The organism is Limimaricola variabilis, assembly GCF_034371605.1.
GTDB lineage: Bacteria > Pseudomonadota > Alphaproteobacteria > Rhodobacterales > Rhodobacteraceae > Limimaricola > Limimaricola variabilis.
The window spans coordinates 113,914-225,159 of record NZ_CP139693.1 but is presented as its reverse complement, the minus strand read 5'-3'; the positions used below and the strand labels follow the sequence as shown (position 1 = coordinate 225,159).

Genomic DNA, 111,246 nt, shown 5'->3' with positions numbered 1-111,246 from the left:
ATCGAGCCAAGCTGACGCAGGCAGACACAAGCCACAAACTGATGCCTGTGCTTCGCTCCAAGCGGGTGACAATTCCGCTGCGGAGGCCCGAGCCGATCTCCAGTCCCGGGTGACTAGGCTGCGAAGCCGCCTCGAACCTTTGATGCGGACGATTGATGGCGAGGTGGAGGTCCGTATTTCGAGCGACGGATGCGGCGCCTCGGACAAGGTCTGATCCTCGTGGCATCGGCACATGTCGCACATTGGCGCGCTCCTCAACCACGCCATGACCTGCACTACGGCTGTTAGTAATCAGTAGCTTCGCGAATAGCGGTCTGGAGCTGTTCCATGCTGAAGGGTTTAAGGAGCTTCGGCAGGTTCGCGCAGATGCTGTCCTTCGGCAGTTCGAGAAAGCCGGTCGCGAGGAGCACTTGCAAGCCGGGGTGGCGTTCACGAGCGGCATGCGCGAGCTCCGTGCCACTCATCTGCGGCATCGCGTGATCCGTAAGGAGCAGGTCCACTTCGTGTTCATCGAGCTTGGCCAAGGCTTCGGCCCCGCTGTTCGCTTCGATGACCTCGTACCCGAGATCTTCCAGCATGATCACGGTGTTCATCAGAACCAGAGCATCATCGTCGACGGCGAGCACGGTAAGGGGCATGTCGACCACGCTTTCGTCGGAAGACTTAGTTGAGGTGTTGGCCAGCTGTCCCTGCGGGGCGGTGACCGCGATGAACCACATCTCAACAGTTGTGCCCTCGCCCTTCCGGCTCTTCAGTATCAGGCGCCCCCCAGACTCTTCAAGCAACCCATGGACCACCGATAGGCCCAATCCCGTGCCCTTGCCGGGGCCCTTCGTCGTGAAGAACGGGTCGGCCGCCCGAGCGAGCGTCTCCTCGTCCATGCCCTCGCCGGTATCCGAGATAGCCAGACAAACTCTTCGGGCTAATGTCCGATCCGTGTCACGAGCGGATGGGGCCTCCTCTTGGGAGATGCGAATGGTAAGCCGGCCGCCATCGGGCATGGCATCCCGCGCATTCGTTGCGACGTTGAGCAGCGCCAGCTCGAGCTGCGCGGCATCGACCATCACCGGCGGCATGGCAGGCGATGCTGACACCTCGATCTGGATGTCACTTCCCAGCGACAGCTGCATGAGATCACGCAGACCCTCGACGAGAGACGGCAGGTCTACAAGCCGCGGCTCCAGCGGTTGACGGCGGGCGAATGCCAGCAGTCGGCCTGTCAAAGCTGAACCACGCTGCGCGCCTTGCAGCGCGTTGTCGATGAGCCTGGTGATCTGGGGATCGTTCGGAAGGCGCCGCTGGAGCAGCTCAAGGCTGCCGGAGATGGCCATCAAGAGGTTGTTGAAGTCATGCGCGATGCCACCTGCCAGCTGGCCGAGTGCTTCCATCTTCCGCGACTGGAGCAGCTCCTCATGGGCGACCTCGAGCGCCTTCTGCGCCTCCCGCTTTTCGGTGATATCGCGGGTCACCTTGGCAAAGCCGATCAGCTCGCTCTCATCGTCGTGGATCGCGTCCACGACCACGCTGGCCCAGAACCGCGTGCCATCCTTGCGCACCCGCCAGCCCTCGTTCTCAAACCGCCCTTCCTGTCTGGCGGTTTCAAGCGCGCGCAAGGGCAATCCGTCCTCGCGATCCTCCTCGGTGTAGAAGCGCGAGAAGTGCTTCCCGAGGATCTCCCACGGAGCATAGCCCTTGATCCGCTGCGCGCCGGCATTCCAGCTGGCCACATGCCCGTCCGGGTCGAGCATATAAATCGCATAGTCGGTCACACCTTGCACCAAGAGGCGGAACTGCTCCTGGCTTCGCCGCAATTCCTCTTCCCGGGCGCGACGCTCGGCCAGATCGCGCGTGATCTTCGCGAAGCCCAGGAGGTCCCCTGTAGGCGAGCGGATCGGATCGACGACCACATGCGCCCAGAAGCGGCGGCCGTCTTTGCGGACCCGCCAGCCCTCCCCCTCGTAGCGGCCGGCATTTGCCGCCGTTCTCAGGACCTCTTCGGGAAGTCCACTCGCCCGATCCTCGTCTGTGTAGAAGCGGGAAAAATGCTCGCCCATGATCTCAGACGCCGTGTAGCCCTTGAAGCGCTCCGCCCCGGGGTTCCAGCTCGAGACCTGACCGGCGGTATCGAGCATGTAGATCGCGTAGTCGGTGATCGCCTCAAGCAGGAGCCGATGACGTTCGTCTTCACTGACCGGCATCGCTACGGCTTCAGTCACACGCATCTCCTGGATTATCCAGAGCGCTACAATTGTCCTTGAGGCGCCCCGGTCGACTAGGGTCCCTGACATGTTGCAGCGCATCGCTGTCGGCGTCCAGCGCAGCAATTCAGGCAGCTGAGGCAAGTGCGAAATAGGAATGCCCGACCGCGAGGAGATCGGAGATGTCGAAACGCTAGCAACACGCGCTCGACTTCAAGGCCAAGGTCGCGCTGGAGCGCTTTGAACGGCGAACAGACGGCCGCCAAGCTGGCGAGCCGGTAAAGCGTCCTATACCTTCGCTTTCTGATCCTCGCCCATTGCGCGTGGGCCAAGGCGCTCGTTCGGGTGTACCTGAAGGATATGAATTTTATCTCGCCCAGTCTCCTCGATACCGCCCCGTTGGCATATCTTCTTCTGCCGGCGCTCTTCTTGTTGCTGGTCTACCGGCGAGACCACCATGGCCGCCTTGGGATGGCCATTCGCGTCACGAGTTCGGCCTTGGCAGTCCTGATGGCCACCGCAGTGCTGCAGCTGTAGAACGGCACGCTGCACGAGATCCCACTCTCGTTCGACTTTATCCCCTTTGCGACGCATGCCCATGGAGCTGTCTGTAGACCGCTTCAGCTTGCCTTCATCGAGACATCCCAGATCATTGGGGGGTGCAACCTCCGGAGATCAGGCATTTGCATTCGTAACTCGATAAGCAATGGCCTGCAGGATGATCGCGTTGGTATTCAAGTCACTGTAGTTGGGCATGGCGCGATTATCCGCCTCGTAGATACCCGGCGAAAAGCCGGCCTGCTGGCGCGCGCGCGCGCGTACATGGTCTAGCACACGTTCGGTGTAGGGATGCGGCCTCCAAGCCGCCCAGAGGTAGGCCGCCTTGCTGCTGATCACTGCATTGGCGTCCGCAAAAGCCTGCGAGCGATGACGGGCATGCCCGTTCACCGTATCGGTACCCCAGCGGCGCCCTTCTGCATCAAGCTGCAGGCCCGAATAGAGAAACCAAGGTTCGCGATCGATGGGGCATTCAGACACGCATTTAAGTCGGCCCGTTTCCTCGTATTCCTCGAGTTGCGCGGCAAAGAGAAGATCGGCGAGGTAGACGGACTCGGGCGACATGCCGAGTTCGACAGCCTCGAGAAGCAACGGCTCAGCGCCCAATGGACCGATAAGGCCGGAGGCCTCGATGAGCGCCATTTGCCCATCGGAGCTTGAGCGCCCTCTCATCACCTCATAGGGCGAGCGCGCGTCGAACCCCCAGATCCGGAAGGCGTGGGCTGCGTAATGCGCACAATGCGAGCGGTAGGAGCTGTGGAACATGCCATCCGTGACATTCTGGATCTCCCCTGCATGAATTACTGCGTCGAGGTCGTAGGCTTGTACGATGTCTGAGGGCCGGGCCTTGGCCGCGGGGTGGTTCTCGAGCGCGTAAAGCGCAGCCAGCAGCCGGCCTGCGTCACAGGCATCGAAATCTCGGGTCCCCCAGCGAGACCGGTCAGTGCGGATCCAGCCTTGCGGCAGAAGGCGCCCGTTGTAGCGGCGGCCCACGATCTGCGGCATGATCCGAGCACTGCGCGCCTGGAACTCGGCATCCGCGATCAAGCCGAGATCATGCGCTGCGATGAGCGCGTTGATATGACTGCCCACATCCCACATGGTGACGGCCTCGTGCAGCCGCCGGCCACCTTTGCCGCTGTAAACTGTGGCCGGGCACAGCCCGGTGACCGGATTGGTCCAGGTGGAGAAGTAACGCCACGCGCAGCGGGCGTCCTCCATGAGCGCCGCGCGTTCCGCTGGGGACACCGCTTCTACCGGCCGCACCGCGCCTTCGCGGAAACGCTCGGTGCGCCGATGATGGCCGATATACGGGCTCTGCGGCAGCAATCGCTCCAGCGCTGTCGGTAGTGCGACCGCGCGCTGACCTGGACGCGCAAGCATTTGATCCAAGCTGCGCAGCAGCGCGGTCTTCTGAACGCCGCTGCGGACACGATCGGCATCGACCAGTAGCACCTTGTCCTCGATTTCCTCGGCTTCCTGCTCCAGTGCATAGATCGTGTCCGGATCCGCCAGCAGGTGTGAAGGCAGCACCAGCGCGTTCTCCGCACTCAGGCCTCGAAAGGCTCCTGGCCGGGGTTGCAGTATGACGCTCCGTGCTGGCCCGGCGGAGGTTTCTGACAGACGCATACCCCGCCCGGCCTTTCCCGGGTCTTTGCCCGGGATCAGCTTGAGCCGGATCCCATCAGCGAACCCCACCCCCTCCAGCACTAGACTGTAGCTATGAGCGATGCCGCGTGCGGCGAGATCTTCGCTCAAGGTCTGAAAGGCCGGGCTGTCTTCGTTCCGTGTCACAAGGTGCAGCAGCAGATCCCGCCCGTAGCCGTAGTCATCGCGCAGCTGCGCCTCCGACAGCGTGAGGTGCGCCAGTCCACGCACCGCTTCGGCTGCCAGCGCTTGGCTCGCAAAGACCGCCGCCTTGGCCGAGAGCTGCGCCGGGGCATCGCCGGCGAGCTGTGCCATCGAAAGCGTCCATAGCACCTGACTGCGTTCCGTGTCGATCTCCCAATAGGCTCGGCGCGCGTCGTCCAAAGTCAGGGCCCGGCCGCCCAGAAAGCGCACGGTGCCGTCGGGCCAGCGCTCGCTCCGCAGCGGGCCGCTTTCCTCGGGCAGCAGGAGCACGGTATGCAGGCCGGCGCCGCGCAGGCCCTGCGGCGATTGCGGGCGCTGTGGCGTATCGCAGGCGATCGAGCGGATCGGTGTTGCGGCTGCCGCATCTCCTAAGAGGGACTTGAGCCGTGCAACCATCTCGGCCGCTTGACGGGCCTGAAAGTAGCTCGAGAGCGTGGCCAGTTCGTGGATATGCGGTGCGATCTCAACGAGCCCTGGCACTGCACCCGCGACCTCGGTCAGAATGTCGATGACGGGGTTGTCAGGGCCGAGCCTTCCCGCACCGGGGGCATCGAGCGTCACAAGGCAGGTAACGGGTAGTCCTTGGCGCTTAAAGGCTTCCAGTACCACGCGTAAGATTTCGGGAGGCGTCTCGGCGTTGATGTCGCGCAGCACACTGTAGCTGGGCACTACTCGGGTAGCTGCCAAGCTACGAGCTGGCCACAACCCAATCAGTGCCGTGCCTGCGCCCTTGATCAGGTCGCGGCGGTCGATCACGCGCGGCTCAGGCCTGCCGTCAGCATGCTGCCCCCTCTTTGCATTCGGCCCCATTTCGCGAGCCGCCCTGACGCGGCACGCCAGAGAGCTCTATAGACGCAATAGTAAAGGACGGGGCGATAAATGAGGCGCTGGAGGGGCAGCAGTAGTAGCAGGCGACGATCCTCGCCCGGATCGAAGCGAAACGCCGCCGCCGCGACCAGAATCTCGAGCAGCGGCAACAGCGCATACCCTAAGAGCAACAGCTAGGAAGGAGCTTGGCCCGCGCCGTCGGCCTGCATCCAGTCCCACAGGTTGAGCAGGAAAAAGGCATCGGCGAGCGGCGCAAGGAAGGGCAGCAGGTAGCCGAAGAGCGCGATGTCAGGGAGCGCCGTCAGGCCCAGACCCGAGCCCTCGCGCCAGGCGTGGCGGTGCTTGAATGTGGCCTGCAGCGTACCGAGCGACCAACGCAGCCGCTGGGTCATGAGCTGCGATAGGCGGCAGGGTGCCTCGGTGGTGACGACGGCCGTCTCGTCATAGATCACCCGGTAGCCCGAGCGGATCACCGACATCGTCAAGTCGGCATCTTCGGCCAGCGTCTCGGAGGAGTAGATCCCTGCTTCGAGCACAGCCGTGGCACGCCAGGCACCGAGTGCGCCCGGCACCACCGGAATGGCATTGAAGCACTCGCGTGCGCGGCGCTCGACGCCCTGCGCGGTGATGTATTCGAGCGCCTGCAGCTTGGTGAGCCATCCCGTGCGGTTGCCCACCACCACCTTGCCGGCGACGGCACCCACCTCCGGGTTCGCGAAGTGCCGCACCAGCCGGGCCACGGCATGCGGGTTGATCTGGCTGTCGGCATCAAGGCAGACGAAGATCTCGGCCTCGCTTTCGGCCAGCGCGGTATTGAGCGCGCTGGCCTTGCCACCATTGGCTTGGCGGATGACCCGCAGCCGCGGATCCTCGCACATTGCCCTTGCGATCTCGGCGGTACCGTCGGTCGAGCCATCATCCACGACGATGACCTCGAGGTAGTCATAGGCACTGCGCAGAGCGCTCCGGATGCATGCGGAGATGACCTTTGCCTCGTTATAAGCGGGGATGACCACCGCCACGCTGGGGCTGTCTCGGCCCGACAGCAGCGGTGCCACGTGACGCTGCCGTAGCCGCGCCGCGACCAGCAGGAAAACCGAGCGCCCTGCCCCGATCACGAAGGTCACCCAGAAGCCAAAGGCAAGCAGCGTCCAGCCATTGCCTATCAGCTGGAAAGAAAAGCGGTGGAACGACTGTGCGAGTGCCGGCGCGGCCGGCATCAGCGTGTAGCTCGGCACATCCAGCAGGCCCGCCAGGGTGGTGAACTCGTAACCTTGAGCGCGCAGCTGCTCGATGATCAGTGGGACCGCCTCCACGGTAGCGCTCTGATCTCCCCCGCTGTCATGCAGAAGCACGACGCTGCCCGCCCCTTCGGCAATCTGCGTGATAACCGTATCGGCGAGCGCCTCGGGGGACTCTGCCTTCCAGTCCCAAGGCACCACTTCCATGCCGGCGATGACGTAGCCGGCCTCGTGCAGCGGACGCAGGGTGTCGAGCTCGGCGGGATGGATCGGACCGCCGCTGCGCATGTAGGGTTCGCGATAGAGCCGCGCCGAGACGCCGCTCGCGGTGCCGATCGCGAGCTGTGTCGAGTTGATCTCGAGCCGGGCCCTGGCTTCCGAGATCGCGTCCATCTTCGGGTGCCAGTAACTGTGCGAGCCGACCTCGTGGCCCTCCTTCAGCATTCGACGGAGGATCTGCGGGGACTGCGCAACGAGCTGACCCAGTACAAAGAACGAGGCAGGCACATCCTTCGCGGCCAGAACATCCAGAATGGCGGGAGTGTATTCGGGATCCGGTCCGTCATCGAAAGTGAGGACGATTTGGTCAGGGCGACCCCGACCATAGAGTTCGACAAGCGCTGCGCGCGGCGTGATCTCGTAGTCGAACCCCGTGATCTCGTCGCTCATCGGATCGCGGGTGATATGGCGCAGCCCTGTCATGCCGGCCGGACCGGGGCGCACGAAGGGTCCCGTGCCCAGCTGATGGACGTAGCTGTCAAAGGACACGCCGCTCAGCGCCTCGTCCGTTGCGCCGGCAAGGCGTGGCCAGATTGCCGGGTCCTCGAGCCCCACGCCCCACACCGCGATCCCCGCGAGGGGGCGGACTTTCAAAGTTCGAAGCTGGCTGTCGAAGGAAGCGAGATCGAGAAACCAGGCGCGCACCCGCCCTCCTGTTTCGTCCCGCCAGCTCGCGTAGCTGTTGCCGCTCTCGCGGCTGAACGCCATCTCGCCATCCGCGAGCGAAAGCTCGGTCACCGCGTGCGCGAAACCGACCCGCTCCGGCAGGGCCACCTGCGGATGCCACAGCACGGCGCCCGTTCCCAGAGCCAGCACCAGCCGGTCCTCGGGCACGAGCCCCTGCACACGGTCCACCTCATCGGCAAACCAGTCGCGTGCCGCAAGCGGGCTCGGCGCGGTCCCGATCCAAGGCTCGACGAAACCCTTGGCGATGACATGCTCCGCGACACGTCCGGCGGCCTGCAACAGCTCTGCTTCCGTCCCAGCCGGAAAGATGGCGCAGCGCTCCATGTCGCTTGCACGGCTTCGCTGCATCCAGTCCCGCACGAGAGCCACGCGGTCAGCCAGAGGCGTGCCCACCAAGGCACTGAAATCGAGACAGTAGCCCGGCCAGTCCTGCTCGAGGGCTACGGCCTGCAGCGCTTCGATCTCGGCCCCGAGCTGAGACGGGGTCTTCGCGAACACCGCAAGATAGTCCGGCGTCACGTTCACCACCGGCCAGGTGGCAATGCCCTTTCGGGTGGCCTGGACGATGGGCATGCGCGCCGCTGCCGTTTCCATGTCGAGCCGCGCGGCCCCGTGAGGCGCCGTGAGCGTGGCCCATTCAGGCAGAAGGACGTCGATCAGCCCGCAATCTTGCCCAAGCGAGAAGGGCGCATGCTGGGAGGACGAGGGTGCAAAGGCAAAGACCGGGCGGCGGCTAGCGGCATCGGGTGCCGGGCAAGCCATGTTAGGCGTGTTTCCGGCTGGCAGGAGCACCTGAGCCCCGTGCGGTCCCGGGGGTTCGAGCCCGTGTAGATGCTTATGCGCGCCCAGACCGGGGGAAAGGATGCCTTCTTCTTCAGGAGCTCTGACGGGCGTTAAGTGGCCGTCATGCCAGATCTCGATGAAGAACAGTGTGGCCCAAGCCGCAAGAAGCACTGAGGCGAAGATTAGCCCCGACCTCAGGCGCCCATACCGTCGAGCACGCGGGTCCGCAAATACGCCGGCGGGCAAGCCGCGCAAGACACGGGGAACCACGAAATCTGGGGTGCGCTGAGGCATGAGGGATCACCGGACCAATTCCTGCGAACCACGCCACCGGACCAATCCCATCCCCGGCGAAGAGAAAGCTCTTCATCGGAGGCAGTCCCGCATTCTGCGGGTCATGCACCGTGGCGTGATTGTGTCATTGGTAGGGCGACCGCAGCGCATGGTCCAGAAATCGCCCCATTTCTACCCCATAAGAGCGCAAAACCGGCGGATCTAGTTAACTATCTGGAAACAGATTGATTTGAGGCGCAGGTTTGTGCCGCCTGCACAGCACAGTTGCAGCGGCCGAACCCGAATCTCGGGGCCCCGAATTGTGGTGAGAAATTGGCGACCCGAGCTGGTCAGCGCCAGATCAGATCGTTGAAACCAGCAAGGCGATGAAGTCTCGTAGAAAAAAAGGCGACATATGAGGAGAAACAGATCGCGGCGCCTTTGATCGGGACCTTGCAGCCGAGCATGCGCATACGGAGCAGGCTTAGTAGTTCTTAAATCGAATAGGATCTGCAGGCCTACCCATCCATGCCGGTCATACTTTTCGCAAGGTTCAGAAGCGCCTGCTTTTGCCTGTCCGGCAAGGACATCCAGATCCGAAGCAATTCGGCCGAGCCGCGATCCGGCAACGTCGATAGTAGCGGGTCCGCCTGCTCCTTACCCTCGAAGAAGTAGGTGATGGGCACGCCAAGCGCATTGGCTATGTCCCACAGCCGGGACGCTGAAACCCGGTTCGCCCCGGTTTCATACTTCTGTATCTGCTGGAACTTGCATCCGACCGCATCCCCTAAATCCTGCTGCGTCGTTCCTCTCATCCAGCGCCCTTGGCGGATGCGTGTGCCAACGTGGCTATCGATCGGATGGGTCATCTCCTCCGTCTCGGCATACTTATCTCCAAGATAACGCTGTGTCGCCGTCCTATTCTGGAAGCCTACGGCCCATTCAATCAGATATGATACTGCCGGACGTGACTGAGCTGAACCAGCGTGTTCAACACCAAAACCTGATGCTCAGTCGTCTGCAAAGAGTTATGTCACACCGCACAAAGTTAAGGCGGCCTCGCCTACCAGTTGCTGCGCCCTCCTGTTTCGGTGCCAGGAGGCGCCGCCGTACGGCTGATCAGGATCAACAGGTCGGAGAGCCGGGATGAAAGGATGATCTCACGATCAATAACCCGGCGGCCGTGCGGACGCAGGAGAGCAGCTATTACAGCGACTGCCCGCTCCTCTCGGGCCATGATACTTCGATACGGAGCCTGAGGGGGTGCGGTGCCTTTCCGTCGGATCCATCGCAAGCTCAGAAGCTCCGCAACCTGCGACAGTGCCGCCGGGCCGAACAGGCCATATCGGATTTCCCAGCCCTCCGTGCAGGCGACAGCGCTCTTCCATACCCCTCGCTCAAATGAACTGACGCTTCCCATGTCCTGCGGTTTGGCGGCAAACTGTTAACGAGCCGTTAACGGTCGCATGGAGACGGTCATGACGCCGCCGGTGTCATCGACATATGAGGTGCATGAGCGGAGGTGTCCTTTCGCCGCTCAAGAGGGCATCGCGGCACTTCCATTCCGCGAGACGCCCGACTGGTGGTCAATCGCCACATCCCGACACCTCGGGATCTACCGCCCTCACATCAGGGTCTGCACTTGGACGGCACGCTACCTGTCTAGGAATAAACTCTATAAGCAGCGAGCTCTTGGTCCTGCTTTGGACGCGGGTCAAGGCGCTCTTGGTTTTGAGACCGCGGTGATGCTTGCCGAAGCATGGTTCGCGGCCCCTGATGTCGCCGACAAGGTGCATGCCACCCGGCCCGCCGAGCGGATGACGGCCGTCCGCTTCTGCCCTATCGGAGATCTCTACACCATCGGCCACGCTCTTGCCGACTACACCGCTTGGACGAAGATCGCGCATTCGCCGGGCGGACACTACAACACGCTGGCGCTCATCAACCATCATTTGGCGGACGAGCTGCTGTTCGTGCCAATCAACGACATCGTCCCTCACCACCTTCGGCGGCTGGCGCATCGCGTGCTGGAGCGTCCTCCGAAGTTCGGCTTTCAGCGCGAACGGCCAAAGGTTCGGTTGTGCGACCTTACCCCAGAGGATCTTCGACGCCGCAAGCGCACCTTCAACAGCCTAGTAACAATTCTGCGCATGGCGCTGCGCCTTGCTTGGGAGAACGGGCATCTGGAGGCTGAGCGGACATGGCGCTGCTTGCGACGGCTACCGGTGAACCACACGCCCCGCCGGGATTTCCTCGACCGCTCCCAATGCCGGCGCCTACTCGCCGAATGTCCACCGGCACTGCGACGCTTGGTGCTGGGGGCTCTCTACACCGGCTGCCGCGTCGGCGAGCTGGGGCAGCTGCGCGTGGAGGACGTCGGCTTCCAGATATACGGGCTGCGTATTCCGGCCTTCAAGCGAAGCCCTGCCCGCTTCGTCTTCCTGCCGGACGAAGGCATGGCCTTCTTCCAGCGGTGCTGCCTCGGCAAGGCCCCCCAGGATCACGTTCTGCTCTCGGAGTCTGGGAAGGTCTGGCGACGCCAGCACGCGGAACCGTTTCGGCTTGCCGCTGCCCGGGCCGGCCTGTCATCCACTTTCGTTTTTCATGGTCTGCGGCATACCTATGCCAGCGACCTTATCTGCCATGGCGTGCCCCTGGAGGTCGTGGCCCGACAGCTCGGACATGCCGATACCCGAACGGTCGCATCGACCTACGGGCATCTGGCCGAGCGATACCGGGAGGAAATGATCCGCAGTAGGTTCTCGGCATTGGTCGCTGAACCGGCAGGGACAGGGTAGATTTGATAGGAACACACTGAACACTGCCGCAAGGCTTTCTTGGCGGATGGCCAGCAGGGGAGATTCAAGTTCGGGTATTCGTCAGCTATTCGTGGCCACAGTCTAACTCCAGCCATGCCCGAAACGCGCGTGCCAACTTCTCCCGCTTGAGGAACACACCCGTTCCTGTCGCCAAGGCGAAGCCGGCCGTCCCGGTTTTTTCTCTCCAACTCCATTGATGCCTTGCCGTCTCAAGCCTAGGTCGGGTCTTCCGTAGAGAAAGGAGCTTCGTCATGCTCAGGTCCCTTGCCCTGGCTACCCTCATCACCGCTGCCGCCCCCCTCGCCTCGGCGCAGGAAGACGGCACGCTGCAGGTTGGTATGTCCGGCGGCTACTTCCCCTTCACCTTCGTTCGCCAAGACGTACTGCAGGGCTTCGAGGTCGACGTGATGAACGCTGTAGCGGAAGAGACAGGGCTCGAGGTCGAGTTCGTCACCATGTCCTTCTCCGGGTTGATCGGTGCATTGGAATCGGGCCGCATCGACACTATCGCCAACCAGATTACCATCACGCCTGAGCGCGAGGAGAAGTTCGTCTTCACGCAGCCTTACGTGTTCGACGGCGCGCAGGTAGTGGTGAAGGCCGGCAATGAGGGCGAGATCAATGGTCCTGAGGACCTCAAGGGCCGTTCGGTCGCAGTGAACCTCGGCTCAAACTTCGAGCAGCTGCTGCGCGAGCTGCCCTATGCCGACGAGATCGACATCCGTACCTATGAGAGCAACATCGAGCAGGACACTGCGCTCGGTCGGGTCGATGCCTTCGTGATGGACCGCGTTTCCTCGGCGCAGGTGATCAAGGAAAGCCCGCTGCCGCTGGCGCTGGCCGGGCAGCCGTTCTCGGAGATCCGTAACGCCCTGCCCTTCCGCGACGACGAGGCAGGCCGCGAGCTACGCGATCGGATCGACGCTGCACTGACCACACTGAAGGACGATGGAACCCTGGCCGAGATCTCCGACAAGTGGTTCGGCAACGACATCACGACCGCGGAGTGACACTGTGCGGGCACTCGACTTCGACTACATGCTGGGTCTGGTGCCTGTGCTGCTGGGGTACGTGCCCCTGACGCTAGGCATGGCGCTGGCCGGCATGGCGCTGGCGCTGGTGCTGGCCTCGCTGCTGGCGGTCGAGAGGGTAGCGAAGCTGCCCGTGCTCGATCCGCTGGTGGTGCTGTTCATCAGCTTCTTCCGCGGCACGCCGCTGCTGGTGCAGCTGTTTCTATTCTACTACGGCCTGCCGCAGGTGATGTCCTTCTTGACCCAGATCAACGGCGTCACCGCTGCAATCATGGGACTGACGCTGCACTTCTCGGCTTATATGGCCGAGAGCATCCGGGCCGCGATCACAGGCGTTGATCGCAGCCAGTGGGAGGCAGCGCAGGCAGTCGGGATGACCCAGTCTCAGATGATGGTGCGGATCGTGCTGCCACAGGCCGCGCGCATCGCTGCGCCGACGCTGGTCAACTACTTCATCGACATGATCAAGGGGACCTCACTGGCCTTCACCCTCGGTGTCACCGAGATGATGGGTGCGACCCAGAAGGAGGCGGCGGGCTCGTTCCTCTACTTCGAGGCTTTTCTCGTGGTCGCTCTGATCTACTGGATCATCGTCGAGGCGCTGTCTTTCGCGCAGCGCGGCCTCGAAGCCCACCTCAACCGGGCCTTTACCCGATGATCGAGATCAACGGACTGACCAAGGGCTTCGGCCAAGGCCCGGTGTTGAACGGCATCGATCTGATGATCGAACCCGGCGAGCGGATCGTGGTGATCGGCCCATCTGGTACCGGCAAGTCGACGCTGCTGCGTTGTCTCAATTTCCTCGACCGGCCCGAGGCCGGCACGATCCGCGTGGGCGACCTGACGGTGGATGCCGCCAAAGCCACCAAGACGCAGATCCTCGCACTGCGTCGCCGCACCGCCTTCGTGTTCCAGAACTACGCGCTTTTCGCCAACAAGACCGCACGGGAGAACATCACCGAGGCCTTGGTTACCGTGCAGAAGAAGCCGCGCGCGGAAGCCGAGGCCCGTGCTAACTCGATCCTTAGGGAGATCGGGCTTGAGGAGAAGTCCGACAGCTACCCCGCCGCGCTCTCGGGCGGGCAGCAGCAACGCGTAGGCATCGGCCGGGCCATGGCGCTCGACGCGCAACTGATGCTGTTCGACGAGCCGACTTCGGCGCTTGATCCCGAATGGGTGGGTGAGGTCCTCGACCTAATGCGGCGCGTGGCTGAGCAGCACCAGACCATGCTGATCGTCACCCACGAGATGCAGTTCGCCCGCGAAATTGCTGACCGGGTGATTTTCATGGAGGGCGGACGGATTGTCGAACCGGGCCCGCCGGAGCAGATATTTGATGATCCGCAGGACGCGCGCACGAGGACCTTCCTGCGTCGCGTGCGCTGATGCTCAATCCCCGCTAATTGGGGTAGCCACGCCCGGCGCCTCAGATTGATGCACCACATACTTGAGCCGGCCCTGCTAGCTCAAGTGCCCTACACAAGTCGCAGCAGCGCGAACCAGCCGCTACGATAAGTCCCTGAGGCGGTATCCCCCCGTGGGAACCTGCCCATGCCCTACCGCGCTTGCGGTGCCACACTGGGGCCCTCCTTCTGCAGCGGCGGCAAGTGATAACTATAGGTTGTTTTTTGGTATTGCCGATCTCCTGAAGGTGGCATCTATGTTGGTCATGTTTTCGATTGGAGAATGTGATGAAGGTTGTCTTCCAAGCGCTTGTTGGCGTGATGGTCACCGCGGTACCCGCACTTGCTGAGCAGAAGGTTTTTGGGGAGGCCGAGGTCGCCTACGGGCAAACAGACCTGGAAGACCTCGATGACACGGCTGATCACCTCAACCTCGGGGGCAAAGCAGCTTTCGTGTCTTCCGCCGGTCTCGGCATCCAGTTGGGCGCAAGTTACTCCAATCTGAGCGTTAAGGGGGCTGGCGAGGCTGACATCTATTCCTATGACGCTCATGTCTACGGAGATGCCGGAGACTATAAGGTTGGGGCATTCATAGGTCGGATGGAAATCGATGAGGTCGAGATCTACGGGCAGGGTTCTGCAGACCTGAACGAGACAGTGACCAGCTATGGGCTGGAAGGTCAGGTGGATCGCGGCCCCATCACCTACCGGGGCTATGTAGCTCGAGCAGATATCGACGGTACCGACAATATCATCTACGGCATCGGGGCCGACTTCGACGTGAACCAAGCTTTCGAGATAAGCGCTGATTATGATGCCATGGACGTGTCGATTGACGGCTTTGAAGAAGAGCTGGGAGTCAGTGCGTTCAAGCTGAGTGCGGGCTATTATGTCCCGCAGGCGCCCGTTCGCTTGTCTGCTGCCATTGGCCGGAGTGACATCGAGTTCGATGGAATGGATGCGAACGCAACCAGTTTCGGCATCGGGGCCTCGTATCTCTTCGGAAATAGGGCTGACGCAGCGCGTGAAAAACTGTTCAAGTCGGTTGCTGTGCCGTTCTGAGCCAAGAAGGCTTTGAAATCCTGATGAAGGATATCCCTCTCAAGAGGCTTGAAACGCACGCCTTATCATATTCATAGGCCGGCTGGAGGGCAGCGCAGTTGGGCCCTGTTCTTTACGTACCCGGTATTTCCGTCTCCCGCGCATTTCTTTCGATTCCATGCCGGTGCCGCGGAAAGAAGGGCTAGCCGATTCCTTCTTGGCTAGCCCTTCAAGAGCAGTTCAGACCGTAACGAGATTACTGGGCATTCACCTCGCCATCAGCATTGGCATCCGCATCGGCGGAGCCATCTTCTTGGCCTTCGGCCTCCATATCCGTATCCTGCTCTAGATCGGCATCTTGGGTCTGCTCGCCGCCAGCATCATCTTCCAGCACCTCGCCTCCTTCCTCACCATCCTGTCCGTCGAACTCCTCATCCTCCTCTGTGGACCCCTCAGTCTCCGTATCATTCGGATCGATCGCGGGTTCGTCCTCGTCGACTGCGTCCCGCTCCTCATCGTCGCCCGATGCCGAACGGGATTCGGGATCATCCACCTCAGGGGAGGGAATAGGTTCGATGACCACCACACCGTCAATCACGCCCTCGGGCACCGCGAACATGACGGTCACCGGCGCGCCGTCACGCATCACCGGAGCATCGACATCGGTCATGTCTGGCCCGAAATCAAAGGTGCCGTTGTCGTTGCTCTCGACATGCAACATGGCCATCAACTGAGTTCCGGCAGACAACGCTTCCGGAATAATCACAGCCACATCGGCATTTTCGCCCGTCGTCACCGGGGCATGCCCCAAGGCCTCACCGGCCGTGCCATCGGCAGCAACGGAATGGACCACGATGTAGCCGTCCTGCAGAGCGGTGATGAGCGGGAATGTCACCGTGGTCTGTCCATCCGACATGGACATCTGCATCATCGCGTCTTCGGTGACCACGATCATCGTTTTGTCATCCTGCGCCAGAGCGCCTCCTGCCATCAGGGCGGAAAAGGCGGCCGCGCTTGCAATAGCCTTGATCATTGGAATCTCCATGATGAAACTGCGCGCATAACTCGCCACCGACGGCTTAGTTCAGCAGGATGCTCAGCATGGTCATCGCTGGCGCTGCGCGCTGACCAGCAGCGCGCTCGCCTTGTCGATTGCGGTCTCAAGATCAGTGAAAACGCGCTCCATCGCCCGCGCCGAAGCCTCTCGCTGATCCCGGCCATGGCGGTTGGCCATTTCACGCATCTCGGCCGATGGCCTGACAGCGTGCCCCTGCAGCCGAGTCCGTCTGAACGGCCGCACTGCGAGGCGCCCGCCCAAGCTTGGCACTGCCCAGATCCGCGCCGTTCGACGGCCGGTGATCTCCTTCAGGAGACCTAGTTCGGTCATCTCGTCCAAGAGCGTCAGCGCGGTGCGGACTGACACGCCGATCCTTTCAGCAAGCCGCGCCGAGTTTAGCACCGGTGCGGTTGCGAAGGCCTGAACCGCATCGGCCAGGCGTGAGCGTCCGCCCCTGCCCTGTGAAGCGTCCTGCCCGTGACGAAGCCAGTCGCGCGAAAGCGCGAAACGCCCGAGTTCTGCTTCGAAGACTTGGGCAAGACCGGTGCCTAGATCCATGAGCCCTGCTTCGCTCCCCGGCGACCAAGCCAGGAACTGCCGGTGGCTCAACGCGAGCGCTGGCGGCGAGACCCAGTGCGCATCTACCCGACCCGACAGACCCCGCAGGACGTCTTCGAGGTCGGTTCCACGCCCAACCCGGCCCCGCAGGCTGCTGTCGACCGCCATGAAGATCAGCCTCTCGACGATCGGGTTAGCACGCTGTGACAGCGCCGCGTAGCTGGCCGCCGCCCGAGCCGCAGCCAGGATCGGCATATCGCCGGCACCCACCTCTGCGAAGAGGCCTTCGATCTCAGCGTCATCGAGCCGTTGGCCTACAGGCTCATCGCCCGTGGTAAAGCCGGACCCCTTTCCGGTGCCTGCCGCTCTCTCGAAACGCCGCACGGCCTGGACGGGCCGCGCCAGAGGATCTCCAGGCGCCTTCAACACGCGGATCAGGCTCAGCGCCAACTCCGCACCTGTCGGATCCGCGTCCTGCCCTCCATTCAGAGCGATGCGTGGGAGCAGGTCGCCCTCCGAGATCCGGATGCCCTCCAGACCCACACTTGCCACGACTTCGGCGAGTGCAATCTCCGAGCGCCAGAGGTTGCCAACCGCGGGTTCGGCCCGGGTCATGGCTTCCAGTCGTGCAGCCAGTACTTCGGCTCGCAGGAAGGTTGTAACGGCACTTCTCGATTTTTCGGCGCTGTCGAAGTCCATCAGCTACGCCCCTGTTGTGCCCCACAATTCCTTCCTTACTTGAGGATTAATGACCCTATCTTCAATCGTCTCAGTGACGATCAGACATGTCGGAATGAGTTCTCGGCAAAGCGGCATTTGAGGAGCGATCATGTCCAATCCGAGAACGCACTACACCGGAACAGAAGCGTTAGCTTCGTTCCGCGCCTTAGAGGGAAAGGTATCGAAGCGTGTCGCCTCCCCTCCCCTACCGCCTCGGCCGCGGCCCCGCGTCTATTGCAGGCGTCTTCAAACGACCGTATTCTGTTATTAGATTGAATTGGATTGACCGCGCCCTGCGCCTGCCTGCAGGCCCGCGCGATCACGTCCCAGCCTCGCCTGCATCTGCGGGCCGAACCAAAGGGCCGAACATGAGCACGTTCCCGACCCACCGGACCAAGATCAATCGCGCTATGGCGCTGGCCGAGATCGGGGAGAACAAGGCGACCGCCGAGGCGCTACTGCGCGCGATCCCTGACCGCGTGATCGCCAAAGTGACCGGGCACGAGCTCGCCGAACTCCTCGATGCCATGTGGCAGCTGTCGTGCGAGACCAGGCGGATCACTCAAGCAGAGGTCGTGCGAGACGGCTTCGTATGGGATGAACGGGACCATGTCCTCCGGGATCTCGCCTGATGGCGCTCATCGGCTACGCCCGCGTCTCCACCGACCTCCAGGACACCGCCGCGCAACGGCGCGAGCTGAAGGCCGCCGGCTGCACCGAGGTCCATGAGGAGTTCGCCTCAGGCGCCATGCGCGCCCGGCCGGTCCTCGCGAAGCTCGTGGCGAGCCTCGGGCGCGGCGACGTGCTGATCATCGTGCGTATCGACCGCTTGGCGCGCTCGCTGTCGCACCTCCTTGAGGTCATCGAGACGCTGGAAGCCAAGGGGGCGCATTTCCGATCCTTGGGCGATCCGATCGACACCACCTCGCCGCAGGGCAAGTTCACCCTGCAGATCCTCGGCGCCACGGCGGAGTTCGAGCGGGCGCTGATCCGCGAGCGGACCATGGCGGGGCTGGCCTCGGCGCGCGAGAAGGGCCGCGTCGGCGGCAATCCGGGGCTTCGGGACCGCGACCCGGAAGCGATCGCCAAGGTCAGCCGGGCGCGCGACCGCAGCTACTTCGACAAGCTAAACGAGGAGGCGCAGCAGTGGCTACCCGCCGTCCGTCAGTTCCGGCCTCGGCTGCCCTGGGAAGATGTCGTGCGGATCATCAATAGCCGCCATCCGGGCGCGAAGCCTTGGACCGTGGAGCGGCTGCGCCGCGCGGCCGGGCGCTTCGTGAAGGACGGGCTGCTGGATCGGGACGTGCTGGATCGCGCCCCGCCCCCGCAGAAGGACGACCGGATCCTGGCGATCATCGCGGGCATCAAGAGCTCGGCGCCGGAGATGACGCTGAAGGAGATCGCGGCGCGGCTCGAGGCGATGCGGGAGCCGACGCCGCGGGGGCGGTCGAAATGGGCGACGTCATCGGTCGCCCATCTCCTGGAGCGGGCGCGGCAGGCCGGGCTTCTTGAGAGCGGCGCCGGCGGGCAGACGTAGCGCAGGTTCTCCGAATGGCACGGCTATTGCGAGGCGTTCGGGGCAGCGTGCGATCCATGAACAGCACATGCCCTTCCCTCGCTGAAATTATCCGCAGCCTTGAGACCATCGCGGCGCGGCGCCGGGGAAGCTTCAACGCCAAGACCGAGATCCGTGTCGTGGTCGCGCCGGACGCGCTCACTCCGGCCGTGTTCATGCGTTTTCTGGAGACCAGCTTCGCGGCAAGCGCCCGCGAGATCGAGCGGGTCGACATGAGCGAGGGGCGCATGTCGCTGGGCGAGCTTTACGACACGCTCACCTGACCGGTCCGGCGGCGGGGCGTCAGAGCCCCGCGACCTCGAGCGCGTTCGTCGCGCGCCAGGTCTCGAGTGCCTCGTCGGGGTTGTCGAACGGGTAGAGCTCGAGCAGCTCGGCGCCACGATCGAGCGCGGTCCGGAAATGGGCCTTCGCCGCTCGCGCATCGACCGGATCACCCGCCCCCATCTCGCTGAAGTCGGCCGTGGTGGCGGTCGGTTCATCTTCGCCGGCAGAACGGTAGACGGCGGTCCAGTGGGTGAAGGTGGGATCCATCAGCATGCGCTTTTCCTGTTGTTGTTGATTGGCGTGCCCAAGCGGTGGTCGCCGCCCCGGAGCGAAACTCATAACACAGAAATGGCGGCGCGGTTCGCGGCGTGACGCGATGTCGCGGCGGGATCGGGGCGCGCTTTGCCAGACGGCATACGACAACCACCTTCAAAGGGCGCCAGGGAAGACAACCTCGGCGCTGCGCAAAGCGCGTCGAGGTTAAAAGGCACCCCGGGAAAGACAGCCTGCGAGAATGCTAGAGGCTCAAGTCAGGCGGCGCACCAGTTCCGCGATATGCGCCGGGCCGACCTCGCAGCAGCCCCCGACGATCGTCGCACCCTTCTTGACCCAGTCCCCGGCAAACCCGGCATAGACCTCCGGTGAGAGATCCTTGCGCGCCGACAGCTCTTTCACCGTCGCACCCGCCTGGACGAAACTCGGGGCAATCCGGGTGAATCCGTTGGCATAGGCGCCGAAGGGTATCTCCACCCCCTTGATGACGTCCAGGGCGACACTCACCGCCTCAGGGGTCGCGCAGTTGATCAGCAGCGCATCGGCCTTGGAGGTCCACTGCATGACCTCTTCGAGGGGTTCGCCGGAACGGAGCCTGGTCCCATCGTCATCGTCGACCGACACGGCCAGCCAAACCGGCTTTCCATGACCGGACGCCCCGGAGAGCGTGGCGCGGACCTGCTCGATCGAGACGACCGTCTCGATCAGGAAGAGATCGACGAAGGGCGCCTGGATGCGACAGATCTCGGCGAAGAGCTCCACGGCATCGTCAGGCAGGGGGTCCGAACGGTAAGACCCGCCCAAAGGCCCGATGGCGCCCGCAACGCGCCCGCCACCGGCGGCATCGCGCGACGCGCAGGCGATCTCGCAGGCGGTGCGATGCAGCGCCTCGAACTGGTGATCGAGCCCGAAGGGGATCAGCCTGTCATGGTGGATCGCATAGGTGTTCGTGGTGGCGACCGTGGCGCCTGCGGCAAAGAAGTCGTCATGGACGGCACGCACCAGGTCCGGCTCGTCGAGCATGACCTTGGTCGCCCATAGCGGCGTCGGCTCGGCTGCAGTTCGGGCGATCAGCTCCTGCCCCATGCCGCCATCCAGGATCGTGATCATGTCTGCCATCCAACCTGTTGCCGAGTGAAATCGAGTGGGCCGCAGGCCCGATCCGACTTGATCGCCGGACGGGGCACATCCCATCTTACTCAATGCGGCACGATGCAGGACTGGCCGATCCTCTTAGCGGGACAACAGTCATCGAGCGCCGGGACGTTCAATGCGGAGCAGGCCAATGGCAGCCTAGTAGTGCATCAGGCCGAGACCGTCCCGTCGCCGAACTTGCCCGTCCGTAGCCGTCGCAGGTTGGCCATGAGCCCGGCGTTGATCTCGGAGCCGTTCGGCATGCGCTCCACCCCCGCGGGGATCCCCATTGCCTCGTTCCACAGCGTTGGATCGAGCCCGGCCTCGTCGAGCATTGCCTCGGCGCGCTCGAGCTGGCCGAAGAGCTGCGCAAGCATCTCCCAAGCCGCCGGCGGCACCTCCCGGCTGCCGTCTACCCAGCCCCGGACCATCTCGGCCGGCTGATCGAAGAAGTCGATAGCCTCCTCCTCGTCGAGGCCGCACAGACAGAGCACGCGCTCGAAGGACGTCATCGGGCACCTCGGCAATCTTATGGATCGAGGCTAGGCGGATTTCACCGGCGCTCGCCAGCCGGAGGGTGACGCTGGGTCGCGCGGCTGTAGCGCGCGGATCGTAGTGCCGCAGCGCCGCAACGGCTCGGGATTTTCGGTCGCAGGATGGATGGTGCTCCAGAGGCCGGCGACCGGCCGCCATCCGAGCGAGGAGCACGACATGTCCACCCGACCGCAGATCCAGAAAGCTGGCCTGAACGGCACGCGCGAGCCCGGCCCCCTGGGCGCGCTGGAGTTCGAGCGCATCCTCGCGACCGAGGGCTCTGTTGCACGGAGCGCCTGAAGGCTGAGCTTCCCCTTACCCCGAGCGGTTTAGGCGACGGGTTCTGTGAGGGGAATGCCGAGTGCGGTGAAGCGGTTTAAGATCGCGATGCGGACCTGAAGCTCGGCGGTCTGGCGATCGAAGTCTCGAGCCATCAGTTTCTGGCCGAGCAGCTTCATACAGTTCATCTTGGTCTCGGCGCGGCTTCGGCGGTGATAACCGGTCCAGTGCCGCCAAATAGCCCTGCCGAGGTGCTTGATGGCGCGCAAGGCCTCGTTCCTGTCTGCCGCTCCGGGGCTATCCTTCTTCCATGGCTTGGCGTTGCGCCTGGGCGGTATGATCGCGTCCGCGCCCCGGTTCGCGATGGCGTCGCGGCAGCCGCGAGTGTCGTAGGCGCCGTCAGCCGTGACCGAGGCGATTGCCTCGCCCTGGGGGATCTGGGCGAGTAGATCAAGCAACACAGGCGCATCGCCCACGCCGCTGCCGGTGATCTCGATAGAACGCACCTGTAAGGTAGCCTCATCCATGGCCAGATGGACCTTGCGCCAAACCCGCCTGCGCGAACCACCGTGCTTGCGCGCATGCCATTCGCCTTCGCCGCGGACTTTGATGCCCGTGCTGTCGATGAGCAGATGCAGCGGCCCGTTGCTGCTACGGTAGGGCAATTGCACAGCCAGCGTCTTCTGCCGCCGACAGAGCGTCGAGAAGTCCGGGACCGGCCAATCGAGCTCTGCGAGCTTCAGCAGGCTTGCCACGAAGCCGGTCGTCTGGCGAAGCGGCAGGCCGAACAGGACCTTGATCGTCAGACAGGCTTGAATCGCGGCATCGCTGTAGACCGGCTGGCCTCCGCGCTTACCCGATGGCGTCGCGTGCCAGGGCGTCGACGGGTCGAACCAGACGGTCAGCGATCCACGCTCACGCAACGCCGCGTTGTAGGCGGACCAGTTCAGTGTGCGGTAGCGGGTGGGTGCAGACTTGGACATGCCACCCAGCTACGCCGTAAGACTCGCAATGTGAATCCCGGGCAGGCTTCGTGCAACAAGGCCCGCTCACTGCGCAAAATGATCGCAATAGCTTGGGCCCTAGAACTGCTATTCGCCAGCGCCATGGGACAGCCCGCTTACAGTAGCTCTATGCCTCTCGGGCATACATCAATTCGCGATTGATCAAGCGATGCCTGCCGAGGTTGCGAAATCAGTCACCGGATGACATCGCCTTCAATCGCTTTCCCGCTCGGCGATTGCGATCAGCACGAGCGCATCGTCGACGCGATCGCTGAGGGTGACGGTGCCGGCGCGCATCGCGCCATGGCGCATCATCTTGCGGTCATCAGCCTCGACATGGGTGTTTTCCGCCCCGGGGGGCCGGATGCCCCCTGACCGCCGTGCCCCCCGGCCCGCGACGCTCCCGACGCCCCGACCCGATGCGATCGCATCGCCGCGGACGGGATCCGGGGGGTAATGACTTCACTCGCCATGCCAAAAGAGGTGTGGCCGGACAGGGTCCATCTTGATCCTGCAACTTCGTCGGGAGGCTCTCGACGCGGCGGGCGGGCCGTTCGGGTCATCGGTGCTCCGGCCCGTCGGCTTCGGCGGCCGCGAAGACCCGAAGCACGGTCAGCACCCGCCGTGTGCCGCTTCGTGTCTGCCAGTGCAGTGAGGCCCCCTCGGCCAGACCGATCAGGGCGACTCCGATTGGTGTTAGGATCGAGATCCGGCCGCGGGTGTTGTCGGCCTCCTTGGGAAACACCGGCGTGACGGTCCGCTCATGGCCGGTGGTCTCGTCCCGATAGGTGACCGCCCGCCCGATCGCGACGACGTTCGCGGGAAGCTTCGCCACCGGAAGAGTCCGCGCTCGGCCGATCTCGCCCAACAGCCGATCGGCCAGATCCGGGTCGCGCCGGAGGGCCTGGCCGACAAGCGTCTCGAGCCGGTCGAGGCTTTCGACGCCGGTGACGACCCGGGGACGCCGGCCGGTCGGTCGCAAAGTAGCGCGGGGCTGTGCCATCGGATGTCCTTTCCTGAAGATGGACTGTACTGTCGGGGATTGATCAGGCCGCGTCAGTATCGGGTGGCGGCATCGTGTCGAGCACGACGACGGTGTCGATCCGCCCGTCGTCGCGCAGAAGCGGCGCTGCTTGCAGATGCCGCATCCCGATCAGGGTGGCGCCAAGCAGCGAGGCGACGAGGACATGCCCCGGACGGGGAGCCGGGCACATGGACAGCAGGCCCGCGCGCGGCTCCTTGTCGGCGATCCTGTAGACGACGCGGCATCCGGCCACCACGAATTCGGGCGATACCGGTTCCCGCGCGCCGCGGGAGATGCGCAGTTTGTAACGCAGCAACTCGTTCAGAAGCACGGGATCGGGGGAATGACGGGTGTCGTGGCGCCGCAGCAGACCCTCGATCCCGGCCCGGTCCCGAACCGTGAGAAGAAACCCAGTTTCGAAGGCGCAGCGTTCAAACACGGCACGAAGATCGCGGCGCCTGGGCAGCCGCACGACATTGGCAATGGACATGGATGATCTCCCGAAGCGGCAGGACCGCTATCTCTGGCAAGGATGCGAGAAAGCCCCGGGCGGTCGAAATCGCGCCTAGACGCGGGCCGCCCGGGGTTCCGGGCGGTTCAGAAGCAGAAACCGGAAGTGGTTCTCATGCGTGACCATGCCGCGACGGTAACCGACCTGCTGGGCCTGTCAATGCCCTAGCCACACGGCGCGCCGCCCGTATTGATCCTACGGCGGCGGCTGCCGTCCGGCACGGACCGGACGGCAGCCGCTCGTGTCACGGATGGGATCCGGCCACGAGCGTTTTTCGCCTTGCCGGTGTGCCGAGACGTTGTTCCGGGACCGACCGTGCCGAGGGAACGATTTTCTTTTCTCGCTATAGCCGTTTCAACTCCGCCCGGTTTCGAGGCAGGGAATGGTGTCGGTTGCCTGTTTACCGGGCACGCGGCTGACAGGGAGAACGAGCGAATGCGCGTCTGGCACCACCTTCATCCGGTCCTTCCGCCCTTCCACGGCCTCGAGCAGCTCAGATCCGGGATCGGTGCGCTGGTCGGGATCGGCCTGTGCAGCCTGCTGGTCGGGATCGGGTCCGGTTTCGGCCTGACGTCTCTGCACCTCGTGGCACCTCTCGGCGCAACGGCGGTTCTGGTGTTCTGCGTGCCGAACTCGCCATTGGCCCAGCCCTGGTCCGCGATCGCAGGCAACATGGTGTCGGCCTGCGTCGCGCTGCTGATGATCTGGATTTTGCCCGCGCCGTGGTCCGCCGGGTTGATCGTCGGCGCGGCAATCGTGGCGATGATGGCGATCCGGGCCCTGCATCCGCCCGGCGGGGCAGTCGCGCTTTTGACCGCGCTGGATCCCGCGCCCGCCATCGAGGGCGGCCCGGCCTTCGCGGTGCTGCCGGTCGGACTCTTGACCGCCGGGCTCGTTCTCGCCGGCGCCGCCTACAACCGCGCCACCGGACGGGTCTACCCGTTCCGACAGCCAGAGACGGTCGAGGCGGAAGGCGCCTCGCTGCGGCTGGGGCTGACGAGCCATGAGCTCGAGCAACTGCTCGATCGCTTCAACCAGACGCCCAACTTGGGCGTGGCCGATCTTGGCCGGCTGCTCGCGGCAGCCGAGGCCGAGGCCGCCCGGCACCGCTTCGACGGCACGACCTGCGCGGACGTGATGACGGTCGATCTCATCACCGTCCGGCCCGACACGCCGCTGCGAGAGGCGGCCCGCCTGTTTCGTACCCGCGCCATCAAGAGCCTCCCGGTGGTCGACGTGGAAATGAGGCCGCGCGGCATCGTGCTGCAGGCCGATCTTCTCGGCGAGCTGGAGGGGCGGAACGGTCCGATGCGCCTCAGACCGCGGCGCAAGGTGGCCGAGGTGATGCGGCCCGCCGACCAGACCGTTCCGCATGATCTGCCGGTCGGCGCGCTTCTCGACCGGTTGGCGGTGCAGGGCAACGAGGTGGTCCCCGTGACCCGCGATGGGCGGCTCGTCGGCATCCTCACGCGGTCCGACATCATCCGCCTCCTGCTGCGCGGCAGCGAGGAGCGATCGGCCGCGTGACCGCGCGGCCCGATCCCGCGTCACCGCCCCGCCATCAGGCTCCGCTTTCCGTCGGCTCGGGGCCACGCTAAGTTGTGCTCGCCAGCCCCGGGCCGAGGGAGCAACCCGAATGCATGATGACAACGTAGGCGGCTCCGAACCCTGTTTCGCGCATCATCTGGTCGGCGGGCACCCGGTCGATCTCCAGACCGCCAAGGACGTGGCCCGTTTCCGACGGGCCAAGCGTCAGCGGCTCATCGCGGCACGCGGATTGGCTCCGGATGAGCGCACGCGCGCGACCGCGGCGCTCATCGAAGGGCTCGATCGGATCATCGGGATCGAGCGCGACGTGGACATTGCCGTCTACTGGCCGATCCGGGGCGAACCAGACCTGCGTCCTTGGATGCATAGGGCCCATGCCGCCGGCGCGCGGATCTCGCTCCCGGTCGTGGTCGAGGCGCGGGCCCCCCTTGCCTTCCACGCTTGGATGCCGGGCTGCCAGATGACGCGCGGGATCTGGAACATACCCGTGCCAGCCAAGGGCGCGATCAGCCGGCCCGACATCATCGTCGCGCCGCTGGTGGGTGCGGACAGGGCAAATCACCGGCTCGGCAATGGCGGTGGCTATTACGACCGCAGCTTGGGCGAGATGGCGCCGCGCCCGCGCAGCATCGGGGTGGGGTTTGAGGGATGTTTGCTGCCAACCATCTTCCCGATGCCTTGGGACGTGCCGTTGGATGAGATCCTGCTGTCGGATGGCACCTATTCGACCCGCTGAGCGAACGAGACTCAAAGGAAGAAGAACAGCAGGGTCAGCACCGCGCCCACTGCAACGATGGCGGCCCTCAGGAGTTCGGTGCGCCTGATCCGCCGCGCCTGTCGCGCACCGACATATCCGCCCAGCGTCGTCGCCAGCGCCAGGATCAGGGCGGGCTCCCAGGCGATCAGGCCGGCGGCGGCGTAGCTCGCTGTCGAAACCAGCGCCAGCACGGCCGAAAGCAGGTTCTTCAAACCGTTCATGCCGTGCAGGTCGCGGAAGCCGATCAGGGCGAACACCGCCAGCAGCATGATTCCGAGCCCGCCGTTGAAATACCCCCCATAGGCCGCCACAACACCTATCGCCAAGGCCGAGAGCCGCGGGCCGGTGACGCCGTGACCACGCTTTTGCACACGCGCGAGCAGACGTGGACCAAGAGCGAACAGCAGTGTGGCGGTCAGCAGCAGCCAAGGCACGATGCCCACGAAGGCGTCGCCCGGCGTGATCAGCAGCAGACCGGCCCCGGCTAGTCCGCCGATGGCGGCAAGCGCGATGATCCGGCGCAGCGAAAGGCTCCCCTCGGCACGGATGTCCTGCCGATAGGCCCAGCCGCTACCCATATAACCGGGTAGCGCCGTCAGCGTGGCGGTGGCGTTGGCCATGACCGGCGGGACACCCAGCCAGATGAGGACCGGAAAGCTCAGCAACGTGCCGCCCCCCGCAATGGCATTGACGACTCCGGCAAGAAGGCCGGCAATGGACAGAAGGAATATGGAAAGCATGAACAGGATCCCCCGCTACGGTTCCGGTTCGATGCACTATCCCGATGTTGGTCTGCAAATTGGTCTGATTGGTTTGCTCTCGCGACGATTTGTACCGACCCGGCTTCTTGCGGATCCTACTGCCCCTCACGCGCCCATGCGGCGGGTGGCGGAAAGAGACCGACCGAACTGCTGGCTGTAGGCGCGAGATAATGTCGAGGCCGAAGCAAAGCCGCAGCGCAGCGCAATCTCGCGCAAGGGCAAGCCGGTCTCGGTCAAGAGGTTCTGTGCCCGCGTCAGACGCAGAGCGCGGTAATACACGCCCGCTGAGGTGCCCAGTTCACGCCGACAGAGCCGGTCGAGCGTGCGCAGTGAGACCGCCGCATGAGCCGCGACTTCGACCAGGCTGCGCGGCTCCTCGATTGCATCGAGCATGAAGCGCACGGCACGACCCAGCTGCGGGGACAGCGCGCCGCTCTCGGCGCGACGGCGCTCGATATCGTCGTGTACGAAAAGCGTACGCACGTCGTATGCCAGAGCATCCCCCCCGAGCCAGCGGATCGCCTCGAGTGTCAGCTCCATCGCTGAAGTCGCGCTGCCTGCGCTCTGACGGTCACCGTCGGTTACGTAGCTTTCGGCCACCGCTTCGACGCCGGCAAACTCTTCCGCGAACGCCTCCATCTCATGCCAGTGCACCGTAGCGCGGTAGCCCTCGAGCAATCCTGCTGCCGCCATGATCCATGCCCCCATGTCGAGGCCCGTCACCGTCCGGGACCGTCGCGCTGCGGCACGGATCGCGGGCAGCAATTCGGGACGGGCCGCGGCTTCCCGAGCCCCATAGCCGGCTATCAGGACGAGTGCATCGCATTGGCCGATTTCCGACAATTCGATCTCGGCGGCCAATCGTAGCCCGGAGGAGCTGCTGACCGCTTCGCCACCCGGCGTCGCCACGCACCAGTTGAACAGGGGCCGACCAGAGAGATCACAAGCCGCGCGCAGCGGTTCGATGGCGCTGGCCAGCACCATGTTGGAAAAGCCGTCGAAGGGCAGAAAGACGATCCGGAACGTCATGGTTGTCATTTTGTGCAATATAAACGGCAGAAATGGCAATGCGGGATCGATGGACCGCGGCTAGCTTCTCCTCAATCGACCAATCCAAGCCGATCGGAGGCGCGACCGTGAACTGGGACGCATTCATTACCTGTGCCGTGACCGGCTCGGGGCAGAGCCACCTCAAGAGCGACAAGGTGCCGGTGACGCCCGAGCAGATCGCCGCGTCCTGCGTCGAGGCCGCCGGTGCCGGCGCCGCGATCGCCCATGTCCATGTCCGCGACCCCGAGACCGGCGCGCCGTCGCGCGATCCGGCGCTCTACCGCGAAGTGGTGGCGCGGGTCCGCGACAGCGGCACCGACGTGATCCTCAACCTCACCGCCGGCATGGGCGGCGACATCGTGCTTGGCTCCCCCGAGGCGCCGCTGCCGCTCGACGCAGCCGGCACCGACCTGATCGGCGCCACCGAGCGGCTGGTGCATGTCGAGGAACTCCTGCCCGAGATCTGCACGCTCGACTGCGGCACGATGAACTTCGCCGAGGCTGATTACGTGATGACCAACACGCCCGGCACGCTGCGTGCCATGGCGCAGCGGATCCAGGCGGCGGGGGTGAAGCCCGAAATCGAGGTGTTCGATCTTGGGCATCTGTGGCTCGCCAAAACGCTGGTGGACGAGGGGCTGATTGATGATCCGGTCCTGGTGCAACTGTGCCTGGGCATTCCCTTCGGCGCGCCCAACGATCTCAATTCGCTCACCGCGCTGACCAACAACATGCCCGAAGGCTGGGTCTACTCGATGTTCTCGATCGGCCGGATGCAGCTGCCCTATGCCGCGCAGGCGGTGCTGGCGGGCGGCAATGTTCGCGTGGGGCTCGAGGACAACATCTGGCTGGAGCGCGGCGTTGCGGCCTCGAACGGCGATCTGGTGGACCGCGCGGCGACAATGCTTTCGGCGATGAACGTCAACCTCATGACGCCCGCGCAGGTGCGCGAGAAGCTCAAGCTGAAGAAGCGCTGGTGACCCCCCACCCCATCACATGCCGCACGCGGCTTTGCGCGCGGCCGATTTCAGGGAGATTTGCATGACATTCACCGATCTCAGCCGCCGCGGCTTTCTGGCCACCGGCACCGCCGCTCTCGCCCTCGGACCCACCGCGCTGCGCGCGCAGGCCGGGCCGAAGCGCGGCGGCGCGATCCGCATCGGCCATTCCGGCGGTGCCACCTCGGACACCATCGACCCCGCGACCTATGCCGCGGGACCGGTGGTCACCGCGATGCTCGGCGGGGTGTGCAACAACCTCGTCGAGATCGACGCCGAAGGACGCGCGGCGCCCGAGCTGGCCGAGAGCTTCGAACCCGATGCCGAGGCGCGCGTCTGGACCTTCAAGCTGCGCGACGTGGCCTTCTCCGATGGTCGCAAGCTCACCGCCGCCGACGTGATCGCCTCATTCAACCACCATCGCGGCGAGGACACCAAGTCGGGCGCTAAGGGGCTGCTCGAGCAGGTCGCCGAGATCCGCGCCGATGGCGACCGCGTGGTGGTGTTCGAGCTGACCGCCGGCAATGCCGACTTCCCCTTCGTCGCCGCCGACTACCACTTCGTCATCATGCCCGATGACGGCAATGGCCGGATCGACTGGCAAGCCGCGATCGGCACCGGCGGCTACACGCTCGAAGAGCACGAGCCCGGCGTGCGCATTCGCCTCAAGCGGCGCGACGATTACTGGAAGGACGACCGCGCCTGGTTCGACGAGGTGACGCTGCTGACGATCAACGACCCCACCGCGCGGCAAAACGCGCTGGTGACCGGCGAGGTCGACATCATCAACGGCGTGCCGCCCAAGACCGTGCACCTGCTGAGCCGCCGTCCCGGTCTGTCGCTGGTCGAGGTCACCGGCACCGCGCATTACCCCTTTCCGATGCATTGCGACGCCGCGCCTTTCGACGACGTGAACGTGCGCCTCGCGCTCAAGCACGCGATCAACCGGCAGGAAATGCTCGACAAGGTGCTCAAGGGCCATGGCTCGCTTGGCAATGATCACCCGATCGCACCGGGTAACCGCTTCCACGCCGCCGATCTCGAACAGCGCGCCTACGATCCCGACCGTGCGAAGTTTCATCTCAAACAGGCCGGTCTCGACAGCCTCGATGTCTCGCTCTCGACCTCCGACGCAGCCTTCGCCGGCGCGGTGGATGCCGCCGTGCTGTTCCAAGAATCCGCGGGCAGGGCCGGGATCCGCGTCAATGTCGACCGCAAACCCGCCGACGGCTACTGGTCGAATGTCTGGCTCAAGGATCCCTTCGCCATGAGCTACTGGAACGGCCGCCCGACTGAGGATTGGATGTTCAGCCTGGTCTATGCCGACGGCGCCGAGTGGAACGAGAGCCGCTGGGGCAATCCGCGCTTCAACGAGTTGCTGGTCGCCGCCCGCGCCGAGCTCGACGAGGGCCTCCGCGCCGAGATGTATCACGAAATGCAGGCACTGTGCCGCGACGATGGTGGCTCGATCATCCCGATGTTCGCCAACTACATCGATGGCAAAAACGACCGCATCGCGCATGGCGACCTCGCCTCGAACCGCTTCCTCGACGGCTGGAAGGTCGTCGATCGCTGGTGGGCCATCTGACCTCCTCATGCTCCGCCGTCAGCCGGCGGCGGGGCGCCCCGAACGACAGTCTCGAAAGGCCCATCGCATGACCCGAACCCTCTCCCGCGCCGCCTGCATCGGCGGCGGCGTCATCGGCGGCGGTTGGATCGCCCGGTTCCTGCTCGACGGCACCGACGTCGCCGTTCACGACCCTCACCCCGAAGCGCGCCGCATCATCGGCGAGGTGCTCGACAACGCCCGCCGCGCCCGCGCGCGGCTGATCTCCGCACCACCCGTGCCCGAGGGGCGGCTGAGCTTTCATGACGACATCGCCGGCGCGGTCCAAGGCGCGGAGTACATCCAGGAAAGCGTGCCCGAACGGCTCGACCTCAAGCACAAGGTCTTCGCCGCGATCGAGGCGGCGGCATCCCCCGAGGCGCTGATCGGCTCCTCGACCTCCGGGTTCAAGCCCTCCGAGCTGCGCCGGGGCGCTGCCCATCCAGAGCGGATCTTCGTGGCCCATCCTTTCAACCCGGTCTACCTCGTGCCGCTGGTCGAGCTGGTGGGTTCCGGGCCGGAGGACGACGCCATCCTCGATCGGGCAGCGGGCATTCTCGCGCAAACCGGCATGCACCCTCTCAAGATCCGCCGCGAGATCGATGCGCATATCGCCGACCGGCTGCTCGAGGCGGTCTGGCGCGAAAGCCTCTGGTTGGTGAAGGACGACATCGCCACCACGCAGGAGATCGACGACGCGATCCGCTTTGGCTTCGGGCTTCGCTGGGCGCAGATGGGCCTGTTCGAGACCTACCGCATCGCCGGGGGCGAAGCGGGCATGAAACACTTCATCGACCAGTTCGGACCGGCGCTGAAATGGCCTTGGACCAAGCTCATGGACGTGCCCGAAATGACCGAGGAACTGTCGGCCAAGATCGCCGCGCAGTCCGACGCGCAATCGGGGCAACACACGATCCGCGAGCTGGAGCGGATCCGAGATGACAACCTGATCGGCATCCTGCACGCGTTGCGCGCCAATGGCTGGGGCGCGGGCGAGACGCTGCGCGCCATGGAGGAGCGCGCTTTCGCGCAGGCCCATGCCCGCGCAGCAGCGGCCGCGCCCGACCCCACCGAACCGCTGCAGCTGCACCGCGCGAAGGTCGGTGGCAACTGGCTCGATTACAACGGCCACATGACCGAATTCCGCTACCTGCAGGTCTTCGGCGACGCCACGGACGCCTTTCTGGGCCATATCGGCATGAATGCCGCCTACCGCGCGCAAGGCTTGTCGGTCTACACGGTCGAGACGCATATCCGTCATCTCGCCGAGACCGCCGCGGGCACGGATCTCACCGTACGCACCACCGTGCTGGGCTTCGATGCCAAGCGCATCCGGCTGCATCACGAGATGGTCGATGCCGATGGCACGGTGCAGGCCACGGCCGAGCACATGCTGATGCATGTCGATACGCAGGCCGGCCGCGCCTGCCCGATGCGCGCGCCGTTGACCGATCGGCTGGCCGCGCTGGCGCCCGGCCAGAGCGCTCTGCCCGCGCCCGATCACGCGGGCCGCCCGATCCGCGACATCGGCTGGCCGCTCGGGGAGCCCGCCTGACATGCATCCCCTCCTGCACATGACGTTGCAGCGGTTGGCCCTCGGGCTCCTGACCCTCTTCGCGATCTCGCTGTTCATCTTCCTCGCGATCGAGCTTCTGCCCGGCGACCTGACCGAGGAGATCCTCGGCCAGTCCGCCACGCCCGAGACGGTCGCGGCCTTCCGCCGCGAGCTGGGTCTCGATCAGCCGGCGCATCTGCGCTATCTCGACTGGCTCGGCGGCGCGCTCCGGGGCGATTTCGGCACCTCGCTCGCCAATGGCCGCGAGATCGGCGAACTGCTGGCCGCGCGCTTCGGCAACACGCTGTTCCTCGCCGCCTACGCCGCCGCAATCTCTGTGCCACTGGCGCTAGGACTTGGGCTTCTCGCAGCGCTCTACAGGGGCAGCTGGTTCGACCGCTTCGTCAACGTGGCGACGCTCAGCTCGATCTCGTTTCCCGAGTATTTCGTGGCCTACATCCTATTGCTGTTCCTCTCGGTCAAATGGGGGCTGTTCCCCTCGATCGCCGATTTCGGCAGCGGCGCGGATCTGGGCACGATCCTCTACCGGACCTTCCTTCCGGCGCTGACGCTCGTGCTCGTGGTCACCGCGCATATGATGCGGATGACCCGCGCCGCGATCATCAATCTCATGGCCCAGCCCTATATCGAGATGGCCCGGCTCAAGGGCGCCTCGCCCGCGCGGGTGATCCTGCGCCATGCCCTGCCCAACGCGCTGTCGCCGATCATCAACGTGGTGGCGCTCAACCTCGCCTATCTGATCACCGGCGTGGTGATCGTCGAGGTGGTCTTCGTCTTTCCGGGGCTGGGACAGCTGATGGTCGACTCGGTGGCCAAGCGCGACATCCCGGTGGTGCAGGCCGCCTGCCTGATCTTCGCGGGCATCTACATCCTGCTCAATCTCGCCGCCGATCTGCTGGCCATCGCCACCAATCCGCGGCTGATGCACAGGAAATGACCGATGACGCTGACTGACATCAAGACCGCTCCGCCGACGGCCTGGTTCGGCATCGTGGTGATCGCGCTCTACATCTTCGTCGCCCTCTTCGCCCCCCTCATCGCACCCTTCGGCGAGACCGAGATCGTCGGCATGGAGTTCGAGCCCTGGGGCGGCGCCTACCCCTTGGGCACCGACAACCTGGGCCGGGACGTGGTCTCGCGGCTGATCTGGGGCACGCGCAATTCGCTCGGCATCGCCCTGGCCACGACCGTGCTGGCCTTCGGCGCGGGTGCGGGGCTCGGGCTTCTGGCTGCGGTGACGGGGGGCTGGGTCGATCAGCTCCTGTCGCGGCTCGTCGACATGCTGATCGCGATCCCGGCGCTTCTCTTCGCGCTTTTGCTGCTGTCGATCTACGGCACCGGCATCGTCAACCTCGTGATCGTCATCGCGGTGATCGAGGCGACGCGCGTGTTCCGCCTCGCGCGCGCCGTGGCGATGGACGTGGTAGTCATGGATTACGTCGAAGCCGCGCGGCTCCGGGGCGAAGGGCTCGGCTGGCTGATGCGCCGCGAGATCCTGCCTAATGCCACGGCCCCTCTGATCGCCGAGTTCGGCCTGCGCTTTTGCTTCGTGTTCCTCGCTATCTCCGCGCTGTCCTTCCTCGGGCTCGGCATCCAGCCGCCCACCGCCGATCTGGGCTCCATGGTGCGCGACAACGCGGCCCTCATCACCTTCGGGGACATCACCCCGCTCCTGCCCGCCGCCGCCATCGCGCTTTTGACGGTGAGCATCAATTTCGTCGTCGACTGGGTGCTGCATCGCGCCTCCGGCCTCAAGGACTGAGAGGTTCAAGATGACCGATCCCCTCCTCACCATCCGAGATCTCAGGATCGAGGGCCGGCAGGGCCGAAGCTGGACCCCGATCGTCAAGGGCGTCGATCTGGAGCTGAAGCGCGGCGAGATCCTCGGCCTGATCGGCGAGAGCGGCGCCGGGAAATCGACGCTGGGCCTCGCCGCCATGGGCTATGCCCGCGACGGCACCCGCATCTCCGGCGGCTCAATCGACTTCGACGGGCAAGACCTCCTCGCACTGTCGGAACGCCGCAGGCGCGGTCTGCGCGGTCGGCGCATCGCCTACGTCGCGCAATCGGCGGCGGCCAATTTCAACCCGGCGCACCGGCTGATCCGGCAGTTTTCCGAAGCCCCGACCGAGATCCACCGCATCAGGGGCCGCGACGAGGCCGAGGCCGAGGGCCGCGCACTATATGCCCGGATGCGTCTGCCCAATCCCGGCGAGATCGGCTTTCGCTATCCGCACCAGGTCTCTGGCGGACAGCTGCAGCGCGCGATGACCGCGATGGCGATGTCCTGTCGTCCCGACCTCATCATCTTCGACGAGCCGACCACCGCGCTCGACGTCACCACACAGATTGAGGTGCTGGCGGCGATCCGCGACGCGGTACGCGAGTTCGGCACCGCCGCGATCTACATCACCCACGACCTCGCGGTGGTCGCGCAGATGGCCGACCGGATCAAGATCCTGCGCCATGGCGAGGAGGTCGAGGAACAGCCTACCCGCGCCATGCTCTCCGCCCCGCGCGAGGACTACTCCAAATCGCTCTGGGCCGTGCGCAGCCACGAAGCCGCTGCCCGCCCGGCCCCCGCCGAAGGCGAAACCCCGGTGCTGCGGCTGTCGAAGGTCTCGGCCGAATACGTGCGCGGCACGCGGGTGCTGCGCGATGTCAGCTTCGACATCCCCAAGGGCCGCACCGTCGCGGTGGTGGGCGAGAGCGGCTCGGGAAAATCGACCACGGCGCGGGTGCTGACTGGCCTCCTGCCGCTCAGCGCGGGACAAGTCGAGCTCGATGGCGCGCCCCTGCCCGACCGGCTCGCCGGGCGGTCCAAGGACCAGCTGCGGCAGATCCAGATGATCTACCAGATGGCCGACACAGCGCTGAACCCCAAGCAGACGATCCGCGAGATCATCGGCCGCCCGCTGCGCTTCTACCTCGGACTCAGGGGCGCGGCGCAGGAGGCACGGATCCGCGAGCTGCTGGCGGCGATCGAGCTCGACCCCGACAGCTACATCGACCGCCTGCCCGGCGCGCTCTCTGGCGGGCAGAAACAGCGCATCGGCATCGCCCGCGCGCTGGCCGCCGAGCCCAAGCTCATCGTCTGCGACGAGGTGACGAGCGCGCTCGACCAGCTCGTGGCCAATGGCATCCTGCGCCTCCTGCGGCGCCTGCAGGAGGAGCGGGGCCTGAGCTACATGTTCATCACCCACGACCTCGCCACCGTCCGCGCCATCGCCGACCACGTGGTGGTGATGCAAAACGGCGAGGTGGTCGAGCAGGGCCCGCGGGACGAGATGTTCGCGCCCCCGCACCACCCCTACACCGAGACTCTGCTCGCCTCGGTGCCGCAGATGGATGCGGACTGGCTCGATACCGCGCTTGCCCGCCGGGGGGAGATCTGAGATGCGCGTGACCGATCCCGAGATCCTGCGCTTCATCGCCGAGACCGAGGCCGCCTACCCGGCCGAGGCCAACACCGCCACGCCCGCCGAGAACCGTCGTCACTACGACGCGATGTGCGCGGTGTTTCGCAGGCCCCGACCTGAAGACATCGTCGTCACCGACGCGGTGGTGGCAGGGGTGCCGATACGCCGCTACCGCCCGCGCGGCGCGGCGGGGCCCTTCCTTCTCTACCTGCATGGCGGTGGTTATGTGGTGGGTTCGCTCGACAGCCACGACGACGTCTGCGCCGAGATCGCGCTGGCCACCGGGGCTGAGCTGGTCGCGGTCGACTACAGGCTGGCGCCCGAGCATCTCTACCCCGCGCAGCTCGACGACGTAGAGACCGTCTGGAGGAACGATAGCGCGCACCGCCCCGGCATCGTGTTGGGCGACAGTGCGGGCGGCGCTCTGTCGGCGGCGCTGTGCCGGCGCATGCGGCGCATGGGTGGGCCGATGCCGCTGGCGCAATGTCTGATCTATCCCGGTCTGGGCGGCGACATGTCCGCGCCCTCCTATGCCGAGAACGCCGAGGCGCCGCTCCTGCGCACCGCCGATCTCGTCCATTACGCGGGGGTGCTGACCGGCGGCGACATGATGCTGCGCGAGACCGATCCCGAGCTCTCGCCGCTGCGCGCCGCCAATTTCGCCGGGCTGCCCCCGGCCCTCGTCGTCACGGCCGATGTCGATCCGCTGCGCGACGACGGCCCCGCCTATGTCGACAAACTCGTCGCCGCCGGAGTCGCCGCCGAATGGCGCAACGAACCGCAGCTTGTACATGGCTACTTGCGGGCTCGGCATCGCAGCATTCGCGCTGCGCGAAGCTTCGAAGCGATTTGCGACTGGCTGCAGGGGCAGCTTCGCTCGACGGGCTAACAGCTCAATAGCTGCCTTTCGTCACAGCTTGGCCCGAGGTCGAGTCTTTCTAAGGGAATGGAGCGACCAGCCGGATAGGCGTGCCTCGGATCGCGATGATCGACCGGCATAGCGGTCGGCCCTGAAACTTGGCGGAAACACTGCCAAACCCGGGTCGACGCGCGTTTTCCGCACTCGGAGGTGGCCCACTTCAACTGGTTGCGCTCTTCTTCAATGGGATCGAGATCATAGCTCCGGGTGCACTCCACTGTGCTGTCAGGCCGCATTGAAACATTCGGTTTCTCAAACGACAGCGCCTTTGCGCAGTGCTACACCTTCGACGTCGAACAGGTGCAGATGTTCAGGCGCTACTTCTATCCCCACCGTATCGCCCGGCCGTGGGAACTGACCCCCAGGCACACGAACATTTATCCGGCCCAGCGGCCCGGCATCCACGAACACGCTGTTGTCCGCCCCGAGGTATTCGTTGAAATCGATCCGCCCCGAGATCTGCCCCCCGCCCGGCTCCACGAGGCGAATGTCCTCGGGTCTCAGCCCAAGATGAACGGCTTGGCCTGATACCCCCTTCGGCACAGAAATCGTCCCGCCGCCCGGAAGGTTGATCGGGCTTCCACCATGCATGTCGCATGGCAGGACATTCATCTTCGGACTGCCGATGAACTGTGCCACGAACAGGTTTGCAGGTGCGGTATAAAGATCTCGGGGTGAGCCGATCTGCATGACTTCGCCGTCGCGCAATACGACGATACGGTCGGCCAAGGTCATCGCTTCGACCTGATCATGCGTGACATACAGCATGGTCGCGCCCAGCTGGCGATGCAGTGCCGCGATCTCAAGCCGCGTTTCAGCCCGAAGCGCCGCGTCGAGGTTCGACAGCGGTTCGTCGAACAGAAACCCCTGCGGCTTTCGCACGATCGCCCGACCAATGGCGACACGCTGGCGCTGACCACCGGATAGGGCCTTGGGCTTACGATCAAGGTAGGCGTCAAGCTGCAGCGCGCGGGCGGCTTCGGTCACTCGGGCGTCGATCTCGGCCTGCGGAAGCTTTTCGGTGTGAAGCGCGAAAGCAATGTTCTGCCGGACCGTCATATGCGGATAGAGCGCGTAAGACTGGAACACCATCGACAGTCCCCTGTCGTGGGGCGCCAGATCGGTGACATCGCGCCCACCGATGCGGATCCGGCCGCGGCTGACCGCCTCGAGACCGGCCACGAGACGCAGCAAGGTCGACTTACCGCAGCCGGAGGGCCCGACAAGGACCACAAATTCGCCCTGCTCGATCTCGAAGGAGACGTTGCGGATGATCTCGGTGGTCCCGAAGCTTTTGCCGACGGCGTCCAGGCTGATCGTGCTCATGATGGCTCCTTCGCCTTGGGATGTGTCTAAATGACCTGCCCGTCCACGACGACCCCGGTCGCGTGCAGATCTTGGTCAAGCAGGGTGACCGAGGCGCGGTGCCCCGGCGCGATGCGACCCAGTTCCTGGCCGAGGCTCAAGACCTCGGCCGGTGTCGTTGCCGCCATTCTGAGCGCCTGCGCCGGGCGCGCACCGCCCAGACGGCACATGTTGCGGACCGCTTCGTCCATCGCCAAATGCGCACCGGCAAGACGCCCTTCGGCATCTGCGAGGCGTCCGTCCCTCTGGGAAATGGTCTTGCCATTCACGACGAAGGTCGCGTCGGGTGCGTCGAGCGTTGCCATCGCATCGGTGACGAGACACAGCCGAGCGTCGGTCATGGCGCGAAGCGCCAGTCGCAGGTTGGCCGGATGCACGTGGATATCGTCGGCGATGAGGCCCGCGAACAGTCGCGGGTCGTCGAGCAGCGCGCCGGCCACGCCGGGAGCGCGGCCTGTGACCTGCGACATCGCGTTGAAGAGATGGGTGCCGCCGCTCAGGCCCTCATCCGCCGCGCGCATCATCGCGGCATAATTGGCGTCACTGTGCCCCGCAAAGACCGTCAGACCGGCGCGGGTCAGGCGCGCGATCGCCCCAGGCGGGGCCTTCTCTGGGGCGAGCGTGAGCAGCAAGGGCCCGCCCACGCCCTCGCACAGCGCGTCGATATCCACGGTCGTCAGATCACGCACTGCCGCGGGCGGGTGGATGCCCGGCCGCGCGGGCGACAGGAACGGTCCTTCCAGATGCAGGCCCAAGATCCCCGGCTCGGCCTCGACCAGCGCCGCGCGCACGGCGCGCATTGCGGCGAGGTAGGAGGTCCCGGGCGCGGTGATGAAGGTCGGCAGGATATGCGCCGTGCCCCCCCGGTGCGCCGCATTGGCCATGCGTTTCAACGTATCGTGCGTCGGCACGTCGTTGAACATCACGCCATCGCCGCCGTTGATCTGCAGGTCGATAAAACCGGGGGCCGCCACGGGCATACGAAGCACGCGCCCCGGTGGCGCGTGGCTGGCCGAGGTGACGTCCCGGATGAAGCCGTCCCGGATGACAACCGCCCGATCTGCGACCGGGTACTCCACGTCGCCATCGTAGAATGCATCCGGTAGGAGGATCAGCGAGGCCGCGTCAGACAAGCGTCACCTCCTGACCCTGCGGGTGGACAGTTTCGTAGTACTGACGCAGTTCCAGGCCTGCGGCCGCCTCGGTGTCGAGCACGACCGTCACCTTGGGATGCATCTGCAACGCCGAGGCCGGGCAGCGGGCGCTCAGCGGGCCCTCGGCCATCGCCGCGACCGCTTCCGCCTTGGCGGCACCTGTGGCCAGCAGGACGGCGTGGCGGCTGCGCAGGATCGTGGCGATGCCCATGGTGATCGCAAAACGCGGCACCGCCTCGTCCGGGCCGAAAAAACGGGCATTGGCCTCGCGGGTCGCGCGGGTAAGTGTCTTGACCCGCGTCGGCGAAGCCAGCGAAGAGCTGGGCTCGTTGAAGCCGATATGCCCGTTGCGGCCGATCCCCAAGAGTTGCAAATCGATACCCCCGGCATGCGTGATCGCCGCGTCATAGCGCGCGGCTTCGGCCACCGGGTCGGGGGCGTCGCCACGGGGCAGATGGGTCCGCGCCGGCTCGAGTTTGAGTGGCGCGAACAGCCGCTCTTGCATGAAGGCGTGGTAGGATTGCGGATGTTCTGGCGACAGGCCGACGTATTCGTCGAGGTTGAAGCTCGTCATCCGGTCAAGCGACACCTGGCCCGCTCGGGTACGATCGAGCAGACCGGCATAGACCGGCTCCATCGTGCCTCCGGTGGCCAGCCCCAGAACAGCGTCTGGCTTATCGGTCAGGGCGTCGGCGATCAGTGCCACGCAGCTTGCCACGGCAGCGTCCCGGTCGGGCAGTATCAGTATTTTCATGGTCTCAGCCTTTCACGGCGCCGGCGGTCATCGACCCGCCGATATGTCGGTACATGAACAGGCCCAGCAGCAGCGGTGGAGCCGAGGAGATCATGATGATCGCCGCCGCCACCCCCCATTGCACGCCGCCACCACCCGAAGCGAAGAAGAACGAGGCGCCCACGGTGATCGGCACGGCCTCCGAAGTGGTCAGCATCAGGCCGAAAAGAAACTCGTTCCAGGCGGTGATGAAGCCGAAGATGAAGACCGTCACCAACGCCGGACGGCATAGCGGCAGCACGATCTGCCACAGCAGCGTCGAGAGTCGTGCGCCATCCATTCGCGCCGCCTCTTCAAGCTCAAGCGGCAGATCCCGGATTGTGTTGACGAGGATCAGCATCGCCAGTGGCAGGTTCACCACCGCGAGGATCAGTCCAAGCCCCATGCGCGTGTCCAGAAGCCCCAGCGACTGATACATAAGATAAAGCGGGATCGCGAAGACGATCAATGGCAGGGCGCGCAGGTTGACCACGGCGGGAAACAACCAGGCCGCCCCGACACCGCGCCGCGCGACCGCCCAAGCCATGGGGAAGCACAACACCATCGGCAGCAGACTTCCGATCAGCGCTGCCACGAGGCTGTTGCCAAGATAGGCCCAGACGTCGAGCCGCCCTCCAGTCGAGAGCACGGCGGCGTAGTTCTCGAGCGTCGGGCTGCGCACGCTCAGGCCCGGGTTGCTGGCAATTTCACCCGCGGATTTCAGGGAGGTGACCAGCGTCGCGATCACCGGGAAATTGAGGATGAAGGCGGCGAGGCCGAAGACCAGCCAGCGCATGCCTTTGTCGAGCCCGCGCATCATGCGTCCTCCCTGCGCAGCTGACGCGCTGCCAGCCACAGCATGGCAAAGGCTGCCGCGAACAGGATCACGCTCGCCGCCACTGCCTTGCCTATGTCGCCCGACCGGAAAAAGGTCACGTAGATATAGATCGACAGCGAGGTGGTGGAGCCGCCCGGACCGGTGCCGGTCAGCACCCAGATGTTGTCGAAGACCCGAAAGCCATCAATGAAACGCACGAAGAACGCGATCGCCAACGTCGGCGCCATAAGCGGCAGTTCAATCCGGGTCAGCATTCGCCAGCTGCGGGTGCCGTCGACCGAAGCCGCCTCGCGAATATCCCCGGGGATCGCCTCGTAGGCCATATGGAACAGCAGCAGAGCAAAGGGGGTCCATTGCAGCGTCTCGATCACGAAGATCGTAAGGAAGACATTGTCGGCCGTGAGAAAGCCGGGGCTGTCGCCGAACCATGACAGCAGGTAGTGCGGCAGAGGGCCGATGAATTCGTGCAGCACGAGCCGGTACATGAGACCCATCATGGCGGGTGCCACGATCATCGGCATGATCAGAATGGCCAGCAGCCAGGGATGACGGCGCAAAAGCGGCGCGAGATAGATCGCAAGCGCCAGCCCGAGCAGGCATTCCGCGCCCGCCGTCAGGGTCGCGAACTTCAGTGAGAACCAGCTCGCCTGCCAGAACTCCGGATCGGTCAGCACGGCCGCAAAGTTGCCCAAGCCGATGAAGTTTGGAGCGCGCAGGGTCTCGAACCGGACTTCCGAGAGGCTATAGACGATGTCGAGCAGCGTCGGAAAGCCGAGCAGCGCCAGCAGAAAGAGCACGAGCGGCGCCGCGAGTGCCGCGTTTTCCAAGCGGGGTCCGTGGATCATCTCATGTCCTTTGAAAGGGCGGCGACCTTTTTTCAGGCCGCCGCGAGAGTGAGACCTACTTGCCCAGCAGATCAGCCATGCCCGCCTGCGTTGCCGCAAGCGCCTCATCGAGGCTCTGGGTGCCGCCCCAGTAACCAGTGAACTCACGCGCCTGCAGCTCATAGACCGACAGGGCCTCGGCCGACGTCGCCCCGGTCATGACGAAACCGTGGTCCGACGCGTATCGCCCAAGCGGCACCAAGTCCGGCCGGTCCGCCGCCACCGCCTCGACAGCGGAGCCCGTCAGGCCCGGGGCGCCGCCGGCCTTGGCATAAGCCACCGCGGCCTCTTCGCTCGACAACCAGTCGAGAAAGGCCCGCGCGCCATCGGGGTTGCGCGCGTTGGCGTTGAGTCCCAGTCCCAGACCGTGAATATGAGTAAACCGACCATCGGGCCCAGCGGGGGGAGCCACGCTTTCGGTTGTCTCCGCCGTGGCGGGTGCTGTCTCGGCATCGGTTAGCGACGCCGCCGCCCCGTTCCACTGCACCATCATTGCCACCTGACCGGAGGTAAAGGCAGCATTGGCTTCGGCAAATTCATATGACAGCGAGTCGCGCGGTGTAGCGCCCGCGTCGAGCAGCAGTTTGTACATCTCGAGACCGGTCCGGTAGGCTTCGGAGTCGACCGTGATCTCACTCGCCTCGTTCATCCAGTCAGCGCCGTAGGCCCGGGGCAGGGACTGAAACACCATCATGTTGAACAGCAGGTTCTTCATCTGCAGGACCGTGCCGTAGCGGGTCGGGCTGTCAGGGTTCACGGCCTTGGTGAAATAAAGCGCCGTTGCCGCAAAGTCCTGCCAGGTCCATTCGTCGGGGTGCTTGGGCTGCAGTGCCTCGCCCAGATGCTCCTGCGCGATGGCCGCATAGGTTTCGGCCGCCTGCGGGTCGGCCAGCAGCGCCGTGATCAGGTCCGAGCGGAAATACAGGAAATGCATCGAGAGATCGGTGGGAACGCCGTATTGCTGCCCATCGTATTGCATGGTCGACAGAACGGTCTCGCCAAAGACGGCCTCGGCTTCGGGCGACAGGGTGATCGGCTCTAGGTAAGGGGCGTAACGGCCGATCGAATAGGTCGCGAGAAGGTTTACGTCGAAGGCATCGCTGCCAGCGGCAAGGTCGGCCTGAAGCTTGTCGAAAAAGCCGTCGCGGCTGAAGAGCAGAAGTTCGACCTGATCGCTCTCAGCAACCGTCTCACGGGTGTTGTAGATTTCGGTTACGGCGCGAAGCGCCTCTTCCTCCGGGCCACCCGGCCAGCCCAGAACGGTAACTTCGGCCTGAACGGCCGTGGTCGAAAGCAGTGCTGCGATGCAGGCCATGCCTGCGAACAGTCTCGTGGTGTTCATTGTCTCATCTCCCTGTTGTTCGTCTGATAATCGTCGTCAGGTGCCAGCGTGCCCGGCCAGACCGGCAATCCCGATGATGCCCGCCGCGCCTCCCAGTGCGGCGACCCGAAGGTCGGGTCTGAGCGGCTCCGGCAGTTTTGACAGCCCGGCGCGGATCCGGTCGAGAAAGCCCGGTGCCAGCCCGACCCCGCCACCGATCACGATGCGGGGCGGGTCGATCAGCATCTGCAGATCCGCGCAGAGCGCGGCCGCGCGGGCCGCCGCCGTCGACACAATCTCCTCGGCCCAGCCCGCCCCCTGCCCCGCGGCCTCGAAGACACCGCGGGCATCGGTGTCGTGGCCGGACAGGGCCGCGGCCTGCGCGATCCAGCGACCGGACATCTGGTCCTCGACGAGAGCGCCGCGCAGATCCAGGCCACGCATCTGACCCGCATGACCGGCGAGCCCGCTGCGGCCAGACAACAGGCGCCCACCCACCACGATGCCACCTCCGATGCCGGTGGAGATCGTCAGATAAACCATGTCCTGAGCCTCTCCCGCGCCATGCAGGAACTCTCCCCAGGCCGCAGCCTGCGCATCGTTGGCCAGCGTCACGGGACAGTTCAGCCGTGCTTCGGCCATGAGCGCATAAGGGGTCTGCTCTGGAACCGACAAAGTGCCTGGATTGAGCGCCGACCACATCCCCTCCGAGACCCGGCCGGTCACGGCGATGCCCACGCGCTCAAAGCGTCCCTGCCATGGGGCCGCGAGCCGTGCGGCGGCATCGAGCCATGCCTCCGGACCTGCCTTGCGCTCGGTGGGTGTGGTAACCTGCTCGATCACATGGCCCGCTTCGACGAGGGCGCAAAGCAGCTTGGTCCCGCCTTGGTCGATGGCCAGAACCGGGCCGGTCATGCCGCGCCTCCGGCCCGGCGCACGGCCTCTGCGAACCAGCCGGTGACGTGTTCGATGCGGGTGATCGCCGAGCCGACAACCACCGCATGCGCCCCGGCACGGATTGCAAGGGCCGCCTCTTCGGGGCGGTGGTAGCGTCCCTCGGCAATGGCCGGCAACCCGCAGGTTGCCAACGCCGTGACCAGATCCAAGTCCGGCCCGTCCTGCGGCGCTTCGGCCCCGGTGTAGCCCGACATGGTTGAGCCGAGCAGCGCCGCTCCGGCGGCGGCGGCGCGGCGGCCCTCCTCGGCGGTGGCGCAATCGGCCATGGCCAGTCTTCCGGTAGCGCGCACCGCTTCAAAGAGAGCGGCCACGGTTTCGGGGCGGTCGCGATCGGTTGCGTCGACCGCAATGATGTCGGCTCCGGCGGCTGCCAGATCCGCGACGTCCTGCGCGAAGGGCGTGATCCGTACCGGGCTGTCCGCAAGATCGCGCTTCACTAGGCCAATGATCGGCGCATCGGTCAGGGTGCGCACCGCGCGCAGGTTGGCGATTCCTTCGATCCGAAGCCCCGCTGCGCCCCCGTCGAGCGCAGCCTTCGCCATCGCGGCGACGATCTCAGGACGGTCCATCGCTCCGCCGGTTACCGGCTGACAGGACACCATGAGGCGGCCGCGTAGTTGATCGAGCATGAGACGGGATCTCCGATTCTATGTGCTCCCCACATAGAACCAGATGAAATACCGGTATGCAACTGGTCTTATAACGACTGTCGTTCTGTCAGCTTTGCAACTCGGTGACGAAATCGTACATTTCGCCGTTGTAGCGGGTCTCGGTGAACTCCACGCCGCGCCCATCAGCAAGGCGACAGCGCCGTTCCACGATGAGGAGCGGCCCCCCCGCCCGGCTGTTCAGAAGCTTCGCCTCCGCTTCGGACATGATCCCAGCCCTGATCCTCTGCGTGCCCAGGTGCGGCCGAACCCCGCGCGCCTCTAGCGCCGCATAGAGAGATTCCCCCTCGAACTCGGCTGATGGCAGCAAACTGCGCGGGATAACGGCATGTTCGATGGCAATGGGGTCGTCATCGGCGAGGCGCAATCGACGCAACCGGATCACCTCGTCGCGGGCGTCAAGGCTGAGCGCCATGACCTCGGTCGGGGTCGCGTGCCCCTCTTGTCGATCAAGCCAGCGCATGCCGGGCTTCATGCCTCTGGCGCGGATTTCCTCGGAAAAGCCGACGAGCCGCGATAGGCTCTTCTCGACCCGCTGTGCCACGACGGTGCGCGCACCCTGTCGCCGGGCCAGCAGGCCACGACCGATCAGCTCCTCAATCGCCTTGCGTACGGTGACCCGCGATAGCGCAAGGTCTTCGGACAGGCGGCGTTCGCCCGGCAATGTGCCGCCGCGTGGCAGCTCTCCCGCTTCGACCGCCTGCGCCATCGCATCGGCGAGCTGTCGATAGAGCGGCTCTGAGCTGTCGCGGGGCCCTAACCGCGCCGCGAGGCGCTCCAGCATTTGCGTGTCATTCATCTGCGTTCGCTTTGACTTGCCTGAAACCCATACCACTGGTCCTAACCTGTGCCGCGTCCAATGGACAGAAAACGCCCAACTCTGACCCACCTATATGCAAGGGGCCGCCCCCACCGGACGGCCCGTTCACATCATTGAGCGAGAGCGCGGGTTGCTACTGCATCAACCCGGGCAGTCCGGTCGCAAGAAACGGAAAGACGCAGACCAGCAGCAGCACCACCACAGGCGGGATCAGCCACGGCAGGATCGCCCGCGCCAGCCGGTGGAACGGGATCTCACCGACCTGGGCCACCACGAAGAGCGCCATGCCCATCGGAGGGGTCAAGATCGAGATCATCAGGTTGAGGATCACGATGATCCCGAAATGCACCGGATCGATCCCGAAGCCCATCGCGATCGGCACGAGGATCGGCACCACGATCAGCAGGATCACGAGGCTCTCGATGAAGCAGCCGAGCAGGAAGATCATCAGGTTGACCGCGATCAAGAAGGAGATCGGCCCATCGGCGAGGTTGAGGAACATCGAAGCGATCTGCTGCGGCGCCTGCTCGCGCGCCAGCACGAAGCCTAAGAGCCCCACCCCCGCCACGATGGTGGCGATCGAGGCCGAGGTCAGCGTCGAGTCGTAGATCGCGTCCCATAGCCGGCGCAGCGTCAGCTCGCGGTAGAACAGAAGGTCGATCGCGATGGCGTAGAGCACCGTCACCGCCGCCGCCTCGGTGGGCGAGAACAGCCCAGAAAAGATGCCGCCGACAATCACCGCGGGCGTGAGCAGCGCCGGCAGGCTCTTGACGAAGAGAAGGCCGACAGCGCGCGCCTCGGGCCGGGGATCGCGCGGATAGTCGCGCTTCTTGGCGGTGGCATAGACCATCACCATCAACGCCACGGCGCAGAGCACGCCTGGCACCACGCCGCCGAGGAACAGCGCCCCGATCGAGGTATTGGAGATGACGCCGTAGAGCACCATGGTGATCGAGGGCGGCACCAGCGGGCCGATCATCGAGGACGAGGCCGTCACCGCGCCCGCGAATTCCTCGTCATAGCCCGCCTCGCGCATCGCCTCGATCTCCATCTTGCCCAAGCCCCCCGCATCGGCGAGCGCCGAGCCGGACATGCCCGAGAAGAACAGCGAGGCCAGCACGTTGACATGACCCAGCCCGCCGGTGATGTGTCCGACGAGGGCGCGGGCGAAGCCGAACAGGTGATGGGTGATGCCAGCAGAGTTCAGGATCGCGGCGGCGAGAATGAACAGCGGCACCGCGAGGATCGGAAAGCTGTTGAGGCCGTCGACCATGCGCTGCATGGCAAAGCTCAGCCCCATGCCGGTGTGATAGAAATAGCCCATGGAGACGATGATCATCGCCACGCCGATCGGCACGCCGATCAGCACCATGAAGAGCCAGACGAGACCGACGGAAGCGAGGATCATGCCACGTCCTCCAGGCCGGGGCCGCCCGGGGCCTGCATGTCCGGCCCTTGCCTAAGCCGCGCGAGAATGCGCCGCGCCACGCGGTGCAGCACGAGGATCACCGCGACGAGACCGGCGGCATAGAGCACAGCGTCGGAAGCAGGCAGTGTTACCGCCTCGTTGTTCCAGGTGCGCAGAATCGTCTTCCACGAGATCCAGACGAGGTGGCACAGGATGCCGCCCCACAGCAGGTCCACGGCAATCGCGAGCCAGTGTCTCGATCGAGCGGGCAGTAGGTCAGCGAGGAACCCCATGCGCAGCTGGGTGTCGTTGCGCTCGACCGCGGCGATGGCGATGAAGGCCATCCAGACCCAGATCCAGCGGGCCGCTTCCTCGGTCCAGACCGGCCCCCGGAACACAGGGGTGCGGCCGAAGATCTGGATCATCAACACGCCGAAGAGGACGATGAAGAGCGCCGAGGCGATGATGCCTTCAAAACTGTATCTGCGCATGGGATCTCCGATCCGTCGATTGGGGTCGTGGCGGCGGAGTGGGAGCCCCGCCGCCGGGTCTTGGCGGCAGGCCGGGCGGGAGGCCCCCGACCGCCGCCCGTCCGCGGCTTACTCGCCGCGTACCTTGGCGATCGCGCCCTCGCCGAACTCGGCTTCGAGCTCGTCGTAATAGGGCTGCATCGCGTCGCGGAACGGCGCGAGATCGGGGCGGGTGATGGTCAGGCCGCGCTCCTCGAAGGTGGCGATCAGGTCTTCTTCGGCCTTGACGGTCATCTCGTCCGAGACCTCGCCACCTGCCTCGATCGCCTCGCGGACCCACCCCTTCTCTTCTTCACTCAGGCTCTCCCATGTGTCGCCCGACATCAGGATCGCAGCGCTGGCAACGAAGTGGTTGGTCATCGCGACGTGGTCCTGAACCTCGTAGAACTTCATCGCATCGATGGTGGGCAGCGGGTTCTCCTGCGCGTCGACCTGGTTGGTCTGCAACGCGAGATAGACCTCTTGGAAAGCCACAGGCGCCGGGGTGGCACCGACATTCTCGGCATAGGCGATGAGGAACGGCACGTTGGGGGTGCGCATGCGCAGGCCCGTCATGTCCTCCATGCTCTCGATCGGCTTGTTCGCCGTGGTCTGGCGGGTGCCGTAATACCAAAGATCGAGCATCTCGACGCCCTGCTCGCCGAACTTCGCGTCCATCTCCTGGCCCCAAGGGCCGTCCACGATCTCTTCGAGATGCGCGAAATCATCGACGACATAGGGCGCGCCGACGAGCTTCAGCTCGGGGATGACATAGCTCATGTCCGGGTAGCCGGTGATGACCATGTCCAGCTCGCCCGCCTGCACCTGCGCCACCATGGCCTTGAAGTCGCCCAGCGTGCCGGAGGGGAACAGGTTTACGGTCAATTCGCCGCCTGACAGCTCCTCTAGCTTCTCGGCGAAAGCCTGCGTGCCCTTGAAAACGTTGGACACCTCGTTGTCCTGCATGCCGAAGGTCAGTTCGCGCGCCTGCGCGGTCCCGGCGATCAGAGCCAGCATCGCGGTCGCAGCGAGCATCTTGGTATGGATCATGGTCGTTCTCCTCCTTGGTAGGTCGTTGGCCCCAGGGCGGCGTCAGCCGCCGTCCGTTGGCAGGTCTATCCCGGTGCTGCGCGGGGCTTCGAGCCGGGCGCGGTAGGATCTGGCAAGATGGCGATCCATTACGTCGGTGGCGGTCACCACATCGCCCGCGAGCACCGCCTCGTAGATCGCGCGGTGTTCTTCATAGGCGATGCGGTCGTAATGGGCCGGGTCGTCCGTCGGCGCGCGGCGCGCCAGCATGCCGCTCACGAACATGTCGTGCAGCGCCAAGATCACCGGGTTGTCGATCACCGTGACCAGAGCCCGGTGAAAGGCGATGTCGGTGCCTGCAAACTCGGCCGTGCCGATCGCCTCGAAATTCCGATCGAGCGCTGAGCGGATACGGGTGATGCGGATGTTGTCAGCATGCATCGCTGCCTGTCGCGCGGCGCCGCTCTCGATGAACTGGCGCATCTGTTCGAGATGGGCGCGGCTTTCGTTGTCGCCCAGCACGTCGCGCAGGTGGTCGCCCGCCGCTGTGAGAATGCCTTGCAGCGACGGTGTCGCGGCGCGGGGACGGTAACCGGTCTGGGTCTTGAGATATCCGCGAAGCTGCATCTGCGCGAAGGCCTCGCGCACGGTGGGGCGGGACGCGCCGAAACGTTCGCCTAGCTCGCGCTCGGTCGGAAGCGGTGCGTCGGGGGCGATGTCGCCCGAGCGGATCTCGGCGATCAGCGTTTCGGCGATGAGGCCGGATGCGCGTTGCGTGGTCATGTCGTCCCCTCTCTCAGTGCAAAACCCTGTCTCCCGTCACTCTTGGTATTTTCAGGATTACATATTGTCAAACCAAAAACTCCAATATAGGCAATATTGGTATACAGGCACCACGCTGGGCCCGATCCTCGGGCCGGTGTCCATCACCAGAGGGGGAACGCCAAGGTGGCCAAGCAATTTTCGGGAATGTACGCGGCGCTGATGACCGGCATGGACGACGCCGGGGAGTTCTCGCCCGAGCGCCAGCGCAATATCGATGCCTATGTGCTGCGACAGGGGCTGGGTGGCCTTTATGTCGGCGGCAGCAGCGGTGAATCGGGGCTGCTCGACACCGAGGAGCTGCTGGCGCAGCAGGCCGTGGTGGCCGAAAGCGCCAAGGACCATGACGCCCGGTTGATCGCCCATGTCGGCGTACCGTCGCTGCGCGACTCCGTCGCGCTGGCGCGCCGGGCCGAAGCCTTGGGCTATCACGCGTTGTCGGCCCTGCCGCCGCATGCCTACCCCTTCACCGACGACGAAGTGCTTGCCTATTACCGCGAGCTTTCGGCCGCGACCGCACTTCCGCTGATCGTCTACGAAGTGCCGATCCGCACAGGACGCCCCTTCGGCCTCGACACCTTGGTGAAGCTTCTGACGATGCCGGGCGTCGGCGGCATCAAGTTCACCTCGACCGACCTGTTCAAGTTCTCGATGCTGCGGCGACGCTGCCCCAATAGCTTGTTCTTCTTCGGCTTCGACGAGGTCTACATCACCGGTGCCGCGCTCGGGGCCGATGGCGGGATCGGCACGACATACAACATCCTTGGCAGGCTCTACGTGGCGCTCGACGCCGCGATGCGCGGGGGCGATCTGGCGCGCGCGCAGGAGCTTCAGAACTTGTCGCAGCGCTTCGTCGAAGCGCTTCTGGAGATCGGTGTTCTGCCCGGCATGAAGGCGGCATTCCGAGCAATCGGCGTCGATTGCGGCCCGACCCGCGCGCCGCTCACCCCTAAGATTGTGGATGCCGAGGCGCGCATGAAGACGGTCCTGGATCAACCCGAATTCAAGCGCTGGCTTGCCTGAAACAGCTCTTGCCCGGCGGCCGAAGCGGCCGGGCAAGACCACGACCCTTTTGGCAGCAACCGACCCTGCGTCCTGCGCCGTTCAGGCCGCCCCAAATCCGCCCATCGAGAGCGGTTCGGGCGCCACCGGGCGCGCTTTCTAGGATTTCGGCCGTCTCGCGGACGAGGCGAAAGCCGCCTTGATACTGCCGAATGCAAGACAGGATCGGCCGGATCTGCGAAAGCCGGGCCCCGGCTTTCGCAACGCGCTTGCCGGCCGAAGACTTCAATGCTTGGAATGCGTTCCATTTGAAAGAAGCGCTTCATCCATCGGAACGTCCCATGGCATCGGATAGATGGTCGGCAGTTCGCATCCCGCGAAGCCCATGCCGATGATTCGTGGCCGCTGCTGAAGCCGCGCCAATATCCGGTCATGATAGCCGCCGCCTTTGCCGAGCCGGTAAAGATCCCGGTCAATGCCTACCAGGGGCGCGATGACGATATCCGGTACGCGGGCCTCGCCATCCGCCGGCACGGGAATGTTCCAGATGCCACGGGTCATCAGGCAGTCGGGCGACCAGTCGCGGAATTCGAGCGGCATGGCCTTCGCGACCACGACCGGAAGCAGGATGCCCGCACCCGCCGCATGGGACTTGGCCATCCATGGCCGCAGATCCGGCTCCCCGCGGATCGGCCAGTAGACTGCGATGGTCATGCCGGCTTTCGGCGCGATGATCCTGTCGAGACCCGGGATCAGGGCCGCCGTCCCGCTTTCGCGCTCACGCGAAGACATGGTGCGAGCCGCGAGAAGCCGCGCCCGTTCGGCGCGCCTGTACCGCGCCACATCCCGCGCCGTCCCCGCATCGACCGGATGCCCGTCGACGAGCAGATGAGCAAAGCAGGGTGAGGAACCTCCATCAGTGTTGTCCTCCATCTCGGATCACCCATTGCGGTCCATGCGGTCCGAACAGCCTAGCGCAGACACGGGCAAAGACGATAGCGCCCCATGCCGGTTGATCGCGATGCGCCTTAAGCGGCTGCGCCGTCCCCTGCCCCGCGCAGCAACAGCCGAATGATGTCGGAGCGGGTCAGGATGCCGACCAGCCGCTCCTCTCGCACCACCGGCATGACCTCGCTGCCCTGCGCTGCCAGCCGGTGCAGCAGCGCGCCGACCGGGCATGTCATGCGGCACCGCCCGCGCGGCGGGCCGCATCACCTCCGATACACTGAGGCGCAGCGATCGGGGCTTAAGGGCCAGCGGGCGCCCCTGGGCCACCACGGCATCGAGCAGGCGGCCTGCAGCACGATACCGCGCAGTGTCATGTCGACTTCGACGACGGGAAGGCTCTTGATGACGTGACGGCAGAACAGCCGCGCGGCCGCCGGCAGCGGCATGTCGGGCCGCACGGTGATCAGCCCGGTGGTCATAATGTCGGCGCAGGTCGTGCCGTCGAACCGGTACCGGGCCGCCTCCGCCTACGCCGCCGCCAGCATTCGACGATTTCATTCCGTGTTTTACCTCCGAAAGTTCGTCGAACGGCATAGGCATTGGTCCGCTCATCATCACGCAAGCGCTCAATGGCTACACGGTAGATAGCAGCGTTGGCTTGCCGGTTGCCGCCGCGGTTCAAACGCATCCGGTTTGTCTTGCCGCTGGATGCCGGGACCGGACAAACGCCACACAGCTTGGCCAAGGCGGCTCCGGTTTTGATGCGCTCAGGATTGTCTCCCACGAGGATAAGCATCTCGGCCACGGTTTTTGTGGAGATGCCATACGATTTCATCAGCTCGGGTGCTTTCTCGCGAACCAACCGATTCAAGCAGCTGCTCGTGCGCTTGAATTTCCTCATGCAGAACAAGCCAGCACCGTGCGATCGCGCGCATGGCCGCTTTAGCGGATGCCGTTGACGACGTGATCTCTCCCGGTCGCAATGCCGCAACATGGCGTACCAAGGAGATCCGCCCCCTGATAGCATCGAGTGTATCGCGGAGTGCGGCTGGCGCGTTTATGATCAATGTTTTCAGCGTGATGATCGCTTGCGACTTGGCTTTGACAGCGCTGTCTTGCGCGATTTTCTGGATGACGGATCATCTCCGATGACCCGTTCTGCGCCTTGGCATGGGCCGTGGCTTGCCCGTTCAGCAGCGACCTGGCCGCGCTCGCGGCGTCGAAGAAGTCAGATTTGCTGTGAAGATATCGTAATTGCCGATTGGGGTGCATGACGTCGAGGACCTTATGTCCCTTGGCCAGCAGGTCTCTGGACGGGCCTGCGCCGTAAGAGCCGGTTCCCTCGACACAAAGGCTTTGACAGGACCAAACTGGGACGCCCAGACTTCGAGATTCTGGTATCCCTTCTGCGTCGTTGGAATGGTGGTGCTGCCCAAACGGGCACCGAGCGCATCGATAGCAACGGCTATGTTCGTGGATTTGTGCGCGTCGACGCTGATGATAACGTGATCCATGAAGGCCCTTTCGTTGGAATGGCCCGGGCACCGATCGAAGAGGACGGGACCGTGATGGTACGCAGACCGTCAGGCTGCTATGAAGTCACGTCTCGCCCGACGCCGGGGCAACCTGACAGCCGACACGTCAATGCAATTACACGAAGGCAGTCATAGCAAGGGTCAGACCATCATGCTGCGATACCACATTCACAGTCATGGCAGTTGCCGGTTCTGATGCTATGACCGGGTCGACGGCTCGAACCACGGTCAAATTCCGATCTATCTCTCTATATATATCAGACAGTTGATCCTCATCATTGCCACCTATAGTTGCATTTTAGGTGGGTTCGTTCGGCTATCGTAGCGGCACCCGGGATGCGAGTACCGCCGCTTATGTGTCATTCCCGCTCGTATCGACTGAGCAGCGCCAGCAGGTCGCGCTCGAACTCGGCACGGTTCTGTTCGGGCACGCGGATGTTGCGGACCGCCAGCGTCATGCCGCGCGCCGTCTCCTTCACCGCGACAGAGCCGCCCCGCGGAAGGTGCAGCTTGCGCCCAGTGGCCCGGGGCTGGGCGGGTTTCGGTCGGGCCTCGTCTGCCGCCTCACCGGTAATCTGCCGCCCCTGCCCCAGCGTCGGTGCAAGAATCCGCAGATCGCGGTGCGTGGCATCCGCCGGTGCGCGCCGCAGCAGCTCGTCGCGGTTACGAAAGCAGGTCAGCCCGATCGAGACCGTGGCCTGCGGCACATTGAGCCGGCTGGCGATGGCGCGCTGACTCATCTCCGGCAGCAGCGCCGCAATCTCTCCCACCGACAGGAGCTGTTCAACCGGCGACAGCGCTTGGCGCATGGTGTTTTCAGCGAAGCGCTCTTCGAGATCGGCCAGCGCCTCGACGCTGCTTCCCGCGGCCTGTAGCTCGGCGGCGCCCTGCCCGAAGGACTGGGTGATTTCCGTGGCAACCAGCGCCCGAACCGGCAGCCCGAGCTTGCGGCAGGCGGCGAGCCGACGCCGCCCCGACTGGAGCACGAAGCGCGCCGCTTTGTTGACAGCGAGCGGATCCGCCTCGGCCGGACGCCAGGCCGGATCCTCGGGCCTCACCCGGATCGGCTGAGTCTGGCCGCGCTCGCGGATGTTGCGCACCAGTGCGTCGAAATCGGCGTCGCCGTTCCAGTCGCCGATCCGGTCGGTACCCACCGCATCGACGATCGCGTCGGTGTCGATCTCCAGCGCGATCACGCCGCGCAGCACGCCCTCGCGCACGGCCGTCAGCCGTTCGCGCGCAGCATCGAGCTCACGCCGGGTCACGGCGATCTGCCCCTTGATGGCGCCGCCCCACTGTCCGCCGAGCGGCACCGCCTTGGCCGCAGGGGCCGTTGCCTGACGTTCCTCGATCTCGTCGGAGGCCAAAGGTTTCGCGTTTAACTTGCGCTTTCTCATTCCTGCCACCTCGCCTTGATGAAGTCTCTCGCGTAACCGCGGCTCGGCAACGCGCTACCCCAAACCACCCCGACCAACGCGTCATTCACGGCGTTGGCGCTGTCTATGAAGGTCTTGGTCGAGGCCCGGCGCGACCGGGGCGGATCGTATTCGTAGATGCTCTTGTACTCCTCGGCGGCGTTGGCCACCGCGTCGGATCGCGGATACCAGACCTGCAGGAACAGTTCGGGCGCGCGTTGGTACAGATCGACGATCTGATCGACGTCCTTGTCGTTCGCCTCCTGCACAATCGTCGGCAGCACTACGTGACGGCCAATGCCGATAGCGTCGGCGGACGTCTCTTCGATGTAGTCGAGGTACTCGGCGATGTTCTGCGAATAGGTGCTGAGCGTGCTCAGGTCGAAGCCCTTCATCGTCTGCGGCACGATCACCGAAGTCGCGGCGACGAGACCGTTGAGCTGCATCAGGGTCAGGCTCGGCTGCTGGTCGATGACGATCACGTCGACGGTTTCGCGCAGCGCCGCCGCATAGCGTTCGGTGTCGAAGCTGCCATCGGCGCGACGCAGATCGGCAAATCGGTTCTTCGGGCCATAGTCGTCGTCCCAACGCTCGATCGCGTTCTTCAGCACCGAATGTACCGGCACCTGCGCGCGCTGCGCCAGTAGGAACAGGCTGATGTCGCCGTTCTGAATATCGCTGCCGCCGGGAATCAGCCGGATCCCGGCCCAGGGGGTCGGCTGCCACATCGCGTCGAGTTCGGCGGTGGGCCGGGTTACGAGGTCGGTCTCGCCGGGTTCGGACACACCCATGAACGCGGCGACGGTGGCGATCTCCGGGTCGAACAGGTGCGACTCGTCATCCGCGAAGTAGAGGCTGGCGGTGGCCTGCGGGTCGCAGTCGATCAAGCCGACGCGTAGGCCGTAATTCATCGTCAGATACTGCGCGAAATGCGCCGCTGACAGGCTCTTGCCGGTGCCGCCTTTTTGCGCCCCGAAGGTCACGATCTTCAGCGGGTCGCCCGGCTGGCGCCAATGCAGGTAGGGACGGCGCCGGTGGGGCAGGCTTTGCAGATGCGCGCGGATCAGCATCAAATCATCCAGCGTGTAGTGACGCTCGCGACCGTCGCGGACGCCGGCAGGGAAGCTCGGCTCCTCCTCAGCACTCTTCGACAGCATGCTTTCGTAGTAGTTTTTGGTGAGACCGAGCAGGTCGCCCACTTCGCGCATAGAGAATTTCTTTTCGACCCGCGAGCGCATCGTCAAGTCCCGCCGCAGCCGGCTGTTGACCACCTGCATGGTGCCTGAGAGTTCACCTATGAATGTTCGCAGCATCCGGGTTGGCGCCTTTCTGTGTGGAATGATTACCGCGGTAATCAGCCTAAAACTCGTGTTCGATCTTGTTGCATGCAGGGTGCCGCGTCAGCCTGCAATGTCGACGTTCCCGATCCACCCGCGCAAAATGCGCTCGACCGTTGCCGCGACACTGCGGTTTCGCCAGCGCTAGAAGCTTTATAGCCTGGATGATTACCGCGGTAATCATCCGGTTTCCCGAAGGCGCAGCGCCGCATGTCGTCGCAGGTCGCTAGCCAGAAGCCGCAGCTTCACCCCGAGATCGGCGGGCTGAGTTGGCAGGCCTGCGATCATCGCCTCGAACTGCGCCGGCGTCGACATACGCCGCCAGTGGCGTGGCCAGTGTGCCGCGAGATGCGCACCGAGCCGTTGCAGCAGACCGCGCGGATCGGGGTCACGGATCAAAAGCCGCAACTGACCATCTAGCAGCGGCTCCTCCACTTTGATACCGCGATCCTGCCAGAGCTTCTGCAGTGCGATCCGGATCTCGGACGGGGCAGGGGGCGTCTGCGGGACGGTCATCGTTTGAACCAAACGTCGCGTTTCGGTGACCAATTCGTCTGGCACCTCCGCCTCAAAGCTTGGGAACGGGGCGCCGCCCTTGGCCGTCTGCCAGCGACGAACCAGATCATCGACCACCACCACCACAGCCTTGTCGCCCACGCGATCGGTTGCCGGTTTCGAGACTGGCTCCGGCCGCGCCGTAGGGGTGTGGTTTACCTGGATATGGTTTTCTTCCTTATGGCGTTCGGCGAGCTGAACGGGGCGTTCGACGGGCTGAACTGCCGATGCTGTCCGACGTTGCCGCAGCGCCGCCCGCCAATCGCGCCAGAACGTCACCAAGTAGCGGAGACGATAGTTGCCGCCATGACGGCAGATCTGGTTTTCGGTCTGTACGAGGCCGAGCCCGCGCAGCTCCTTCACATAGGCCGAGACGCTGCCCTTGCTCTTACCCATCATCGCGGCGAGCTGCGATTGCGACGGGTAGCACTCGCCGGTCTCGGACGAGGCGTGAGAGCACAGAAGAACCAGCGTTCGAAAGGCGCCATCGCTCATCGGGAAGGTCATCAGTTCCTGGGGCAGGGCAGTGTAGCCGGTGGCTACCGGATTGAATCTAAGCATTTCGCACACTTTCGTGGTCTCGCGAGCCATAAAGGCTTGCAAAGGGATCGAAGCGGCTGCTAAAAGAAGAGTGTATAGGGCTTTAGCAGCCAGGACATGTAGAGAGCTCGGTCAGCGCCAACTGGTCGGGCTCTCGTCTTGTTCGGGGCGGTATCTACAGCGGCATCGGCATCCGGCTTTCTCTATAGGCAATGCTGTTAGCAGAGATGCACAATTGCCCCTAGTTAAGCAATCACAAAAATGTATCCGCGTCATGCTAGGATCGAGCGATGTGTCAGAAATCCATTTAACACTATGAATACAAATGCTTTTGTCATCAGAACTTGTTTCTGATCTCGGCTGCAGCGAAGCAGCGGCGGTTTGGTTCGGACCAGACAGCAGTGCGGGATCGCGTCAAATTGGAGAATCGTCGGACCAACTCAGGGACGATTCTGGCTGATTTCGCGGGCTGTTAGCCGCTAAGCCGTGTGCAGTAACCCTTGAGGGTTCGGGTTACGCAGTTTTGTAGAGTAGCAGGGTTCCGAATGGGCACTAAAAGGGCAGGGTGGTCGGGACCTGTTCGGCAGTAATCGAAGTCATCAAAGGGCGGCGTCATACTGTGACCCCACCCCACAGCAGCAAGCTGCGCTCGCGAAGAGGCGTCGGTCAGCGATTTCGATCCCGATCATGCCCACATGCGACTTCTCGAGGAACGCCTCCTGCGCCGCGCGCAGATCGCGCAGCTTGTAGGTCTCGGCGAGGACAGGCCGGATCTCGGCCCGCTAGATATAGCCCACCAGATCGGTAAAGACGCGGGGGTCCTGCCGGGTACTGCCGATCAACGTCAGGTCCTTGAGGTGGAGCGTGCGCAGGTCCAACTCGACGATCGGTCCCGCGATCGTACCGGAGGTTACGTAGCGGCCGTGCGCCGCCAGCGCCTCGAGCAGCGCGGGCCAACGCGGCCCGTCGACGAGGTCGAGCGCGACGGCGAAAGCGCGCGCGGGCAGCAAGTCGTCGCGCCAAGATGGCGTCGGCGCCGAACGCCTGCAGTTCGTCGGCCTTGGCCGCGCTGTTCACCGCCGTCACATGCGCGCCGCGCCGCTTGGCGAGTTGCACCGCCGCCGAGCCGACACCGCCCGAGGCACCGGTGATCAGCACCCGCTCGGCGCCGAGGCGTGCGCGCTGGATGATCCCCTGGGCGGTCGAGAAAGCGCAGAGGAGGGAGGCTAGCTCGACATCGGAGAGCGGGCTGTCGATGTGTAGGGCGTGATTGCATTCGACCGTGACGATCCCCTTGCACCGACAGAGCTCCGCAACGCTGTCCTCGCCATCCAGCCCATCTAGGACGATGCGGATCTCCTCCTAGGTCGAATGGTGCTTCCGCGTGCGCTGACGGATGTCCTGCACCAGCGACTCCGTCGTCGGTCTGGCTGTTCGGCGTTTCTGTCTCATCTCCACTCCTCAGTGGTTACGATGAGCCAGAACCCCTCCGTTACAAAATCAACTCAGATGTCCCAGAGGCGCCGACGGGGGACAGGCCGCAGTTATGTCCACCCCTGGCAAACGGGAGATGGCAGAAAAGCTCTCCGCTGAGATCGGCGCTATGTCCGTCGGAGTGATCGCCCGGGCCGAAATGCATACCCCTACCTCCGTTACGGACGAGGCACTATCCGAGGTGCAGAATTTGGGCGCCGACTGCCTGCTCGCGATCGGCGGCGGCTTGACGATTGGCCTTGGCAAGGCCCTCGCCTGGAGAACCGGCCTCCCTCAGGTCGTTCTTCCGACGACCTATGCCGGTAGCGAGGCAACCCCGGTGCTGGGTCAAACCGAGGGGGCAGCAAGACCACTCTGAGCGATCCTCGGGTGTTGCCGCAGGTCGTCCTCTACGACGCAGAGCTGGTCCGCTCGTTGCCGATCCAGATTACGGTCACAAGCGCGCTCAACGCCATGGCTCATGCCCTGGAAGGGCTCTACGCAGAGGACCGGAACCCGATCTCGACAGTGCTCGCCGTTGAGGGACTCAAGGCGTTTTGGACCGGTCTTCCGGCTGTTCGCGGCAATCCCGACGATCTTTATGCGCGCGGCCAGACACTCTACGGGGCTTGGCTATGCGGGACTGTCCTCGGTCAGGTCGGAATGGCGCTACATCACAAGCTCAGCCATGTCCTCGGCGGCACTTTCAACCTGCCTCACGCGGAGACCCATGCCGGCATCCTGCCCCACGTGATTGCCTTCAACGAGGAGGCCGTAGGCGCGCTGCTCGACCCAGTCAGGGAGATTTTCGGCGAGCAGGATGCAGGGACGGCGCTGGCAGCCTTCTCTCGCGAGCTGGGGCGCCCCAGCCACTGCGCGTTCTGGGCTTGCAGGAGGCCGATCTCGAGCAGGCCGCCGACTTGACCATGCATGCATCCTACTGGAATCACAGATCGCTAACGCGGGACGAGGTTCTTCAACTTCTGAGGGACGCTTGGGCCGGAAGAATAGCCGGTCGGCAGGTCCGCTTGAACCAGCCGATACTATCCTCGAGATCGAGGGGGGCAGATTAGGCACGTCCTCGCGGTGTTCAGCGGTGAACATGGTGATCGCCCCCAATGAAGTGCCGCGGCTCGAAGGAAACGAGCCGAAGCGAAAACAGACCGGTCAGGCGAATTGGCCGAGGCGGCGATCCAGTTCGGGCACGCGCAGGGCGAAAGCCCCACGCCCCAGCACGGCGACGATGCCCTGCACGACGGTCCAGAAGAGCGGGTATTCCCAGCCGCCACCTTCGTTGGAGAAGCTCCAGCCAAAGCTGGAGTGGGCCCAGGTGGCACCGAGAAGGACGGGTATCAGCGCAATCGACACGAGCCGGGTGCCAACGCCCAGGATCAGGGCGACACCGCCGGCCAGTTCGGCGAAGATCGTGAGGTAGGCGAGAAAGCCGGGCAAGCCGAGACTTTCGAAGAAGGCGACGGTGCCGGGGATGGTGAAGGCGCTCACTGAATAGCCCCGCGATTCACAGGGCGCGCCTCCGCGGGAAACCTGCGGAGGCGGCTGGCGTCATCGCCTTTTGTGAGCTCAGACCGGGTCCCAGTTGAACACATCGGCCGAGACGTCGAGTGGCACGTAGCTCGATTTCAGCGAAGCCATCGCATGGCGCGTCACGCTGTCGATGTCCCAGCCCTCGCCGCGATGGACGGCCCGTACCGGACGGGGCTGGGACATCAGGAAGATCTCGTTGCTGCGCACTGCAAAGATCTGTCCCGTGGTCTCGGCGCCTTGGTCCGACGCGAGGTAGAGCGCGACGGGGGCGATCTTCTCGGGCTTCATCTCCTTCATCCGATCGACCCGCTCCTGCTGCTCGGGGCTATCGACCTTGATCGAGGAGGTCATCCGGCTCCAGGCGAAGGGCGCGATGCAGTTCGAGCGGATGTTCCAGCGCTTCAAGTCGAGCGCCATGGATTTCGACAGGGCCGCGACACCCAGCTTCGCGGCGGAGTAGTTGGCCTGAGCGAGATTGCCGATCAGGCCCGAGGTCGAGGTCATGTGGATCAGGCTGCCGGAGCCCTGCTCGCGCATCACCTCCGACGCGGCCCGGCTGACGTTGAAGGTGCCATAGAGATGCACTTTCACGACAGCGTCGAAGTCCTCGAAACTCATCTTGTGAAAGAAGCAGTCGCGCAGGATTCCCGCGTTGTTGACGACGCTGTCTAGGCGGCCAAAGGCGCTGACGGCCTGCTGCACCATGTTCTTCGCACCCTGCGGGTCCGAGACATCGTCACCATTGGCGATGGCGACGCCACCCGATCTTTCGATCTCGGCCACGGTGTCCTGTGCCGCGGCGCTGGACTCGCGCTGGCCATCGAGGGATGCGCCGATGTCGTTGACGACGACTTGCGCCCCGGCTCTTGCGGCCTCCATCGCGATGGCGCGACCGATGCCGTTGCCGGCACCAGTTACCAGCATGACCTTGCCACTGAGGGGTTTCATGTCGGGCATATCTCCTCCGTTCTTCATGGATGTTTCGAGTGGTTTCTCGAGGGGCACGGCATTGAACCTAACCGCGTCGCGTTATTTCCCTAAAAGAATATTATTTACTATACAGAATACCGTTTGTAGAACAAGGGAGGATGCAGTTCGTGCCAAGGGGAGGACCAACCATGGCGAAAGGTGTGGACGAGGATGTTTTCGAGCAGCTCGTGGAAACGGTGGGTCGTTTCGCTCGCGAGCGGCTGATCCCGGCGGAACGCCGGGTCGAGGAGGAGGACGCGATCCCTGAGGAGATCGTGACCGAGATGAAGGAGATGGGGCTTTTCGGACTGTCCACGCCCGAGGAGTTCGGCGGCATCGGCCTGAACGTGCCGCAGGAGGCGCGGTTGATAGAAACCCTGTGCTACGCCTCGCTGACCTTCCGCTCGCTGATCGGCACGAATGTGGGCATCGGCTCACAAGGTATCGTCATGGACGGCACGCAGGCGCAAAAGGAGCAATGGCTGCCCGGCGTGGCGAGCGGCGAGGTGATCGCTTCCTTTGCGCTGACCGAGCCCGACCATGGCTCCGACGCGGGCGGCATCCGCACCTCGGCCCGGCGCGACGGCGATGATTTCGTCATCAACGGCACCAAGCGCTACATCACCAATGCCGTGCGCGCCGGGGTGTTCACCGTCTTTGCCCGGACCGATGCCGACAAACCCGGTGCCGACGGGGTCTCGGCCTTCATCGTGCCCGCGGACACGCCCGGCATCACGGTGGCCAAGCCCGACCGCAAGCTTGGCCAGCGCGGCACCAAAACCTCTGACGTGATCTTCGAGAACGTGCGCGTGCCCGAAAGCGCGATCCTGGGCGGGCCGGAGCGGCTGCATCAGGGCTTTCGCACCGCGATGAAGGTTCTGGACCGGGGCCGCATCCACGTGGGCGCGATGGCGGTGGGCCAGAGCCAGCGCATGCTCGACATCGCCACAGACTACGCGCTGGAGCGCCGCCAGTTCGGCAAGCCGATCGGCGAGCACCAGCTGGTGCAGGGCATGATCGCCGATTGCCAGGCCGAGCTTCAGGCAGCGCGCGCGCTCGTCCGGGCCACGGCCGACACCTTCGACCGCGAGGGCAAGGCCATCCTCGAGGCCTCCTGCACCAAGTATTTCTGCACCGAGGCCGCCGGGCGCATCGCCGATCGGGCGCTGCAGATCCATGGCGGCGCGGGCTACATGGCGGAATACGATATCGAGCGACTCTACCGCGACATCCGGCTGCTGCGGATCTACGAAGGCACCAGCCAGATCCAGCAGCTCGTCATCGCGCGCCGCACGCTGGCGCAGAGGGCGGGCTGAGCATGGTCGCGCATGTGCCCCGCGGTATTGACGATATGCCGCCGCAATCGGCGTTCTCGGTGCTGCTGGGGATCGAGATCGTAACCTGCACACCCGAGGAGGTGGTGTGCCGGATGCGGGTGACCGAGGCGATGGGCAACCGCAACGGCGTGCTGCATGGCGGCGCGATGATGACGCTGGCCGACACGGCGGCGGGCACCGCATCCTTCATCAACAGCCCCGCCGAGATCTCCAACACCACGGTCGAGGCGAAGACCAATTTCATCCGGCCCGTCAAGATCGGCGACACGGTGATCGCGCGCTGCGTGCCCGTCCACGTGGGGCGCACCACGGTGGTGCTTCAGGTCACGCTGACGCGCGGCGATGGCAAGATCGTCGGTTCGACCTCGCAGACGCATCTGTTTCTGGGCTGGAAAGACTGAGACGAAGGGGAGGGACAAATGACCGAAACTGAAATCGCGAAGCTCGGCCCGCAGGCCGCCTATGAGGCACATCTGGCAGCGGGGCGGTTCATGATCCAGCGCGCCGCGAGCACGGGGGAATACGTATTCTGGCCCAAGGTGACATCGCCGAGCGGCGCCACCGACCTTGAATGGGTCGCGGCGAAGGGCTCCGGGACCGTGCATGCGATCACCGTGAACCGTGCGCGCTCGGGCGACTACAACATCGCGCTGATCGAGCTCGACGAGGGCGTGCGCATGATGTCGACGCTGCCCGAGGTGGAAACCGCCGAGATCGGCGCGAGGGTCAGGGCACGGATCGAGGATGCCGGGGACGCGCCTCGCGTCGTCTTCGACCTCGCAGGCGAGGGCGCGGCATGAGCGCGGACGCCATCCGGGGCAAGACCGCCATCGTCGGCATGGCGACCGCCGGCATGGGCGCAGCGCCAGGGTTTTCGGCGATGGAGCTTCTGGGGCAGGCGGCGGTCAAGGCCGTCGCTGAGGCCGGGTTGAAGCTGCAGGACATCGACGGTGTCTTCGCCGCGACCAGCAGCCATGCTTTCCCGACCATGAGCGTTGTCGAATATCTCGGGCTGATGCCAAGGTTCTTTGACGCCACCAACGTCGGGGGCTCCAGCTTCGAGATGCACTTGCTGCAGGCCACGCTGGCGCTTGAGGCCGGGCTGTGCGACGCGGCGCTGGTCTGCTACGGCTCGAACCAGCGCACGGCGGGCGGGCGGCTCGTGTCGATGAGCGAGCCGCAGTGGCACGAGACCCCCTACAATCCGCGCCACCCGATCACCGCCTATGCATTGGCCACGAGCCGGCACATGACCCAATACGGCACGCGGCGCGAAGATCTGGCGGATGTGGCGTTGGCCGCGCGCGACTGGGCCAACCTCAACCCCGAGGCCTTTGCTCGCGGACCGCTCACCAAGGACGAGGTGATGTCGGCGCGGATGATCTCGGACCCGCTGAGCAAGGCCGATTGCTGCCTCGTCACCGACGGGGCCGCCGCCTGCGTGCTGGTGCGCGCGGACCGGGCGAGGGATCTGCCGGGCAAACCGGTCTATTTCCTCGGCGCAGGCGCCGCGAACTATCACCGCTCGATCGTGGCGATGCCCGATCTCACCACCACCGCCGCCGCCGAGAGCGGGCCGCGCGCCATGCAGATGGCCGGTGTGACGCAAAAGGACATGGACCTCGTGATGGTCTATGACGCCTTCACCATCAACACGATCCTGTTTCTCGAGGATCTGGGCTTTTGTCCCAAGGGCGAGGGCGGGCGCTTCGTTCAGGAGGGACGCATCGCCCCGGGGGGCGAGCTGGCGGTCAACACCAATGGCGGGGGCCTGTCTTGCGTGCATCCCGGGATGTACGGGCTGTTCCTCATCGCCGAGGCGGTGGCGCAGATCCGCGGCGAAGCGGGCGAGCGCCAGATCGCCGATTGCGACCTCGCGCTGTGCCACGGCAATGGCGGCACCCTGTCGAGCCAATGCACCGCAATTCTCGGATCGGAGGCCGTCCTGTGACCAGTCTTTCGCATATCGACGGGCTAATCGCCCCGAAATCCGTGGCCATCATCGGCGCCTCCGATGACCCGACCCGGATCGGCGGCCGCCCGATCGCGGCCATGCTCAAGGCGGACTACGAGGGGCGCATCCTTCCGGTCAACCCCAAGCGCGACACGGTGCAGGGCCTGCCCTGCTACGCCAGCGTCGAGGCACTCCCCGAGGCGCCCGAGGCGGCGCTGATCGCGGTGCCGGCCAAGCTGGTCGCGCAGACCATCGAGGCGCTCGGCCGCAAGGGATGCCGGACCGCGACGCTGTTCTCGGCGGGATTTGCCGAGATGGGCGGGGCGGGCGAGGCGGCACAGCGCGATCTAGTCGCGCTGGCGCGACGGCACGGCATGCGGCTTCTCGGGCCGAACACGCTTGGCGTTTACAACGTGGACATCGGCTACTTCGGCACCTTTTCCTCTTCGCTCGACACCGGGCACCCCAAGCCGGGCAACATCGGCATCGCCAGCCAGTCGGGCGCCTTCGGCGCACATCTGGGCGCGCTCGCGCGGGATCGGGGGCTTGGCGCCTCGGTGTTGATCACCACCGGCAACGAGGCCGATATCACCGTCGCCGATGCGATCGGCTGGATGGCCGAGAGCGACACTATCGACGTGATCTGCACCTATCTGGAGGCCGTCAACGACGCGCCTGCGCTGCTAGCGGCGCTCGATGCGGCGCGCGCGGCCAAAAAGCCGGTCTTGATGCTGAAGTCGGGCCGCTCGGCGGTGGGCGCGCGCGCCGCCGCCTCGCACACCGCCTCGCTCACCGGCGATGCCGTGGTCGCGGATGCGGTGCTTTCCGATCATGGGGCGATCATGCTGACCGACCCCGAGACGATGATGGACATCGCCTATGCCGCCTCTAAGGGCGTGCTGCCCAAGCGGCATGCGCTGGGGGTGGTCACGGTCAGTGGCGGCGCGGGGATCGTCATCAGCGACGAGGCCGAGCGCATCGGCCTGCCGATGCCCGCCATGCCCGAGGCCGCGCAGGCCCGGCTGCTGGAGGCGCTTCCCTATGCCTCCGCCGCCAACCCGCTCGACTGCACGGCGCAGGCGCTCAACGAGCCCGCCTTGCTCGAACAGTTCACCCGCACAGCCCTCGAGGAGGGCGGCTACGGCGCGGTATTGTGCTTCCTGACCTATGTGGCGGGCAGCCGGGCGATGTCCGACGTCATCCTCGAGGCGATGGCCCCGTTGCGCGCGGCCTACCCTGATCGCATCATCGCCTTTTGCGCCCTCGGAGACCCGCAGGTGCTGCACCGCTACGACGAGGCGGGCATCCTCGTGTTCAACGACCCCTGCCGCGCGGTGCGCGCGCTGAACGCGATGCTGCGGCTCGGCGCGGCGCAGAACATACCTCGGGCCGCGGCGCTGCCTGCGCCCGATCCGGTAACATTGCCGGCCCAGAACATCGACGAGGCCGAGGCCAAGCTGCTGCTGGCCAAGGCGGGCATTGCCGCCGCGCCCGAACAGGTGGTGCAGAGCGCCGATGCCGCGATCCTTGCCGCCGAGGGCTTCGGCTATCCCGTCGTGATGAAGATCCTGTCGCCCGATATCCTGCACAAGTCGGATATCGGCGCGGTGAAGCTTGGGCTTGGCGATTTGCAGGCTGTGCGCGCGGCCCATGCCGAGATCTTGGAGGCCGCGCGACAACACGCCCCCGAGGCCGCCGTGACCGGCGTGCTCGTGGCGAAACAGCTCTCGGGCGGGGTGGAATGCCTAATGGGGATCAACCGGGACCCGACCTTCGGGCCGATGGCGGTGTTCGGGCTCGGCGGCATCTTCGTGGAGCTTCTAAGCGACGTGGCGCTGCGCGCCTGCCCCTTCGATGCCGCCGCGGCGCGGGAGATGATCCTGTCGATCCGAGGCGCGGCGATCCTTCAGGGCGCGCGCGGCACGGAGCCCGTGGATATCGAAGCGCTGGCAGAGATGCTGTCGAAGCTGTCGCTCTTTGCTGCCGCCGCAGGGGATCGGCTGGCCTCGATCGATCTCAACCCGGTTCTTGCGATGCCGGCGGGGCAGGGGGCCTATGCGCTCGACGCGGTCATCGAGCTCGGCCCAGGGGAGGCGCGCGCCGATGGCCATTGATCATGATCACCTCATGAACTTCGACATTCCCGAGGTGCGGCAGAGCTACGGCCTTGCCGAGGTGGCGCGCTTCGGGCTGACGGTGGGGCTCGGGCAGGACCCGATGGACATGCGCCAGCTGCCCTATGTCGGGGCCTTGGCGGATGATGTCCGGGTCATGCCCGCGATCGTCAACGTGCTCGGCCATCCCGGCTTCTGGCTGGCAAACCCCCAGACCGGGGTCAATGCGCTCAGGCTGGTGCATGGCGAGCAGGGCATCACCATCCACAAGCCGATGCCTGCCGAGGCCACGATCATCGCCAAGACCCGCGTCACCGGGCTGATCGACAAGGGGGAGGGGCGCGGCGCGCTGCTCTACTACGAAAAACGGATCCGCGAGGCCGAGAGTGGTGACCACCTCGCCACCTGCCGGGGCACGACTTTCCTGCGCGGTGATGGCGGTTTCGGCGGCCCGATGGGCCCGGTGAAACCGGCGCACAGCCTCCCAGAGCGCGCGCCGGACCATGTGTTCGACACGCCCACCCGGCCGGAGCAGGCGCTGTCCTACCGCTGGAACGCCGATCCGAACCCGCTGCACCTCGACCCGCGCGTCGCGGCCAAAAGCGGCTTCGACCGGCCGATCCTGCACGGGTTGTGCACCTTCGGTTTCGCCGCGCATGGGCTCCTGGCGGTGATGTGCGACTACGACGCCGGGCGTTTCGGGTCGATGGACGCGCGCTTCACCGCGGCGGTCTATCCGGGCGAGACGCTGCGGACCGAGATCTGGAACGACGGCTCGTTCCGGACCCGCGTGCTGGATCGCAACGCCATCGCCATCAACAACGGACTGTTCAAACTCAGGCAGGCATCATGAGCATCGACATCGAAACCGACAGCGACGGGCTGCGCACAATCACCCTGAACGAGCCCGACCGGCGCAATCCGATTGCGCATCTTGGCCGGACCGAGCTCCGCGCGGCATTCGGCGATGCCGCCGCCGATGAATCCGTGCGCGCGGTCGTCCTGACCGGGGCGGGGGGCAATTTCTCCGCCGGGGGCGACATCCGCGATCAGGGCGAGCGCAGCCTTGGCGCGCATCGCGAACGCTTCGCGGTCATCGCCGACATGGTGACCCGGATGGCGGGGTTCCCCAAGCCCCTTGTGGCCGCAGTCGAAGGCTGGGCGGCGGGCGGCGGCTTCGCGCTCGCGCTGGCCTGTCCAGCGGTCGTCGCTTCGCGCGAGGCGCGCTTCGTTGCGGGGTTCACCAAGATCGCGCTGATGCCCGACATGGGCCTGCTGAGCACGCTGCCCGCCCGGATCGGCCCGGCGCGGGCGCGCCACCTGCTCTTGAGCAACCGCATCGTCGAAGCGGGCGAGGCGCTCGATCTGGGGATCGTCGATGCGCTGGCCGAGCCCGGAGAGGCGGCGCGTGTGGCGGGCGAGATGGCGCTGCAGGAGGCCGAGGGTGCCGCCCTGCCGCGTCAGTTCATCCTCGACTGGTTCGCGCGGGATCTGGCCGCCGCTCTCGACTACGAGGCGACGCTGCAGCCCATGTTGCTCGGCAGCGGCGATGCTGCGGAGGGCCGGGCAGCCTTTGCCGAAAAGCGTCGGCCCGTGTTCCGCGGCCGATGATCGCGAATGAGCCGATCGGCACACTGCCGCCACGTCCGTAGATGCCGGAAAGGCCCGCTTCTGTAGAAGCGGGCCTTTCTTCTGTCGCAGTTTGACATGTCAGCAGTCAGTTGCGAACACCGATGATCGAGGGGCGTGCTACAGCTTTTCGGTGAGCTCGGGCAGCGCGGTGAACAGGTCGGCGACGAGGCCGTAATCGGCGACCTGGAAGATCGGCGCCTCTTCGTCCTTGTTGATCGCCACGATCACCTTGGAGTCCTTCATGCCGGCGAGGTGCTGGATCGCGCCGGAGATGCCGACCGCGACGTAGAGCGCGGGCGCGACCACCTTGCCGGTCTGGCCGACCTGCCAGTCGTTCGGCGCAAAGCCCGAGTCGACCGCGGCACGCGACGCGCCGACGGCGGCGCCGAGCTTGTCGGCGAACTTCTCGATCAGCGCGAAGTTCTCCTGCGAGCCGACGCCGCGGCCGCCCGAGACCACGATGCCGGCGGAGGTCAGCTCCGGCCGGTCGCTCTCGGCGAGCTTGTCCTCGACCCAGGAGGACAGGCCCGGATCGGCGGCAGGCGCCACGTCCTCGACCGCCGCCGACCCGCCATCGCCCGCCGGCTCGAAGCCGGTGGTGCGGATGGTGATCACCTTGGTCGCGTCGCGCGACTTCACGGTCTGCACCGCGTTGCCGGCATAGACCGGGCGGTCGAAGCTGCCGTCGCCATGCACCGCCAGCACGTCGGGGATGATCATCACGTCGAGGAGCGCCGCGACGCGCGGCATGACGTTCTTGGCATCGGTGGTGGCAGGCGCGGCGATCACCTCGTGGCCTTCGGCCAGCTGCGCCACCAGCGCCGCGACCGGCTCGGCCAGGCGGTGGGAGTAGAGCGGATCCTCGGCGCAGAGCACGCGGGCCACGCCTTGAATCGTCGCCGCGGCGTTTGCGGCGTCCTTGGCCTTGGCGCCGACGCACAGGAGCGTCACATCGCCCAGACCCTGCACCGCCGAGACGGCGCGGGCGGTGGCGTCACGGTTCAATTCGCCGTCCGTGACCTCGGCCAGAAGCAGCACGCTCATCCCACGACCCCCAGATCCTTCAGCTTCTCGACCAGCTCGTCGACCGAGCCGACCATCATCCCCGCCTTGCGCTCCGGCGGCTCGGCGGTCTTCACCACCTCCAGCCGTGGGCTGACGTCGACGCCGAAATCGGCCGCCGTCTTCTCGTCGAGCGGCTTCTTCTTGGCCTTCATGATGTTGGGCAGCGAGGCGTAGCGCGGCTCGTTCAGCCGCAGGTCCACCGAGACGATCGCCGGCAGCTTCACCGAGATGGTCTGCAGACCGCCATCGACCTCGCGCGTCACCTGCGCCTTGTCACCGTCGATCTTCACCTCGGAGGCGAAGGTGGCCTGGCTCCAGCCCAACAGCGCCGAGAGCATCTGCCCGGTGGCGTTCATGTCGTTGTCGATCGCCTGCTTGCCGCAGAGCACCAGCTGCGGCTGCTCCTCCTCGACCAGCTTGGCGAGGATCTTCGCCACCGCCAGCGGCTCGATGTCCTGATCCGGCGCGTCGGCCGCGACCACCAGGATCGCCCGGTCCGCGCCCATGGCGAGCGCCGTGCGCAGCGTCTCCTGCGCCTGCTTCACGCCGATCGACACCGCGACCACCTCGGAGGCCACACCCGCCTCCTTCAGCCGGATCGCCTCCTCGACCGCGATCTCGTCGAACGGGTTCATCGACATCTTCACGTTCGCCAGATCGACGCCCGTACCGTCCGACTTCACACGCACCTTCACGTTGTAGTCGATCACCCGCTTCACGGGGACTAGGATCTTCATGCTCGCTCTTTCTCCTGATGGTCACCCCTGTGCCGCGCCGGATCGCCAGTCTGCCTCGCCGTCGTGATGGGCGGATCTCTCACGAGGGGCCGCTCGCGGCGAGGATGGTCCGGGCGCGAATGCGGACTGGCTCGTCCACCATCGCACCATCGATCACGACTGCGCCGTCGCCCGAGGCCAGCACGCGGCGGGCCCAATCGCACTCGGCCTCGCTCGGCAGGAACGCGGAGGCCGTGGGCGCAACCTGCCTTGGGTGAATGCACAGCTTGCCCGTCATGCCCATATCGCGCGCATGGCCCGCATCGAGACGGGTGATCTCGGGGTCCGACAGGTCGGTCGTCACGCCGTCCACCGGTGCCGCGATGCCCGTGAGGCGCGAGGCCAGCACCAGCTCGGCCCGGGCAGGCTGCAGCACCTCGCGTAGATGCGCGCAGCCCAGATCGGCGCAGTAGTCGATCGACCCGAAGGCGAGCCGGACGACGCCCTCTGCCGTCGCGATGGCGCGGGCTTGGGCGAGGCCGCGCGCGTTCTCGATCAGCGCCAGGATCGGCATCCCCCCGCCGAGCTGCCGATGAACGGCAGCCAACGTTTCGGGCGTTTCGGACTTCGGCAACATAACCGCCGCGGCACCAAGGGCGCAGACCGCCGCGAGATCGGCGTCGTGCCACTCAGTCCCGATGGCGTTAACGCGCACGATCACCGGCAATTCGGTAAAGCGCATGTCGAGTGCTGCGCGCGCCATCACTTTGTCCTCGCGCGCCACCGCATCCTCGAGATCGAGGATCACCGCGTCGGCCCCGGATGCCGCCGCCTTGGCGAAACGCTCGGGCCGGTTGGCGGGCACGAACAGCAGGGTTCGGATCGTCGCGACATCTACCATCGGGCACGGGCCTCCATTGCTACGGGACCGGCGTCGCGCGCGGTCCAGAGGCGCAGCGCATCGGCCTCCTCATCAGCGTTCAGGGTGAAGTCATGGGTGTCGAACAAAGGCGAGAGGCTGCGGAAATCGAACCGCGCGGGTGGCGCGCCGCGAATATCCTGCGCCATTTGCAACAGCATCGTCGCCTGCATCGGTCCATGCACGACAAGGCCGGGATACCCTTCCTCGTCGCGCGCGTAGCTCCTGTCGTAGTGGATGCGGTGGCCGTTGAAGGTCAGCGCGGAGTAGCGAAACAGCAGGGTCGGTGTGGCCGCAACGGAGAGACGACTGCGTCCTTCGGGGGCAGGGGGCGGACTCGGTGACGCGGGCGCCGTCGCCTGAGCCATGCGGTAGACGATGTCCTGCCGCTCGGTCAGCGCCCGCCGGCCGCCGCTTTCGACGTGGTGGATGACGGTGACGAAGCACAAGGGCCCACTGCGACCCTCCTTCAGCACGACATCCTCGATCACCGAGCGGCGGCGCACCGTCTCGCCGATGCGCAAAGGCGCGTGGAATTCGAACGCGCCTCCGGCCCACATACGCCGGGGCAGAGGAACGGGCGGCAGAAAACCTCCGCGAGCCGGATGCCCGTCGGGGCCGAGCTCGGCAGCCGGGGAGTTAGGCTGGCCGAGGCACAGGTGGATCATCGGCGGCGCGTCCGCGCCGTCCTCGCAAGGGTCGCTTCGATCGAAGGTGGCGTTGAACCGCGCGACCAGAGCGCCGGTCAGCGGCTCGGTCTGCACCTCCTCGCGGCCGATCCAGCCGCGCAGATGGTCGATGTCGAGATCCATGCTAGCCCTCCATCGGGGACAGGCCCGGCACCGCGCCGAGCCTGCGCGCGGCCCCGTCGAACAGCGGCGCGGGCGCGGGGTAGGCCACCGGGCCGTTCGGCGTCTCGACAGTGATCCGTCGCAGATGCGGATGCTCGGACAGCCCTGCCATGTCGTTGACCTCGGCCAGCGCCACGTCGGCTCGGGTCAGCGCCGCGACGGCCTCTCGGCCCGTGCGCCGCGCGAAGGCGGCGGCGACCAGCGCGTCGGTGCGCGCGCGGTTGGAGACGCGGGCGAGATTGGTGGCGAAATCGGGGTCGGTGCCGAGCGTCTCATCTTCGAGGAATTCGCGCGCGAGCTTGCGCCATTCGCGGTCGCTCTGGACCGAGATCAGGATTGATCGGCCATCGGCGGTGGTGAACACGCCGTATGGCGCGATGGAAGGATGCGCGAGACCCACGCGGCGCGGCGTCTTGCCGCCTTCGTGGTTCAGCAGCGGCACGGTGAGCCAGTCGGCCATGACGTCGAACATGGATATGCCGATGTCGGTGCCGTGCCCGGTGATGCCGCGCCCGATCAACGCTTCGAGGATCGCGGCATGGGCGGTGGCGCCGGTGGCGATATCGACGATCGAGACGCCGACACGGGCGGGTTCTTCCGGTCCACCAGTGATCGAGCAGAGCCCGGATTCGGCCTGTATCAGCAGGTCATAGGCCTTGCGCTCAGTCATCGGGCCGTCCTCGCCGTAGCCGGTGATCGAGCAGGTGATGAGCCGGGGATGCGCCTCGCGCAACCGCGTGGGTGCAAAGCCCAACCGGGCCAGCGCGCCGCGCCGCAGATTCTGCACCAGCACGTCGGCACCGTCGAGGTGGCGTGCCAGCTCGGCCTTGCCCGCCTCGGAGGCAAGGTCGAGCGTCACGGAGGTCTTGCCGCGATTGAGCCAGACGAAATAGCTCGACTGGCCTGCTGCCACGTCGTCGTAGCCGCGCGCGAAATCGCCTTCGGGCCGCTCAATCTTGATCACTTCGGCCCCCGCATCGGCAAGCCGCGCCGTGGCGAAGGGCGCGGCCACGGCCTGTTCGATGGCCACGACTTTGAGCCCTTCAAGCGGACGGTGCGCTGCCATCAGAACGACCTCGGCAGGCCGAGCACATGTTCGGCGACATAGGACAGGATCAGATTGGTGGAGATCGGCGCCACCTGGTAGAGCCGGGTCTCGCGGAACTTGCGCTCCACGTCGTATTCGGCGGCGAAGCCATAGCCGCCATGGAATTGCAGGCAGGCATTGGCCGCCTCCCACGAGGCCTTGGCGGCAAGATACTTGGCCATGTTGGCCTCTGCGCCGCAGGGGTCGCCCGTATCGAACAGTCGACAGGCCTTCTGGCGCATCAGGTTGGCAGCCTCGATCTCGATATAGGCCTCGGCGATGGGAAACTGCACACCCTGGTTCTGGCCGATGGCGCGGCCGAAGACCTCGCGCTCGGAGACGTATTTCACCACCCGGTCGGTAAACCAGTAGCCATCTCCGATGCATTCGGCCGCGATCAGTGTGCGCTCGGCGTTGAGCCCGGTCAGGATGTACTTGAAGCCCTTGCCCTCCTCGCCGATCAGGTTCTCCTCAGGGATCTCAAGGTTGTCGAAGAAGATCTCGTTGGTCTCGTGGTTGACCATGTTGAGGATCGGCTTGACAGTCATGCCGGTCTTCATTGCCTGCGCGATGTCGACGAGGAAGATCGACAGGCCCTCGGATTTCTTCTTCACCTCCGACAGGGGCGTGGTGCGCGCCAGCAGGATCATCAGGTCCGAATGCTGCACCCGGCTGATCCAGACCTTCTGGCCGTTGATGACATAGCGGTCGCCCTTCTTGACGGCGGTGGTCTTGATCTTGGTGGTGTCGGTGCCGGTGGTCGGTTCCGTCACGCCCATCGACTGCAGGCGAAGCTCTCCGCTGGCGATCTTGGGCAGGTACTTCTGCCGCTGTTCCTCCGAGCCGTGCCGGACCAGCGTGTTCATGTTGTACATCTGGCCGTGACAGGCGCCGGAGTTGCCACCCGCGCGGTTGATCTCCTCCATGATCACGGAGGCTTCCATCAGCCCCAGTCCCGAGCCGCCATATTCCTCGGGGATCAGCGCCGCCATCCAACCCGCGCGGGTCAGCGCTTCGACGAAGGCCTCGGGGTAGCCGCGCGCCTCGTCGATCTCACGGTGATAGGCATCAGGAAACTCGGCGCAGAGCGCGCGCACGGCATCGCGGATGTCTTGAAACTCGTCAGTGCTGGAATCGTACACGTGCTCGTCCTCCGGGATCGATCAATGCGGGGCGCTCCGCATGACCCCATCATCGGATCGGCCGATCCATAATACAAATATCTGGTCGAACTTTCAGATATGCCGAAAAGGCATGAATGAATGAAGCAGTTCGACTGAGGGGCATTCCGCGCAAGGCCTTCGCGTCTTCATCACGGCGCCGGAGCCTCGGCGTGACGGCCAAAGAGACAGCGTTCGATCTGTCTTGCAGCCTCGGCCAGCGCGCTTGCGACACGGGCGAGATCCTCTTCGGTCTTCTGGCCTGCGATGGTGATGCTGCTCATTCCAAGACGGGGCGATCCCTTAGCGTCGCAGGCCAAAGAGGCCACGATGTCGAGGCCGCGATAGAGCTGGCCTCGATCGCTGGCAGTGCCGGTCTCGCGCGCGGTCTGCACATCGCGCCAATAGCTATCGAAGCTCGGCGCGTCCTGCCAGCGCACCGTCTCAAAGCCCTTGCGCGTCCGGGCCTCGTCATACCCCATTGTCGCCGCGTAACAGCGCCCGATCGCGCCCGAAAAGGCTGGCAGCCGGCTGTTGCGCGCCAGCACCGCGTGCAGGATGTTGGGCGCGGTGAAGCGGTCTGTCAGCACGATCCGCCCCTGCTCGGTCATCTGCCACAGCGCGATCATCACCTCGTGCTCCTGCGCGATCGCGGTCAGGGCGGGCCGGATCATATCCGAGGGGTTCGCCCCCAAAAGCGGCGTGGCGAACTCCATCAGCCCCATACCGATCCGGTAGGTTTTGGTCTCGGGATCGAAGCTCAGGAGCCCTTCGTGGCTCAGCGTGCGCAGGATGTTGAAGGCCGACGAGATGTTGAGCCCGGTTTCGCGCGCGATATGTGTCGCCCCCATGGGACGGCCGTGGGCGGCGAGCCTGCGCATGAGCGTCACTGCGTTCTGCACGGCTGGCACAGGCTTATATCCGGTATCGTCTGTCACCATGTTCCCCATAAAGAATGCCGTTTACCATATAGAACACATCTGTTACCGCAAGAACGCGAGGATCTCGATCGGAGGGGGACCGCCAATGCCCAATGGCGTGAAGGGCAATGTGTTCGAACCGCTTCCTATCACGGCGACGATGGTCAAGCCTATGTCAGGCGATACACTTTGCCGGGCCGCATGGCGCGGGGGACAGGTCGCGCTGACCGAGCCGGGCCGCGCGAACCTTACCGCAGAGATACGCCTGCAGTCGCCCGGATGCTGAGCACGAGGGCCGCGCTGCCACATCCCGGCAGCGCCTCTATAGCGGCAACGGCGCGGCGGGGGATGATGGCAGTCGTCATGCTGACGACGCTGCTGCTCATCGTCGTGGAGTCCCGGCTGCTGACACTGCTCGCCACGGCGGCGCTGGTGTCGTTCCTCATGCTCGGCTGGCGCCAGTTCCGTGTCGGCACATGGGTGCCTCTGCTGCTGTGCGGCGGGGCATTGGCACTGGCGCTCTGGCGCGGCGTGGCGGCCGCGACGCTGTGGCAGGCGGTGGAGCGCATGCTGTTCCTCGCATCTCTCATCGCGATGCTGGGCACGCTGCGCTCGGCCGCAGCGATCGCGCCCGAGGTGCGGCAGGCGGGGCTCTTTCTTACCAACCAGCCAGCGTCGCACCGCTATCTTTCGATGACATTCGGCGGCCATCTCTTCGGCGTGCTGATCAATTTCGGCGGGCTGGCGCTGCTGCTCGATCTCGCGCGCCGCTCGATGTCCGACGAAAGCGCCACCCGGCTGCCCGCCCCGGCGCGCGAGGCGCGGCTCAGGCGCATGAGCATGGCGGTGATCCGGGGGTTCTCGATGATCTCGCTGTGGTCCCCCTTCGGTTTTGCGACCAACGCGCTGCTGATCTCGCTGCCGGGCCTGTCCTATATGGATTTTGGCCCCATCGGTTTTGCGATGTCCTTCGTCTTCGTCGCCATCGGCTGGGGCTTCGACCGCTTGGAGGGGCGTCGTTTCCAACGCCTCGGCTTGCCGCGCCCGAGCCCGCCGCCGGGCAGCTGGCGCGGCGCTGTGGCGCTTGTGGGGCATGTGCTTGCACTTGGAGCGGCGGTGTTCGCGGGCGAGGCGCTGACGCCGCTCGGGTTCCAGCAGGCGCTGATCTTCGCGGTGCCCGGCTATGCGCTTGTCTGGGCGGCGGTGACGGGTCACCGCGCCATGGACGGCGCGGCGGCGGGGGTCGGAGCCGCCGTGCGAGCGGCATGGACGCGGCTGTCGGATCTCGGCGCCGAGGTGGGCGTCTTCGCCGCCGCGGGCTTCCTACCAGTGGTGCTGCTTGAGATCCTGCCGACCACGCCTCTGCGCGCTGGGGTCCTGGCGCTCGGGCTCGGGCCGGTTGCACTTGCGCTGGGGCTGAGCCTCGGGGTTGTAGGAATGGCGCTGGTAGGGGTGAACCCGATCGTCTCGGCCTCGGTCTTCGGCACGCTCGCTTCGCAGCTCGCGGTACCGGGGCTGAGCGACACTGCCATCGCGCTTGCAATCACCGGCGGCTGGACCGCGGTGATCGGCCTGTCGCCCTTCATCACGACGCTAGTGATCGCGGCCACGATCGTCGGACGGGGCAGCCATGTCATCGGCCTCGTCTGGAACGGCGCCTATTGTGCGGCGATCCTGACCACATGGATGATATTTCTGGCAACGCTGATGCTGGCTGGCTGGATCTGATCCCTGCCTGCAGGGGCTCGCATGTTGCGGCAGCCGACCATGCCGGGGTGGCATTGCTACCGCGTCAGAGCGTGGTGCCTGGCCATTCGCCGCTGCCCACCATCGCGTGGACCTCCGCCCTGAGGAATTCGGCGAAGCTGGTGGTCAGGCGCGAACCGGGCCGGTTCAAGGGCGACATCAGTACCAATGTGCGGTCGATGGTGCGCCGGATGATGGGCCGGGCGATAAGCCGCCCGTCGCGCACTTGGTTGATCACACTGACCAGCGGCAGGATGGTGCTGCCGAGCCCGCGCTCGACGAAGACGAGCATTGTCGGCAGGATGTCGATCTCGAGCACCACGTCGAGGTCGATCTGCTCGTCGCGCGAGATCGCTTCGATGCGCCCGCGCAGCCCATGCTCGGGGTTGGGCAAGATGAGCGGCTGCGCCAGCGCCTCGGCAAACGGGATCGGCACACCGTCCCGGCCGGGGGCCGTGCGCGACGACTGGATCAGGAACAGTTGTTCCCTGATCATGGGGTGCGTCCTGATCGAGGAGGACTTCTGCCCCTCGTAGGCCACCCCGAGGTCGATCTTTCCGCGCAGCAGCCAGTCCTGCACATGGCCGCTGAAGCCGGAGATGACCCGCAGCTTCACTTGCGGATAGCGGGCCATGGTCCGCTCGATCATGTGGGTCGCGAGGATTTCCGACACGGTCGGCGGCAGGCCCAGCGTTACCGCGCCCGAGAGCGGCACACGGTGTCCCGAAATGTCGCCCGCCATGTCCTCGACCTCCTCGAGGATCGCCCTGGCACGCCGCGCCAGCCGCAACCCCTCCTCGGTCGGCATGACGCCGCGCCCGTGGCGGCGCAACAGCGAGACGTTCAACTCCTCCTCCAGCGCCTGCACCTGCCGGCTCAGCGCCGGCTGAGCAAGACGCAGGTGATCGGCCGCGGCGGTGATGCCGCCGAACTCGACGACATGGATGAAATTGCGCAGCTGCTTCAGTTCCATTCATGCCCCGACCATATCGCTGATATGTCTATAATGCATTTGAAACATACCTGCCAGCCCGGCAGTCTTGTGCCGTACAGGACGTCATCCCTGTTTGGAGTGCGCCAAAGCGCGCCTGACGGGGAACGGGTGGGTGGAGGATCGACCCGTGGACGGCTGCAAGCGCACAGGGAGGATAGCATGAAGACCGCGATCACTTACGGAGCCGCGCTGAGCGGCCTCATGGCGCTGGGGGCGCTCACCGCCTCGGCGCAGGAGCTGCCGCAGACCATGGTCTGGACCTCCTACGACGTCGGCTCCGCCGGCTATGCCGAGGCCTCGGCCATCGCCGACGCCTTTGGCAAGGAGTTCGGCACCCGCGTGCGGATCCAGCCCTCGGGCAGCGGCATCGGCCGCCTGCAGCCGCTGCTGCAGGGCAAGGCGGATTACGCCTTCCTCGCCACCGAGGCCTTCTTCGTCGCCGAGGGCGCCTTCGATTTCGCGACGCCTGACTGGGGTCCGCGCAACCTGCGCGCCGTGGCGGGCCGACCCGCCGGCATCACGCTGATCGCGGCGGGCGACGCCGGGATCGACACGGTCGAGGACGCGCGCGGCAAGCGCATCGCCTTCGTCGCCGGAAACCCTTCGGTGAACGTCAAATGCGAGGCGATCCTCGCCTTCGGCGGGCTGACGCTCGACGATGTCGAGGTGATCACCTTCCCGACCTACGCCTCGGCCATGTCGTCGATGACGCGCAACGAATCCGACGCGACCTGCACCACGCCAACCACCAGCCAGCTCTACGAGCTCGCCGAAAGCCCGCGCGGCATCCACTACGCGCCGCTCGAGGCGGACAACACCGCCGGCTGGGAGGGTCTGGCCAAGGTGCTGCCGATCATGGGGCCCTCCGACGAGGACATCGCCGCCGGTCTGCCCGAGGGCGAAATCGCCAAGATGGCGGCTTACCGCTACCCGGTGATCACCACCACCGCCGAGAAGTCCGCCGACGAGGTCTATGCCTTCATCAAGGCGCTCGACGAGACCTACGACCTCTACAAGGACGGCACTGCCACGATGGAGCGCTGGACGCTGGAGATGTCGGGCAAGCCGGCGATCGACGTGCCGTTCCACGAGGGCGCGATTCGATACCTCGAGGAAAAGGGCATCTGGACCGAGGAGGACACCGCCTGGAACGATAGGCGCACCGCCCGGATGGATGCGCTTCTCGCGGCATGGGAGACGTTCCAGTCTGAGAACGAGGGCCTCGAGGCCGAGGCCTTTGCCGAGGCCTGGATGGCCCGGCGCGCCGAGGTCGTGGCCGGCTTGAACTGAAGCGCGAGGCTCGGACGTCTCCCCGCCGCGACAACGGCCGGGGAGACGTCCCGCAAGGATCGGAACACCGCATGCAGTCGGAAAACACCACCGAGGCGCTGGCGCCGACAGGGCGAACCGCGCCTGCGCCGGGCGCCGCGCCGCGCCGCGGCATCATCCGCGTGATCGTCATGGTGATGGGCGCGCTCGGCGTCATGATGGCGATCAACCAGCAGTTCTTGCTGAACCTTTTCGGGTTCCAGCCGCTCGGCAACGCCTATCTCTACTACCTGATCGGGCTCTTTCTCGCGCTGGCCTTCCTGACCCTGCCCGCCAACCCGCTCAAGCCGCGCCAGCTGTGGTGGCTCGATCCAATTCTTGCACTTGCCGCCGTCGTCAGCGGCGGCTGGCTCGGGCTGCACGGGCTGGAGATTATCCAGAAGGGCTGGGAATACGACGCGCCGGTCACGGCCGACGTCATGGCTTTCGTGCTGATCGTCTTGGTGCTCGAAGGGGTGCGCCGTTCGGGTGGGCCGATCCTTCTGGTCACGGCGCTGCTGTTCGGTGCCTACCCGCTCTACGCCGATTTAATGCCCGGGTTCCTGTGGGGCACCGAATATTCGCTGGTCGGCACCGTCAGGGCGCATGTGCTCGGCGTTGAATCCATCATCGGCATCCCGATGCAGGTGGTGGCCGAACTGGTGATCGGCTTCGTGATCTTTGGCTCGGTGCTCGTCGCCACCAAGGGCAGCGATTTCTTCATGGAGCTGGCCTCGGCGCTGCTTGGTCACAGCCGCGGTGGCCCGGCCAAGGTCGCGGTGCTGGGCTCGGGCATCTTGGGCTCGCTCTCGGGCAGCGTGATTTCCAACATCCTGACCTCCGGGCCCTTCTCGATCCCGACGATGCGGCGCGTGGGCTATCCCGCACATTACGCCGCCGCGGTCGAGGCCTGCGCTTCTACAGGCGCCACGCTGATGCCACCGGTGATGGGCACCGTGGCCTTCGTCATGGCCTCGTTCCTCGGGGTGCAATATTCGGCCATCGTCATCGCCGCGGTGATCCCGGCGCTGATGTTCTATGTGGCGCTGCTGCTGCAGGTCGACATGTATGCCGCGCGTCGCGGGCTGATGGGCCTGCCGCGCGAGGAGCTGCCACCGCTCTGGCCGGTGCTCAAGTCGGGCTGGCCCTATCTTCTGAGCCTCGCGGTGCTGATCTTCGTGCTGATGGGAATGCGGCTCGAGGCGCGCTCGCCCTATTACGCCTCGGTGGTGATGCTGGTGGCGACCGCGTTCAACCGCGACACCCGGCTGACATGGGCACGCGCCAAGGCGCTGCTGCTCGACACCTCATCGAACATCGCGAGCCTCGTCGCCGTGTTGGCCGGGATCGGCCTCGTCGTGGGCGGGCTGTCCTATACCGGCGTGGCGGGTGCCTTCTCACGCGAACTGCTGCTCTATGCGGGCGGCAACACCGCGCTCATGCTGATCGCGGGCGCCGTGACGAGCTTCGTGCTCGGCATGGGGATGACGGTGACGGCCTGCTACATCTTCCTGTCGATACTGCTCGCGCCCGCGCTGGTGCAGGCCGGGCTCAACCCGATCGCGAGCCACCTGTTCATCCTCTACTGGGGCATGCTGTCCTACATCACGCCCCCCGTGGCGCTGGCCGCGATCACGGCGGCCAACGTGGCAGGCTCCAAGCCGATGCAGACCGGCATTCACGCGATGCGCCTCGGCATGCCGCTCTTCGTGCTGCCTTTCATCTTCGTCTACGACCCGGCGCTGATCATGGAAGGCACATGGCTGCAGATCATCGAGCGGGTGGCGCTGACGCTGGTGGCGATCTGGGCGATCACCTCGGCCTTCGAGGCCTGGATCTACGGGATCGGCCGGATCGGCGTGCCGAGCCGGATCGCCTTCGCGGCAGGCGGCGTGCTGATCCTGTTTCCCGAACTGACGACCAGCCTCATTGGCGCGGGCGTCCTGGCTGCGGTGATCGCCGTCAATCTCGGGCTGAAACGGCGCGCCGGCACCGTCAAGGTCTGACCAGAGAGACAAGAGAGACTTATGGACAAGAGCAAGACGGATCTGGCCGAGGCGGTGGCCCCGATCACCGACGGCGCCTCGGTGATGATCGGCGGTTTCGGCTCATCGGGCATCCCTTTCGGGCTGATCGACGCACTGCTCGAGCAGGGCGCGACCGGGCTCACGGTGATCTCCAACAACGCGGGCGCGGGCGACACCGGCATCGCGAAGCTTCTGAAGGAGGGGCGGGTGGCCAAGGTCATCTGCTCCTATCCGCGCTCGCCCGGCTCGATCTGGTTCGAGCGGCGCTTCGAGGCGGGCGAGATCGCGCTCGAGGTCGTCCCCCAAGGCACGCTGGCCGAACGCATCCGCGCGGCGGGGGCAGGGCTTGGCGGGTTTCTCACGCCCACCGCCTACGGCACGCTTTTAGCCGAGGGCAAAGAAACGCGGATCATCGATGGCAAAGGCTATGTGCTGGAGCCACCGCTTCCAGCCGATTTCGCGCTGCTGCGCGCAGATCGCGGCGATCCTTGGGGCAACCTGAGCTACCATGCGACGGCGCGCAACTTCAACCCGGTGATGGCCATGGCCTCGCGCCATGCGGTGGCCGAGGTGCGGCAGCTGTCATGCACGCCGCTCGATCCGGAACTGGTGGTGACGCCGGGCATCTTCGTCCAGGGCGTCGTGGAATACGGGGTGCGCCCATGAGCGTCATGTCTTTCAACTCTCTGACCGATGCCGAGCTGGCCGCGCGTGTCGCGCGCGACATCCCCGACGGCACTTACGTCAACCTCGGGATCGGCAAGCCCACCCATGTCTCGGCCCATGTGCCCGAGGGGCGCGAGGTGATCTACCATTCCGAGAACGGTATCCTGGGCGTCGGCCCGACCCCGCCCAAGGGCGAAGAAGACCTCGAGTTGATCGACGCCAGCAAGCGCTATGTGACGACCGCGCCTGGGGCGGCCTATTTCGAACACGCCGACAGCTTCGCGATGATGCGCGGTGGTCATATCGATATAGCCGTGCTCGGCGCCTACCAAGTGGCCGAAACCGGCGATCTGGCGAACTGGGCGACGCTCGACGAGAAGTTCCCCCCCGCCGTCGGTGGCGCGATGGACCTCGTGGTCGGGGTGCCGACCATCCTCGTGATGATGCGTCATGTCGACCGCGACGGCAGCCCCAAGCTTCTGAAACGCTGCACCTATCCGCTGACGGGCCTCGGCGTCGTGCGCCGCGTCTACACCGACCTTGCGGTGCTCGACATCACACCCGATGGCTTCGGGCTCGTGGAGCTGACCCCCGGCAACAGCCTCGACGCCGTGCGCGCCGTCACCGGGGCCAACATCCTGACCTGAAAGGACGACCCATGCCCAAGCGCAAGGACCACCTGACCTCCGAGATCGGCTGGAGCACCACCGACCGGATCACCGTGCGCGGCCTCGACCTGCCGAGCGAGATCCTGGGCGAGATGAACCTTGGCGACCTCGCCTTCCTGCTGACCGCGCACCGCAAGCCGACGCCCGAGGAGTCGAAGGTCTTCAACGCCATCGTCATCACGCTGGTCGAACATGGCATTACCCCTTCGGCCATGGTGGCGCGGCTGACCTACATGGGGGCGCCGGAGTCGCTCCAAGGTGCGGTGGCAGCGGGGCTCAACGGGCTGGGCACGGTCTTCGTGGGCTCGATGGAAGGGGCTGCGCGGATGCTCTACGAGGCGCTACCCGCCGAGCGGACAGGCCAAGGTGCCGATCTCGACGCGATCGCGCGCGAGGTCGTCGCCGATTACGCCGCGCGCAAGGCCATCGTGCCGGGGCTGGGCCATCCGCTGCACAAGCCCGTGGACCCGCGCACGCCGCGCCTGTTCGAGATCGCGGCCCAGAACGGCCTGTCGGGCGACCACGTGGCCCTGATGCAGGCGATCCAGCGCGAGGCCGAGGCGGCGCGGGGCAAGTCGCTGCCGATCAACGCCACCGGCGCGATCGGGGCGATCTGCTGCGAGTTCGGCTTTCCGTGGCAGATCGTGCGCGGCTTCGGCGTCATGGCCCGCTCGATCGGCCTTGTCGGGCATCTGCTGGAGGAGCGCAGCGATCCGATGGCCTTCGAGCTGTGGCAGAGGACCGAGGAAGAGATCCTGCGCAACAGCGGCCCGCAGGGCGGCTGAGCCGGGGGAGGGCATGGATCATGCGCGCGCGCTCACCGGGCCATCAGGGGCGCTGCCAAGGGTGGAGGACCGCATGGAGTTGATCGACCCGGGCGAGGACACGCCGCGCTTTCCGCTCTTCGTGCCCGCCGACAGGCCGGATGTCTTTGCCGCGGCCTGCGAGGCGGGGGCCGATGCCGTGGTCATCGATTTCGAGGATTCCGTGGCCCCCGACAGCAAGGCGGCGGTGCGGCGCATTCCGGCGGGCGCGCTGCCTGAACACCGCGCGGTGAAACTCTATCTGCGGGTCAACGGCACCGGCACGCCGTGGCACCGCGACGATGTGGCCTTTGCCCGGATGAGCGGCGTCGACGGCGTCGTGCTGCCCAAGGTCGAGAGTGCCGAGCAGGTCGCGCGGCTGCGCGCCGGTCTGGGAGAGGGGCAGCGGATCGTGGCGATGATCGAGACGGCACGCGGCCTGTCGAATGTCGAGGCCATCGCGCTGACCGCGGACCGGCTGGCGTTCGGCTCAATCGACCTGTCGGAGGACATGGGTTGCGCCCACACCCGGCTGGCTTTGCTGCCGCTGCGCAGCCGCATGGTGCTCGCCTCGCGGCTTGCCGAGCGTCCGGCACCGCTCGACGGCGTGTCGATCGGCGTGGAGGATGCGGCGGCGGTGGCCGATGACGCGCGGCATGCCCATGAGCTCGGCTTCGGCGGCAAGTGCCTGATCCACCCCCGGCAGATCGCCCCGGCGCGTGCCGGCTTCGGTGCGATCCCGCAGGATCTCGACTGGATCCGCCACATCGGCGCCATCGACGGCGGCGCGCCCGCCGAGCCCGTGCAGTCCCCGGTGGCGGTGCGAGCCCGGCGTCTTCTCGCGCGGAACGGCGCAGAGACAACGCGGCCCGCCGACCCGGCGACGCGCCCATCATCGACAGCAAAGTGAGGACGACATGACCGAGCAACGTCACATCACGGCAGGCGGGCCGGCCTCGGCGCTCAAGGCGGGGATGAAGCTGCCGCTGATCTGCGCGCCGATGTTCCTCGCCTCCGGCGTCGATCTGGTGGTGGCGCAGTGCTGCGCCGGGGCGATCGGCACCTTTCCGTCGCTCAACGCTCGCCCCGCCGAGCGTCTGGACACATGGCTCACCGAGATCGAGACCCGGCTGGAGACGCATCGCCGCGACACCGGGGAGACCCCGGCCGCCTACGGGGTCAACCTCATCGTCAACGACTACAACACCCGGCTCGACGACGACCTCGCCGCCATTGTGCGCCACAAGGTGCCGCTGGTCATCACCTCGCTCTCAGCGCCCGACAAGGTGGTCGAAGCGGTGCATGGCTATGGCGGCGTGGTGTTTCACGACGTGATCAAGCCGCGCCACGCGCGCCGCGCGCTCAAGGCCGGGGTCGACGGGCTGATCCTCGTCTGCGCGGGCGCGGGCGGCCATGCCGGCACGCTCAGCCCATTCGCGCTGGTCGAGGAGGTGCGCGGCTTTTACGACGGGCCGCTGGTGCTGTCGGGCGCCATCGCCAATGGCCGCGCCATCCTCGCAGCCCAAGTGCTGGGCTGCGAGTTTGCCTATGCGGGCACGGTCTTCATCCCGACCGAGGAGGCGATCGCGCCCGAGGGGCACAAGGAGATGATCCTCGCCGCCGCATCCGACGGCATCACCTACACGCCGCTGTTTTCGGGCACGCATGCCAACTACCTCACGGCAAGCGTCGAGGCGGCGGGCGTCGACCCCGAAGAGGCCCGCCGCGCGCAGCCGCGCCGTATGCAGGACAAGTCCGACCCTGAGCGGCCCAAGGCCTGGAGCCAAGTCTGGAGCGCCGGGCAGGCGGTGGCGCAATCACGCGCGCTGGAGCCCGCGGCACAGGTCGTGGCCCGTCTCGCGCGCGAATACGATGCGGCGCGGGCGGCGCTGCGCCAATGAGGGCGGGCGAGATGCCGGTAAGCGAGACAGGGGTGCCCGACAGCCGCGGGCAGAACAGCTACCGCAGCGATCCGGCCTTCGCGGCGCTGATATCGGTCTATCTGCCCGAAGCGCTGCGCCCGGTGATCGAGCCGCAGCTCGACCGCATGGGCGCGCTGGTCGGCGACCGGCTGGAAGGGCTGGCGCTGACCGCCGACAAAAACCCGCCCGTGCTGACGCTGCGCGACCGCACCGGGGCGGCGTGCCAGCGCATCGAGAAACATCCCGCCTATGTCGAGCTCGAACGCTATGCCTTCAGTGAGTTCGGTCTTGCCGCCATGTCGCATCGCGGCGGCGTCTTCGGCCAGCCGGACGCGCTGCATCCGATGGCGAAATACGCGCTGGTCTATCTCTTCGTACAGGCCGAGTTCGGCCTGTGCTGCCCCCTGAGCATGACGGATTCGCTCACCCGCACGCTGCGCAAGTCCGGCTCGGGCGATCTGATCGAGCGCTATCTCGACCGGCTGACCAGCCAGGGCATGGACGAGCTGTTTCAGGGCGCGATGTTCATGACCGAGCAGGCGGCGGGCTCGGATGTCGGCGCGGTGGAGACGGTGGCGCGGCACGAAGAAAGCGGCTGGCGGCTCTACGGCGACAAGTGGTTCTGCTCCAACCCCGACGCCGCGCTTGCGATGGTGCTGGCGCGGCCAGAGGGCGGCGGCGCGGGCACAGGGGGGCTGTCGCTGTTCCTGCTGCCACGGCACCTGCCCGACGGCAGCCTCAACGCCTACCGGATCATCCGGCTCAAGGACAAGATGGGCAGCCGCTCAATGGCCTCGGGCGAGATCGTGCTTGAGGGGGCGCAGGCGCATCTGGTGGGCGAGGCGGGGCAGGGCTTCAAGCAGATGACTGACATGATCAACATGTCGCGTCTGGCCAACGGCGTGCGCAGCGCCGGGCTGATGCGCCGCGCGGTCTCGGAGGCGCTCCACGTCGCCCGCAACCGCTGCGCCTTTGGCCAAAAGCTGATCGAGATGCCACTGATGCGGCGGCAACTGGCGAAGATGCATCTCGCCGCCGAGCAGGGCCGCGGCATGGTGTTTCATACCGCGCGGGTGCTGGAGGCGGCTGATCGCGGCGACGCGGGCATGGCCCGCGTGCTGCGCATCCTCACACCGCTGATCAAGTTCCGGGTCTGCCGCGATGCGCGCAAGGTGGCGGGCGACGCGATGGAGGTGCGCGGCGGCTGCGGCTATATCGAGGAATGGTCCGACGCGCGGGTGCTGCGCGACGCGCATCTGGGCTCGATCTGGGAGGGCACGAGCAACATCGTGGCGCTCGACGTGGCCCGCGCCACGCGGCGCGAGGGCGCGCTCGATGCCCTGCTCGATTATCTGCGCGACTGCCTGCACGAGGTCGAGCCCGATCTCGCACAACCTTTGAACGAGGCGCTGACGCGCGCGGCCGCACTGATGCGCAGCGTCGCGGGGCAGGAGGGCCCGCCCGAGCCGCATGAGACGCGCCGCGCGGCGACGGCGCTTTATGACGCCACCTCCGGCGTCTTTCTCGCTTGGGAAGCCGCGCGGCTGAGCCAAGGTGCAGCCGCGCGGGACCGGACACGGCTCGCAGGGCTGGTCCTGTCCGAAAAGCTCGCCGCGCGAGACCCGCTCGCCCCCGCTATGCCCGAGCCGGACTGGCTGCACGATCTGCTGCTGCGCGCGGGCGGTGCGGAGGAGCCTTCATCATCCCGGACAGGAGACCCGAAGCCATGACGATTGCCCGCACTCTCGCTGATTTCGCATCCGGGCCGGTGAATGCGGACGCGCGGATGCAGCGGTTCGTCACCCTGTCGCTGTTCGACTGGGCCAGCGTCGGCCTTGCCGGCACGGGCGAGCCCGTGGCGCGAGCGGCGCGCGGCATGGCGCTTGGCGGTGATGCCATGCGGGGCGCCACTCTCCTGGGCGGCGGTCGCGCGCAGGCGGCGCAGGCGGCCTTGGTCAACGGTGCGACAAGCCATGCGCTCGATTACGACGACACGCATTTCGGCCATATCGGTCACCCGAGCGTCGCGGTGATCCCCGCGGCACTGGCCATCGCAGAGACCGAAGGCGAGGTGGCCGATCCGCGCGTGGCGCTTGCCGTGGGGCTGGAGGTGGCCTGCCGGGTCGGGGGCTGGCTGGGGCGCAGTCACTATGAGGCGGGGTTTCACCAGACCGGCACCTCCGGCGCCTTTGGTGCCACGGCGGCGGCCGGGCGGATGCTGCGGCTCGATCCTGAGCGCATGGCGCAGGCGCTGTGCCTGACCGCGACCCGCGCGGCGGGGCTGAAAAGCCAGTTCGGCACCATGGGCAAGCCGCTGAACGCGGGCTTCGCCGCAGAGGTCGGCGCGACCTCGGCGCTGCTGGCGCGGGCCGGCGCCACCTCGGCCCCCGATGCCATCGAGGGCGCGCAGGGCTTCGGACCGACCCATGCGGGCAGTGCTGATGCCTCGGCGCTCGACGGGCTCGGGCGCAGTTGGATCTTTCCAAACATCTCCTACAAGTTCCACGCTTGCTGCCACGGTCTGCACGCCATGCTCGAAGCCCTGCGCGAGATCCGCGATAAAGGCCTGAACGCCGCCGAGATCGAAAGCGTGACCGTCCGCACCCATCCGCGCTGGCTCGCGGTTTGCAACCAGCCCGAACCCACCACCGGCCTGCAGGCGAAGTTCAGCTACCGTTTGACCGCCGCGATGATGCTCGCGGGCGTCGATACTGCGGCATTGGACAGCTACAGCGACGCCATCTGCGCCCGCGCGGACCTGCGCGCTCTGCGCGACCGGGTGCGGGTCGAGACCGACGAGGGCCTGAGTGACAGCGCCGCAGAGGTTTCGGTGATCGCTTCGGGCAGGACCCACGAGGCACGTCACGACATCCTCGCCCCCGTCGATCCGGCGCTGATCGAGCGGCGCCTTCGCGACAAGTCGGCGACCTTGCTGGGCGAGGCCGGGGCCGAGGCGCTCTGGCGCGCGGTCGCGCGGATCGACGAGGCAGAAGGGCTCGCGCGGCTCATGGCCCGCCTTGGCGCGCGGACCGCTCGGAGCGCGGCTAGGGACGGCTGACCCCGGCCCTGTGACACTGATGCCAGTTGCGACAGTGGGTCGGCACCGGCTGTTGATGATCCGCACGACGTCCTCCCAAGGCAGCCGGGGCCGGAACCTGCCGTACGGCAGGTAGCCACTGCTGTGCATCGCCGTTGAGCTTGTCGAAGTAGCTGCGGTCGCGCGCCCGGCTGACCGTGGCGATCGCCTCCGGGTCGCGGTCGCGCAGGCCGGGATTGCCACCGACGCGGCCCTGCTCGCGCGCCAAGGCCAGCCCCGCCAGCGTCCGTTCGCGGATCAGCGCGCGCTCGAACGGGACTGTCAGGTTGTTTTGGGTGGACGGAGAAGCTGCCGCCCGCGACCGCTCACGCGGACAGTTCGGTCGTGTAGGCGGCCCAGATGTCGAACGCATCCCGTCTTGCGTTGCGGTAAGAGCGGGCGGAGAGGCGGTGACGGCGTGGACGGAAGATGGCAGCTGTCTGGTCGTGGACCGACAAGAACCGCTGGGCGTGTCGCGATGACTTGAACCGCCCCATGATTTTCTCTCGTCGGCGGGTGTGCCGGTGCGATGCTTCGGCCGCGTTGTTGATCCCCTTGTGCCGGCGATGCGCGACGCCGGGGGCGAGTTCCGCCTTCGCGGCCGGATAGGATCCGAGCTTGTCGGTCACCATCACCCGCGGCAGACCCCACCGCTTGAATAGCTTGCGAATGAACCGCCTAGCGGCCGCCGTGTTGCGGCGCGACTGCACGAGGATGTCCAGCACGTCGCCGTTCGCGTCGATCGCCCGCCACAGCCAATGTCTGACGCCGTTGATCTTGAGGACGACCTCGTCGAGATGCCATTTGTCGGTTGGCCCGGGGCGGTCGCGTCGAATCTTCGCGGCGAACTGCGTCCCGAACTTCGCGACCCAGATCCGGATCGTCTCGTGGGACACAGTGACCCCGCGCTCCGCGAGAAGATCCTCCACATCGCGCAGGCTAAGAGCGAAGCGGTGGTAGGCCCAGACGGCGTAGCCGATCACGGTCCGCGGAAATCGATGGCCCTTGAGGCGCGAGAGATCGTCGAGGTTCAGCATGTCAGCCGGCTATCCGGCCTCCGCAGCACCATCAACCTGACAATGCCCCTCCGCAGCACCATCAACCTGACAATGCCCGCAGGACTGGTCCGGCATGAGCGACGTGATCGAGCCCTGGCTCGACGAGGCGGGCGAGGAGCTGGCGCGCGCCGCCGCCACGGTCTGCGCGGTGATCGACTTTGAGGCGGTGCTGATCGATGGCGGCTTTCCCGAGCAGGTGCGCGCGTCCTTGGTGGAGCGGGTCAGGGCGGGACTCGACCGGGTCGATCTTCGCGGTTTGATCCCGCCACGGATCGAGGCGGGCGCGGTGGGTGGCAATGCGCGTGGTCTCGGCGCCGCCTGCGCGCCGATCTTCGCGCAGTTCCTGCTCAACACCCATTCGGGGTTTGCCACCGGTTGACCTGGTGCGACAAGCTCGATGTCGTTGGCGAGCCACCTTACTGTAATCATGGGCGATGCACGTCGATTGCCATTTATGCAACCCAGTGCCCCTGCATGTGGCTCGACAGCCATATGCGCCTGCGTTGCGGTGGCGCAGAGACCGTTTACAGTATCAGATCGGGCCACCGACCCTTGGCCTCGGGGCCCTTCGCGCTCGAAGTCATGGGATATGACATTCTGGGCAACTCCCGCGCTCGACATCCGCTTAGCGCGATCTCGCAGCGCCGAAGGTTGTCGGTCTGCAAGATGAAGGCAATCTGCTGTCTTCCGAACCAAGATGTCCGCATCGGTCTTCCTCGCGTTGCATACCCGGCAGCTTACGAGAACTCTCCCAGATCGGGCGGTTCAGCTTTGCGGAAGTAGGCTCGTGCAGCACTCAAGTAGGCTGGTCCAACTGGCGCCGATCTGCATTGGCCCGACACACCCCTTACTGTGTATCAGCGCTCTCCCATCCGTCGTAATGGGCCGGGCAAGCGATCGCCTGCAAATCGCATCGGAGGCAGTATAGGCGGAACATTTTCCCTAATTTGTCATTCCGCGAGAAATATTGTGCCCGCAGTCAACGACCCGGGCCATTCGGCACTGGCATGTCCCGGCGGACGCTTCCAAAAGGCGCCGCGCAACCGCGGTCCCACGTGTGGCCGCGGTGCCCGGAGGCTCGAGAGGGAGAACACATGAACCAGCCGACACGATTTCTGCATGCCGGCATGAAGCTGCCCTTCATGCTCATCGTCACCTGTTTTGCCGCCTGGGGCATCGCGGCCAACATGACCGACCCACTTGTGCAGGTCTTTTCCAAGATCTTCTCGATGAGCGCGTTGCAGTCCTCGCTGGTGCAGTTCGCCTATTACGGAGCCTATTTCTGCCTCGCCTTGCCAGCGGCCTTCATAAATCGACGTTACTCCTACAAGACCGGCATCCTGGTCGGGCTGGGCTGCGCGATCGCGGGCGCCTTCCTGTTCTATCCGGCCAGCATATCCATGACCTATGGCTTCTTTTTGGTGGCGCTGTTCTTGCTGGCGGGCGGGCTGTCGATCTTGGAGACGTCGGCCAACCCCTTCGTTATCGCCATGGGACCGGAGGGCAACGCCACGCGCCGGCTCAACCTCGCCCAGGCTTTCAACCCGGTCGGCACCAATATTGGCGTGTTCCTGTCAGCGGCGCTGATCCTGCCCAACCTGAACACCGCCGACGCAGACGCGCGCGCCGCGATGGGAGCGGACGCGCTGCGGGCGCTGCGCGCCGAGGAGTTGCAGGCGGTGATGGTCCCCTATGTCGGATTTGCCGTGGTGCTGGTAGCGATCTGGATTGCGATCGCGCTCAGCCGCATGCCCACGCCGAGCGAGCGCGAACTCGAGGCCGGCCACGAGGTGCATTTCCAAGCGACGCTGAAGCGGCTTCTGAAGAACCGCCATTACAGCTTCGGCGTGGTGGCGCAGTTCTTCAATGTCGCGGCCCAGACCTGCGTCTGGACCTTCACCCTGCAATACGCGATGGCGGCGATCGGCACCGACGAGGCCGGGGCCGGCTGGTATCTGCAAGCCAGCCTGCTGGTATTCCTTGTATCGCGCTTCGCGATGGTCTGGGTGATGGGTTTCGTCCGGCCTGCGCTGCTGCTGGCCGGCTTGGCGCTGACGGGGGCAGGGCTTGCACTCTATGCCGCGCTGGTGCCGGGCCTGTCGGGCCTGTGGGCCGTGGTGATGATCTCGGCCTGCCTGTCGCTGATGTTCCCGACCATCTACGGCATCGCCCTCGAGGGGCTGGGCGAGGATACCAAGTTCGGTTCGGCCGGGCTGGTGATGGCGATCCTGGGCGGCGCGCTGCTGCCATTGGTGCAAGGCGCGGTGATCGATGTCGCCGGCGCGACCTTCTCCTATGTGGTGCCGGCCGCGGCCTTCCTGGTCGTGATGGGATACGGGCTGTTCGACTTCGCCGCCGTGCGGCACGGGGCGGCCCGGGCGGCCTAAAGGCGGCCGAATTTCGCAATTGCCCCGCCCGCCGTGTTGTCTAACCCTGTGCGGCGGACGGGGAGGAGTACGACATGCGGGACATGACCCTGCGCCAGGTCGAGGTGGTGCGTGCCGTGATGATGACCGGCACCATCAACGGCGCGGCCACGCTGCTCGGTGTCTCGGCGCCCGGCGTCAGCCGGCTGGTCAAACATACCGAAGAGTCGCTCGGGCTGCGCCTGTTCGAACGCAAGGGCGGGCTGTTCGTGCCATCGGTCGAGGCCGGGCCGATCTTCGAGCAGATCGGCCGGGTCTACCATAATGTCGAGAACCTGACCTATGCGATCGCCTCGCTCCAGCGCGGCGAGGACGCACAGCTGGCCTTTGCCTCGGCCCCCTCGATTGCCCAGTTCATCGCCGCGCGCGCGATCCGCAGGCTCAGGCGGCGCTGGCCCGATCTCTACATCGATCTCAATATCCTCAAGATCGAGGAGACGCTCGACTACCTGCTTCTCGAGCGCGGCGAGTTCGTGATGATGAGCTATCCTGTCGATAACCCCGCCATCGAGAGCGAACCGGTGGCGACGGGGCAGCTGGTTGCGGTGGTGCCGGAGGATCACCCGCTGGCCGCGTTCGAGACGGTTTCGGTCCATGAACTCGCGCGCGAGCCGCTAATCGGGGTCGATCCGACCGATCCCTACGGCGCAATCCTGCTCGCCCCCTTCGAGGCGGCAGGGCTCAACCCGCGCCAGTCGATGCGTGGCCGCTTCGCGCAGACCGTGGTGAGCCTCGTGCGCCACGGGCTCGGCGTGGCGCTCATCGACGAGTTCTCGGTGGCAGAGGTCTACATGCCGGGGCTGGTGCGGATCGCGCTCGAGGAGGACAGCTCGATCACCGCCTATGCCTGCCGCAAGAAGGGCAGGGTGCTATCGGGCTTCGCCGAGCAAGCGATTGCCGATCTGCGCGCGGAGCTGACCGGGGCGGTATCGAGACGCGACTGGGCCGGGCCAAATAATTAACATCAGGTTAACGCGTGGCCAATCTCGGCATTTGACGTTATCGCGGCCGCGGGGTCATGATGCTCCTTGTCGCACGGGCATGGGAGCGCCCGGCACACAACCGATCCTTGGGAGGATGACATGAAGACGCTGTTTACGGGCGCGCTGGCCGCGCTTGCTTTCACTGCCGTTCCGGCGCTGGCCGAATACCCCGAGAAAGAAATCCAGGGCATCATTCAATGGGGCGCCGGCGGCTCGACCGACACGGTGATGCGCGCGGTGACCCCTCATGCCGAAGAGGTGCTCGGCGGCAAGGTGGTCATGCAGAACATGACTGGCGGCGTCGGCGCCATCGCGGTCAAGTTCGCCTCGGCTCAGGATGCCGACGGTTATACCCTGCTGATGGGCGCCGAGAACCCGCTGCTCTACAAGGTGATGGGGCTCGGCGACATCGACTATTCGAGCTTCGTGCCGGTCAACGTGATCGCGCGCGGTGTGCCGATCCTCGTGGCCAACAACGATGCACCCTTCGACACGCTCGAGGAGATGGTCACCTATATTCAAGAGAACCCGAACGAGGTGAAGTTCGGCTCCACCGGCCCGGGTGGCCTGCCATCGGTGGTTACCGCGATGCTCCAAAGCGAGATCGAGCTGCCGGTGACGGCGGTGCCCTATGATGGCGACGGCCCTGCGCTGACCGCGCTTCAGGGCGGCGCGATCGACGTGATGCCTGCCGTGCTCGGCGCCTCGATCGAGGCGATCAAGGCCGGCCGCATCAAACCACTGGCGCTGATCGATACACAGGCGAACGAGGCTCTGCCCGACGTGCCGCCGATCACCGAGGCCTACCCGGCTTTCGAGACCTACTTGCCTTGGGGTCCGTTCTTCGGTGTCTTCGTCAAAGAGGGCACACCCGACGATGTGGTCGCCAAGCTCTCTGAGGCCTATGCGGCGGGCGTCGAGAACGCCGATTTCCAGCAGCTGATGGACGACCGCGGCTTCCAGGTGATGAACATCTCCGGCGACGAGGCGCAGGAATTTCTCGACAAGTGGCAGTCTGTGACCAGCTGGCTGGTCTACGACGCTGGCATCGCCAAGGCCTCGCCCGAGGAATTCGACATCCCGCGTCCCGAGTAACGCGGACCGGCGGGCCGCCGCGCGCGGCCCGCCCCCCTTTCGGGGCCGTCCCGGCCCGGACATTCCCTTTCCCGCGTCCATGCCCCGCCAGGGAGGCGATTCATGCACGATCCATCCAAGAAGATGCCCGGTGAGACCGCCTTCGCGGTGGTCCTCGTCGGGTTGAGCGGCTTCCTGCTGTGGCAGGCGATCCTGATCTCGGGCTTCGAGGCGTTGTCCTCGCCCGGGGCGTTCCCGATGGCGGCGGCCTTCGCAATGCTGGTGACCTCGGTGGCGATCCTGATCAAGACGCTCAGGCTGCGCGAACGCGCGGCGCTGAGGTTCTTCTCGGACGTGGCCCCGCCGGTGATCCTGGCGATGTTCGCGATGATGCTGGGCTATGCGCTGCTGCTGAAGCCGCTGGGATTCCTGCCGACATCGCTGCTGTTCCTGACCGTATCGATCTATGCGCTGCGCCGCCGGGGCCTGCTGTGGTCCTTCGGCGTCTCGCTGGCCTCGCTGGCCGTGGTCTATGTGATCTTCCGGTTGGTGTTCACCGTGCTGATGCCGTCGGGCCTTGTGCCCGAGGGCGAGATCCTGGCCTGGCTCGGCCACCTGTTCTCCGGGGGTCACATACAATGACCGAAGCGCTGCAATTCTTCCTGATCTCCTGGCTTGACCTCAAGCTTCTTGGGCTGGTCGCGCTTGGCACCTTCGCGGGCATCTATGTGGGCGCCATCCCCGGCCTGTCGGTGACCATGGCGGTGTCGATCCTTATCTCCTTCACCTTCGCCTGGGACGTCTACCCGGCGCTGTGCCTGATGGTCGGCATCTACATGGGCGGCGTCTATGGCGGCTCGCGCACCGCGATCCTGCTCAACATCCCCGGCGCGCCTTCGGCGATCGCTACCGCGCTCGACGGCTATCCGCTGGCGCAAAAGGGACAGGCCGGTGAGGCGATCGGGCTGTCGACCGTCATGTCCTTCGTCGGCGGCTTCATCGGCATCGGCGTGCTGGCGGTGGCGGCACCCTTCGTGTCGGAGTTCGCGCTGACCTTCCAGCCACGCGATTACATGCTCTTGGCCATACTCGGCATCCTGCTGGTCGGCTCGCTCTCGGGCGAGAGCCTGCTCAAGGGGGTGTTCGCGGGCGCGCTCGGGCTCCTAATCGGCGCGGTCGGCCTCGACCCGCTCACCGCCGAGGAACGCTTCACCTTCGGCATGGTCGAGCTGTGGGGCGGGATCTCCTTCATCGCCGTGATGATCGGTCTGTTCGGCGTCTCCGAGGCGCTGATCCAGCTGCATCACATCGACAAGGCGGCGGTGAAGCAGACCATCGGCCGGATCGTGCCGTCCTGGCGGGCAGTTGGGAAATACCTGCCGCTGTCGCTGCAGACCTCGTCGATCGGGGTGATCATTGGCGCGCTGCCGGGCACGGGTGGCGACATCGCCGCGCTGATGGCCTACGACCACGCCAAGCGGGTCACCAAGAAGCCCGAGGTCCCGTTCGGCGAGGGCGCGCAGGAAGGTCTGGTTGCGCCCGAGACCGCCAACAACGCCGCTGTCGGCGGTGCATTCATCCCGATGCTGACGCTGGGAATCCCCGGCGACGCGGTGACCGCGATCATCATCGGCGCGATGTTCATCCACGGCCTGAACCCCGGCCCCATGCTGATGATCGAGCAGCCGCAGATGTTCTGGTTCATCACCGGCGCGCTGGTGCTGGCCAACATCTTCATGCTGATCTTCGGCCTGACCGGCATCCGGTTGTTCACCAAGATCGTCGAGATGCCGCGCGCGGTGCTGATCCCGCTGATCCTGCTGCTGTCGATCGTCGGCGCCTACGCAGTCAACAATTCGATCACCGACGTCTACTGGATGCTGCTGTTCGGCGCCTTCGGCTACCTGCTCAAGACCTACGGCTACCAGGTCGGCCCCGTCATTCTCGGCGTGATCCTGAGCCGGCTGATCGACGAGAACTGGCGCCGGGCGATCATCTCCGAGCAGGAGGATCTGGGAAGGCTGTTCATGGGCATCCTCACCAGCCCGCTGTCGCTGGTGCTGTTCGGCGCCGTCGTCTTCATCTTCATCAGCCAGACCCCGCTCTGGACCGGGTTGCGCGCTCGCTTCGGCACCGCGCGGGCCCGGGGCGACGGGGTCTGACATGCCAAGGGACCATACCATGCCAGGCGACACGCTCCGACTTGGGCTGATCGGCGATAACATCCGCGCCTCGCGCTCGCCGCTGCTGCATCGCATCGCCGGCGAGATGCTGGGGATACCGACCGTCTATGACAGCCTGATCCCCGCCGAGCTCGGCCGTGACTTCGACGCAGTGTTTGCAGATTGCGCCGCGACTCGGGCCGGGATCAACGTCACCTACCCTTACAAGGAGGTCGCGGTGCGCAAGGTCACCGTCGACGACCCGCTGGTGCGCGGCATCGGCGCGGTCAACACCGTGCTGTTCGAGGCCGACGGGGCAAAGGGGCACAACACCGATTTCACCGGCTTCAAGGCTGCGCACGCCAGGGTGCGCGGCGCGGCGGCCCCGGGCACGGTGCTTATGATCGGCACCGGCGGCGTGGGCCGCGCCGTGGCCTTCGGGCTGGCAGGGCTGGGCGCCACCGCGCTGCGGCTGGTGGATCGCGATCGCGCCAAGGCCGAGACGCTGGCCGCCGAGCTCCGCGCCGCGGCGGCGGCGATGACGGTCGAGGTGGCAGGCGACGCCGAGGCGGCGGCGCGGGGATGCGACGGGCTGATCAACTGCACGCCCCTCGGTATGGACGGCTATCCCGGCACGCCGCTGCCGCGTGCGGCGATGGCGGGCGCAGCCTGGGCTTTCGACGCGGTCTACACGCCCGAGGACACGCAGTTCCTCACCGATGCGGCAGCCGAGGGCTTGCAGATCATCTCCGGCTGGGAGCTCTACTTTTACCAGGGGGTCCACGCCTCACGGCTCTTTACCGGACGCAGCCTTGACGAAGACGCGCTGCGCGCCCGGCTCAGGGAGGACTGATCATGCGCCGCTCCATCGCCACGGTCTCGGTGCCCGGCAACCTGCGCGAGAAGCTCGAAGCGATCGCGGCGGCGGGCTTCGACGGCATCGAAATCTTCGAACAGGATTTCATCGCCGAGGCCGGCTCGCCCGCCGAGATCGGCGCGATGATCCGCGACCACGGGCTTGGAATCGAGATCTTCCAGCCGTTTCGCGACTTCGAGGGGCTGGTCGGTGCGCGCCGCGTGAAGGCCTTCGACCGGGCCGAGCGCAAATTCGACCTGATGCAGCAGCTCGGCACAGATCTGGTGCTGGTCTGCTCGTCGGTGGCGCCTGATGCCATAGGTGGCATAGACCGCGCGGCGGACGATTTCCGTGAACTGGGCGAGCGGGCGGCGAAGCGCGGCCTGCGCGTCGGCTACGAAGCGCTGGCCTGGGGGCGGCATGTCAACGATCATCGCGACGCTTGGGAGGTGGTGCGTCGCGCCGACCATCCCAATGTCGGCCTGATCCTCGACAGCTTCCACACGCTGGGCCGCAAGCTTGACCCCGAGACGATCCGTCGTGTTCCGGGCGACCGGATCTTCTTCGTGCAGCTTGCCGACGCGCCGATGATTGAAATGGACCTGCTCTACTGGTCGCGCCACTTCCGCAACATGCCGGGCGAAGGCGATCTCGATGTGGCGGCCTTCATGCGCGCGGTGATGGCCACCGGTTATCGCGGGCCGGTCAGCCTCGAGATCTTCAATGACCAGTTCCGGGGGGGACGGCCCGAGACGGTGGCCCGCGATGGGCATCGCTCGCTGGTGCATCTGCTCGACCGGGTGCGGCGCGAGGAGCCGGGAGTCGACGTGGGCCTGCCCGCCATCCCCGACCGCATCGCCGCCACCGGGGTCGAGTTCATAGAGTTTGCAACTTCCGCTGCCGAAAGCGGCGATCTGACCCGCCAACTCGCCGCGCTCGGCTTCGCGCGCACGGGGCGGCACCGAACGAAGTCGGTCGAGCTGTGGCAGCAGGGCAAGATCCGAATCGTAGTCAATACCGAAACGAGCGGCTTCGCGCACAGCGCCTACGTCACACATGGCACCGGGATCTGCGACATCGGCATCGGCGTGTCGGACGCGGCCGCAACGATGGAGCGAGCACGTGCGCTCGGCGCGAACCCCTTTCACCAGCCGGTCGGGCCGGGCGAAACCGACATTCCAGCGATCCGGGGTGTCGGCGGCTCGGTGATGCACTTCATCGATGACAGCGCCGATCTCGCCGGGGTCTGGGAGCGCGAGTTCGTTGCTGAGGCCAACGCAGGATCAGGCACAGGGGGGGACGATGCCGGCCTGACCCGCATCGACCATCTGGGCGAGACCATGGCCTATGATGAGATGCTGAGTTGGGCGTTGTTCTACACTTCGATATTCGATCTCGCGAAATCCCCGATGGTCGACGTCGCCGATCCCGACGGGCTAGTGCGTAGCCAGGCGATCGAGGCGCCCGAAGGCGCGCTGCGGCTGACATTGAACGGGGCAGAGACGCATCGCACCTTCGCAGGCCGCTTCCTCGCCGACAGTTTCAATTCGGCCGTGCAGCACACCGCCTTCGCCTGCGACGACATTCTTGCCACCTCGACCGCATTGACGAGGATAGGCTTTGCGCCGCTGCCGATCCCGTCGAACTATTACGATGACCTCGCTGCACGCTTCGATCTGGATCCCGCCCTGCTGGCCCGCTTGCGGGCTGGTCAGATCATGTATGACCGGGATGCAGGGGGCGAGTTCTTTCAGCTTTACTCCCGACCGACGCCGGGTGGGCTGTTCTTCGAGATCGTCGAACGGCGCGGCGCCTATGCGGGCTATGGCGCGACGAACGCGCCGTTCCGCATCGCCGCCCAGAAGCGGTTGGTTCGGCCGAAAGGGATACCGAAATCATGAACGGTATCACGGATGCGGGTTTGACGACGTACCGGTGGGTACTGGGCGACGCGCATGTCGACCGTGGCGAGGCGGCCCGGACCGGCTTCGGCGCGCCGTTCCGGGCGCTGATCACCGATGCGGCCTGAGGCCATGTCTGGAGCCGCGGCATGATCAGCGACCGCGAGCGCTCGATGCTGACTTCGATCTTGTCATAGCTCTTTAACTGGACGTCTGCGCGACCCGGGTAATCATGGCAGAGCCAGCCACAACACGACGCTGATCGTCACGAATGACGCGGCAGTCATCGCCAGCATTGCGACAGCCGCGCTGCGCTCCTGACCGAAGCGCTGTGCCAGAATCGGGTAGATCCCCATTGCTGGCATGGCTGACATGATAACCGCCGCAGCTGCGAGGCCCTCGTCGCGCACCCCCAGCCCGGCAGAGGCCATCGCGACGAGCCCCAGCCCGACAGCGAGCGGGTGCAGCAGCAGCTTGCCGACTACCACCGGTATCACCGAGCCGTTCACTGCACTAAGCGGCAAGGTAGCCAGCGTACCGCCGATCACCGCCAGCGACAGCGCAGCGCTGGAGTTCGCAAGGGTCTCGACCGAGCGCTCGACCAGCAGGGGCAGCTGCAAGCCGAACCATGAAATCGCCATGCCGAGCGCCAGCGCGAGGATGATCGGGTTGCGGATCAGCCGCGCCCCGATCATGAGTGCCAAGCGGTGCCCCTCTTGCCCAGCCGAGCTCGCCCGCTCGGCCATAACCAGCACCAGCGGAATCATCACCAGGTTTTCGACCACCATGTTCATTGCCAGCGCCGAGGTAGCCACGGATGGCAGCGCCATGAGGAGCACTGGGTAACCTATGAAGCCGCTGTTCGCGCAAGACATACCCATGGCATGAAAGGTGCTGGCCTGTGGCGAATGATCCCGACGCCGCATCCACCAGTATCCCGCCACGAAAACCGCGAGCGAGCCAAAGAGCATCGCGGCGAGATAGCCGGGATTGGCAATCTCGCTCAACGGGCGTTGCGTTACCGCTCGGAAGATCAGCGCTGGCAATGCGAAGCTGACAACGAATTTGCCCAGCGTTGCCGTGTCGCTCGCGCCGAGCACGCCCATCCGCACGGACAGGTAGCCTACGCCAATCAGGACGAAGATCACGCCAGTGGTCGAAAGAATGTCGAACATGAACCCTCGCATTGCGGCCGGCAAAAAGCGTAAGAATCCGGCCGTTGAAGGTCCCGGCACCTCCGGCCATGCTTGTGAGACCACCTTGGTTCTTAGTCGAATACATTCACTAAACAACTGAATAGCTCCGTGGTCAGTGGATGCCCACTTCCTCAATCCTGAAACATGGATGCCATGATGAGGAGCAGCGGATCCGGCCATCAGGTTCAAGCGCGAGGCGATCGAAAAGTCACAAGCAGGTAGGCAAGCGGCTTATGGTTCCCAAGGAGAAACGGGCACTAACCATTTGGCAGGATCGGTTCCGGGCGGACTGCTTGACGGGCGGAGGCGGTAAGGAGAAATCGCAGGACGAAAGAGCGACAATGTGGAGTGCGATATGATTGTCGGCGTGCTGCTGGCTGCAGGCCGATCACGGCGCTTCGGTGGGACGGATAAGTTGCTGGCGCCGTTTGAGGGCCGCCCGTTGGTTGCCCATGCCGCTAGTGCATTGCGTGACGTGGGCCCTGACCGGCTCTTGGCAATCTGCACTGACCCGGCGGTGGTGGCACTGCTGCCGGGATATAAGACCTTAGCACCGGAGCCCTGCGGTGGTCTCTCGGCCAGCCTACGTGCCGGCGCGCGCCGGGCCCACGCGCTTGGGGCGAAGCGTCTGCTGGTGACCTTGGGCGATATGCCACGGGTGACACCTGCCTTCCTGCGCGAAGTGCTTGGCGCTTGTGACGATGCTTGCCCGGCAGCGGCGCATGACGGGTCACGGATTTCGGTGCCTGCGTGTTTTCCGGCAGGTATGCTGCCTGAACTTCTGACTCTTGACGGCGATCGCGGGGCGGCGGCGCTGCTGCGCGAGGCCGCTTCGGGCATGGTGCATCTGTGCCGCGCCGAGCCCTGCCTGCTCCTCGACATTGACACTCCTCAGGCACTGCGCGCCGCCCAAAGGAGTTAGCCATCTTCCGGGCTCCGGCTGCGTACACGTCGCGGCACGGCTGAAAGGAAGAGTGTGATCTGGTGTCGTACAGATTTTTATGGGACCGACGGCGGACCTATTGAGCAGCGGCGACGATCTCGGCCAGCACCGAGACGGCGAGCACGCGGGGATTGCGGCTGCCCTTGATAAGACCGATTGGCCCATGCACCCGCGCAATCGCTGCATCATCCCACCCCGCTGCGCGCAGTATTTCAAGTCTGCGCGCCTGGACGGTGCGACTACCTTGCGCACCGATCCAGAATGCGGGTGAGCGCAAGGCGGTGTCGAGTATGTCGGTCTCACGCTCATGGTCGTGGAAGAACAGCACCACGGCGGTCTCGGGATCAACTTCCTCTAAAACCAGCCTGTCGCGCCGCTCGCTTGGGTATCCCGCCGTCTCAGCCAGTCGGGCGAAGGTTTCGGCCTCGGGGCCGGTGCCAATCACCACCATGCGCGGCTCGGGACGGATCTCCACCTCGGGCAGATCAGGTAAACGCAGCCGAACAAGGCGGCGATTGCGCAGGGCCGCGAGCGGCACGTCGATGTGCGGGCCGGATGCGACAGGTACAAGCACCACATCAAGCCCGCTGCCGCAGGGCAGGCGGATATCGACGAAGGGCGAACCGCGCCCATAGCGTAGACGTCGCGGCTTTTTCGAGGCTAGAACATCGGCGGCATGCAGGGCGATATCGCCTTCGATGCAACCCGAAGACAGGCTTCCCACGGGCGCGCTGCCGGTGGGAAACGCCATTAGCGACCCAAGTGGCCGGTAGAAGGCCCCGTCGATCCCGACCAGCATGGCCAGAACACCGCCCCTACCGGACAAGGCAGCAAGGGCCGGCTCGACCTCGGAAGCGGGCAAGGCAAAAGACGTGGTTGCAGAAGACGGGGTCCCTGCAGCCACGGCGTCTTCGACCATTATGGACGAGGAGGGATGATGACCCACCGAGTTCAGTTCGCCGTCTCGGTTTCGGCTTCGTCCTCCGACATGTCACCCTCGGAATGCTCCATCTCGTCGTCAGAGCTGTCCATCTCTTCCATCACTGCATCGTCACTCTCAGACGTTTCCTCTCCGGGCATGTCATCCTCGAACTCGACGTCGGGGCTAAAGGTTGCAAGATAAGCATAGAGGTCGGCCGCAACCTGTTCGTCACGCACCTTGTAGGCCATCTTGGAGCGGGCACGGTTGTCATCGAGCGCCTCGCGCAGGAAGGCGGTCGGGTCCAGCAGGTAGCCTGCGGTGTTTTCGGGGCCCCAAACGACGGTTTCGAACTGCTCGCCGGTCGGGGCTTTGCCCGTCTTGTCCTCCGAGGAACCAAGTGCGCCATAGGCTACAAGCGCGTCGCTGTAGCGAAAATCCTTAACCGATCCGGGGGCGCGGCCGACTACACCATGGAGGTTGGGGCCGATCCGACCGTTGCGACCAGCTAGGACTTCACCGCTCTCGTCGGCCACAACGTGGCAGCTCACGCATTGGCGCGCGAACTCGGTCTCGCCGTTAGCAGGGTCGCCCTCCATCTCCTGCGCAAAGGCTGGGGCGGAAAACAGGGCAGCGGTCGCAAGGATGGAGGACAGTTTCATGGACAGGTCCTTTTCGGGCGAGTTCTAGATCTGCGGTGTCACGCGTGGCGCGTCATCACCGATCAATTCCTCCAGGGCGGCTGCGGTTCCTTCCAGTCTCCACATCAATGGCCACCGAAACAGGGAATCCTCGATCGTGACTGGACCCGGGGGGCATTCGTGCCATGTCGCCAATGACCATGAGCGGTCGGCGCCGCGCCGGACCGGGATCGACACAGGAGGAATCCGGGATGGTCACACTAGTCATCAACGGCGAGGAGCGTCGGTTCGACGGCGATCAGGACACGCCGTTGCTGTGGGTCCTGCGCGACGAAATGGGGCTCACCGGCAGCAAATACGGTTGCGGCATCGCCGCCTGCGGCGCCTGCACTGTGCATATCGACGGCGCACCCTCATTCGCCTGCATCACGCCGGTCGGCGTGCTCGAGGGCGCCGAGGTGACCACCATCGAAGGGCTTTCAGAGAGTGGCAACCATCCGGTGCAGGAGGCTTGGCGTGAGCTCAACGTTGCGCAGTGCGGCTACTGCCAGGCGGGCCAGATCATGCAGGCTGCTGCCTTGGTGGATCAGTATGACACCGTCACCGACGACGACATCGACGCGGTGATGAGCGCGAACCTGTGCCGGTGCGGCACCTATCCACGGATCCGAGCTGCGGTGAAGCAGGCCGCGTCGGCCAAGGCGGCCAAGTCCGGCAACCAGGAAGCGGAGGCACAGTGATGCGCGACTCCCCGATCATTAATGTAAGCCGCCGGGGCCTCTTGGGTGGCATGGGCGCAGGCGCCCTCGTGCTGGCCGTAGGCCTGCCCCGTCCGGGCCGGGCGCAGGAGGAGGAGCCGGAATTCGGTCGTGATGCGATGCCCAATGGCTGGCGCGACGATCCGAAGATCTTCATCGCCATTGCCGCGGACGGCCTGGTCACCGTGACCTGCCACCGTCAGGAGATGGGGCAAGGCGTGCGCACCTCGATTGCCATGGTCGTGGCCGATGAGCTGGGCGCCGATTGGGAAAAGGTCCGTGTCGATCAGGCTCCAGGCGACGAAGAGAAATACGGCAATCAAGACACCGACGGGTCGCGCAGCCTGCGGCACCACTTCATGCCGCTACGCCGCGCCGGTGCCGCCGCGCGCACTATGCTGGAACAGGCTGCTGCCGAACAGTGGGGCGTCGACGTCTCCGAGGTGAAGGCCGACGGCCACAAGGTGAGCCATGCGGGTTCGGGCAAGTCGCTGGGCTATGGCGAACTGGCTACGGCGGCGATGGATCTTGAGGTGCCCGAGCGCGACAGCCTCGCGCTCAAGGACCCGTCCGAGTTCCGCTATATCGGCAAGGGCTCGATCGGCCTCGTCGACAACATGGATATCACCACCGGCAACACGACTTATGGGATCGACGTGAAGCGCGACGGCATGCTCTATGCCGTGGTCGCGCGCCCGCCGGTCTATGGAGGCAAGGTGGCCTCGCTCGACGACAGCGCGGCGCTCGCCATCGAGGGTGTCGAGAGGGTGGTGCAAATCGACCCGGCCGAGTTTCCGACCGAGTTCGCGCCGCTAGGTGGGGTCGCGGTGATCGCCCGCAACACCTTTCTCGCGATGAAGGGCCGCGACGCACTGCAGATCGAGTGGGAGGATGGCCCCAACGCCGACTACGACAGCGAGTCCTACCGCGAGACCCTGTCGCAAGCCGCGAATTCGCCAGGCGGCAAGGTGATCCGCGACGAGGGCGACTACGACGAGGCGGCATCCGGCGCGGCCCAGACCGTGGAGGCGGAATACTACATCCCGCATCTGGCGCAGGCGCCGATGGAGCCCCCCGCCGCGGTGGTCGAGATCAAGGACGGCAAAGCCGAAGCTTGGGCCTGCGTGCAGGCGCCCCAAGTGACGCGGCTCAGGCTGGCCGAGCGGCTCGGGCTGCCCGAGGACGCGGTCAAGGTGAACGTGACGCTGCTGGGCGGCGGCTTCGGCCGCAAGTCTAAGCCTGACTTCGTGCTGGAGGCGGGCATTCTCAGCCAGGCGATGGACGGAGCCCCCGTGAAGCTCACCTGGACCCGCGAGGATGACATCCATCACGGCTATTACCACACCGTCTCGGTGGAGAAGATGTCGGCGGGCCTCGACGCGGAGGGCAAAACGATCGCCTGGCGCCATCGAACGGCGGCGCCGACCATAGGTTCGATCTTTGCGCCCGATCCAGCGCAGAAACTGCCCTTCGAGCTTGGGATGGGGCTTCTCAACATGCCGCTGGCTGTAGAGAACATCCGCGCCGAGAACCCGCAGGCCCAGGCTCATGTGCGGATCGGCTGGTACCGCTCGGTGTCGAACATCCCGCATGCCTTCGCGATCCAGTCCTTCGCCGCCGAACTCGCAGATGCGGCCGGGCGTGATCAGAAAGACTACCTGCTGGAGTTGATCGGACCCGCACGTCAGATCGACCCGACCAATCAAGGCGACGTCTGGAACTACGGTGAGAATCCGGATGTCTATACGATCGACACTGGCCGCATGGCGGCAGTGGTCGAGGCGGCCGCCGAAGGGATCGAATGGGGCCGCGAGATGCCCCAAGGGCGCGGCCTCGGCATCGCCGGGCATTACAGCTTCGTCTCCTATGTCGCGGTGGCTGCCGAAGTCGAGGTCGTCGATGGCGGCGTCACGGTGCCGCGCGTGTCGATCGCGATCGACTGCGGTGCGCATGTGAACCCCGATCGCATCCGCAGCCAGATGGAGGGCGCGGTGATTATGGGCGTCGGCCAGGCCCTGATGACGGAGGTGACCTTTGCCGAGGGCCGCGCGGTACAAGACAACTTCGATACCTACCTCGTACCGCGGATGGATCAGGCACCCAAACGGATCGACGTGCATTTCGTCGGTGACGACGCGGCCTATGACCGTCCGCTCGGGGGTGTCGGGGAGCCGGGTCTACCGCCGGTGGTGCCGGCGATCACCAACGCAGTTTTCGCCGCTACCAAGAAGCGCATCCGCCGGCTGCCCATCGCCGACCAGCTTCGAAGCTGACAGGGAGATCCATCATGACGAAACTCAGGACCACTTTGGCAGGGGGCGTCATCGCCACCTTCCTTGCCGGGCCGGCACTTGCGCATGGCTGCGCGGGCCGGATTGACGATTTCGAGCGCCTGCTCGATCTCGCTGCCAAGCAGGCAATATCCGCCTCCTCGAGCGGTCAGGCCGTTGCCGGGGCACGCGAGGCGCAGGCGGTAGAAGATAGCGGTGCCGCCGACGAGGACGAGGAGACCGGCACCGCGCCGGAGGCAGACGAAGGCGAGCCGGTGATCCCCGTGCAAGACGAGGCCGAAGAGGCTGCGGCCGTCGAGGAAGCGGACGAATCCGGAGATGCCGGGGAGCGGGTGATCGAGGCGCGCACCGCGCTCCAGCAGGCGCGCGAGATGGCCGAAGACGGCAACGAGACCGCCTGTACAGAGGCGCTCGACGAGGTGATCGTTACGGTGATTGCGAATTAATCCGCGCGCCCGCGGCCCAGCCTGGCACTGATGGTGAAGTCGGCCAAGCCGGCGGCGAGACCTGTCGCGCAGATGGCGGCAGGTCTTCGCGACTTTGACGGTACCAATGCTCGGCCACACGTCGACGGTTTGGCCGCTCAAGAACTTGGCTAGCTCGCCTTTATCAGGGAAGGGGAGAAAGCCCTCATTGCTCACTTCGGCATAGCATCAACGCCCGTAGCATCCGTCATATGCATCGACCGGACTGTTCCGGCCGAGCCTTCAGATTTGCTCGAGCAGACCGGCCAGCCGCGCCCGTTCCAGCAGGTGCGCCACCGAAGACGTTGCCCACTTCGAGCGGCCCCGGGGCGTCGGCTCACGCATCGCCTCGAGCCGCGCCGCGATCTGCTGCAGTGTGATCTCGGGCGCCGAACTCTTGATGCCCGCTATGATTGCGAGCAGCCGATCGTCCTTCTGCGCGGGCGGGGCGCGGTCGAGCACGGCACGATCCAGCAGCCCATCCGTTACGAAGCGCCCGGCGGCGCGCCGCAGCCGCTCGACGGTCCAAGGCTTCGCGCCTGGATGCCGGCTGTTGATGATCCGCACGACGTCCTCCCAAGGGAGCCGCGGCCGGAACTGCCGGACGGCGGGCAGCCATTGCTGGGCTTCCTCGTTGAGCTTGTCGAAGTAGCTGCGGTCGCGCGCCCGGCTGACCCTGGCGATCGCCTCCGGGTCGCGGTCCCGCAGGCCCGGATTGCCGCCGACGCGGCCTTTCTCTCGCGCCGAAGCGAGCCCCGCCATTGTCCTCTCGCGGATGAGCGCCCGCTCGAACTCGGCCGTCGCGCCGAGGATCTGCAGCGTGAACTTGCCCTGCGGCGAGGTCGTGTCGATCGGATCGCCCAGAGATCGGAAATGCGCGCCGCGGGCTTCCAGCGTCTCGATGACCTCGAGCAGGTGCGACAGCGAGCGTGCCAGGCGGTCGATGCGCACCACGACCAGCACATCACCGCGGCCGAGGCTGGCTAAGAGCTTGGCCAGCACCGGGCGGGCGCGGGCAGCACCGGAGGCGAATTCGTCGTGGATCTCGGTGCAGCCTGCCGATTTCAGTTCGCGGCGCTGTGCCGCAGTGTCTTGAAGGTCGGTCGAGACGCGGGCGTAGCCTATGAGTGCCATCAGCGTGCCGTCTCATCGCACAACACGACCTCGACCGTATCCTGGAATGGCGAGCCGCTCCGCACCTCGCTCAGATGTTCGGCGATCCGGGCGAACCATTCGCGCGGCGTCGGTTCGAAGGCAGGGGAGGGGAGGTCCATGGTGATCTCTTTCGCACTAGATCTTTGCCGGAGCGGCGGCCGGCGTTACGCCAGCTCCTGGAATGACTGCGTGTCCTCATCTCAGACCCCGCCGTTGCTGACGAGCTCGGTTTCCGCACTTGCCTTGGAGTTTCGGGAGAGCTTCCACACGGCATCGAGAAGCTCGGCAAGCTCATGCCCAGTGACGCGTGCTATCACGCTTTCGGGGAGGGCACGAAGTAAGGCCTCAGCGGTAGACCTGTGCTCGCCAACCTCGGCCAGCCGCATGGCGCGGTTGATCTTGGTCCGATGGCTTGGGAACGTGGTCATGCTGAATCCTTTGGTTCGGCCTAAAAATGCAGGCGAAATGGTCATTGCCATTGATCGAGCCCTAATGCGGCTGCCAGATCACATCTTCTCCAATTCAAGCAGGTAGAAGAATACGGTCGTTTGTAAATGAATGCAAGGGCGCGCTCTGTGGCGCTGTTCATCAGAAAGCCCTTGGTTTCCATACGCAGAGCGCGATCAGGGAGGTCTCGCGGACCATCGCGCGCGCGTGCTATGTAAGGTGTACAAACGCACTCTGATAAAACCCTTGGGTAAAGCTCAAAATAGCTGTATTTTGCGCATATGAGGCCTGGAACCCCCGCATTGTATGATGAATCCGACGCGCTCGGCATTTATGCTGAGGAGGTCGAACAGGCGTCTGAGGACGACCTGTGGTTTCTGCCCGGTCCGATGGACGACGAGCCGGACTATTTGCCGCCGGGACCACGGGCCGAACCGCGTGAAACCGAGGTCCTCGACGAATGGCGGAAGGCAGAGGGCGGGCAGGCCGCGCGTCTTGCCCGTGTGGCCGGTCGCGTCGGCGCGCTGGATGACCGGTTGAAGCGCGGACCGGAAGGATGGCGGCATCGGCTTGCGCTGATGGAGGCCGCAGATTTGAGCTGGCACACCGGTGACCGCATCAGCCAAGACCGGCTGGCGCTCTGGATCTCGCTGCGCCTGTCCGGTGTCCAGGACGACACGGCGGCGCTGGCGCGAGTCGGATGGGCGATTCGGCGACTGACGGGTGGACCGGGACCGGAGCAGGACCTTTCCGCCTTCCTCGACCGTCGCGACCCCGAGAACATCAGTGATGAGACCGAGCCGTTCGTGGATCGCGCGAGCGGTTGGCTGGATCTGATGGGGCAGGCCACGGACCTGCACCCGATCACTCGCGCTTGCGCGGGCTTTCACCTCTGGCGCCTCGCGGGGCTCGGGCAGCACGACGACCGTATGGAAGCGGCTGTCGCAGCTGCGCGGATCGCGGCCAGCGATGGAAGAGGCGCAGTCTTCACGCCTCTGGCCATGGGCGGGGCAGGGGGACTACGAGCCGGTGGTTCACCGTTCGAACGTCTGGAACGCTGGCTATACGGGATGGAAGCCGCGTGCCTGACCGCGGTGCGGCACCTTGACGATATCGAGGCATGGTCGGCGCGGGCGGAAGCCGAAATGACATTGCTCTCGGGCAGGACGCCGCCGGCCTTGCGCGCAGTGCTGACCGAATGGCCGCTCGTCTCTGCGCCAATGGCCCAGGCCCTGACGAGTGCCAGTCGCGCCGCTGTTCAGCGCAACCTTGCATGGATGCAAGAGCGGGGTCTGATCCGCGAGGTGACAGGACAGGGGCGGTTCAGGATGTGGAAGGCGACAAACTGAAGGTTAGCGTGGGTCTCACCCGCTCACTCGACAGCAGCGATAACCGCGAGCACGCGGCAGGGCGCGCAGAAACTCACCAACACTTAATGCATTTGTTGCACTTATTTCATATATGGTGGTAGAGAACAGAAACCGGAGAGGAGACCACCATGAACATGCTGGCACACCGACATCTTCCGCCCACGCCGCAGGACGCAGCGATTGCGCGCGTCTCTGGCCAGGCATTGTCACGCTTCGCCCAGGCGCGCGCGCCGTTGAAACTTCGTGTGACGGACTCCGAGCAGATGGAGCCGATCGAGCTTCCTGCGGGCGCCGTATCGCTGCTCATGGAGATCCTCGAGGCGATGGCAGCGGGGCGGGGGGTCACCATCATCCCCGAGAACGCCGAACTCTCGACCGTACAGGCCGCTGAGGTTCTGAACGTCTCGCGTCCGTTCCTGATCAAGCTGCTCGAGGATGGTGCCATACCGCATCGGAAGGTCGGCAAGCATCGCCGCGTCCGCATGGAAGACGTGATGTCCTACAAGGCCGCGATCGATACCGAGCGTGAAGCTGCGCTCGATCAACTGGCCGCCGACGCTCAAGAGCAGGACATGGGCTACCGCTCGAAATGAGCCAGTACACGGTCCTGTTCGATGCGAACGTCCTTTATCCCGCGCCGATGCGCGATGCACTGATGCAGTTGGCGGTCACAGACCTTTTCAAGGCCAAGTGGACGGCCGATATCCATCGGGAGTGGATTGATGCGCTTCTGCGCAATGAACCTCATCGGGAGCGCGCCGCGCTGGAACGAACTCGCGACTTGATGGACAGGGCCACACGCGACTGTCTGGTCACCGGCTACGAGGCATTGGTGCCGGCCCTAACACTGCCGGACCCTGACGATCGGCACGTTCTGGCGGCGGCAATCGTTGGGCGCTGTGACGCGATCGTCACGCAGAACCTGAAGGACTTCCCACCAGCGGCACTTGCGCCCTTTGGCATCGAGACCCAACACCCTGACGACTTTTTCCGGAACCAACTGTCTCTCGCGCCCGGTCTGGTCTGTTCCGCGCTGCGGAAAGTTCGCGCGCGCCTCAAGAATCCGCTCAAAAGCGTCGACGAGTATCTCGCGATCCTGACACAGCAGGGGTTGGTCGCCACGGTTGCCGACCTGGAGCAATTCGCCGACCTGCTTTGATCCCAGAACTGCCCTGACTGAATACGTTCTGGCCAGAGTTGTGGCACCCGATCCATCATCACCGCGAGATTTCGCCCGCCAGGACTGCACGCCCGTGGACTGCAAGCGTAGCAGTGAACCTCGGGCAACCGAACTGCCGGATCACGGCGACAATGCGCGCATCGTACGCCGCTTGCCCTATGACGCGACACAGGTCTGACGCGTGAAACTGGCGGTTCGAGCTTGGCGCAGCCTTGATCTGTTCGTGCAGCTCGCGCTCTCGTGGCTCTTGAACCGGCTGTGGTGCGGGGAGAGCCGGTGGGCGCGTCGCTTCTCCAAGCGAGGTGCGCCACCGGCGCATGAAGCCGAGCAGGAAACCGGCCGGAACCTTGCTGTTCCCACGGGCCCGGTTGAAGGCAAGGAAGCGTTCCCAGATCACTTGCGTATCGACGTTCCAGCAGGGTAGGGCGCTCTTCGCGGCCTTGATCAGCTCGGCCCAGCATGTTCGGAACACGTTCGAGCAACCGTCAATGTTGATCTGTCCTGTGAATATAGTTTTGTTAGATTCTTCTCTAGATAGTGATGTGTCGTCTCCGTCTGACACGAGATCGTGGGTCTGTTCGCCGTCGTCAAAGGCCGCGAAGCGGAAGAGCCAGGGGGCGAACTTGCCGTTCGACTTCTCGCGCTCAAGCTTCAGTTCAGAAGTTTCAAGCTCACTCAGCAGAACGCTCAGGTACTGGCGCGAGACGCCCATCTTCGCTGCCAGAGAGGACAGGGTGAAGGCAGCCGTGCCGCGGGGCAGGCCGTTATACCCGTCCTTCCACGCAATTCCGTCGAGGATGAGCGTGGCCAGTTTGTGCGCCGAAACAGAGAGGTCTGTCTGCGTGATCCGCCTTAGGATCAGGCCAGTCGTTGGTTCCATGGTCGTATCTCCTGAGAGAGACGATGCCATGTCGAGAGCAAACAACATTCTTGCCAGCAAAAACACTTTGCTGGTTGCAGGGGTTCGGACACTGCGCTAGAAGAACCGTGTTCAGGGGTTTTTTTCTAGCGCGGCGTCAGGCTTCTCGGTCTGGCGTCGTTTCCCTTTTTTTGGGTGATGCACTGGGCGTTGTTGCAGAACTCAGTCGGTGAAGGATTCACATCGGGAATCCATGCGGTTAGACGATCTGCATGAGCAAGCCCAAGCCCGCCCGCTACCGCACGACGAACTGGTCCAGCTACAACGATGCGCTCAGGAAGCGCGGATCGCTGCTGATCTGGCTGGACAAGGAGATGACCTGGCACGCGCCGCATGAGGGACGCCCAGGGCGCCCGCCGGTCTTTTCGAATGCCGCGATCCAGTTTTGCCTGTCGCTCAAGGTTCTGTTCAAGCTACCGCTCAGGCAGACAGCCGGAATGGTCGCGAGCCTCCTGCGCCTGGCAGGGCTAGACTGGCCCGTTCCGGACTACTCGACGCTGTGCCGCAGACAGAAGACCCTCAAGGTGCAGATCCCCTATCGCCGTGCCGAAGGGCCGCTGAATCTTCTGGTGGACAGCACCGGCATCAAGTTTCTTGGCGACGGCGAATGGCAGGCCCGCAAGCATGGCGTTCAGGGCCGCCGCCAATGGCGCAAGGTGCATCTGGCGATGGATATCGCCACCTCGGATATCCGGGCCGTCGAGTTCACCCCTAGCCGGGAAGGCGACAGCCCAGTCCTGCCGGACCTGTTGGGCCAGATCCCCGAGGACGAGGACATCGGCACCGTGACCGCGGATGGTGCCTACGATACCCGCCGCTGCCACGGCGCCGTCATCGCACGCGGTGGCACGGCAATCATACCGACCCGAAGGAACGGTCGAGCTTGGAAAGAGGACTGCCCGGCTGCCAAGGCGCGCAACGAAACCCTGCGCGCCACGCGTCACTACGGTCGGGCATTCTGGAAGCGGTGGACCGGATACCACGCCCGTAGCCGAGTGGAGGCCAAGATGCGATGCCTGAAGGCCTTCGGTGAGCGCATCGCCGCGCGGGATCCAGATCGCCAAACCGCCGAAATCCACATCCGGGTCGCCCTTGTCAATCGCTTCAACGCG

The 111,246-nt window shown here is 65.5% G+C and carries 109 protein-coding genes (1 of these 109 only partly in view); 56 read left to right on the top strand and 53 right to left on the bottom strand.

Going from position 1 to position 111,246, the window contains the following annotated elements; genetic code table 11:
- Window positions 1-284: 284 nt before the first annotated feature.
- The 4 genes from T8T21_RS18350 to T8T21_RS18335 all read right to left on the bottom strand — a co-directional run bounded on the left by T8T21_RS18350 (window position 285) and on the right by T8T21_RS18335 (window position 9,567).
- Window positions 285-2,222, bottom strand: a complete 1,938-nt coding sequence (locus T8T21_RS18350; RefSeq protein ID WP_322337869.1) for a hybrid sensor histidine kinase/response regulator — start codon at window positions 2,220-2,222, stop codon at window positions 285-287.
- Between the two features lie 651 nt (window positions 2,223-2,873).
- Window positions 2,874-5,363, bottom strand: a complete 2,490-nt coding sequence (locus tag T8T21_RS18345) for a DUF3131 domain-containing protein (protein WP_322337868.1) — start codon at window positions 5,361-5,363, stop codon at window positions 2,874-2,876.
- Window positions 5,364-5,608: 245 nt separating this feature from the next.
- Window positions 5,609-8,404, bottom strand: a complete 2,796-nt coding sequence (locus T8T21_RS18340; RefSeq protein WP_322337867.1) for a glycosyltransferase — start codon at window positions 8,402-8,404, stop codon at window positions 5,609-5,611.
- Window positions 8,405-9,216: 812 nt separating this feature from the next.
- Entirely contained in the window at window positions 9,217-9,567 is a 351-nt protein-coding gene (locus T8T21_RS18335) for a helix-turn-helix domain-containing protein (protein WP_322337866.1), read from the bottom strand.
- A 609-nt stretch (window positions 9,568-10,176) separates the two neighbouring features.
- Here T8T21_RS18335 and T8T21_RS18330 point away from each other — a divergent pair.
- The 5 genes from T8T21_RS18330 to T8T21_RS18310 all read left to right on the top strand — a co-directional run bounded on the left by T8T21_RS18330 (window position 10,177) and on the right by T8T21_RS18310 (window position 15,013).
- Window positions 10,177-11,496, top strand: coding sequence for a tyrosine-type recombinase/integrase (locus T8T21_RS18330; RefSeq protein ID WP_322337865.1), 1,320 nt, complete (start codon window positions 10,177-10,179; stop codon window positions 11,494-11,496).
- A gap of 272 nt (window positions 11,497-11,768) precedes the next feature.
- Entirely contained in the window at window positions 11,769-12,527 is a 759-nt protein-coding gene (locus T8T21_RS18325) for an amino acid ABC transporter substrate-binding protein (protein WP_322337864.1), read from the top strand.
- A gap of 4 nt (window positions 12,528-12,531) precedes the next feature.
- Entirely contained in the window at window positions 12,532-13,206 is a 675-nt protein-coding gene (locus T8T21_RS18320; protein ID WP_322337863.1) for an amino acid ABC transporter permease, read from the top strand.
- Window positions 13,203-13,934, top strand: coding sequence for an amino acid ABC transporter ATP-binding protein (locus T8T21_RS18315; protein WP_322337862.1), 732 nt, complete (start codon window positions 13,203-13,205; stop codon window positions 13,932-13,934). Before T8T21_RS18320 ends, T8T21_RS18315 begins: the two co-directional genes overlap by 4 nt.
- 305 nt (window positions 13,935-14,239) lie before the next feature.
- On the top strand, window positions 14,240-15,013 hold the full coding sequence (locus tag T8T21_RS18310) for an outer membrane beta-barrel protein (protein WP_322337861.1): 774 nt from the start codon (window positions 14,240-14,242) through the stop codon (window positions 15,011-15,013).
- A 235-nt stretch (window positions 15,014-15,248) separates the two neighbouring features.
- Here the strand turns inward: T8T21_RS18310 and T8T21_RS18305 are convergent, their stop codons facing one another.
- A complete protein-coding gene (locus T8T21_RS18305; RefSeq protein ID WP_322337860.1) occupies window positions 15,249-16,025 on the bottom strand; it encodes a DUF7282 domain-containing protein in 777 nt (258 codons plus the stop codon).
- 72 nt (window positions 16,026-16,097) lie between these two features.
- The gene (locus tag T8T21_RS18300) at window positions 16,098-17,306 is read right to left on the bottom strand and encodes a hypothetical protein (RefSeq protein ID WP_322337859.1); all 1,209 of its coding nucleotides are present in this window, start codon (window positions 17,304-17,306) and stop codon (window positions 16,098-16,100) included.
- 389 nt (window positions 17,307-17,695) lie between these two features.
- Here T8T21_RS18300 and T8T21_RS18295 point away from each other — a divergent pair, with 389 nt between their 5' ends.
- The 3 genes from T8T21_RS18295 to T8T21_RS18285 are packed head-to-tail and all read left to right on the top strand — an operon-like array spanning window position 17,696 to window position 19,166.
- Window positions 17,696-17,959: a hypothetical protein gene (locus tag T8T21_RS18295; RefSeq protein ID WP_322337858.1), complete on the top strand. Its 264-nt coding sequence runs from the start codon at window positions 17,696-17,698 to the stop codon at window positions 17,957-17,959.
- Entirely contained in the window at window positions 17,959-18,864 is a 906-nt protein-coding gene (locus T8T21_RS18290) for a recombinase family protein (RefSeq protein WP_322337857.1), read from the top strand. The genes T8T21_RS18295 and T8T21_RS18290 overlap by 1 nt, the downstream gene beginning before the upstream one ends.
- Before the next feature lie 56 nt (window positions 18,865-18,920).
- Window positions 18,921-19,166, top strand: a complete 246-nt coding sequence (locus T8T21_RS18285) for a hypothetical protein (protein ID WP_322337856.1) — start codon at window positions 18,921-18,923, stop codon at window positions 19,164-19,166.
- Window positions 19,167-19,185: 19 nt separating this feature from the next.
- Here the strand turns inward: T8T21_RS18285 and T8T21_RS18280 are convergent, their stop codons facing one another.
- The 3 genes from T8T21_RS18280 to T8T21_RS18270 form a co-directional block, all read right to left on the bottom strand.
- A complete protein-coding gene (locus T8T21_RS18280) occupies window positions 19,186-19,440 on the bottom strand; it encodes a hypothetical protein (RefSeq protein ID WP_322337855.1) in 255 nt (84 codons plus the stop codon).
- Window positions 19,441-19,692: 252 nt separating this feature from the next.
- Window positions 19,693-20,550 (bottom strand): homocysteine S-methyltransferase family protein, encoded by an 858-nt coding sequence (locus T8T21_RS18275; protein ID WP_322337854.1) that lies wholly within the window; start codon window positions 20,548-20,550, stop codon window positions 19,693-19,695.
- A 194-nt stretch (window positions 20,551-20,744) separates the two neighbouring features.
- A complete protein-coding gene (locus T8T21_RS18270; protein ID WP_322337853.1) occupies window positions 20,745-21,086 on the bottom strand; it encodes a hypothetical protein in 342 nt (113 codons plus the stop codon).
- A gap of 199 nt (window positions 21,087-21,285) precedes the next feature.
- Between T8T21_RS18270 and T8T21_RS18265 the strand changes: the two genes are divergently transcribed.
- Entirely contained in the window at window positions 21,286-21,408 is a 123-nt protein-coding gene (locus T8T21_RS18265; protein WP_322337852.1) for a hypothetical protein, read from the top strand.
- A gap of 29 nt (window positions 21,409-21,437) precedes the next feature.
- Here T8T21_RS18265 and T8T21_RS18260 read toward each other — a convergent pair whose 3' ends face one another.
- Window positions 21,438-22,370, bottom strand: coding sequence for an IS5 family transposase (locus T8T21_RS18260; RefSeq protein ID WP_322337851.1), 933 nt, complete (start codon window positions 22,368-22,370; stop codon window positions 21,438-21,440).
- A gap of 288 nt (window positions 22,371-22,658) precedes the next feature.
- Between T8T21_RS18260 and T8T21_RS18255 the strand changes: the two genes are divergently transcribed.
- A complete protein-coding gene (locus T8T21_RS18255; protein WP_322338013.1) occupies window positions 22,659-22,766 on the top strand; it encodes a hypothetical protein in 108 nt (35 codons plus the stop codon).
- A gap of 184 nt (window positions 22,767-22,950) precedes the next feature.
- On the opposite strand, the gene rnk is transcribed toward T8T21_RS18255, so the two are convergent.
- Complete coding sequence (gene rnk / locus T8T21_RS18250; RefSeq protein WP_322337850.1) at window positions 22,951-23,394, bottom strand: nucleoside diphosphate kinase regulator; 444 nt, start codon at window positions 23,392-23,394, stop codon at window positions 22,951-22,953.
- Window positions 23,395-23,437: 43 nt separating this feature from the next.
- Window positions 23,438-23,905 (bottom strand): hypothetical protein, encoded by a 468-nt coding sequence (locus tag T8T21_RS18245; protein ID WP_322337849.1) that lies wholly within the window; start codon window positions 23,903-23,905, stop codon window positions 23,438-23,440.
- A gap of 456 nt (window positions 23,906-24,361) precedes the next feature.
- Here T8T21_RS18245 and T8T21_RS18240 point away from each other — a divergent pair, with 456 nt between their 5' ends.
- Window positions 24,362-25,453: an HPP family protein gene (locus T8T21_RS18240; RefSeq protein ID WP_322337848.1), complete on the top strand. Its 1,092-nt coding sequence runs from the start codon at window positions 24,362-24,364 to the stop codon at window positions 25,451-25,453.
- A 109-nt stretch (window positions 25,454-25,562) separates the two neighbouring features.
- Window positions 25,563-26,210 (top strand): 5-formyltetrahydrofolate cyclo-ligase, encoded by a 648-nt coding sequence (locus tag T8T21_RS18235; RefSeq protein ID WP_322337847.1) that lies wholly within the window; start codon window positions 25,563-25,565, stop codon window positions 26,208-26,210.
- 11 nt (window positions 26,211-26,221) lie between these two features.
- Here T8T21_RS18235 and T8T21_RS18230 read toward each other — a convergent pair whose 3' ends face one another.
- Together T8T21_RS18230 and T8T21_RS18225 are read right to left on the bottom strand one after the other, a co-directional pair.
- Entirely contained in the window at window positions 26,222-26,971 is a 750-nt protein-coding gene (locus T8T21_RS18230) for a sulfite exporter TauE/SafE family protein (RefSeq protein WP_322337846.1), read from the bottom strand.
- 126 nt (window positions 26,972-27,097) lie between these two features.
- Entirely contained in the window at window positions 27,098-28,030 is a 933-nt protein-coding gene (locus T8T21_RS18225) for a GlxA family transcriptional regulator (RefSeq protein ID WP_322337845.1), read from the bottom strand.
- 98 nt (window positions 28,031-28,128) lie between these two features.
- Here T8T21_RS18225 and T8T21_RS18220 point away from each other — a divergent pair, with 98 nt between their 5' ends.
- The 7 genes from T8T21_RS18220 (at window position 28,129) to T8T21_RS18190 (ending at window position 36,530) form a co-directional block, all read left to right on the top strand.
- On the top strand, window positions 28,129-29,022 hold the full coding sequence (locus T8T21_RS18220) for a BKACE family enzyme (protein WP_322337844.1): 894 nt from the start codon (window positions 28,129-28,131) through the stop codon (window positions 29,020-29,022).
- Window positions 29,023-29,083: 61 nt separating this feature from the next.
- Window positions 29,084-30,628 (top strand): ABC transporter substrate-binding protein, encoded by a 1,545-nt coding sequence (locus T8T21_RS18215; protein ID WP_322337843.1) that lies wholly within the window; start codon window positions 29,084-29,086, stop codon window positions 30,626-30,628.
- Between the two features lie 67 nt (window positions 30,629-30,695).
- Window positions 30,696-32,201, top strand: a complete 1,506-nt coding sequence (locus T8T21_RS18210; protein ID WP_322337842.1) for a carnitine 3-dehydrogenase — start codon at window positions 30,696-30,698, stop codon at window positions 32,199-32,201.
- A gap of 1 nt (window position 32,202) precedes the next feature.
- Entirely contained in the window at window positions 32,203-33,159 is a 957-nt protein-coding gene (locus T8T21_RS18205; protein ID WP_322337841.1) for an ABC transporter permease, read from the top strand.
- A 3-nt stretch (window positions 33,160-33,162) separates the two neighbouring features.
- Complete coding sequence (locus T8T21_RS18200; protein ID WP_322337840.1) at window positions 33,163-33,984, top strand: ABC transporter permease; 822 nt, start codon at window positions 33,163-33,165, stop codon at window positions 33,982-33,984.
- Between the two features lie 10 nt (window positions 33,985-33,994).
- Window positions 33,995-35,617: an ABC transporter ATP-binding protein gene (locus tag T8T21_RS18195; protein WP_322337839.1), complete on the top strand. Its 1,623-nt coding sequence runs from the start codon at window positions 33,995-33,997 to the stop codon at window positions 35,615-35,617.
- A gap of 1 nt (window position 35,618) precedes the next feature.
- Window positions 35,619-36,530 (top strand): alpha/beta hydrolase, encoded by a 912-nt coding sequence (locus tag T8T21_RS18190; RefSeq protein ID WP_322337838.1) that lies wholly within the window; start codon window positions 35,619-35,621, stop codon window positions 36,528-36,530.
- A gap of 282 nt (window positions 36,531-36,812) precedes the next feature.
- On the opposite strand, the gene T8T21_RS18185 is transcribed toward T8T21_RS18190, so the two are convergent.
- From T8T21_RS18185 to T8T21_RS18125, 13 genes are all read right to left on the bottom strand, one after another.
- Complete coding sequence (locus tag T8T21_RS18185) at window positions 36,813-37,886, bottom strand: ABC transporter ATP-binding protein (protein ID WP_322337837.1); 1,074 nt, start codon at window positions 37,884-37,886, stop codon at window positions 36,813-36,815.
- 26 nt (window positions 37,887-37,912) lie between these two features.
- Window positions 37,913-39,058 (bottom strand): N-acetylglucosamine-6-phosphate deacetylase, encoded by a 1,146-nt coding sequence (gene nagA / locus T8T21_RS18180; protein WP_322337836.1) that lies wholly within the window; start codon window positions 39,056-39,058, stop codon window positions 37,913-37,915.
- Complete coding sequence (gene nagB / locus T8T21_RS18175) at window positions 39,051-39,833, bottom strand: glucosamine-6-phosphate deaminase (RefSeq protein ID WP_322337835.1); 783 nt, start codon at window positions 39,831-39,833, stop codon at window positions 39,051-39,053. The genes nagA and nagB overlap by 8 nt, the downstream gene beginning before the upstream one ends.
- Window positions 39,834-39,837: 4 nt before the next feature.
- Window positions 39,838-40,671: a carbohydrate ABC transporter permease gene (locus T8T21_RS18170; protein ID WP_322337834.1), complete on the bottom strand. Its 834-nt coding sequence runs from the start codon at window positions 40,669-40,671 to the stop codon at window positions 39,838-39,840.
- The gene (locus tag T8T21_RS18165) at window positions 40,668-41,534 is read right to left on the bottom strand and encodes a carbohydrate ABC transporter permease (protein ID WP_322337833.1); all 867 of its coding nucleotides are present in this window, start codon (window positions 41,532-41,534) and stop codon (window positions 40,668-40,670) included. The genes T8T21_RS18170 and T8T21_RS18165 overlap by 4 nt, the downstream gene beginning before the upstream one ends.
- Before the next feature lie 55 nt (window positions 41,535-41,589).
- A complete protein-coding gene (locus tag T8T21_RS18160) occupies window positions 41,590-42,888 on the bottom strand; it encodes an extracellular solute-binding protein (protein WP_322337832.1) in 1,299 nt (432 codons plus the stop codon).
- 63 nt (window positions 42,889-42,951) lie between these two features.
- The gene (locus T8T21_RS18155; protein ID WP_322337831.1) at window positions 42,952-43,809 is read right to left on the bottom strand and encodes an ROK family protein; all 858 of its coding nucleotides are present in this window, start codon (window positions 43,807-43,809) and stop codon (window positions 42,952-42,954) included.
- Complete coding sequence (locus tag T8T21_RS18150) at window positions 43,806-44,480, bottom strand: N-acetylmannosamine-6-phosphate 2-epimerase (protein ID WP_322337830.1); 675 nt, start codon at window positions 44,478-44,480, stop codon at window positions 43,806-43,808. Before T8T21_RS18150 ends, T8T21_RS18155 begins: the two co-directional genes overlap by 4 nt.
- A gap of 88 nt (window positions 44,481-44,568) precedes the next feature.
- Complete coding sequence (locus tag T8T21_RS18145; RefSeq protein WP_322337829.1) at window positions 44,569-45,303, bottom strand: GntR family transcriptional regulator; 735 nt, start codon at window positions 45,301-45,303, stop codon at window positions 44,569-44,571.
- Between the two features lie 169 nt (window positions 45,304-45,472).
- Window positions 45,473-46,747, bottom strand: a complete 1,275-nt coding sequence (locus T8T21_RS18140) for a TRAP transporter large permease (RefSeq protein ID WP_322337828.1) — start codon at window positions 46,745-46,747, stop codon at window positions 45,473-45,475.
- Window positions 46,744-47,238, bottom strand: coding sequence for a TRAP transporter small permease (locus T8T21_RS18135; RefSeq protein ID WP_322337827.1), 495 nt, complete (start codon window positions 47,236-47,238; stop codon window positions 46,744-46,746). Before T8T21_RS18135 ends, T8T21_RS18140 begins: the two co-directional genes overlap by 4 nt.
- A 108-nt stretch (window positions 47,239-47,346) precedes the next feature.
- The gene (locus T8T21_RS18130) at window positions 47,347-48,306 is read right to left on the bottom strand and encodes a sialic acid TRAP transporter substrate-binding protein SiaP (protein ID WP_322337826.1); all 960 of its coding nucleotides are present in this window, start codon (window positions 48,304-48,306) and stop codon (window positions 47,347-47,349) included.
- 42 nt (window positions 48,307-48,348) lie between these two features.
- Window positions 48,349-49,068 (bottom strand): FadR/GntR family transcriptional regulator, encoded by a 720-nt coding sequence (locus T8T21_RS18125; RefSeq protein WP_322337825.1) that lies wholly within the window; start codon window positions 49,066-49,068, stop codon window positions 48,349-48,351.
- A 165-nt stretch (window positions 49,069-49,233) separates the two neighbouring features.
- On the opposite strand from T8T21_RS18125, the gene T8T21_RS18120 reads away from it, so the two are divergent.
- Complete coding sequence (locus tag T8T21_RS18120; RefSeq protein ID WP_322337824.1) at window positions 49,234-50,130, top strand: dihydrodipicolinate synthase family protein; 897 nt, start codon at window positions 49,234-49,236, stop codon at window positions 50,128-50,130.
- Window positions 50,131-50,394: 264 nt separating this feature from the next.
- Here the strand turns inward: T8T21_RS18120 and T8T21_RS18115 are convergent, their stop codons facing one another.
- The 8 genes from T8T21_RS18115 to T8T21_RS18080 form a co-directional block, all read right to left on the bottom strand.
- Window positions 50,395-51,042, bottom strand: a complete 648-nt coding sequence (locus T8T21_RS18115; RefSeq protein WP_322337823.1) for a 5-formyltetrahydrofolate cyclo-ligase — start codon at window positions 51,040-51,042, stop codon at window positions 50,395-50,397.
- A 95-nt stretch (window positions 51,043-51,137) separates the two neighbouring features.
- Window positions 51,138-51,293 carry a CBS domain-containing protein gene (locus T8T21_RS18110; RefSeq protein WP_322337822.1) on the bottom strand — a complete coding sequence of 52 codons (156 nt, stop codon included), beginning with the start codon at window positions 51,291-51,293 and terminating at the stop codon, window positions 51,138-51,140.
- A 27-nt stretch (window positions 51,294-51,320) separates the two neighbouring features.
- The gene (locus tag T8T21_RS18105) at window positions 51,321-51,536 is read right to left on the bottom strand and encodes a CBS domain-containing protein (RefSeq protein ID WP_322337821.1); all 216 of its coding nucleotides are present in this window, start codon (window positions 51,534-51,536) and stop codon (window positions 51,321-51,323) included.
- Window positions 51,533-51,958, bottom strand: coding sequence for an IS110 family transposase (locus T8T21_RS18100; protein WP_322337820.1), 426 nt, complete (start codon window positions 51,956-51,958; stop codon window positions 51,533-51,535). Before T8T21_RS18100 ends, T8T21_RS18105 begins: the two co-directional genes overlap by 4 nt.
- A 993-nt stretch (window positions 51,959-52,951) precedes the next feature.
- A complete protein-coding gene (locus T8T21_RS18095) occupies window positions 52,952-53,989 on the bottom strand; it encodes a ParB N-terminal domain-containing protein (protein ID WP_322337819.1) in 1,038 nt (345 codons plus the stop codon).
- On the bottom strand, window positions 53,986-55,284 hold the full coding sequence (locus tag T8T21_RS18090; RefSeq protein ID WP_322337818.1) for a ParA family protein: 1,299 nt from the start codon (window positions 55,282-55,284) through the stop codon (window positions 53,986-53,988). The genes T8T21_RS18095 and T8T21_RS18090 overlap by 4 nt, the downstream gene beginning before the upstream one ends.
- 240 nt (window positions 55,285-55,524) lie before the next feature.
- The gene (locus tag T8T21_RS18085) at window positions 55,525-56,460 is read right to left on the bottom strand and encodes a helix-turn-helix domain-containing protein (protein WP_322337817.1); all 936 of its coding nucleotides are present in this window, start codon (window positions 56,458-56,460) and stop codon (window positions 55,525-55,527) included.
- A 761-nt stretch (window positions 56,461-57,221) separates the two neighbouring features.
- On the bottom strand, window positions 57,222-57,449 hold the full coding sequence (locus tag T8T21_RS18080; RefSeq protein ID WP_322337816.1) for an MDR/zinc-dependent alcohol dehydrogenase-like family protein: 228 nt from the start codon (window positions 57,447-57,449) through the stop codon (window positions 57,222-57,224).
- Window positions 57,450-58,009: 560 nt separating this feature from the next.
- Between T8T21_RS18080 and T8T21_RS18075 the strand changes: the two genes are divergently transcribed.
- The gene (locus tag T8T21_RS18075) at window positions 58,010-58,291 is read left to right on the top strand and encodes an iron-containing alcohol dehydrogenase (RefSeq protein ID WP_322337815.1); all 282 of its coding nucleotides are present in this window, start codon (window positions 58,010-58,012) and stop codon (window positions 58,289-58,291) included.
- Window positions 58,292-58,305: 14 nt separating this feature from the next.
- A complete protein-coding gene (locus T8T21_RS18070) occupies window positions 58,306-58,836 on the top strand; it encodes a dehydroquinate synthase/iron-containing alcohol dehydrogenase family protein (protein WP_322337814.1) in 531 nt (176 codons plus the stop codon).
- Between the two features lie 243 nt (window positions 58,837-59,079).
- Here T8T21_RS18070 and T8T21_RS18065 read toward each other — a convergent pair whose 3' ends face one another.
- Both T8T21_RS18065 and T8T21_RS18060 read right to left on the bottom strand, forming a co-directional pair.
- Window positions 59,080-59,415 carry a DoxX family protein gene (locus T8T21_RS18065; RefSeq protein ID WP_322337813.1) on the bottom strand — a complete coding sequence of 112 codons (336 nt, stop codon included), beginning with the start codon at window positions 59,413-59,415 and terminating at the stop codon, window positions 59,080-59,082.
- A 78-nt stretch (window positions 59,416-59,493) separates the two neighbouring features.
- Window positions 59,494-60,414, bottom strand: a complete 921-nt coding sequence (locus T8T21_RS18060) for an SDR family NAD(P)-dependent oxidoreductase (RefSeq protein ID WP_322337812.1) — start codon at window positions 60,412-60,414, stop codon at window positions 59,494-59,496.
- Window positions 60,415-60,575: 161 nt separating this feature from the next.
- Here T8T21_RS18060 and T8T21_RS18055 point away from each other — a divergent pair, with 161 nt between their 5' ends.
- From T8T21_RS18055 to T8T21_RS18025, 7 genes are read left to right on the top strand one after another with little or no spacing between them, the layout of a single operon-like run.
- Window positions 60,576-61,742, top strand: coding sequence for an acyl-CoA dehydrogenase family protein (locus tag T8T21_RS18055; RefSeq protein ID WP_322337811.1), 1,167 nt, complete (start codon window positions 60,576-60,578; stop codon window positions 61,740-61,742).
- 35 nt (window positions 61,743-61,777) lie between these two features.
- Window positions 61,778-62,164, top strand: a complete 387-nt coding sequence (locus T8T21_RS18050; RefSeq protein WP_322337810.1) for a PaaI family thioesterase — start codon at window positions 61,778-61,780, stop codon at window positions 62,162-62,164.
- Between the two features lie 18 nt (window positions 62,165-62,182).
- A complete protein-coding gene (locus T8T21_RS18045) occupies window positions 62,183-62,563 on the top strand; it encodes a Zn-ribbon domain-containing OB-fold protein (protein WP_322337809.1) in 381 nt (126 codons plus the stop codon).
- A complete protein-coding gene (locus T8T21_RS18040) occupies window positions 62,560-63,714 on the top strand; it encodes a thiolase (protein WP_322337808.1) in 1,155 nt (384 codons plus the stop codon). Before T8T21_RS18045 ends, T8T21_RS18040 begins: the two co-directional genes overlap by 4 nt.
- Window positions 63,678-65,831 (top strand): acetate--CoA ligase family protein, encoded by a 2,154-nt coding sequence (locus T8T21_RS18035; protein WP_322337807.1) that lies wholly within the window; start codon window positions 63,678-63,680, stop codon window positions 65,829-65,831. The genes T8T21_RS18040 and T8T21_RS18035 overlap by 37 nt, the downstream gene beginning before the upstream one ends.
- Window positions 65,821-66,684, top strand: a complete 864-nt coding sequence (locus T8T21_RS18030) for a MaoC/PaaZ C-terminal domain-containing protein (protein ID WP_322337806.1) — start codon at window positions 65,821-65,823, stop codon at window positions 66,682-66,684. Before T8T21_RS18035 ends, T8T21_RS18030 begins: the two co-directional genes overlap by 11 nt.
- Window positions 66,681-67,442 carry an enoyl-CoA hydratase/isomerase family protein gene (locus T8T21_RS18025; protein ID WP_322337805.1) on the top strand — a complete coding sequence of 254 codons (762 nt, stop codon included), beginning with the start codon at window positions 66,681-66,683 and terminating at the stop codon, window positions 67,440-67,442. Before T8T21_RS18030 ends, T8T21_RS18025 begins: the two co-directional genes overlap by 4 nt.
- A 138-nt stretch (window positions 67,443-67,580) precedes the next feature.
- On the opposite strand, the gene T8T21_RS18020 is transcribed toward T8T21_RS18025, so the two are convergent.
- From T8T21_RS18020 to T8T21_RS17990, 7 genes are all read right to left on the bottom strand, one after another.
- Window positions 67,581-68,507 (bottom strand): electron transfer flavoprotein subunit alpha/FixB family protein, encoded by a 927-nt coding sequence (locus tag T8T21_RS18020; RefSeq protein WP_322337804.1) that lies wholly within the window; start codon window positions 68,505-68,507, stop codon window positions 67,581-67,583.
- Window positions 68,504-69,265, bottom strand: coding sequence for an electron transfer flavoprotein subunit beta/FixA family protein (locus T8T21_RS18015; protein WP_322337803.1), 762 nt, complete (start codon window positions 69,263-69,265; stop codon window positions 68,504-68,506). Before T8T21_RS18015 ends, T8T21_RS18020 begins: the two co-directional genes overlap by 4 nt.
- A 79-nt stretch (window positions 69,266-69,344) precedes the next feature.
- Window positions 69,345-70,145: an HpcH/HpaI aldolase/citrate lyase family protein gene (locus T8T21_RS18010; protein WP_322337802.1), complete on the bottom strand. Its 801-nt coding sequence runs from the start codon at window positions 70,143-70,145 to the stop codon at window positions 69,345-69,347.
- Entirely contained in the window at window positions 70,139-70,975 is an 837-nt protein-coding gene (locus T8T21_RS18005; RefSeq protein ID WP_322337801.1) for an FAS1-like dehydratase domain-containing protein, read from the bottom strand. The genes T8T21_RS18010 and T8T21_RS18005 overlap by 7 nt, the downstream gene beginning before the upstream one ends.
- A gap of 1 nt (window position 70,976) precedes the next feature.
- Window positions 70,977-72,080, bottom strand: coding sequence for a CaiB/BaiF CoA transferase family protein (locus tag T8T21_RS18000; RefSeq protein WP_322337800.1), 1,104 nt, complete (start codon window positions 72,078-72,080; stop codon window positions 70,977-70,979).
- Window positions 72,080-73,243, bottom strand: a complete 1,164-nt coding sequence (locus T8T21_RS17995) for an acyl-CoA dehydrogenase family protein (protein WP_322337799.1) — start codon at window positions 73,241-73,243, stop codon at window positions 72,080-72,082. The genes T8T21_RS18000 and T8T21_RS17995 overlap by 1 nt, the downstream gene beginning before the upstream one ends.
- Window positions 73,244-73,413: 170 nt before the next feature.
- Window positions 73,414-74,112 carry an IclR family transcriptional regulator gene (locus tag T8T21_RS17990; protein ID WP_322337798.1) on the bottom strand — a complete coding sequence of 233 codons (699 nt, stop codon included), beginning with the start codon at window positions 74,110-74,112 and terminating at the stop codon, window positions 73,414-73,416.
- Window positions 74,113-74,532: 420 nt separating this feature from the next.
- Here T8T21_RS17990 and T8T21_RS17985 point away from each other — a divergent pair, with 420 nt between their 5' ends.
- Entirely contained in the window at window positions 74,533-75,909 is a 1,377-nt protein-coding gene (locus T8T21_RS17985) for a hypothetical protein (protein ID WP_322337797.1), read from the top strand.
- Between the two features lie 64 nt (window positions 75,910-75,973).
- Here the strand turns inward: T8T21_RS17985 and T8T21_RS17980 are convergent, their stop codons facing one another.
- Window positions 75,974-76,900, bottom strand: coding sequence for a LysR family transcriptional regulator (locus T8T21_RS17980; RefSeq protein ID WP_322337796.1), 927 nt, complete (start codon window positions 76,898-76,900; stop codon window positions 75,974-75,976).
- A gap of 180 nt (window positions 76,901-77,080) precedes the next feature.
- On the opposite strand from T8T21_RS17980, the gene T8T21_RS17975 reads away from it, so the two are divergent.
- From T8T21_RS17975 to T8T21_RS17935, 9 genes are all read left to right on the top strand, one after another.
- On the top strand, window positions 77,081-78,211 hold the full coding sequence (locus T8T21_RS17975; protein WP_322337795.1) for a TAXI family TRAP transporter solute-binding subunit: 1,131 nt from the start codon (window positions 77,081-77,083) through the stop codon (window positions 78,209-78,211).
- Between the two features lie 71 nt (window positions 78,212-78,282).
- Window positions 78,283-80,235 carry a TRAP transporter permease gene (locus tag T8T21_RS17970; protein ID WP_407660147.1) on the top strand — a complete coding sequence of 651 codons (1,953 nt, stop codon included), beginning with the start codon at window positions 78,283-78,285 and terminating at the stop codon, window positions 80,233-80,235.
- A gap of 21 nt (window positions 80,236-80,256) precedes the next feature.
- Window positions 80,257-80,922 (top strand): 3-oxoacid CoA-transferase subunit A, encoded by a 666-nt coding sequence (locus T8T21_RS17965; protein WP_322337794.1) that lies wholly within the window; start codon window positions 80,257-80,259, stop codon window positions 80,920-80,922.
- The gene (locus tag T8T21_RS17960; RefSeq protein WP_322337793.1) at window positions 80,919-81,569 is read left to right on the top strand and encodes a 3-oxoacid CoA-transferase subunit B; all 651 of its coding nucleotides are present in this window, start codon (window positions 80,919-80,921) and stop codon (window positions 81,567-81,569) included. Before T8T21_RS17965 ends, T8T21_RS17960 begins: the two co-directional genes overlap by 4 nt.
- 11 nt (window positions 81,570-81,580) lie before the next feature.
- Window positions 81,581-82,375 carry a citryl-CoA lyase gene (locus T8T21_RS17955; protein ID WP_322337792.1) on the top strand — a complete coding sequence of 265 codons (795 nt, stop codon included), beginning with the start codon at window positions 81,581-81,583 and terminating at the stop codon, window positions 82,373-82,375.
- 13 nt (window positions 82,376-82,388) lie between these two features.
- Window positions 82,389-83,303, top strand: coding sequence for an HpcH/HpaI aldolase/citrate lyase family protein (locus T8T21_RS17950; protein WP_322337791.1), 915 nt, complete (start codon window positions 82,389-82,391; stop codon window positions 83,301-83,303).
- Between the two features lie 7 nt (window positions 83,304-83,310).
- Window positions 83,311-84,294: an NAD(P)H-dependent flavin oxidoreductase gene (locus T8T21_RS17945; RefSeq protein ID WP_322337790.1), complete on the top strand. Its 984-nt coding sequence runs from the start codon at window positions 83,311-83,313 to the stop codon at window positions 84,292-84,294.
- A gap of 11 nt (window positions 84,295-84,305) precedes the next feature.
- Window positions 84,306-86,045 (top strand): acyl-CoA dehydrogenase family protein, encoded by a 1,740-nt coding sequence (locus T8T21_RS17940; RefSeq protein WP_322337789.1) that lies wholly within the window; start codon window positions 84,306-84,308, stop codon window positions 86,043-86,045.
- A complete protein-coding gene (locus T8T21_RS17935) occupies window positions 86,042-87,373 on the top strand; it encodes an MmgE/PrpD family protein (RefSeq protein WP_322337788.1) in 1,332 nt (443 codons plus the stop codon). The genes T8T21_RS17940 and T8T21_RS17935 overlap by 4 nt, the downstream gene beginning before the upstream one ends.
- Before the next feature lie 344 nt (window positions 87,374-87,717).
- Here the strand turns inward: T8T21_RS17935 and T8T21_RS17930 are convergent, their stop codons facing one another.
- Window positions 87,718-88,428: an IS6 family transposase gene (locus T8T21_RS17930; protein WP_322337787.1), complete on the bottom strand. Its 711-nt coding sequence runs from the start codon at window positions 88,426-88,428 to the stop codon at window positions 87,718-87,720.
- 94 nt (window positions 88,429-88,522) lie between these two features.
- On the opposite strand from T8T21_RS17930, the gene T8T21_RS17925 reads away from it, so the two are divergent.
- The 9 genes from T8T21_RS17925 (at window position 88,523) to T8T21_RS17885 (ending at window position 97,979) form a co-directional block, all read left to right on the top strand.
- A complete protein-coding gene (locus tag T8T21_RS17925) occupies window positions 88,523-88,828 on the top strand; it encodes a hypothetical protein (protein ID WP_322337786.1) in 306 nt (101 codons plus the stop codon).
- Between the two features lie 715 nt (window positions 88,829-89,543).
- Window positions 89,544-90,836: an L-fucose:H+ symporter permease gene (fucP, locus tag T8T21_RS17920; protein ID WP_322337785.1), complete on the top strand. Its 1,293-nt coding sequence runs from the start codon at window positions 89,544-89,546 to the stop codon at window positions 90,834-90,836.
- A 74-nt stretch (window positions 90,837-90,910) separates the two neighbouring features.
- Window positions 90,911-91,837 (top strand): LysR family transcriptional regulator, encoded by a 927-nt coding sequence (locus tag T8T21_RS17915; protein WP_322337784.1) that lies wholly within the window; start codon window positions 90,911-90,913, stop codon window positions 91,835-91,837.
- Between the two features lie 120 nt (window positions 91,838-91,957).
- Window positions 91,958-92,953: a Bug family tripartite tricarboxylate transporter substrate binding protein gene (locus T8T21_RS17910; protein WP_183475359.1), complete on the top strand. Its 996-nt coding sequence runs from the start codon at window positions 91,958-91,960 to the stop codon at window positions 92,951-92,953.
- 102 nt (window positions 92,954-93,055) lie between these two features.
- Window positions 93,056-93,574, top strand: coding sequence for a tripartite tricarboxylate transporter TctB family protein (locus tag T8T21_RS17905; protein ID WP_322337783.1), 519 nt, complete (start codon window positions 93,056-93,058; stop codon window positions 93,572-93,574).
- Window positions 93,571-95,094, top strand: a complete 1,524-nt coding sequence (locus T8T21_RS17900) for a tripartite tricarboxylate transporter permease (protein ID WP_322337782.1) — start codon at window positions 93,571-93,573, stop codon at window positions 95,092-95,094. Before T8T21_RS17905 ends, T8T21_RS17900 begins: the two co-directional genes overlap by 4 nt.
- A gap of 1 nt (window position 95,095) precedes the next feature.
- Window positions 95,096-95,947, top strand: coding sequence for a shikimate dehydrogenase family protein (locus T8T21_RS17895; protein ID WP_322337781.1), 852 nt, complete (start codon window positions 95,096-95,098; stop codon window positions 95,945-95,947).
- A 2-nt stretch (window positions 95,948-95,949) separates the two neighbouring features.
- The gene (locus T8T21_RS17890) at window positions 95,950-97,851 is read left to right on the top strand and encodes a bifunctional sugar phosphate isomerase/epimerase/4-hydroxyphenylpyruvate dioxygenase family protein (protein WP_322337780.1); all 1,902 of its coding nucleotides are present in this window, start codon (window positions 95,950-95,952) and stop codon (window positions 97,849-97,851) included.
- The gene (locus T8T21_RS17885) at window positions 97,848-97,979 is read left to right on the top strand and encodes a carboxymuconolactone decarboxylase family protein (RefSeq protein WP_407660146.1); all 132 of its coding nucleotides are present in this window, start codon (window positions 97,848-97,850) and stop codon (window positions 97,977-97,979) included. Before T8T21_RS17890 ends, T8T21_RS17885 begins: the two co-directional genes overlap by 4 nt.
- 102 nt (window positions 97,980-98,081) lie before the next feature.
- Here the strand turns inward: T8T21_RS17885 and T8T21_RS17880 are convergent, their stop codons facing one another.
- Complete coding sequence (locus T8T21_RS17880; RefSeq protein ID WP_322338005.1) at window positions 98,082-99,026, bottom strand: AEC family transporter; 945 nt, start codon at window positions 99,024-99,026, stop codon at window positions 98,082-98,084.
- Between the two features lie 376 nt (window positions 99,027-99,402).
- Here T8T21_RS17880 and T8T21_RS17875 point away from each other — a divergent pair, with 376 nt between their 5' ends.
- Complete coding sequence (locus T8T21_RS17875) at window positions 99,403-99,969, top strand: nucleotidyltransferase family protein (protein WP_322338004.1); 567 nt, start codon at window positions 99,403-99,405, stop codon at window positions 99,967-99,969.
- Window positions 99,970-100,066: 97 nt separating this feature from the next.
- Here T8T21_RS17875 and T8T21_RS17870 read toward each other — a convergent pair whose 3' ends face one another.
- Together T8T21_RS17870 and T8T21_RS17865 are read right to left on the bottom strand one after the other, a co-directional pair.
- The gene (locus tag T8T21_RS17870; RefSeq protein WP_322338003.1) at window positions 100,067-100,789 is read right to left on the bottom strand and encodes an XdhC family protein; all 723 of its coding nucleotides are present in this window, start codon (window positions 100,787-100,789) and stop codon (window positions 100,067-100,069) included.
- Between the two features lie 152 nt (window positions 100,790-100,941).
- On the bottom strand, window positions 100,942-101,571 hold the full coding sequence (locus T8T21_RS17865) for a c-type cytochrome (protein WP_322338002.1): 630 nt from the start codon (window positions 101,569-101,571) through the stop codon (window positions 100,942-100,944).
- Between the two features lie 230 nt (window positions 101,572-101,801).
- Here T8T21_RS17865 and T8T21_RS17860 point away from each other — a divergent pair, with 230 nt between their 5' ends.
- From T8T21_RS17860 to T8T21_RS17850, 3 genes are read left to right on the top strand one after another with little or no spacing between them, the layout of a single operon-like run.
- Window positions 101,802-102,290 carry a (2Fe-2S)-binding protein gene (locus T8T21_RS17860; RefSeq protein WP_322338011.1) on the top strand — a complete coding sequence of 163 codons (489 nt, stop codon included), beginning with the start codon at window positions 101,802-101,804 and terminating at the stop codon, window positions 102,288-102,290.
- The gene (locus T8T21_RS17855; protein ID WP_322338001.1) at window positions 102,290-104,581 is read left to right on the top strand and encodes a xanthine dehydrogenase family protein molybdopterin-binding subunit; all 2,292 of its coding nucleotides are present in this window, start codon (window positions 102,290-102,292) and stop codon (window positions 104,579-104,581) included. The genes T8T21_RS17860 and T8T21_RS17855 overlap by 1 nt, the downstream gene beginning before the upstream one ends.
- A gap of 14 nt (window positions 104,582-104,595) precedes the next feature.
- Window positions 104,596-105,045: a hypothetical protein gene (locus T8T21_RS17850; RefSeq protein WP_322338000.1), complete on the top strand. Its 450-nt coding sequence runs from the start codon at window positions 104,596-104,598 to the stop codon at window positions 105,043-105,045.
- Window positions 105,046-105,306: 261 nt separating this feature from the next.
- On the opposite strand, the gene T8T21_RS17845 is transcribed toward T8T21_RS17850, so the two are convergent.
- From T8T21_RS17845 to T8T21_RS17835, 3 genes are all read right to left on the bottom strand, one after another.
- Complete coding sequence (locus tag T8T21_RS17845; RefSeq protein WP_322337999.1) at window positions 105,307-106,197, bottom strand: recombinase family protein; 891 nt, start codon at window positions 106,195-106,197, stop codon at window positions 105,307-105,309.
- Window positions 106,197-106,337 (bottom strand): hypothetical protein, encoded by a 141-nt coding sequence (locus tag T8T21_RS17840; RefSeq protein WP_322337998.1) that lies wholly within the window; start codon window positions 106,335-106,337, stop codon window positions 106,197-106,199. Before T8T21_RS17840 ends, T8T21_RS17845 begins: the two co-directional genes overlap by 1 nt.
- Window positions 106,338-106,418: 81 nt before the next feature.
- A complete protein-coding gene (locus T8T21_RS17835) occupies window positions 106,419-106,697 on the bottom strand; it encodes a hypothetical protein (protein ID WP_322337997.1) in 279 nt (92 codons plus the stop codon).
- Between the two features lie 249 nt (window positions 106,698-106,946).
- Between T8T21_RS17835 and T8T21_RS17830 the strand changes: the two genes are divergently transcribed.
- The 3 genes from T8T21_RS17830 (at window position 106,947) to T8T21_RS17820 (ending at window position 109,194) form a co-directional block, all read left to right on the top strand.
- Window positions 106,947-108,014: a helix-turn-helix domain-containing protein gene (locus T8T21_RS17830; protein ID WP_007803223.1), complete on the top strand. Its 1,068-nt coding sequence runs from the start codon at window positions 106,947-106,949 to the stop codon at window positions 108,012-108,014.
- 149 nt (window positions 108,015-108,163) lie between these two features.
- Window positions 108,164-108,628 (top strand): excisionase family DNA-binding protein, encoded by a 465-nt coding sequence (locus T8T21_RS17825; protein WP_007803221.1) that lies wholly within the window; start codon window positions 108,164-108,166, stop codon window positions 108,626-108,628.
- On the top strand, window positions 108,625-109,194 hold the full coding sequence (locus T8T21_RS17820) for a PIN domain-containing protein (protein ID WP_007803220.1): 570 nt from the start codon (window positions 108,625-108,627) through the stop codon (window positions 109,192-109,194). Before T8T21_RS17825 ends, T8T21_RS17820 begins: the two co-directional genes overlap by 4 nt.
- Window positions 109,195-109,252: 58 nt before the next feature.
- Here the strand turns inward: T8T21_RS17820 and T8T21_RS17815 are convergent, their stop codons facing one another.
- Window positions 109,253-110,095 carry a hypothetical protein gene (locus T8T21_RS17815; RefSeq protein ID WP_007803218.1) on the bottom strand — a complete coding sequence of 281 codons (843 nt, stop codon included), beginning with the start codon at window positions 110,093-110,095 and terminating at the stop codon, window positions 109,253-109,255.
- Between the two features lie 251 nt (window positions 110,096-110,346).
- On the opposite strand from T8T21_RS17815, the gene T8T21_RS17810 reads away from it, so the two are divergent.
- On the top strand, window positions 110,347-111,246 hold the 5' portion of the coding sequence (locus T8T21_RS17810; protein ID WP_007803217.1) for an IS5-like element ISRhba5 family transposase. 33 nt of this gene lie beyond the right edge of the window; only the first 900 of its 933 coding nucleotides appear in the window; its start codon is at window positions 110,347-110,349; the stop codon falls past the right edge of the window.

What these genes read in the sequence shown, in the direction of transcription:
- T8T21_RS18350 (WP_322337869.1), bottom strand. Translation starts at nt 2,222, where the DNA reads ATGCGTGTGACTGAAGCCGTAGCGATGCCGGTCAGTGAAGACGAACGT.
- T8T21_RS18340 (WP_322337867.1), bottom strand. Translation starts at nt 8,404, where the DNA reads ATGGCTTGCCCGGCACCCGATGCCGCTAGCCGCCGCCCGGTCTTTGCC.
- T8T21_RS18335 (WP_322337866.1), bottom strand. Translation starts at nt 9,567, where the DNA reads ATGACCCATCCGATCGATAGCCACGTTGGCACACGCATCCGCCAAGGG.
- T8T21_RS18330 (WP_322337865.1), top strand. Translation starts at nt 10,177, where the DNA reads ATGACGCCGCCGGTGTCATCGACATATGAGGTGCATGAGCGGAGGTGT.
- T8T21_RS18325 (WP_322337864.1), top strand. Translation starts at nt 11,769, where the DNA reads ATGCTCAGGTCCCTTGCCCTGGCTACCCTCATCACCGCTGCCGCCCCC.
- T8T21_RS18315 (WP_322337862.1), top strand. Translation starts at nt 13,203, where the DNA reads ATGATCGAGATCAACGGACTGACCAAGGGCTTCGGCCAAGGCCCGGTG.
- T8T21_RS18310 (WP_322337861.1), top strand. Translation starts at nt 14,240, where the DNA reads ATGAAGGTTGTCTTCCAAGCGCTTGTTGGCGTGATGGTCACCGCGGTA.
- T8T21_RS18305 (WP_322337860.1), bottom strand. Translation starts at nt 16,025, where the DNA reads ATGATCAAGGCTATTGCAAGCGCGGCCGCCTTTTCCGCCCTGATGGCA.
- T8T21_RS18300 (WP_322337859.1), bottom strand. Translation starts at nt 17,306, where the DNA reads ATGGACTTCGACAGCGCCGAAAAATCGAGAAGTGCCGTTACAACCTTC.
- T8T21_RS18295 (WP_322337858.1), top strand. Translation starts at nt 17,696, where the DNA reads ATGAGCACGTTCCCGACCCACCGGACCAAGATCAATCGCGCTATGGCG.
- T8T21_RS18290 (WP_322337857.1), top strand. Translation starts at nt 17,959, where the DNA reads ATGGCGCTCATCGGCTACGCCCGCGTCTCCACCGACCTCCAGGACACC.
- T8T21_RS18285 (WP_322337856.1), top strand. Translation starts at nt 18,921, where the DNA reads ATGAACAGCACATGCCCTTCCCTCGCTGAAATTATCCGCAGCCTTGAG.
- T8T21_RS18280 (WP_322337855.1), bottom strand. Translation starts at nt 19,440, where the DNA reads ATGCTGATGGATCCCACCTTCACCCACTGGACCGCCGTCTACCGTTCT.
- T8T21_RS18275 (WP_322337854.1), bottom strand. Translation starts at nt 20,550, where the DNA reads ATGATCACGATCCTGGATGGCGGCATGGGGCAGGAGCTGATCGCCCGA.
- T8T21_RS18270 (WP_322337853.1), bottom strand. Translation starts at nt 21,086, where the DNA reads ATGACGTCCTTCGAGCGCGTGCTCTGTCTGTGCGGCCTCGACGAGGAG.
- T8T21_RS18265 (WP_322337852.1), top strand. Translation starts at nt 21,286, where the DNA reads ATGTCCACCCGACCGCAGATCCAGAAAGCTGGCCTGAACGGCACGCGC.
- T8T21_RS18260 (WP_322337851.1), bottom strand. Translation starts at nt 22,370, where the DNA reads ATGTCCAAGTCTGCACCCACCCGCTACCGCACACTGAACTGGTCCGCC.
- rnk (WP_322337850.1), bottom strand. Translation starts at nt 23,394, where the DNA reads ATGGCACAGCCCCGCGCTACTTTGCGACCGACCGGCCGGCGTCCCCGG.
- T8T21_RS18245 (WP_322337849.1), bottom strand. Translation starts at nt 23,905, where the DNA reads ATGTCCATTGCCAATGTCGTGCGGCTGCCCAGGCGCCGCGATCTTCGT.
- T8T21_RS18240 (WP_322337848.1), top strand. Translation starts at nt 24,362, where the DNA reads ATGCGCGTCTGGCACCACCTTCATCCGGTCCTTCCGCCCTTCCACGGC.
- T8T21_RS18235 (WP_322337847.1), top strand. Translation starts at nt 25,563, where the DNA reads ATGCATGATGACAACGTAGGCGGCTCCGAACCCTGTTTCGCGCATCAT.
- T8T21_RS18230 (WP_322337846.1), bottom strand. Translation starts at nt 26,971, where the DNA reads ATGCTTTCCATATTCCTTCTGTCCATTGCCGGCCTTCTTGCCGGAGTC.
- T8T21_RS18225 (WP_322337845.1), bottom strand. Translation starts at nt 28,030, where the DNA reads ATGACAACCATGACGTTCCGGATCGTCTTTCTGCCCTTCGACGGCTTT.
- T8T21_RS18215 (WP_322337843.1), top strand. Translation starts at nt 29,084, where the DNA reads ATGACATTCACCGATCTCAGCCGCCGCGGCTTTCTGGCCACCGGCACC.
- T8T21_RS18210 (WP_322337842.1), top strand. Translation starts at nt 30,696, where the DNA reads ATGACCCGAACCCTCTCCCGCGCCGCCTGCATCGGCGGCGGCGTCATC.
- T8T21_RS18205 (WP_322337841.1), top strand. Translation starts at nt 32,203, where the DNA reads ATGCATCCCCTCCTGCACATGACGTTGCAGCGGTTGGCCCTCGGGCTC.
- T8T21_RS18200 (WP_322337840.1), top strand. Translation starts at nt 33,163, where the DNA reads ATGACGCTGACTGACATCAAGACCGCTCCGCCGACGGCCTGGTTCGGC.
- T8T21_RS18195 (WP_322337839.1), top strand. Translation starts at nt 33,995, where the DNA reads ATGACCGATCCCCTCCTCACCATCCGAGATCTCAGGATCGAGGGCCGG.
- T8T21_RS18190 (WP_322337838.1), top strand. Translation starts at nt 35,619, where the DNA reads ATGCGCGTGACCGATCCCGAGATCCTGCGCTTCATCGCCGAGACCGAG.
- T8T21_RS18185 (WP_322337837.1), bottom strand. Translation starts at nt 37,886, where the DNA reads ATGAGCACGATCAGCCTGGACGCCGTCGGCAAAAGCTTCGGGACCACC.
- nagB (WP_322337835.1), bottom strand. Translation starts at nt 39,833, where the DNA reads ATGAAAATACTGATACTGCCCGACCGGGACGCTGCCGTGGCAAGCTGC.
- T8T21_RS18170 (WP_322337834.1), bottom strand. Translation starts at nt 40,671, where the DNA reads ATGATGCGCGGGCTCGACAAAGGCATGCGCTGGCTGGTCTTCGGCCTC.
- T8T21_RS18165 (WP_322337833.1), bottom strand. Translation starts at nt 41,534, where the DNA reads ATGATCCACGGACCCCGCTTGGAAAACGCGGCACTCGCGGCGCCGCTC.
- T8T21_RS18160 (WP_322337832.1), bottom strand. Translation starts at nt 42,888, where the DNA reads ATGGCCTGCATCGCAGCACTGCTTTCGACCACGGCCGTTCAGGCCGAA.
- T8T21_RS18155 (WP_322337831.1), bottom strand. Translation starts at nt 43,809, where the DNA reads ATGACCGGCCCGGTTCTGGCCATCGACCAAGGCGGGACCAAGCTGCTT.
- T8T21_RS18150 (WP_322337830.1), bottom strand. Translation starts at nt 44,480, where the DNA reads ATGCTCGATCAACTACGCGGCCGCCTCATGGTGTCCTGTCAGCCGGTA.
- T8T21_RS18145 (WP_322337829.1), bottom strand. Translation starts at nt 45,303, where the DNA reads ATGCTGGAGCGCCTCGCGGCGCGGTTAGGGCCCCGCGACAGCTCAGAG.
- T8T21_RS18140 (WP_322337828.1), bottom strand. Translation starts at nt 46,747, where the DNA reads ATGATCCTCGCTTCCGTCGGTCTCGTCTGGCTCTTCATGGTGCTGATC.
- T8T21_RS18135 (WP_322337827.1), bottom strand. Translation starts at nt 47,238, where the DNA reads ATGCGCAGATACAGTTTTGAAGGCATCATCGCCTCGGCGCTCTTCATC.
- T8T21_RS18130 (WP_322337826.1), bottom strand. Translation starts at nt 48,306, where the DNA reads ATGATCCATACCAAGATGCTCGCTGCGACCGCGATGCTGGCTCTGATC.
- T8T21_RS18125 (WP_322337825.1), bottom strand. Translation starts at nt 49,068, where the DNA reads ATGACCACGCAACGCGCATCCGGCCTCATCGCCGAAACGCTGATCGCC.
- T8T21_RS18115 (WP_322337823.1), bottom strand. Translation starts at nt 51,042, where the DNA reads ATGGAGGACAACACTGATGGAGGTTCCTCACCCTGCTTTGCTCATCTG.
- T8T21_RS18110 (WP_322337822.1), bottom strand. Translation starts at nt 51,293, where the DNA reads ATGACATGCCCGGTCGGCGCGCTGCTGCACCGGCTGGCAGCGCAGGGC.
- T8T21_RS18105 (WP_322337821.1), bottom strand. Translation starts at nt 51,536, where the DNA reads ATGACCACCGGGCTGATCACCGTGCGGCCCGACATGCCGCTGCCGGCG.
- T8T21_RS18100 (WP_322337820.1), bottom strand. Translation starts at nt 51,958, where the DNA reads ATGAGGAAATTCAAGCGCACGAGCAGCTGCTTGAATCGGTTGGTTCGC.
- T8T21_RS18095 (WP_322337819.1), bottom strand. Translation starts at nt 53,989, where the DNA reads ATGAGAAAGCGCAAGTTAAACGCGAAACCTTTGGCCTCCGACGAGATC.
- T8T21_RS18090 (WP_322337818.1), bottom strand. Translation starts at nt 55,284, where the DNA reads ATGCAGGTGGTCAACAGCCGGCTGCGGCGGGACTTGACGATGCGCTCG.
- T8T21_RS18085 (WP_322337817.1), bottom strand. Translation starts at nt 56,460, where the DNA reads ATGCTTAGATTCAATCCGGTAGCCACCGGCTACACTGCCCTGCCCCAG.
- T8T21_RS18075 (WP_322337815.1), top strand. Translation starts at nt 58,010, where the DNA reads ATGGCAGAAAAGCTCTCCGCTGAGATCGGCGCTATGTCCGTCGGAGTG.
- T8T21_RS18060 (WP_322337812.1), bottom strand. Translation starts at nt 60,414, where the DNA reads ATGCCCGACATGAAACCCCTCAGTGGCAAGGTCATGCTGGTAACTGGT.
- T8T21_RS18055 (WP_322337811.1), top strand. Translation starts at nt 60,576, where the DNA reads ATGGCGAAAGGTGTGGACGAGGATGTTTTCGAGCAGCTCGTGGAAACG.
- T8T21_RS18050 (WP_322337810.1), top strand. Translation starts at nt 61,778, where the DNA reads ATGCCGCCGCAATCGGCGTTCTCGGTGCTGCTGGGGATCGAGATCGTA.
- T8T21_RS18045 (WP_322337809.1), top strand. Translation starts at nt 62,183, where the DNA reads ATGACCGAAACTGAAATCGCGAAGCTCGGCCCGCAGGCCGCCTATGAG.
- T8T21_RS18040 (WP_322337808.1), top strand. Translation starts at nt 62,560, where the DNA reads ATGAGCGCGGACGCCATCCGGGGCAAGACCGCCATCGTCGGCATGGCG.
- T8T21_RS18035 (WP_322337807.1), top strand. Translation starts at nt 63,678, where the DNA reads ATGCACCGCAATTCTCGGATCGGAGGCCGTCCTGTGACCAGTCTTTCG.
- T8T21_RS18030 (WP_322337806.1), top strand. Translation starts at nt 65,821, where the DNA reads ATGGCCATTGATCATGATCACCTCATGAACTTCGACATTCCCGAGGTG.
- T8T21_RS18025 (WP_322337805.1), top strand. Translation starts at nt 66,681, where the DNA reads ATGAGCATCGACATCGAAACCGACAGCGACGGGCTGCGCACAATCACC.
- T8T21_RS18020 (WP_322337804.1), bottom strand. Translation starts at nt 68,507, where the DNA reads ATGAGCGTGCTGCTTCTGGCCGAGGTCACGGACGGCGAATTGAACCGT.
- T8T21_RS18015 (WP_322337803.1), bottom strand. Translation starts at nt 69,265, where the DNA reads ATGAAGATCCTAGTCCCCGTGAAGCGGGTGATCGACTACAACGTGAAG.
- T8T21_RS18010 (WP_322337802.1), bottom strand. Translation starts at nt 70,145, where the DNA reads ATGGTAGATGTCGCGACGATCCGAACCCTGCTGTTCGTGCCCGCCAAC.
- T8T21_RS18005 (WP_322337801.1), bottom strand. Translation starts at nt 70,975, where the DNA reads ATGGATCTCGACATCGACCATCTGCGCGGCTGGATCGGCCGCGAGGAG.
- T8T21_RS18000 (WP_322337800.1), bottom strand. Translation starts at nt 72,080, where the DNA reads ATGGCAGCGCACCGTCCGCTTGAAGGGCTCAAAGTCGTGGCCATCGAA.
- T8T21_RS17990 (WP_322337798.1), bottom strand. Translation starts at nt 74,112, where the DNA reads ATGGGGGCGACACATATCGCGCGCGAAACCGGGCTCAACATCTCGTCG.
- T8T21_RS17985 (WP_322337797.1), top strand. Translation starts at nt 74,533, where the DNA reads ATGGCAGTCGTCATGCTGACGACGCTGCTGCTCATCGTCGTGGAGTCC.
- T8T21_RS17980 (WP_322337796.1), bottom strand. Translation starts at nt 76,900, where the DNA reads ATGGAACTGAAGCAGCTGCGCAATTTCATCCATGTCGTCGAGTTCGGC.
- T8T21_RS17975 (WP_322337795.1), top strand. Translation starts at nt 77,081, where the DNA reads ATGAAGACCGCGATCACTTACGGAGCCGCGCTGAGCGGCCTCATGGCG.
- T8T21_RS17970 (WP_407660147.1), top strand. Translation starts at nt 78,283, where the DNA reads ATGCAGTCGGAAAACACCACCGAGGCGCTGGCGCCGACAGGGCGAACC.
- T8T21_RS17965 (WP_322337794.1), top strand. Translation starts at nt 80,257, where the DNA reads ATGGACAAGAGCAAGACGGATCTGGCCGAGGCGGTGGCCCCGATCACC.
- T8T21_RS17960 (WP_322337793.1), top strand. Translation starts at nt 80,919, where the DNA reads ATGAGCGTCATGTCTTTCAACTCTCTGACCGATGCCGAGCTGGCCGCG.
- T8T21_RS17955 (WP_322337792.1), top strand. Translation starts at nt 81,581, where the DNA reads ATGCCCAAGCGCAAGGACCACCTGACCTCCGAGATCGGCTGGAGCACC.
- T8T21_RS17950 (WP_322337791.1), top strand. Translation starts at nt 82,389, where the DNA reads ATGGATCATGCGCGCGCGCTCACCGGGCCATCAGGGGCGCTGCCAAGG.
- T8T21_RS17945 (WP_322337790.1), top strand. Translation starts at nt 83,311, where the DNA reads ATGACCGAGCAACGTCACATCACGGCAGGCGGGCCGGCCTCGGCGCTC.
- T8T21_RS17940 (WP_322337789.1), top strand. Translation starts at nt 84,306, where the DNA reads ATGCCGGTAAGCGAGACAGGGGTGCCCGACAGCCGCGGGCAGAACAGC.
- T8T21_RS17935 (WP_322337788.1), top strand. Translation starts at nt 86,042, where the DNA reads ATGACGATTGCCCGCACTCTCGCTGATTTCGCATCCGGGCCGGTGAAT.
- T8T21_RS17930 (WP_322337787.1), bottom strand. Translation starts at nt 88,428, where the DNA reads ATGCTGAACCTCGACGATCTCTCGCGCCTCAAGGGCCATCGATTTCCG.
- T8T21_RS17925 (WP_322337786.1), top strand. Translation starts at nt 88,523, where the DNA reads ATGAGCGACGTGATCGAGCCCTGGCTCGACGAGGCGGGCGAGGAGCTG.
- fucP (WP_322337785.1), top strand. Translation starts at nt 89,544, where the DNA reads ATGAACCAGCCGACACGATTTCTGCATGCCGGCATGAAGCTGCCCTTC.
- T8T21_RS17915 (WP_322337784.1), top strand. Translation starts at nt 90,911, where the DNA reads ATGCGGGACATGACCCTGCGCCAGGTCGAGGTGGTGCGTGCCGTGATG.
- T8T21_RS17910 (WP_183475359.1), top strand. Translation starts at nt 91,958, where the DNA reads ATGAAGACGCTGTTTACGGGCGCGCTGGCCGCGCTTGCTTTCACTGCC.
- T8T21_RS17905 (WP_322337783.1), top strand. Translation starts at nt 93,056, where the DNA reads ATGCACGATCCATCCAAGAAGATGCCCGGTGAGACCGCCTTCGCGGTG.
- T8T21_RS17900 (WP_322337782.1), top strand. Translation starts at nt 93,571, where the DNA reads ATGACCGAAGCGCTGCAATTCTTCCTGATCTCCTGGCTTGACCTCAAG.
- T8T21_RS17895 (WP_322337781.1), top strand. Translation starts at nt 95,096, where the DNA reads ATGCCAAGGGACCATACCATGCCAGGCGACACGCTCCGACTTGGGCTG.
- T8T21_RS17890 (WP_322337780.1), top strand. Translation starts at nt 95,950, where the DNA reads ATGCGCCGCTCCATCGCCACGGTCTCGGTGCCCGGCAACCTGCGCGAG.
- T8T21_RS17885 (WP_407660146.1), top strand. Translation starts at nt 97,848, where the DNA reads ATGAACGGTATCACGGATGCGGGTTTGACGACGTACCGGTGGGTACTG.
- T8T21_RS17880 (WP_322338005.1), bottom strand. Translation starts at nt 99,026, where the DNA reads ATGTTCGACATTCTTTCGACCACTGGCGTGATCTTCGTCCTGATTGGC.
- T8T21_RS17875 (WP_322338004.1), top strand. Translation starts at nt 99,403, where the DNA reads ATGATTGTCGGCGTGCTGCTGGCTGCAGGCCGATCACGGCGCTTCGGT.
- T8T21_RS17870 (WP_322338003.1), bottom strand. Translation starts at nt 100,789, where the DNA reads ATGCTGGTCGGGATCGACGGGGCCTTCTACCGGCCACTTGGGTCGCTA.
- T8T21_RS17865 (WP_322338002.1), bottom strand. Translation starts at nt 101,571, where the DNA reads ATGAAACTGTCCTCCATCCTTGCGACCGCTGCCCTGTTTTCCGCCCCA.
- T8T21_RS17860 (WP_322338011.1), top strand. Translation starts at nt 101,802, where the DNA reads ATGGTCACACTAGTCATCAACGGCGAGGAGCGTCGGTTCGACGGCGAT.
- T8T21_RS17855 (WP_322338001.1), top strand. Translation starts at nt 102,290, where the DNA reads ATGCGCGACTCCCCGATCATTAATGTAAGCCGCCGGGGCCTCTTGGGT.
- T8T21_RS17850 (WP_322338000.1), top strand. Translation starts at nt 104,596, where the DNA reads ATGACGAAACTCAGGACCACTTTGGCAGGGGGCGTCATCGCCACCTTC.
- T8T21_RS17845 (WP_322337999.1), bottom strand. Translation starts at nt 106,197, where the DNA reads ATGGCACTCATAGGCTACGCCCGCGTCTCGACCGACCTTCAAGACACT.
- T8T21_RS17840 (WP_322337998.1), bottom strand. Translation starts at nt 106,337, where the DNA reads ATGGACCTCCCCTCCCCTGCCTTCGAACCGACGCCGCGCGAATGGTTC.
- T8T21_RS17835 (WP_322337997.1), bottom strand. Translation starts at nt 106,697, where the DNA reads ATGGCAATGACCATTTCGCCTGCATTTTTAGGCCGAACCAAAGGATTC.
- T8T21_RS17830 (WP_007803223.1), top strand. Translation starts at nt 106,947, where the DNA reads ATGAGGCCTGGAACCCCCGCATTGTATGATGAATCCGACGCGCTCGGC.
- T8T21_RS17825 (WP_007803221.1), top strand. Translation starts at nt 108,164, where the DNA reads ATGAACATGCTGGCACACCGACATCTTCCGCCCACGCCGCAGGACGCA.
- T8T21_RS17820 (WP_007803220.1), top strand. Translation starts at nt 108,625, where the DNA reads ATGAGCCAGTACACGGTCCTGTTCGATGCGAACGTCCTTTATCCCGCG.
- T8T21_RS17815 (WP_007803218.1), bottom strand. Translation starts at nt 110,095, where the DNA reads ATGGAACCAACGACTGGCCTGATCCTAAGGCGGATCACGCAGACAGAC.